Raw genomic sequence first — 112960 nt, 5'->3', positions numbered from 1 at the left:
CGGGCTGGTCGCGATCACCCCGGCCTGCGCCTTCGTCGACACCTGGGGCGCGCTGGCCATCGGCGCCATCGCCGGCATCCTCTGCGCGCTGGCGGTCAGCCTCAAGTACCGCTTCGGCTTCGACGACTCGCTCGACGTGGTCGGCGTGCACCTGGTCGGCGGCCTGGTCGGCACCCTGCTGATCGGCTTCTTCGGCACCGTCGGGGTGAACGAGGCGAGCAAGGACGGCCTGTTCTACGGCGGCGGCTTCGGCCTGCTCGGCACGCAGGCGATCGGCGCGTTCTCCGTGCTCGGCTACTCGTTCGTGATCACCGCGATCATCGCGCTGCTGATCAAGGTGACGCTCGGCTTCCGGCTCCCGAAGGACGAGGAGGTCGTCGGCATCGACGAGGCGGAACACGCCGAGACGGCCTACGAGTTCGGCGGCAGCCGGGGCGGGCGCGCCGCGACCAACAGTTCCGGGGTGGCAGGCACGGCGAAGAAGCTCGAGGGGAGCAAGGCATGAAGCTCATCACCGCGATCGTCAAGCCGTTCACGCTCGACGACATCCGCTCGGCACTGGAACAGCTCGGCGTGCTCGGCATGACCGTCAGCGAGGTGCAGGGCTACGGCAGGCAGAAGGGCCACACCGAGGTCTACCGCGGCGCGGAGTACGCGGTCGACTTCGTGGCCAAGATCCGGGTCGAGGTGGTCACCGACGACGCCAACGTGGAGAAGGTGATCGAGGCGATCGTCGACGCCGCGCACACCGGCAAGATCGGTGACGGCAAGGTCTGGGTCACCGCGGTCGACACGGTGATCCGGGTGCGGACCGGGGAACGCGGGACGGACGCGCTATAGGCCGTGGAAGCCGGGGAGTTGGTTGAAGCGGCGAAGAAGCTGCTGGAGGGCCGCCACGGGCGGTTGGGCGCGGCGGCCCTCCGAGCGGCACTGGTGGATCTCTACGAGTTCTGGCTGAGCAAGGCCGCCGCGTCGGCCGGCGTGGACACCGCGGTTCCGGGTGTCGCGCTGGTCGCCGTGGGCGGGCTCGGCCGCCGGGAACTGGTCCCGTTCTCGGATCTGGACCTGGTGCTGGTGCACAACGGGAACACCGGGGTCGGCGAGATCGCCGACGCGCTCTGGTACCCGCTGTGGGACGCCCGCGTCGGGCTGGACCATTCCGTGCGGACACCGGGGGAAGCGCTGAAGGTGGCGTCGGAGGATCTCCGCACGGCGGTCGGCCTGCTGGACGCCCGGTACCTGGCGGGGGATCAGGACCTGGCCGGGCGACTGGCCGCGGCGGCCAAGGAGAACTGGCGCCGGACGGCACGCAAACGCTTGGGGGAGCTGGCTTCCTCGGCGCGTCAGCGGTGGAAGCGCAGCGGCGAGATCGCCCAGTCGGCCGCGCCCGATCTCAAGCACGGGCGCGGGGGACTGCGTGATCTCGGGCTGCTGGAGGCCTTCGCCGCCGCGCAGCTGGCCGACCGGCCGGGCGAGGAACTGCTGGCGGCCAAGGAACTCCTGCTCGACGTCCGCACGGAGTTGCGCCGCGAACTCCGCCGAGACCGGGACGTGCTGAGCCCGCCTGACGCGGAGGCGGTGGCCGTCGAACTCGGCTTCGGCGACCGGTTCACCTTGGCGCGCAAGCTTTCCGGCGCTGGGCGTGCGGTCAGCTACGCGGTCGACACGGTGTTGCGCGCGGTGGACGTCGCACCGCGGACGCGGTTCGGCAGGCGCCCGTCGCGGACCCCGCTGGACGACGGCGTTGTCCTGCACGGCAGCGAGGTTTCCCTGGCCAGGGACGCGGTTCCGGCGCGGGACCCGGCTCTGCTGCTGCGGGTGGCGGCGGCGTCCGCGCGCACCGGCCGCCCGATCGCGCAGGGCACCTTGCGCACGCTCGCCGACTCCGCGCCGGAACTGCGCGCCCCGTGGCCCGCCGGTGCCCGCGACGCGCTGACCGAACTGCTCGGCGCGGGCGAAGGCCTGCTGGACGCCGTCGAAGCGCTTGACCGGACGGGGCTGTGGGCCCGGCTGTTCCCGGAATGGGGTGCGGTCCGTGACCTACCACCGCGGGAACCCGTGCATTCGTGGACCGTCGATCGGCACCTGGTGCAGGCCTGCGTTGAAGCGGCCAAGCTGACCACCACGGTGTCCCGGCCGGACCTGCTCCTGCTGGGCGCGCTGCTGCACGACATCGGCAAGGGGCGCGCGGCGGACCACTCCGAGCTGGGCGCCAAGATCGCCGCGCAGGTGGCCGCCAGGATCGGTCTGTCCGAAGTGGACGCGGGCGTGGTCGCCGCGATGGTGCGCCACCACCTGCTGCTGCCGGACACCGCCACCCGGCGCGACATCAGCGAGCCGGACACCGTGCGCCGGGTGCTGAAAACGCTCGACCACGACCCGCTGCTGGTGGACCTGCTGCAGGCGCTGGCGAAGGCCGATTCGCTGGCTACCGGGCCCGGCGTGTGGACGGAGTGGAAGGCGGCGCTGATCGCCCAGCTCGCCGGCCGCTGCCGGGAAGCGTTGCAGGGCAAGGCACTCAGCACACCCGAGCCGCTGGACGCGGAGCAACGCGAGCTGGTGGAGACGGCGACGGCCACCGGGCAGCCGCAGGTGCACATCTCGTCCGAGGGCAAGGTCGCCACCGTGGTGCTCGCCGCGCCCACGCAGTCGGAGCTGCTCGCCCCGGCGGCGGGGGTGCTCGCGCTGCACTCGCTGGAGGTGCACACGGCGATGCTGCACGGGCACGACGGCGGCCGCGTCGGCGTGTTCACCGCGTCGCCGAAGTTCGGCTCGCTGCCCGACGTCACGCTGCTGCGGGAGCAGTTCGCCAGGGCGCTGGGCGGGGCGTTGCCGCTGACGCAGAAGCTCGCCGCGAAGGAACGGGACTACGCGCGGGCGCCGGTGGAGTCGGGCGGGCCCAAGGTGCTCTGGTTCGACGACGAGACGAGCGGGTCCACCACGGTGGTGCTCGAACTGCGCGCCACCGACCGGATCGGCCTGCTCTACCACGTGGCGGGCGCGCTGCGGCAGTGTGAAGCCGAGGTGCGCTGGGCGAAGGTCGCCACCCTGGGCGCGGCGGTGGTCGACTCATTCGCCATCGCGCCACGGCACGGCAGGCTGGACCGCGAGTGGCGGGACCGGATCGAGCAGGCAGTACTCGCCGCCGCGAGCTGACCAGCCGGTTCGGGGTGTCGCGCGGACCGCGCGCGGCGACGGTGGCAGTATGTCGCCGTCGGTGTGGCCTGGCGGAACGTGCGGGAAGGCGGGTGGCATGGTGGGCGAACCGGTTCTTCCCGGCTCGATCGTGGCCGCGCACCTGGAGGCCTGCGCCGCCGAACTCGCCGGATCCGCCGAGGTCGGCACCGCCGGTGAGCTCGCCGACGTGCTCGAGCACCTCGCCGCCGGGCAGCGCCAGCTCTCGCTCGCACTGGCCAGGCTCGCCTGCGTGGTGCGCGGCAGCCAGGTAGACGGCGCGCTGACCGAGGTGCTCGAAGCCGCCGCCAGCGCGGCGGGCTACTCCGCCGACGCCATCGCGGAAAGTGAGCCGGTGCTCGCCGCACTGCTGCAAACGGCCGACGAGGACACCCGTTTGTAGCTGGAAACGGCCGCTTTCACCGCATTACGCTCGAACACATGCGCGCGGTCTGGAAAGGCACGATCGGCTTCGGCGCGTACGCCATTCCGGTGAAGGCGTACAGCGCCACCACCGACCGCGCCTCCGGCCTGACCCAGGTCCACGTGACCGACGGCGGCCGCATCCAGCACCGGCGGTTCTGCGAGGCCGACGGCGCCGAGGTGCCGCCGGGTGAGGTCGGCAAGGGCTTCCCGCTGCCGGGAGGCGACGTCGTGGTGCTCTCCGACGAGGACCTCGCGTCGTTGCCGCTGGCCACCGCGCACTCCATCGGCGTGCTGTCGTTCGTGCCGGTGGAACAGGTCGATCCGGTCTACTTCGCGCGGACCTACTACCTGGAGCCGGAGATCGCCGGGACCAAGGCGTACGTGCTGCTCAGCGAGGCCATGCAGCAGACGGGCCGGGTGATGGTGGTCAGGGTGGCGCTGCGCCAGCGCGAGACGCTCGGCGTGATCCGCGTGCGCGACCAGCTCCTGCTGCTGGAGACCATGCTGTGGCCGGACGAGGTCCGCGAGCCGGACTTCCCGTTCCAGCACGAGGACGTGGACGTGCACGTGGCCGAGGTCCGCCTGGCGGCCCGGCTGATCGACCGCCTGGCCGGTGACTTCGAGCCGGAGAACTACGTCGACCACTATCAGGACGCGCTGAACGAGCTGATCACCGCGAAAGCCGAGGGCGGGGAACTCGCGCGGCCGGCGGCGGCCGTGCAGAACGCCGGGGTCACCGCGCTGCTCGCGGCGCTCCAGACCGGCGCCGAACACGCCGAGAACGCCGTCGACCGGGCCCGTGGCGCCGCGGAGAAAGCCGCCGAGAAGGCCGCGGAGGCCGCCGAGGCGGCCCGGCGCGCCGCTCAGCGGAAGACCGAATCGGTGGACTGAGTAGAACTACCTGGCCCGATATGGGGGTCTTCCCCCTGCCGCGACCTGCGCGGGAGCGGCAGGCTACTGCGCAGCGCGAGCGTGGCGGAAATCGCCCGGTACTGGGGGTCGGACGAAGGCCGCGGACCGCTCGCGCGACGCGATGCCCGGCCGGTGCGAGGAGGAGCGGACCGGCCGGGCCCCAACGTCGACTACCCTGAGGAGGATGCGGGCGCGGTCTTCCGCACGCCGGCCCCGCACCCTGACGACGACTGCTGGAGCGCACACCCGTGTTCGACACCCTCTCCGATCGCCTCACTTCGGTCCTGCAGAACCTGCGTGGCAAGGGGAAGCTCTCCGACGCCGACATCGACTCCACCGCGCGTGAGATCCGCATCGCGCTGCTGGAGGCCGACGTCGCGCTCCCGGTGGTGCGCGCGTTCATCGCCAAGGTCAAGGAACGCGCCAAGGGCGCCGAGGTCTCCGAGGCGCTGAATCCGGCCCAGCAGGTCATCAAGATCGTCAACGAGGAACTGGTCGCCATTCTCGGCGGCGAGACCCGGCGGCTGAACCTGGCGAAGAACCCGCCGACCGTGCTGATGCTCGCCGGTCTGCAGGGTGCCGGTAAGACCACGCTCGCGGGCAAGCTGGCGCTGTGGCTGAAGAAGCAGGGCCACGCGCCGATGCTGGTCGCCTGCGACCTCCAGCGCCCGAACGCGGTCACCCAGCTGCAGGTGGTCGGTGAGCGGGCCGGGGTGCAGACCTTCGCGCCGGAGCCGGGCAACGGCGTCGGCGACCCGGTCGACGTCGCCCGCCGCGGTATCGCCGAGGCCAAGCACTCCCAGCACGACATCGTGATCGTCGACACCGCCGGCCGTCTCGGCGTGGACGAGGAGCTGATGCGGCAGGCCGCCGACATCCGCGACGCGGTCCAGCCGGACGAGACGCTCTTCGTGGTCGACGCGATGATCGGCCAGGACGCGGTGACCACCGCCGAGGCCTTCCGCGACGGCGTCGGCTTCACCGGCGTGGTGCTCACCAAGCTCGACGGTGACGCCCGCGGTGGTGCCGCGCTGAGCGTGCGCGAGGTCACCGGCCAGCCGATCCTGTTCGCGTCGAACGGCGAGAAGCTCGAGGACTTCGACCTGTTCCACCCGGACCGGATGGCCAGCCGGATCCTCGGCATGGGCGACATGCTCACCCTGATCGAGCAGGCCGAGCAGGCCTTCGACCAGGAGAAGGCGGAGCAGGCCGCGCAGAAGCTGGGCAGCGGCGAGCTGACCCTGGAGGACTTCCTCGAGCAGATGCTCGCGGTGCGCAAGATGGGCCCGATCGGCAACCTGCTCGGCATGCTGCCCGGCGCCGGGCAGATGAAGGACCAGCTGGCCCAGGTCGACGACAGGTCGCTGGACCGGCTGCAGGCGATCATCCGCGGCATGACCCCGGCCGAGCGCGCCGATCCGAAGATCATCAACGCCTCCCGGCGGCAGCGCATCGCCAAGGGCTCCGGGGTGGCCGTGCGCGAGGTCAACGACCTGGTCAACCGGTTCTACGACGCCAAGAAGATGATGCAGCAGATGGCCGGGCGGTTCGGCTTCGGCGGCCCCGGTGGCAACAACCGGAAGAACAACCGCAAGGGCAAGAAGGGGAAGAAGGGCAAGGGGCGCGGCCCCACGCAGCCCAAGGTCAAGGGCGGTTTCCCCGGTGGCATGCCCGCGCTGCCGCCGGGTGGTTTCCCCGGTGCCGGTCCCGCCGGTGGCATGCCTGACCTCTCGCAGCTCGGCGGCAGCCTGAACGACCTGCCCCCGGGCTTCGACCCGTCGAAGTTCAAGCTGCCCAAGGGCAAGTAGATGGCGTACCGCCTCAGCGGCGTGGTGCTGCCTTCCGGTGCGCACCACGACCTGTGGATCAGCGACGGCCGGATCGGCTTCGAGCCGGTCGAGGGCGCCGAGACCCTGGCCGAGGACGTGTTCCTGGTGCCGGGGCTGGTCGACGCGCACTGCCATCCCGGCATCGGCGCGGAGAACCTCGAAGAGGCGGCCGCGCAGGCGCTGACCGACCGCCGGGCGGGCACGCTGCTCATCCGCGACTGCGGGGTCCCGTTCGACACCTCGCCGTTGCAGCAGCGCGAGGACCTGCCGCGGATCATCCGCTGCGGCCGTCACCTCGCGCTGCCCAAGCGGTACGTGCCCGGCCTCGGCATCGATCTGGACAGCCCGGACCAGCTGCCGGAGGCGGTCGCCGAGCAGGCGGCCGACGGCGATGGCTGGGTCAAGCTCGTCGGCGACTGGATCGACCGGTCCGTGGGTGACCTCGCGCCGCTGTGGCCGGACGACGTGCTCGCCGAAGCGGTCAAGGTCGCGCACGACGCGGGCGCCAAGGTCACCGCGCACGTGTTCGGCGCCGCCGCGCTGCCCGGCCTGCTGGCCGCCGGGATCGACTGCCTCGAACACGGCACCGAGCTGTCCGGCGAGCAACTGTCCGAGATGGCGCGGCGCGGTATCGCGCTGGTGCCGACGCTGGTCAACATCACCGAGAACTTCCCGGGCATCGCGGACGCCGCCGGCAAGTACCCGGTCTACGCCGCGCACATGCGCGAGCTGCACCGGCGCGTCGACGGGCTGGTGCAGGCCGCGCTGGACGCCGGGGTCGCGGTCTACGCGGGCACCGACGCCGGTGGCATGGTCGACCACGGCCGGATCGTCGACGAGATCGAGCTGCTGCACCGGGCTGGCATGTCGCGCACCGAAGCGCTCGGCGCCGCCTGCTGGGCCGCCCGCGACTGGCTCGGCCACCCGTCCATCACCGACGGCGCCCCCGCCGACCTGCTGGTGCTGACCGGCGATCCGCGCGAGGACCTGACCGCACTGCGTCATCCGTCGCACATCATCCTGCGCGGTACCGTCACTTCCTGAGACGGGCCGGGTTCACCCGGTAGCCATCGGCCCCCTAGCGTTGGGGGTGCGAAGGTGATTCCGGCGGCGGAGGTGCGGTGGATCGGGCGAACGAAAACCCTCCGGCCGTCAGTGACGGCCTGGTGCGCGGTGCCCACTGGGGACTGGTCGCGTTCATCGCCGGTTTCGGCGCCTACCACTTGATGAACCTGGTGCTGACCGCCGTGCTCACCGGGCGGTTCACCGGGTTCGACGACGCCGAGGAGATGCCCGACCTCGGCCCGCTCCTGCTGCTGGCGTTCGTGCCGAACCTGATGCTCGGCCTCGCCCCGGTACTCGCCGCGCGGCGCTGGGGGTCGTTTCGCGAGCTGGGCGTGCTGCCCCGGCTGCGCGACATCAAGGTCGGCCTGGCCTGCGGCGGGTTCGCGCTGCTCGCCGGGTACCTGGCGAACCTGATGCTGCTCCCGGTGTTCGGCACGGACCTCGAATCCGGCAATCCGCTGGCGGGGCTCGCGCAGGGCGTCGGCGACAACCCGCTGTGGCTGGCGCTGGCCGCGTTGATCGTGGTGCTGGTCGCGCCGCTGACCGAGGAGGTGCTGCTCCGGGGCGCGCTGTGGGCGGGGCTGGCCGCGCACCGCATCCCGCAGTGGGCGGTGCTCGCGCTGACCGCCGCCGTGTTCGCCCAGTTGCACGGAGAACCGAGCCGGACGCTCGCGTTGTTCGTACAGGGGCTGGCGATCGGGGCGGCCCGGCTGATCAGCGGCCGGACCGGCTCGAGCGTGGTGGCGCACGCCGCGAACAACCTGCCACCAGCGCTCCTGCTGCTCGGCGCCAGCTAGTCCGCCCGCCGCCCACCGCCCTCAACGGAGGGCTGCGCCCACTAGCCTTTTACTACTGCCCGAAATGCGAAGAACCCGGAGGACGGCTTGAGCGCGACGCAGGGTGAGCCGATCCACGGCCCCGAGCCGCTGCCGGAGGTGGCCTCGGCCACCACCCCCGACCCGCGCTGGGGCTTCGGCGCCTTCCTCCTGGTCGAGGCCATCCTGCTGACCTCCGCCGCCCTGGTGCTCGCCGCGCTCGGCCCCGTACCGGCCGGGCAGCCGATGCCGGTCGGGCACGTGCTCATCGGCACCATCACCCCGACCGTGGTGGCCGCCACCGCCGCCGTGCTGATCACCCGGGTCCGCGGCAACGGCCCGCTGGCCGACCTGCGGCTGTCCTGGCGCTGGTCCGACGTCAAGACCGGGCTCAAGTTCGGCATGGTCGGACTGGTCTGCACCACGGTCGGCGCGTTCGTCTGGACCGAGATCGTCGGCGAGCAGAACGCCTCGTCGGCGATCAGTGCGCTGATCGAGGACCAGCCGATGTCGGTGACCGCCGCGGTGATCATGTTCCTCTACCTGTGGCTGCTCGGGCCGATCTGCGAGGAGATCATCTACCGCGGCCTGCTCTGGGGCGCGGTGGAGCGGCTGAACTGGGGCAACGAGAAGTGGGGCAGGGTGGCCGCCTTCCTGCTGTCCACCGCGGTGTTCGCGGTCAGCCACCTCGAGCCGCTGCGGACCACGCTGCTGCTGGTCATCTCGGTGCCGATCGGGCTGGCCAGGCTGTACACCGGCAGGCTGCTCGGCAGCATCGTCGCGCACCAGATGAACAACTTCCTGCCCGCGGTGGCCATCCTGCTCACCACGCTCGGCATCGCCACCCTCTAGGCGGGGCCGCGCGGGCCGTCTGGCAGAATGTTCGATTGCTTGCTCCGTCGAGGACCCTCTCACCCCGCCGGAGCCGAACACACCTGACCTCCGGGCGTCGCATTCGTTCCCCACTCGGATCGCGCGGCCGACCTTGCACCAGAGAGAACTGAGGAGTATCCACACCCGTGGCCGTCAAGATCAAGCTCCAGCGCCTCGGCAAGATCCGTGCGCCGTACTACCGCATCATCGTCGCCGACGCGCGCACCCGCCGGGACGGCAAGGCCATCGAGACGATCGGCAAGTACCACCCGAAGGAAGAGCCCAGCTTCATCGAGGTCGACTCCGACCGCGCGCAGCACTGGCTCTCCGTGGGTGCCCAGCCGACCGAGCCGGTCCAGCGCCTGCTCGAGATCACCGGCGACTGGCAGAAGTTCAAGGGCCTGCCCGGTGCCGAGGGCAAGCTGAAGGTGGCCGAGCCGAAGCCGTCGAAGCAGGACCTGTTCAACGCCGCGCTCGCGGCCGCGGGCGAGGAGCCCTCGGCCGAGGCCACCACGCCCAAGAAGAAGGGCGGCAAGAAGGCCGACGCCGAGAAGGCCGAGGCCAAGGCCGAGGAGAAGACCGAGGCGTGAGCTTTCTCGCGGACTCCCTTGAGCACCTCGTGCGCGGGATCGTCGACAACCCGGACGAGGTCCGGGTCGAGCTGATCACCACGCGTCGCGGCCGCACCCTCGAGGTGCACGTCCACCCCGACGATCTGGGCAAGGTGATCGGCCGGGGCGGGCGCACCGCCACCGCGCTCCGCACCGTGATGGGCGGAATCGGCGGCCGGGGTGTGCGGGTCGACGTGGTCGACACCGACCACTGACGCACGCGCCGATGGAGGTTGTGGTCGGCCGCGTGGCCAAGGCACACGGCATCAGCGGCGAACTCGCCGTGGACGTGCGAACCGACTCCCCGGAGCAGCGGTTCGCCGTCGGCGCCGTGGTGCTCGCCCGGCCGCGTGGCGGCCGCACCCGTGAACTCACCGTGGCAGCCGCCCGCTCGCACAGCGGGCGGCTGCTGGTGCGTTTCGACCAGGTCCCCGACCGCACCGCGGCCGAGGAACTGCGCGGTGCCCTGCTGCTCGGGGACACCGCGGACCTGCCGCCCACCGAGGACCCCGACGAGTTCTACGACCACCAGCTCGAAGGCCTGCGGGCCGAGCTGACCGACGGCACCGAGGTCGGCACCGTGCTCGAGGTGGTGCACTCGCCCGGCGGCGAGCTGCTCTCGCTCGACCGCGACGGCCAGTCCGTGCTGGTGCCGTTCGTCCGGGCGATCGTGCCCGTGGTGGACGTGGCGGGCGGCCGGGTCGTGCTCGACCCGCCGGAAGGCCTGCTGGACACCGACTGATGCGCCTCGACGTCGTCACCATCTTCCCCGAGTACCTCGACCCGCTGCGGGCCGCGCTGCTCGGGCGCGCCATCGACCGCGGCCTGATCGAGATCGGCGTGCACGACCTGCGTGACTGGACCCACGACGTGCACCGCGCGGTGGACGACGCGCCGTACGGCGGCGGTCCCGGCATGGTGATGAAGCCGCAGGTCTGGGGTGACGCGCTGGACGACGTCTGCGGCGAGCGGACCCGGCTGGTGGTGCCCACCCCGGCCGGACGGCCCTTCACCCAGGAACTGGCCCACGAATACGCCGCCGAGCAGCACCTGGTGTTCGCCTGCGGCCGGTACGAGGGCATCGACCAGCGCGTGATCGACGACGCCGCCCGCCGGATGCCGGTGGACGAGGTTTCCATCGGCGACTACGTGCTGGTCGGCGGCGAGGCGGCGGTGCTGGTCATGGTCGAGGCCGTGGTCCGGCTGCTGCCCGGCGTGCTGGGCAACGCGCGCTCGGCCGAGGAGGACTCGTTCTCCGACGGCCTGCTCGAAGGGCCCAGCTACACGCGCCCGGAGGTCTGGCGGGAGCTGGCCGTGCCCGAGGTGCTGCGGTCCGGCAACCACGCGCTGATCGACCGCTGGCGCCGCGACCGGGCGCTCGAACGGACCGCCGAGCGCCGGCCGGAGCTGCTCTCCCGGCTCCCGGAGGGCAGTCTCGACAAGCACGACCTCGCCCTGCTCGCGCGGCTCGGCGAGGAGTCGGCACGGGGCGAGTGATCCGCCGCCCGGCGGGTCTGTAATACTTGACCGGTTGGCGCGAGAGGAACCCATCGGGTTCGCGCGCCCGCCAACCCCCAGGGCAGGCCGCTGTGACCGGCGTGCGCCCGGACGTATGGCAAGACGAAGACGTTACATCACAGACGAGGACGGACCACCGATGAACACCCTGGACGCCCTGGACGCTCAGTCGCTGCGTTCCGACATCCCGGAATTCCGCCCGGGCGACACGCTGAAGGTGCACGTCCGAGTGATCGAGGGCAACCGCGAGCGCCTTCAGGTCTTCCAGGGCGTGGTCATCCGCCGTCAGGGCGGCGGCATCCGCGAGACGTTCACCGTCCGCAAGGTGTCGTTCGGCGTCGGCGTGGAGCGCACCTTCCCGGTGCACAGCCCGAACATCGCCCAGATCGAGGTGCACAAGCGCGGTGACGTGCGGCGCGCGAAGCTGTACTACCTGCGTGAGCTGCGCGGCAAGGCCGCCAAGATCAAGGAGCGCCGCGAGCCGGCTTCCTGATCCGGTAGCGGATTCCCGTAGCCTGGCGTCGTGGCCGAACCTGTGTCTTCAAACGCTGCCGAGGACGACCCCGAACGCTCCGAGCACCACGACGGAGCCGCGGAGGAGACCAAGGGCGGTGCCCACCGCAAGCGTGGCAAGGGCAAAGCGAAGAAGAAGCGCCCGTTCTGGGTGGAGCTGCCGATCCTGATCGTCGTCGCGCTCGCGCTGACGTTCGTCATCCAGCAGTTCTTCTTCCGCGTCTACATGATCCCGTCGGGGTCGATGGAGACCACCCTGCACGGTTGTGAGGGCTGCACCGGCGACCGCATCCTGGTCGACAAGATCACCTACGACTTCGTCGACCCCACCCCCGGTGACGTGGTGGTGTTCAAGGGTCCGGAGCCGTGGGTGGAGAACGAGGCGCTCCCGCAGGAGTCGTCCAACCCGATCGGCCGCTTCTTCCAGAGCATCGGCTCGGTGTTCGGCCTCGCGCCGCCCGACGAGCGCGACTTCGTCAAGCGCATCATCGCGATGCCGGGGCAGACCGTCGAATGCTGTGACGCGCAGAACCACGTGGTGGTCGACGGCAAGGCGCTCGACGAGCCGTACCTGCACTTCGAGGACGGCACCGGGGTGCAGGCCCCGTTCGACCCGGTGAAGGTGCCGCTCGGGTCGGTCTGGGTGATGGGCGACAACCGCAACAACTCCTCGGACTCCCGCATGCAGGGCGGCGGGGGTGAGCGCGGCGCGGTGCCGATCGAGAACATCATCGGCAAGGCCAGGATCATCGTGCTGCCGCCGAACCGCTGGGGCGGGGTCAGCGACCACAACCCGCAGGAAGCCGCCCAGCCCGCCGCGCTCGGCATGAGCGCGCCGGCCTGGCAGCAGGGCATTCCGCTGGGCATCGGCGTGGTGGCCGCCTGGCCGACGGTATGGGCCGGTCGCAAGCTCGGCGCGGGCTTGCGCGGGGCGGCGAACCGGAAGCGCTAGCCGCGGTGTCAGCGCTGAAGCCGCCGCGCGCGGTGATTCGCGGGGAGAGTTCGTGGGGGCTCCAGTCCGCGCTGGAACGGCGTGGGCTCGGCCCGGTGGCGGGCGTGGACGAGGCCGGCCGGGGTGCCTGCGCCGGTCCGCTGGTGGTGGCCGCCTGCGTGCTCAAGCCGGGGGACGGCGCCCGGCTGAGCGAGCTGACCGATTCGAAACTGCTCACCGCGGCCGCGCGTGAACGCGTCTACGAGCGCGTGCTGGCCAGGGCCGTCGACTACGCGGTGGTGGTCATCCCCACCGAGGAGGTCGACGCGCGCGGCATCCACGTGACCAACGTCGAAGGCATGCGGCGGGCGGTGTCCCACCTGCGCACGGCGCCCGGTTACGTGCTGACCGACGGCTTCCGGGTGCCCGGCATGCCCGCGCCGAGCCTCCCGGTGATCAAGGGGGACCGGGCGGTGGCCTGCGTGGCGGCGGCGTCGGTGCTGGCCAAGGTGACCAGGGACCGGATCATGACCGACCTGCACGACGAGTACCCGGTGTACGGCTTCGACGTGCACAAGGGGTACACCACCACCGAGCACGGCGCGGCGCTGACCGAGCACGGGCCCAGCGCGGTGCACCGGTGGTCCTACACCAACGTGGCCGTCGCGGCCGCGGTCCACCGGCGCGAGCCACCCCATCGGGTACTGCTCACCGCGGCGGCTTTGCACGCCACGGCCGCGCCGGTGCGTGCTCTGGATGACGGTCTGGGTCAGAATGGACTTTTCGCCGCCGACTGGCACGTGAACTCGCAAGGAGGGGCCCGGATTTCATGAGTGCCGAGGATCTCGAGAAATACGAGACCGAGATGGAGCTGTCGCTGTACCGCGAGTACCGCGACATCGTCAGCCAGTTCGCGTATGTGGTGGAGACCGAACGGCGGTTCTACCTGGCCAACGCGGTGGACGTGCAGGTCCGCGACGGTGGTGGTGAGGTCTACTTCGAGGTGCGGATGTCCGACGCCTGGGTGTGGGACATGTACCGGCCCGCCCGGTTCGTCAAGCACGTCCGGGTGATCACCTTCAAGGACGTCAACGTCGAGGAACTGGACAAGCCCGACCTGCGCCTACCGGAAGGCGGTCCCTTCTCCGGCTGACGTGCGTGCCGGGGGTTGTCCACAGCCCCCGACTTGTCCACAGCCCCGCCCGGCCACCCTGGCCCGCCCTTCCCCGCACTGGCACCGTCGAGATCGTCAACGATCATCGACCCAGGGGGACCAGCCATGATGGGGACGCAGGCGCGCCCGTCGCACGAGCGAAGACAAGAACTGGGCCGCCGGGGCGAACGGCTCGCGGCAGCGCACCTGGAGGGCCTCGGCCTGGTCATCCTGTCCAGGAACTGGCGCTGCCGCGAGGGGGAGCTCGACCTCGTCGCCACCGACGGGCGCACCCTGTTCGTCTGCGAAGTCAAAACCCGCTCCGGCAGCGGCTACGGCCTCCCCGCCGAAGCCGTGGACGCCGACAAGTCAGCCCGCATCCGCCGCCTGACCAGCCGCTGGCTGGAGCACTTCCGCGTGCAGTGGTGCCCCCTGCGCTTCGACGTCATCGCCATCCACTGGCCCCCCGACGGCGAGCCGCAGCTGACGCACTTCCCGGGAGCCTTCTGACATGGCCCCCCACACCCAACCCAGCCCCCTCACCAAGCCCGGCGCCCTCGCCGAGCCTGGCGCTGAGGCCGAGCTCAGCACTCTCACCCAGCCCAGCGCTGTGGTTGAGCCCAGCACGCTCACCCAGCCCAGCACTCTCACTCAGCCTGGCGCCCTCGCCGAGCCCGGCGCCCTCACCGAGCCCGGCGCTCTCACCGAGCCTGGCGCTCTCACCTGCGCCACGCAGTCCGCGACCGTCGTCCCACCGGCCGCCATCGCTGCCAGACCACCCGCCACCGCCGTCCCACCCGCCACCGCGGCCGCTCCATCGGCCGTCGCCGCTCCACGCGCCGCCGCTGCTGTCCCAGCCACGAGAACCACCGCTCCACCCGCCGCCATGCCGACCACGATGGCTGTTGGCGCGCCACCCTCTGTAACCGCAGGCCGCCGTACCTCTGGCTTCCCTGCCACAGCCGAACCCGCCGTCGCAGCCGCGCCCATCACCACAGCCAGGCCCAGCGCTCCCGCCGTACCCATAACCGCAGCCGTGCCCATCACCGCAACCAGGCCCGGCGCTCCAGCCGCACCCAGCACGCCAGCCAAGCTCGGCGTCGTTGCCGCGCCCGGCACGCCAGCTGGGCCTGGCACCGCAGCCAGCCTCAGCACGCCAGCGGAGCACATCACCACAGCTGAGCCCAGCACTTCAGCCGAGCCCAGCACTCCAACCGCACCCATCAATCCAGCCGAGCCCATCGCCCGACGCGAGGCAGCCTCAGCAAACCTCTCAGCCCCGCCCGCCCCGGCAGTCCAAGCTCAGTGCACGTCCATCGTGCCAGTCGGCGGCACAATCGCGACCGCCGGAACCTTCCCAGTCGTCGGTGCCGCGCCCATCCGCGCGCAGGACCCAGGCCGCGATCCAGTGGCGCGGTTCGCCCTAGCGCTCGGGCCTTCATCGCGGGCTCGAGCCTCAGTCGGCCATCTCCCGCCGCGCTCAACAGCCGTCCTCGTACAGGTGAGCCGCCGGGCCACGCCCACCACGACCAGGTTCGAACGCTTCCGGGCCCGCTGGTGTTCGTGGCGCATCGACGTGGTCGCGGTCCGTTGGCGGCCCCGGTTTCCGCACGTCCGGGAGGCGGGCTGAGATGGCGCTCGCTCGCAGCTGGTCGGTCGCGCTGCTCGGCATTGACGGTCGGGTGGTCGAGGTCGAAGCCGACATCGGCGCCGGGATGCCCGGCATGAAGCTCGTCGGCCTGCCCGATCCCGGCTTGAAGGAAGCCAAGGACAGGGTCCGCGCCGCCGTCCGCAACTCCGATCAGAAGTGGCCCGAGCAGCACGTCACGCTCGGACTCTCCCCGGCGAACCTGCCCAAGCTCGGCTCCGGTTACGACCTGAGCATCGCCGCAGCCGTGCTCGCGGCCAGCGGAGCCGTGTCCGGGAGCAAGCTGCTCGGCACTGTCTTGCTGGGCGAACTCGCCCTCGACGGCCGGATCCGGCCGGTGCCCGGTGTGCTGCCCGCCTTGCTCGCCGCCCGCAAGGAAGGGGTCCGGCGCGCGGTCGTGCCGACCGATTCGCTGTTCGAGGCGGCGCTCGTGCACGACATCGAAGTGCTGGGCGCGCCCCACCTCCGAGACCTGCTCGCCTGGATGGACGACGTCGAGCACCTGCCGACCGCCGGGCCGGTCACCGAGGAGGAGCCGCCGCCGGTCGCCGATCTCTCGGACGTCATCGGGCAGCCGGAAGCACGATGGGCTCTGGAGGTCGCCGCCGCGGGTGGTCACCACTTGCTGCTGGTCGGCCCGCCCGGCGTCGGGAAGACGATGTTGGCCAGGCGGCTGCCCGGCTTGCTCCCGGAACTGTCCCGCGAAGAATCGCTCGAGGTCACGGCCGTGCATTCGATCGAGGGCAAGCTGTCCCGATCGTCGCCGCTCATCCGGATACCGCCGTTCGTGGATCCGCACCACAGCACCTCGATCGCCGCGCTGATCGGCGGCGGCACCGACATCGCCAAGCCGGGCATCATCAGCCGTGCGCACCGGGGTGTGCTGTTCCTCGACGAGGTGTGTGAGTTCGGCGGGCAGCGCCTCGAATCGCTGCGCACGGTCCTGGAGGACGGCGAGGTCCGGATCGCCAGGCGCAAGGGCGTGGTCTGCTATCCCGCGCGGTTCCAGCTCGTGCTCGCGACGAACCCATGCCCCTGCGCACCGCCGCGGGAAGCGGACTGCGACTGCACGCCGTTCGCGCGGCGACGCTACTTCGGCAAGCTGTCCGGCCCCTTGCTCGACCGCATCGACCTCCGCGTCCGGTTGCGACCGCTCACGGCGATGCACGCCCACGCACACGAGTTCGAAAAGCCAGAGCCGACAGCGCACGTCCGCACGAGGGTGCTCCGCGCTCGCGAAAGAGCAGCCGAGCGCTGGGCCGCGCACGGCTGGCGCACCAACGCCGAAGTACCGGGCCCGGTGCTCCGCCGCGAGTACGCGTTGCCCCGCAAGACGACAGTTGCGCTCGACCGCGGCTTGGACACGGGAGTTCTCACCGCTCGCGGCGTCGACCGGTGCTTGCGCGTGGCCTGGACGTTGAGCGATCTCGCCGAGGCCGATCGTCCTGACGCGGGGCACGTCGCCGCCGCGCTCGAGTTCCGTGATCGGCAGGCGGCATGAACGAGCGACGTGCTGATCCCGAGATCCGGCTCGCCCGAGCGTACCTGCTCCGGGTGGCCGAGCCACCGGCCACGGCGCTCGCGGCGTTCATCCGCAGCCACGGTCCGCTCGAAGCGGCGAAGCTGGTGCGCGAGGGCGCGTGCCCGAATTCCGTGTTGTCCGAGACAGCCGCGCGCCGGACGCTGGATTTTGCTGAGCGTGATCTCGCCGAGGCCGCACGGCGGGGTGCTCGCCTGGTCGTGCCGGAAGACGGCGAGTGGCCGGCGTGGCCGCTGCTCCCGTTGGACCAGGCGACGGCACGCGGCAAGCCAGGGCTGTCGCCGCCCATCGGGCTGTGGGTCCGCGGTGACGGCAGGCTCGACGAAGCGGTGGTGTCGGCGGTGGCGATCGTCGGTGCCCGCGCGGCGACGGGCTACGGCGAGCACACCGCGACCGAACTCGCGTATGGGCTGGTCCGCAACGGCATGCCGGTGTTTTCCGGCGCGGCCTACGGCATCGACGGGGCGGCTCACCGCGGCGCGATCGCGGCCGGCGGGCCGACGGCGGCGGTGCTCGGTTGCGGGCTGGACGCCGGTTATCCGGCCGGGCACACCGCCCTGCTGAACAAGATCGCCGCGTGCGGGCTGGTGATCAGTGAATATCCCTTCGGCACACCACCGGCGAGGCACCGCTTCCTCGTCCGGAACCGCCTGATCGCCGGGCTCACCGAGGGCACGGTGGTGGTCGAAGCGGGCATTCGCAGCGGGGCACGCAACACGGCGACCACCGCCGGTGTGCTCGGCAAGGTGGTCATGGCGGTGCCCGGGCCGGTCGGTTCGTCGATGTCGGCCGGTTGCCACCAGCTCATCCGCGAGTCTGCGGCGTCGCTGGTCGGATCCCTCGATGACGTGCTGGAGACCGTCGGCAAGCTCGGCGCATCGCTGGCCGGTCGAACGCCTCGACCGCGCCGGAGCACCGACGGATTGGGGGAGGAGGCCCTGCGTGTGCACGGCGCGCTCGAACTGCGGGAGGCCAGGTACCCGGAACGGATCGCGACCGATTCGGGGGTGCCGATCGACCGGGTCCGCTCGGTGCTGCCAGAACTGGAACTCGAAGGTCTGGCTGTCAGGTCCGACGACGGCTGGCGGCTCACGAGCCGGTCGCGGCCGGTGAGCCCGTTGGGAGGTGCATGACAGGTCCCCGGACGAGGAACTGGTCACCGCCCCGGTTCTCGGTGGCCGATGCACAGCGGCGGAGCGCGCACGCCGTGGTGCGTCTGCGCGTTGGTCCTCGTGTGGGTGAAACACGTTCGGCTGATGATGTTGTCGTTTGGCGCCCGCGCCGGTTCGCCCACGTGTCCGGGCGGTTGCGGCGAGTCGCGATATCGGGTCGTTCCCCCGGCAGGGTGTGGCGATGCTTGACCACGCGCCGGTGATCCCCCAGCGTTTCGGTCATGTCGTCACGAAGCGTCCCCGAAGTTGAGCGGGGGGTGAAGGCGCGCGGGCGCGGAGGGCTGGTGCGCCTGCGGGCGGCGCTGCCTGCCAGTGCTGGTGAACTGGTCGACGAATACGAGCGCCACCTGCGGTTGGAGCGTGGGCTCTCGGCGCACACGGTCCGGGCGTATGTGGGTGACGTGGTCTCGTTGCTCGGCTTCCTGCACGGGGTCGAGGCCGCCGGGAAAACCGTGGGTGACGACGAGCCCGCAGGCGACGTGGCCGCGCTGGCCGGGTTGGACGTGGGGGAGTTGCGGGCCTGGCTGGCGGAGCAGCACAAGGCGGGCGTGAGCCGCACGACGTTGTCCCGGCGGGCGGCGGCGGCGCGGACGTTCACCGCCTGGGCGCGGCGGGTCGGCAAGCTCGAGCAGGATCCGGGCAGCCGGCTGGTGGCGCCGCGGCCGCATCGCACGCTGCCCGGGGTGCTGCGGCCGGAGCAGGCGGAGCAGCTGATGAAGGCGTCCAGCGCGGGCGCGGCCGAGCGGGACCCGGTTGCGTTGCGTGATCATGCTCTGCTCGAACTGCTGTACGCGACCGGCGTTCGGGTGGCTGAGCTGTGTGGTCTTGACGTGGGCGACGTGGAGTTCGGGCGCCGGGTGATCCGGGTGCTGGGCAAGGGCGGCAAGGAGCGGACCGTGCCGTTCGGCGTGCCCGCCGAGAAGGCGCTCCGGTCCTGGTTGGACGACGGGCGGCCGGTGCTCGCGGAGCGGGCGGGCGGGGAGGCGGCCGAGGCGCTGTTCCTGGGCGTCCGCGGCAGGCGGCTCGACCCTCGCTCAGTCCGGCGAGTGGTCCACGACGGGGTCGGCTCGGTGCACGGTGCGGTGGACATGGGCCCGCACGGCCTCCGCCATTCGGCTGCCACGCACCTGCTTGAGGGTGGTGCTGACCTTCGCAGCGTTCAGGAACTACTCGGTCACGCTACGCTTGCCACCACTCAGCTTTACACTCACGTCACCGTCGAGCGGCTGAAGGCGATCCATGATCGGAGCCATCCCCGTGCACGCTGACCGCGGGGGCGGCGGAGGGTCAGCCTTCCCGCCACCCGGCGAACCGCCCGACCGAACCACCACGCACGAGCCCGGAGACAGACCTGAGAGTGCAGTTGAAGACGGCAACTTGCCTGGTGACGCAGCGCGTTCTCAGCACTGCTCTGAGACACCCGCAGCGGAGGGCAGTCCCGTGACCGCCACCGAGACCGGCCTGACCGAGACCGGCGACGTGGAGGCGGGCATCAACGCGCTGTGGCGGCAGTTCGCCGAAGCGCCAGAGCAACGCCTCCGCGATCGCCTGGTGCTGCACTACGCACCGCTGGTGAAGTACGTCGCCGGCCGGGTCGGCACCGGCCTGCCCACCCACGTCGACGTCGGCGACCTGGTCCAGTCCGGCATCTTCGGCCTGGTCGACGCGATCGAGAAGTTCGAGCCCGAGCGCGGCCTGCGCTTCGAGACCTACGCGATGCAGCGCATCCGTGGTGCGATCCTGGACGACCTCCGTTCTCAGGACTGGGTGCCCCGGGTGGTTCGCAGCCGCGCCCGCGAGGCCGAGCGCGCGATGGAGCGCCTCGGTGCCCGGCTCAACCGGACGCCGACCGACGCCGAGCTGGCCACCGAGCTGGAGATCACCGTCGACGAGCTGCGTGACCTCTACGGGCAGCTCCAGCTCACCAGCGTGGTCGCGCTGGAGGACCTGGTCGCGGTGGGCAAGGACAGCGGCTCGCTGGTCGACACCCTGCCCGACGACGACGCCGTCGACCCGGTCGCCGTGCTCGTCGACCAGGACAACCGCCGCCAGCTAGCCGACGCGATCGCCCAGCTCTCCGAGCGCGACCGCATCGTGGTCAGCCTCTACTACTTCGAGAGCCTCACCCTGGCCGAGATCGGCAAGGTGCTCGGCGTGACCGAATCGCGGGTGAGCCAGCTGCACACCAGGGCCGTGCTGCGGCTGCGCGCCAAGCTCGTCGAGCAGGCCGGTGTCTGACTGACACGTCAACCGGGATCCCACGGCTTCAGCCGTAACCGGGTGGTCTCCCGCACCAGCGGCAGCGGATCCAGGTACTCCAGGCCGCGGCGCACGCCCCAGTGCAGGCAGACCGCCACCGCGCACTCCGGATGCCCGGCCGTGACCGTGCCGATCACCTGGCCCGAGTACACCTGGTCCCCGGCGGCGACCTGCGGCACCAGCGGCTCGTAGGTGGTGCGCAGGCCACCGTCGTGGTCGATGGACACCACCCCGCGCCCGGCGATCGTGCCGGCGAACACCACGTAACCCGTCCCCGCGGACAGCGTCTGCTGGCCATCGGCCGCGGCCAGGTCGACCCCGCGGTGCCCGGGGCCGTAGTCGGTCACCGGCGGGTCGAAGCCGCGGACCAGCTGCGGCCGCGGGTGCAGTGGCCAGGTGAACCGCGGCTCCTCCGCAGATGCCGACGCCGAGGCGGCGGCCGAGGCTGAGGCGGCGGCCGAGGCCGCTGGTGCGAGCAGGCAGGCGCAGCCGAACGCCAGCAGGAGCAGCGCCAGTTGGCGGCTGCGCTGACGTGGGAGAATGGGGGTGAGGTCCATGACTTCGACTTTGCCGGGCTTGGCGGGGGCGTGGGGGGTGGTGGCGGAATCTGTGGACAACTGGGGGCGTTGTGGATGGATGGCGGGTTTGGCCACCGCCGGTGAGCAGCCCTTTCCAGTGAAGGCGTAGACTGTTCGCGCGGTCTGTGAGAAGTGCAGATCGACTTCGCGTGCGTGTGCACGCTCCGGGCGGGCCGTCACCGGTTCCCGCCCCGGAACGAACGATGCCCGGCGGTCCCATCCGGCGCCGAGCGCCGAACGGGTTCGGGCATCGGCACCGCACCAGGGCGGCCGTCCACCCGGGCGACCGCGGCAACCGAGCAAGCGCCACCGGGCGGGTCCCGGGGCGCACGACACAGAAGAGGTGCGAATCCGGCCATGGCCGTCGTCACCATGAAGCAGCTGCTCGACAGCGGCGTGCACTTCGGGCACCAGACCCGGCGCTGGAACCCGAAGATGAAGCGCTACATCTTCACCGAGCGCAACGGCATCTACATCATCGACCTGCAGCAGACGCTGACCTACATCGACCGCGCCTTCGAGTTCATCAAGGAGACCGTGGCGCACGGTGGCAGCATCCTGTTCGTCGGCACCAAGAAGCAGGCGCAGGAGGCCATCGCCAACGAGGCCCAGCGCGTCGGCATGCCGTACGTCAACCAGCGCTGGCTGGGTGGCATGCTCACCAACTTCCAGACCGTGCACAAGCGGCTCCAGCGCCTCAAGGAGCTCGAGTCGCAGGAGCAGACCGGTGGCTTCCAGGGCCTGACCAAGCGCGAGATCCTCACGCTCACCCGCGAGAAGGACAAGCTGGAGAAGACCCTCGGCGGTATCCGCGACATGGCCAAGGTGCCCAGCGCCGTGTGGATCGTGGACACCAAGAAGGAGCACATCGCCGTCGGCGAGGCGCGCAAGCTGAACATCCCGGTCGTCGCGATCCTCGACACCAACTGCGACCCGGACGAGGTCGACTACCCGATTCCGGGCAACGACGACGCGATCCGGTCGGCCGCGCTGCTGACCAAGGTCGTCGCCGAGGCCGCCGCCGCCGGCCTGCTGGCCCGCTCGGGCCGCAACGGCTCGGCCGCCGAGGGCCAGGACAAGCCGGAGCCGGGCGTCGCCTCCGACGAGCCGCTGGCCGAGTGGGAGAAGGAGCTGCTGGCCGGCTCCGAGAACGCCGCCGAGGCGCCCGCGGAGCAGACCACCTCCGCCTGATCGACCCAGCCCGCGTGGCCGGACCCGTCCGGCCACGCGGGCCCATGACTTGACTCTTTCCCTGCGCGTACCGAAGAAGGACGGAAAACGCACGATGGCGAACTACACCGCCGCAGATGTGAAGCGCCTGCGCGAGCTGACCGGCGCCGGCATGATGAACTGCAAGAAGGCGCTGGAGGAGAACGACGGCGACTTCGACAAGGCCGTCGAGTTCCTGCGCATCAAGGGCGCCAAGGACGTGGGCAAGCGCGCCGAGCGCGCCACCGCCGAGGGCCTGATCGCGGGTGAGGGCGGCGTCCTCATCGAGCTGAACTCCGAGACCGACTTCGTCGCGAAGAACGCCGACTTCCAGGAGCTGGCCGCGAAGATCGTCGAGGTCGCCAAGACCGTGCGCACCGACGACGTGGAGAAGCTGCGCTCCGCCGAGCTGGACGGCAAGACCGTCACCGACGCGATCAACGAGCTGTCCGCCCGCATCGGCGAGAAGCTGGAGCTGCGCCGGGTCGCCTCCTTCGACGGCACCGTCGCCACCTACCTGCACCGCCGTGGCGCCGACCTGCCGCCCGCCGTCGGCGTGCTGGTCGAGTACACCGGTGAGGGCTCGGGTGCCGCCGACGCCGCCCGCGGCGCCGCGCTGCAGATCGCCGCGCTCAAGGCCAAGTACCTGACCCGCGACGAGGTGCCCGCCGACGTCGTCGAGAACGAGCGCCGCATCGCCGAGCAGACCGCCCGCGAGGAAGGCAAGCCGGAGCAGGCGCTGCCGAAGATCGTCGAGGGCAAGGTCAACGCCTACTACAAGGACACCGTGCTGCTGGACCAGCCGTCGGTGACCGACAACAAGAAGACCGTGAAGGCCCTGCTGGACGAGGCAGGCGTGACCGTCACCCGGTTCGCCCGCTTCGAGGTCGGCCAGGCCTGAGCAGAGTTACGGCAACCGTGCCCCGTCTCCGCCGCATCGGGGACGGGGCACGGTTGCGAAGAGGCACGCGAGCAAACATCTGAACACGCGGAGGACGACATGACAGCGGAGCGGTCCGACGGTGCCTATCGGCGGGTGCTGCTGAAGCTCGGTGGCGAGATGTTCGGTGGCGGTGCCGTCGGCGTCGACCCCGACGTGGTGCACTCGGTGGCCGTGCAGATCGCCGAGGTCGTCCGGACCGGTGTGCAGATGGCGATCGTCATCGGCGGTGGCAACTACTTCCGCGGCGCCGAGCTGTCGCAGCGCGGCATGGACCGCGACCGCGCCGACTACATGGCCATGCTCGGCACCGTGATGAACTGCCTGGCGCTGCAGGACTTCCTGGAGAAGGAAGGCGTGCCGACCCGCGTGCAGAGCGCGATCACCATGGGCCAGGTGGCCGAGGCCTACATACCGCGTCGCGCCGAGCGGCACCTGGAAAAGGGCCGGGTGGTCATCTTCGCCGCGGGTGTCGGCATGCCGTACTTCTCCACCGACACCGCGGCAGCCCAGCGCGCGCTCGAGATCGCCTGCGACGTGGTGCTGATGGCCAAGGCCGTGGACGGGGTCTACACCGCCGACCCCAAGACCGACCCGAGCGCGCGGATGTTCCGCGAGATCACCCACCGCGAAGTGCTCGAGCAGGGCCTGAAGGTGGCCGACGCGACCGCGTTCAGCCTGTGCATGGACAACAACATGCCGATCATCGTGTTCAACCTGCTCACCGAGGGGAACATCGCCCGCGCCGTCGGCGGCGAGCGGATCGGCACCCTGGTCAGTACCCCCGCCGTCGGGGTCCCCGCCTAGACCTGCTGGGATCATCCCCGGAGAACACAACCAGCGGCGCGATACGAGCAAGGAGTAGCCGTGATCGACGAGACCCTCCTCGACGCCGAGGAGAAGATGGAAAAGGCTGTTTCCGTCGCCAAGGAGGACCTGACCTCGGTACGTACCGGCCGGGCCACACCAGCGATGTTCTCCCGGATCGTCGTCGAGTACTACGGCGCGCCGACTCCGCTGAACCAGCTGGCCAGCGTGAACATTCCCGAGGCCAGGATGGCCATCGTGAAGCCGTACGACCAGACCCAGCTGGGGGCCATCGAGAAGGCGATCCGCGAGTCGGACCTCGGCGTGAACCCGAGCAACGACGGCCAGATCATCCGCATCGTCATCCCGCAGCTCACCGAGGAGCGGCGCAAGGAGATGGTGAAGGTGGCCAAGAGCAAGGGCGAGGACGCCAAGGTGTCCATTCGCAGCGTGCGGCGCAAGGCCAAGGAAGAGCTCGACCGCATCCAGAAGGACGGCGAAGCGGGCGAGGACGACGTCACCCGTGCGGAGAAGGAGCTGCAGAACCTGACCGACAACTACGTCGGCCAGGTCGAGGAGCTCGTCAAGCACAAAGAAGCAGAGCTGCTCGAGGTGTGATCCGGTGGGGGAGACGAGTGTGAGCGAGGAACGCGAGGACGCGGCCGATTCGGCGGAGCCCGCCGAAAAGCCCGCGAAGGCCTCGCGCGCGGGCCGGAACCTGCCGGCCGCGATCGGGGTCGGGGTGGCGCTCGGCGCCGTGATCCTGGTTTCGCTGTTCACCGTGCGTTTCCTGTTCATCGGGATCATCGCGGCGGCGATCGCGGTGGGCACCTACGAACTGGCCGGGGCGCTGCGGCGCGCGGCGAACATCCGGATCGCGCTGGTCCCGGTGCTCGCCGGCGGGCAGGCGATGATCTGGCTGGCCTGGCCGTTCGGCCGGGAAGGGGCGCTCACCGCGTTCGTGCTGACCGTGCTGGCCTGCCTGCTCTGGCGGTTGCGCGGCGGCGCCGACGGTTACCTGCGCGACGTCGGCGCCTCCGTGTTCGCGGCGGCGTACCTGCCGCTGTTCGGCGCGTTCGCGGCGATGCTGGTGCCGCCGGGGGACGGCGTGGGCCGGGTGCTGGCCTTCATGATCGGCGTGGTCGCCTCCGACACCGGCGGCTACATCGCCGGGGTGCTCAAGGGCAAGCACCCGATGGCGCCGACGATCAGCCCCAAGAAGACCTGGGAGGGCTTCGCCGGTTCGATGCTGGCCGGTGTGCTCGCCGGGGCGCTGACGCTGACGCTCCTGCTGGAGGGCCAGGCCTGGCAGGGTGTGCTCTTCGGGGCCGCGATCGTCTGCGTGGCCACCCTGGGCGACCTGGTGGAGTCGCTGATCAAGCGCGACCTGGGCATCAAGGACATGGGGAACCTGCTGCCGGGGCACGGCGGCCTGATGGACCGGCTGGATTCGCTGCTGCCGTCGGCCGTGGTCTCGTGGCTGCTGCTGTCGGCTTTCGTGCCGGCCTAGGTTCTGGCGATCACGCGGAAGCGGTGCCGTCGGGATCCGCCAGCACCACCGAGCCGACCCGCGGCGTCATCAGTCGTCGTAGGGGTCGTCGACTTCGGCGCCGCCGTAGTGCGCTTCGATCACCCGCGAATGGTCGATCACGGAAAACACCGAACCATGCGGATCGGCGAGCACGGCCACCCGGCCGAACGGCGTGTCGTACGGCTGGACGACCACGCTGCCGCCGAGCATCAGCGCGTGCCCGGCGGCGGCGTCGGCACCGCGTGCCGGATCGACCTCGAAGTAGACCATCCAGTGCGGCGGGGTGCCGGGGCGGTATTCGGGGCCCATCACGTAGCGGTACAGCACGGGCTGGTGGTCCAGCCGCCATTCCGCGTAGTCGATGTTCTCGCCGCCGATCTGGTGCACGTTGTAGTTGAACAGCCGCGAGTAGAACTGGTCGGCGATCGCGCCGTCGGTGGTGTTGAGGTCGGCGCCGGAGAAGGTGTTCGGCGCCCCGGCGGCGAACTCCCAGGTCGCCGCGGGCTGCCAGAAGACGATCGGCGTGCCGGTCGGGTCGAGTGCGTGCAGGATGTAACCGCGCCCGGGGATTTCGACCGGGCCGAGCGTGACCACGCCGCCGAGGTGCTCGACCCACTCCGCCGCGCCGGCGGTGTTGTGCACCGAGAGGTGCACCGTCCAGCCCGGCGGCTGCGACGCGGCGGCGCGGTACAGGCCACCGACGCTGAACCCGCCGAGCGATGCCAGTGAATAGCGGCCGTCCGAAGTGGCCGGGTCCCGCTTGAGCTCGTAGCTCCAGCCGAAGAGACCGTTGTAGAAGGCCTCGGCCTCGGCTACGTCCGGACTCGCGAGTTCCACCCAGCAGGGGATACCGGGTGACAGCACGGGTTGCGCGGCGGCCGAACTGACCGACATGAGTGATCTCCCTCGGCTTCGGTAACCCGATCCTACGACTCGATCGGGGGTTGCGCTTAACCCAAAGTCATCGAGCGGGAATCAAGTTGTGGCCGTCGGGGATGATTCGGTTAAAACGGACACAATTTGCCCGTGCCGCATACTCTGTGGTTGTGCGGCGTCCCTTTCTGCGCCACCGCGATCCGGTGGACATCCTCCCCAGCCCGAACATCTGGTACTACCCGGGTGCCTACGAAGTGGAGAACGCCGCGCAGGACGCCGGCGGCGAGATCTGGCGCGTGCTCGCCGAAGAATGCGACTGGGCCGGGCGCGACGTGCTCGACGTCGGCTGCGGTGACGGCTTCCACCTCCCGCGGTTCGCCGCGACGGCGCGTTCGGTGACCGGCGTCGAACCGCATCCGCCACTGGTCCACCGCGCCCGCGAACGGATCGCCGGACTGCCCGGCGTTCGCGTGCTTCATGGTGCGGCACAACGGATTCCGCTCGCGGACGCGAGTGTGGACCTGGTGCACGCCCGGACCGCGTACTTCTTCGGGCCGGGGTGCGAACCGGGGTTGCGGGAGGCCGACCGGGTGCTCAGACCCGGTGGCGTGCTGGTGATCGTCGATCTCGACGTCACGCACGAGCCGTACGGCCGGTGGATGCGGGCGGATCTGCCCGACTACGACCCGCCTGGCGTGGAACGGTTCTTCGCCAAGGAGGGTTTCGGCTGCCGCCGGGTCGAGACACGCTGGGTGTTCGACGACGCGGCGAGCGCCGAGAAGGTGCTGAAAATCGAGTTCAGCCCAGGAGTTGCCGCGAAGGCGACGGCGGAAGTGTTACGCCGCAACGCTTCCGGCGAACCGGTGACCTTCCCGGTCGGCTATCGCGTGCACTGGCGCCGCAAGCCGGCCGGGCTGGTCGTCCCCGGTCATTCGGTTTCTTCGTCGTCGGCGGTGTCGGACTCGACTTCGCCGAGCACCCCGTAGATGGTCCGCCGGGCTTCGTTGAGCGCCTGCACGGCCTTCGCCTGCTGATCGGCGGTGCCGGCCTGGGCGACCTGGAACACCGCGGCCATCAGGGTCATGCTCGCCGACCGGAGGCTGGCCTCGTTCGGGTCGACGTCGCGGGCGATGGTCTCCCACGGCGGGGTGTCCAGCCGCTCGGCGGCGGCGCGGCCCTCGTCGGTGAGCTCGAAGAGGCGCTTGCCGCCGTCCTCGCTGGCCGACACCAGGCCTTCGTCCGCGAGCAGTTGCAGGGTCGGGTAGATGGAGCCGGGGCTCGGCTTCCACAGCCCGTCGCTGCGCTCGCTGATCTCGGTGATGATCTCGTAGCCGTGCCGCGGCTGCTCGGCCAGCAGCAACAGGATGGCCGCGCGGACGTCGCCGCGGCGACCCCGTCGTCCGCCGTGCCGGTGCGGGCCACCGGGTCCCCGGCCGCGGCCTCGCGGTCCGCCGAAGCCCCAGCCGCCGGCGAACTCCTCGAAGGGTCCGCGCGGGCCGAAGGCACGCCTGCCGAATTCGTGTGCAAAGGGTGGTCGCATGAGCTGGGTCCTTTCTCGTTAGCTTGCGATGTACTCACGATATATCGGAACCGTTCGTTTGGCAACCAGGTGGGCGCGATCCCGGTCACACCGGGGGGACGTGGGAGAATGGGTGCGTTATGACTGCCCTCCCCCTTGTTTTCGACGCGCCCAAGCGCGGGCTGCCGCCACGGCACCTCGCGGACCTGTCCGCCGAGGAGCGCGCTGCCGCCGTCGCCGAGCTGGGTGAGAAGCCCTTCCGCGCCAAGCAGCTGTCGAACCACTACTTCTCGCGGCTGACGGTCGATCCCGAGCAGATGACCGACATCCCGGCCGCGTCGCGGCAGCGCCTGGTCGAGGAGCTGATGCCACCGCTGCTGACCGAGGTCAGGGCGCTGGCCTGCGACGACGGCGCCACGCGCAAGACGCTGTGGCGCGCGCACGACGGCACGCTCGTGGAGAGCGTGCTGATGCGCTACCCCGATCGCGCGACGTTGTGCATTTCCAGCCAGGCGGGGTGCGGCATGGCGTGCCCGTTCTGCGCGACCGGGCAGGGCGGGCTCGACCGGAACCTGTCGACCGCGGAGATCGTGGACCAGGTGCGCTCGGCCGCCGCGGTGATGCGCGACGGCGAGATGGCCGGTGGGCCCGGGCGCCTGTCGAACATCGTGTTCATGGGCATGGGCGAACCGCTGGCGAACTACAAGCGCGTGGTGGCGGCGGTGCGCCGCATCACGGATCCGTCGCCTTCCGGTTTGGGGATTTCGCAGCGTTCGGTGACGGTGTCGACGGTCGGGCTGGCGCCGGCGATCCGGAAGCTGGCGGACGAGCGGATGCAGGTGCGGCTGGCGGTGTCGTTGCACACGCCGGACGACGAGCTGCGGGACACGCTGGTGCCGGTGAACAACCGGTGGTCGGTCGACGAGGTGCTGGAGGCGGCGCGGTACTACGCGGACACGTCGGGCCGCCGGGTGTCGATCGAATACGCGTTGATCCGGGATGTGAATGATCAGCCGTGGCGTGCCGAATTGCTGGCGAAGCGGTTGAAGCAGCATTTGGGCCAGTTGGTGCACGTGAACGTGATTCCGCTGAATCCGACGCCGGGTTCGAAGTGGGACGCGTCGCCGAAGCCGGTGGAGCGGGAATTCGTGCGCCTGGTGAACGCCGGCGGTGTGGCGTGCACGGTACGCGACACCCGAGGCCAGGAAATCGCGGCGGCTTGCGGCCAGCTCGCCGCCGAAGGCTGAAGTTCGTAGATGGAGAAGGTGTTTTGATGCTCGCCCCGAGGCTGCTGGAACCGGCGGCCCAGGAACTGATCCGCAACTATACGGGCAACCGCAGCGCGACCGAGGTGGCCCGCTCGGCCAGGGACCTGCTGGGGGAGCGGTTCGATTCGTGCAGTTTCACCTACGTGCTGATGCGCGCCTTCGACGTCGAATTCCACGCGGCTTCCGAAGCTGCCCGCTGGCACGAATTCGACAACGGCCCGCGGTCGCTGTCCGACGACGACCTGGAAGCACTGCTCCGCCCCTGGCTCCCGGAGGCCTGAACCTGCCTTACGGAGCAGGTTGTACGGCGGCGTAGAACTGCGCTTCGCGCGCAGGGAAACCAGTGCGTGGAAGTCGCCGGGATCGGCGCCAGTGCGAAAGATCAACCCCGGCCCGGGCGGTCCGCGCGGTCGCGCTGGGTGATGGGGGTGTTCACCGGGTCGGGAAAATGGATTACCCGGGTGGCCCGTTGTTGACCGGCGCCCGGTTCGTCACCCTGGGGCCTCCGCCGCCGTGTGAGAGGAACCGCAGTGTCGACCGAGTTCCAGAGACGCAAGATCGCCGGCGTGTTCAACGCCATGGACGCCAACGCCGACGGGCTGCTCGAGGAGGCGGACTTCGCGGCGCTGACCGCCCGCTGGCTCGCCGTGCGCGACCGCGATCCCGAGCGCGACGCCCGCCTGAAGACCATCATGATGGGCTGGTGGTCCACCCTGCTGAACACCTCGGACCTCAACCGCGACAACAAGGTCACCCTCGACGAGGTGCTGCTCGTGGTGGACCGGCTCGGCACCATGCTCGACGTGGTCGCGGGCACCGCGCGGGCCATGTTCGAGGCGGTCGACGAGAACGGCGACGGCGAGATCACCGCCGACGAGTACCGCCGCCTGGTCGAGGCGTGGAGCGGCCGGCGCGTCAACACCGACGAGATATTCCCGCTGCTCGACACCGACGGCGACGGCCGCCTCTCCAAGGCGGAGTTCGCCGAGCTGTGGACCGAGTTCTGGGCCGGGAACGACCCGGACGCCCCGGGGACCTGGGTGTTCGGCCGGTTCGACCTACCGGTCGGCGGGCGCTAGCGGCGCCAGGCCGTGCGGCGCTTGCGCAGGTCCAGCAGCAGCAGGAAAACCAGGCCGATCGCGATGCCGACCAGCCAGATGTCCTCCATCGCGTTGCGGTGGTTGCCGATCAGCATCACCAGCATCGCCGCCGCGGTCAGCCAGCCGGCGATCCGGGTGGCCTTCGGGAACGTGCCGTGCCAGCCCCACTCGGCCGACGGCTCGTCGCGGGGGTCGACCTGGTTCGACCGCTTCTCGACCGCCTTGCTCGCCACGATCACTCCTCAACCACGCTGACACCACACTGACTCCGGCAACCGAGATGATCCCACACCGCGCCGACCGCCCCGCGCCGGGAGTCCGCGATAATCGTCGGCGATGACTACTTCGCGCCGCCTCCTCGTGCTCGGATCCACCGGTTCGATCGGCACCCAGGCCCTCGACGTCGCCGAGCGCAACCCCGGGATGTTCCGGGTCGCGGGCCTCGCCGCCGGCGGGTCCGACCCGGCGCTGCTCGCCGCGCAGGCCATCGCCCACCAGGCCGAGGCCATCGCGGTGATCAAGCCGACAGCCGTGGAGGACCTGCAGCTCGCGCTGTACGCCGAGGCCCAGCGCCGCGGCTACTCGCGGGGTGAATACCGCCTGCCGCGCATCTACGCGGGCGCCGATTCCGTGACGGAACTCATCGCGAACGTGCCCGCCGACGTGGTGCTCAACGGCATGCCCGGCTCCCAGGGCCTCGAGCCGACGCTGCGCGCGCTGGAAACCGGCGCCACGCTCGCGCTGGCCAACAAGGAGTCGCTGATCGCGGGCGGCCCGCTGGTGCTCGCCGCGGCCAAGCCCGGCCAGCTGGTGCCGGTCGATTCCGAGCACTCCGCGCTGGCGCAGGCGCTGCGCGGCGGCCGCGCCGAGGAGGTCTCGAAGCTGGTGCTGACCGCCTCCGGTGGCCCGTTCCGCGGGCGGCCGCGGCACGAACTCGAGCACGTCACCGTGGACCAGGCGCTGGCGCACCCGAACTGGGCGATGGGCCCGGTGGTCACCATCAACTCGGCCACCCTGGTCAACAAGGGGCTGGAGCTGATCGAGGCGCAACTGCTGTTCGGCGTGCCCTACGCCGACATCGAGGTGGTGGTGCACCCGCAGTCGATCGTGCACTCGATGGTCACCTTCACCGACGGCTCCACGCTGGCCCAGGCGAGCCCGCCGGACATGCGGCTGCCGATCGCGCTGGCGCTGAACTGGCCGGACCGGGTGCCCGGTGCCGCGCCGGCCTGCGACTTCACCCAGGCCGCCGCGTGGACCTTCGAACCGCTGGACAACGCCGCCTTCCCGGCCGTCGAGCTGGCCAGGAGCGCGGGCGTGGCCGGCGGCTGCGTGCCCGCGGTCTACAACGCGGCGAACGAGGTGATGGTGGCCGCCTTCCGCGCGCAGAACGCCCGCTTCACCTCCATCGTGGACACTGTTGCCCAGGTGGTGGACGCCGCCGACGACTGGCGGCGCGAACCCCGCGACGTCGAGGACGTGCTGGCCGCGGAGCAGTGGGCTCGTGCCCGCGCCGCGGAGATCAACCGGGCCGGAGGGAAGTAGGGCGTGCTCGCCTACATTTTCGGAGTGGCGCTGTTCGCGCTGGGCATCTGCGTTTCGGTCGCCCTGCACGAAGCCGGCCACATGATCACCGCCAAGGCCTTCGGCATGAAGGTCCGGCGGTACTTCGTCGGCTTCGGGCCGACGGTCTTCTCGTTCCGCCGCGGGGAGACCGAGTACGGCCTGAAGTGGATCCCGCTGGGCGGCTTCTGCGACATCGCCGGCATGACCGCGCTCGACGAGGTCACCCCGGACGAGGCCCCGCGCGCGATGTGGCGGCAGAAGACCTGGAAGCGCACCGTGGTGATGGCCGCGGGCTCGGTGACGCACTTCATCCTCGGTTTTGTGGTGCTCTACCTGATGGCGATCACCATGGGCCTGCCCAACCTGGACCGGAGCCCGGCGCCGGTGATCGGCGCGGTCTCGCAGTGCGTGCGCGACGCGGCCACCATCCAGGAGAACAACAACCCGGTCTGCCAGCCGGGTGACCGCGCGCCCGCGCTCGAAGCCGGGATGCTCCCCGGTGACCAGATCATGTCGATCAACGGCACGCCCACGCCCACCTGGGACGACATGCTCAAGACCATCGGCGCGGCCGGCGGGCCGACGCCGATCGAGGTCAAGCGCGGCGACCAGACCCTGGTGCTGAACGTGGACGTGCCGAAGGTGGTCCGGCCCAAGGCGGACGGCTCCGCCGGCACCGAGCTGCGTGGCGCGATCGGCGCGGCCAAGCAGCAGGAAGACGCCGTGCTGCACTACGGCCCGATCGCGGCCATCGGCGGCGCGGCCTCCTTCACCGGCGACATGTTCGTGCAGACCTGGCAGCGGATCGTCGAGTTCCCGCAGCGCATCCCGGCGGTGGTCGAGTCGATCTTCGGCGCCGAACGCGACCCGGAGACGCCGATGAGCGTGGTGGGCGCGAGCCGGATCGGCGGTGAGGCGGTCGAGCACGGGCTGTGGGAGATCTTCCTGCTCCTGCTGGCCAGCCTGAACTTCTTCGTCGGCGTGTTCAACCTGCTGCCGCTGCTGCCGATGGACGGCGGGCACATCGCCGTGGTCTGGTACGAGCGCGTGCGCGACTTCTTCCGCAAGCTGCGCGGGAAGGCGGCGGGCGGCCCGGTGGACTACACAAAGTTGTCCGCGGTCACGATGGTGTTGGTTTTCCTCGGCGGCGCGGTGGTCCTGCTCACCGTGACGGCCGACATCGTCAACCCGATCCGCATCATGTCCAATTAGAAACCCCCAGTTCAGGGGCTTGCGCTGACCCTTCCGCCGCCCGCACTCGGCCGCCGCCGGGTGCGGGCGCGCCGGTATCGTGTGGGGTGTCATAGCCGCTGAGGATTCGCAGAGGAATCGATGACAGTCGCGCTTGGAATGCCCGCCCTTCCGCCGCCCGTGCTCGCCGAGCGCCGCAAGACCCGCCAACTGAAGGTCGGTCCGGTCGGTGTGGGCAGTGAGCACCCGATCTCGGTCCAGTCGATGACCACCACGCTGACCGCCGACGTGAACGCGACCCTGCAGCAGATCGCCGAGCTGACCGCGGCCGGTTGTGACATCGTCCGCGTGGCCTGCCCGAGCGCCGACGACGCCGAGGCGCTGCCCGCGATCGCGAAGAAGTCGCAGATCCCGGTGATCGCCGACATCCACTTCCAGCCGAAGTACGTCTTCGCCGCGATCGAAGCGGGCTGCGCGGCGGTCCGGGTCAACCCCGGCAACATCCGCAAGTTCGACGACCAGGTCAAGGAGATCGCGCAGGCGGCGAAGGACCACAACACGCCGATCCGGATCGGGGTGAACGCCGGTTCGCTGGACAAGCGGATCATGGACAAGTACGGCAAGGCCACCCCGGAGGCGCTCGCCGAGTCGGCGCTGTGGGAGGCGAGCCTGTTCGCCGAGCACGACTTCCACGACATCAAGATCTCGGTCAAGCACAACGACCCGGTGGTCATGGTGCGGGCCTACGAGCTCCTCGCCGAGCAGTGCGACTACCCGCTGCACCTGGGCGTGACCGAGGCGGGCCCGGCGTTCCAGGGCACCATCAAGTCCGCGGTGGCCTTCGGCGCGCTGCTGCGCCAGGGCATCGGCGACACCATCCGCGTGTCGCTGTCGGCGCCGCCGGTCGAAGAGGTCAAGGTCGGCATCCAGATCCTGCAGTCGCTGAACCTCAAGGAACGCAAGCTGGAGATCGTCTCCTGCCCGTCGTGCGGACGCGCGCAGGTGGACGTCTACACGCTCGCCGAGCAGGTCACCGCCGGTCTCGAGGGCATGGAGGTGCCGCTGCGCGTCGCGGTGATGGGCTGCGTCGTCAACGGGCCGGGCGAGGCGCGCGAGGCCGATCTCGGCGTGGCTTCGGGCAACGGCAAGGGGCAGATCTTCGTCAAGGGCGAGGTGATCAAGACCGTGCCCGAGCACGCCATCGTGGAGACGCTGATCGAAGAGGCCATGCGCATCGCCGAGGAGTCGGGCGAGACGGCCGGGGCGGGCGAACCGACGGTCACCGTCGGGTAGCGGGTTTACCCTGGCCGGGTGAGCGACCAGTGGGCCACCCGGTTGCCGCACCCGGCGTTGCGGCAGCTGGTGCGGCGCTACATCGGCTACACCCAGCACGGCGTGACGCTGGCCGTGCACCGCGGGCTGCCGTCGCGCTCGGTGACGCTGGTGATCAGCCTGGCCGAACCGGTCCGGGTGGTCGCCGGGCCGGGTGCCGAGCACGGCCCGCTGCACCGCCACTGCGTGGTCGGCGGCCTGCACCTGGGGCCGGTGCTCATCGAACAGGACGCCTACCAGCAGGGCCTGCACCTCGAGCTGAACCCGCTCGGGGTGCGGGCCCTGCTCGGCGTTCCGGCCACCGAACTCGCTTCGACCACAGTGGACGCCGGTGAGCTGCCCGTGCGCTGGGGGCGCGACCTGCCCGCGCGGCTGCGGGAGCTGCCGGACTGGGCGGCGCGGTTCGACCTGCTGGACCGCGAGCTGGCGGCGGCGGTCGCGCCGGTCACGCTGGTTTCCGAGATCCAGTGGGCGTGGCGGTCGATGGTCGCCGGGCACGGCGGGGTCGGGGTGACCGAACTCGCCGAGGAGATCGGCTGGAGCAGGCGTCACTTCAGCGAACGGTTCGCGCGCGAGGTCGGTGTGCCGCCGAAGCAGGCGGCGCGGCTGATGCGGTTCGAGCGCAGCGGGGACCTGCTGCGCGCGGGCGGGTGGCGCAGCCTCGCCGACGTCGCCGCCCTGGCGGGTTACTACGACCAGGCGCACATGACCAACGAATGGCGTTCGCTGGCGGGGTGCCCGCCGAGCCGCTGGATCGCCGAGGAGCTCCCGTTTCTCCAAGCCGGCGGGACCGATCCGCTCGCAGACTGAGCGCATGAGCGAACTCAACGGCCCGGGCGTGTGGCCCGGTTTGAAGTACGACGACGCCGAAGCCGCGAGGGTCTTCCTGACCGAGGTGTTCGGCTTCACCGAGACGATGACTGTGCGCGGGGACGACGGCGTGTCGATCGCCCACGGTGAGCTGAGGTGGCCGGAGGGCGGGGGTGTGATGTACGGCTCCATGCTGGACACGAAGGGCCTGCCGAAACCGCAGGCCGGCAGCCAGTGGCTGTACGTGGTGACCGAGGACCCCGACGCCGTCCACAAGCGTGCGGAAGCGGCCGGCGCCAAGGTCCTGACCGAGCCGTACGAGACCGACTACGGCTCGCGCAACGTGACGATCGCCGATCCGGAGGGCAACAGCTGGACCTTCGGCACCTACCGCGGGGCCTGAGACCAGGGCCGAGAGGGTGAAACCGGCCGGGCCGCCCGGCCGGTTCGCTTTCCGCTCCCGGCGGTTGTCTGGCAGGCTGAAGGGGTGTTGCGGCTAGCAGGTGCGCGGCTCCTCGATGATCGGGACTTTCCGGCGGTCCGCGCCGCACTGGCCGCCGATCCCGTGGGCAGCTGCATGGTGAGCGCCCGGGTCGAAGTGGCCGGGCTCGATCCGTGGCGCCTGGGTGGCGAGCTGTGGGCCGCCGATTCGCGCCCGCTGCGCTCCGGCCGCATCCAGGGCCTGTGCTTCTCCGGGCCGAACCTGATCCCGTTGCGCGGGAACGCCTCGGCGCTGCGGTCCTTCGCCGATCGCGCGCTGCGCCGCCAGCGCACCTGCTCCTCGCTGGTCGGCCCGGCCGACCAGGTGCTCGGGCTGTGGGACGAGCTGGCCACCGAATGGGGCCCGGCCAGGGAGGTGCGGCACGACCAGCCGCTGCTCGCGCTGGATTCGCCGCCCGCGTGCACCCCGGACCACCTGGTCCGCGCGGTCCGTCCCGACGAGCTGGAGCGGTACCTGCCCGCCGCGATCGCCATGTTCATCGAAGAGGTCGGCATCGACCCGCGTGCCGGGGACGGCGGGGCCAGCTACCGCGCCAGGGTGGCCGAGCTGATCGCCGGTGGCCGCGCCTTCGCCCGGTTCGAGAACGGCGAGGTGGTGTTCAAGGCCGAGATCGGCGCGCTGTCGGCGACCGTGGGCCAGATCCAGGGCGTGTGGGTGCGGCCGGACCGCCGCGGGCACGGGCTGGGCACCAAGGGCACCGCGGCGGTGGTCTCGCGGCTGGTGCGCGGCATGGGCCGCACGGCGAGCCTGTACGTCAACGCCTACAACGACCCGGCGCTGGCCGCCTATCGCAAGATCGGGTTCCAGCAGGTCGGGAGCTACGCGACGGTGCTCTTCTGATGGCGGTGCGCTGATGTCGACGATGGCGACCATCCGGATGATGGCCGACGACCGCAAGCGGTACTCCGCGCTCAAGCCGCCCGAGCCGAGGGCCCGGCTGCTGACCGCCGCGCTGCTGGTGGTTTTCGCGGCGATCGCCGTGCTGTGCGCGCTGACGCTGGGGTTCTGGGCCACCGTGCCGCCGGCGCTGGTGCTGCCGGCGGTGTTCGGCTGGTACCGCGGTTCGCGGGTCGCGCTGCTGGTCAACGCGGCCGGGATCCGGGTGGGCAAGGAGTTCGCCGCCTGGGAGGACCTGACGTCGGTGACCGTGCGGCCGGGGCCGCCGGGCGCGGTCGAAGCGGTGGTCGGCGAGCACACCGTGCTGGTGGACGCCAGGCACTACCGCGGTGACCGGCTGGCGGAGATGGTCGCCACGCACGCGCCGGAGCACGTGCGGTTCTCCGACACGACGGGTGTCGCTTCGGCCTGAGCGCCTGAGCAGCGGTGATACTGCTGGTCGTGCGGGTTTGGCGTGGGGTGGCGGCCGGGGTGGCCGCGGTGCTGCTGTCGTCCGGGCTGGCCGGGTGCGCCTTGTTCGCCGACGGCCCGCGTGAGATCACCGAGCAGTTCCTCGCCGCGCTCGCTTCGGGCGACACCGCGGCCGCGGCGGCGCTGACCGACGCCCCGGAGTCCGCGAAGGCCACGCTCGACCAGGCCCGGACGGCGTTGGAGCCGGAACGCGTCGACCACACCATCGAGCACGTCGGCCAGTCCAGTCCGGCGGCCGCGCGCTACCGGCTCGACTGGCGGCTGCCGCACGGGCGCGTCTGGTCCTACACCGCCGACGCCGAGCTGTACACCGTGGACGAAACCTGGAAGGTGCGGTGGCTGCCGTCGGCGGTCCACCCCGGACTCGCGGCCCGGCAGCAGCTCGCGCTGCGGGTGGAGACACCACGGCAGGCGCCGGTGCTCGACCGGGACGGGCAGGCGTTGCTGGAGCCGGAGACGGTGGTGGCCGTGGTGCTCGACCCGGCACACGCCGCCACCACGGCCGGGCCGCTGGCCGCGGCGCTGAACCCGCTCGACGCGAGCATCACCGAACAGTCCATTGTGGAGGGCGCGAAGGCGGCGGGGCGGGCGTACCCGGTGGCCACGCTGCGCCAGGGCGACTACCTGAAGGTGAAGCCGGTCATCTACGAGCTGCCCGGCCTCCGGTTCGGCGAGCAGCGCCGCCTGCTGCCGGTGGACTCGTCGCTGGCGGAGCAGCTGCTGCCGGCCATCCGGTCCACTGTGGAGGAACAGGTGGCCGGTGGCGCGGGCTGGCGCGTGATCACCACCGACCCCGGCGGCGGCGAGGTCGCCGAACTGCACGCGCGGGAGGCGAAACCGGCCGACGCGGTGACCACCACGATCAGCCGTCGTGTGCAGGAGGCGGGGGAGCGGGCGCTGGAGCCGGTGCCGGGCGCGGCGATGATCGTGGCGTTGCAGCCGTCGACCGGCGAACTGCTCGCGGTGGCGCAGAACGCGCCCGCCGACCAGCAGGGCCCGATCGCGCTGACCGGCCGGTACCCGCCGGGGTCCACGTTCAAGATCGTCACCGCGGCCGCCGGGCTGGCCGCGGGCAAGGTCACGGCGGACACCCCGGTGGACTGCCCGGCCACCACGGTGGTCGACGGCAGGCTGATCCCGAACAACGACCGGTTCGCGCTCGGCACCGTGCCGTTGAGCCAGGCCTTCGCGCAGTCGTGCAACACCACCTTCGCCAGGCTGTCCACCGAGCTGCCCGCGATGGCGCTCACCGATTCCGCCCGGGACCTGGGGATCGGGGCGGATTTTGTGATCCCGGGACTGACCACGATCACCGGTTCGGTGCCGCCCGCGGGCAGCATCGTGCAGCAGGCGGAGAACGGCTTCGGCCAGGGCACCGTGCTGGCCAGCCCGTTCGGCATGGCGGTGGTGGCTTCGACGGTGGCGGCCGGGCGGATCCCGGTGCCGTCCCTGCTGCGTGGTGCGGTGACCGAGGCGAAGAACCTGGGCGCGCCGGTGCGCCCGGAGGTGCTCGACGCGCTGCGCGGCATGATGCGCGAGGTGGTCACCGGCACGGCGCTGCGCGACCTGCCCGGGGTCCGGGGCAAAACCGGGACGGCGCAGTACGGCGACGGCAGCAACGCGCACGGCTGGTTCGTGGGGTATTCCGGCGACCTGGCCTTCGCCGTGCTGCTCACCGGGGCCGGTTCGTCGGCGCTCGCGGTGGAGGCGGCGCACCGGTTCCTCACCGCGCTGGGCTGAAGTCGTAGGCTGGGGGCATGTCCCAGCGTGCCCCTCTGAAGCCCGGTGTGCAGTCGCCGCGCCGTGCCGTTCCCGCGTCCATCAAGCGTCCCGAGTACGTGGACCGGCCGGCCCCCAAGCGCGACACCGGGAACGGGGTCCGCACCCCCGAGGTGATCGAGGCCATGCGCGTGGCCAGCCGGATCGCCGCGCAGGCGCTGCAGGAGGGCGGCAAGGCGGTCAAGCCGGGCGCCACCACCGACGACGTGGACAAGGTGGTGCACGAGTTCCTGCTCGACCACCACGCCTACCCGTCCACCCTGGGTTACCGGAACTTCCCGAAGTCGTGCTGCACCTCGCTGAACGAGGTGATCTGCCACGGCATCCCCGACTCGACGGTGATCGAGGACGGGGACATCTGCAACATCGACGTGACCGCGTACATCGGGGACGTGCACGGCGACACCAACGCGACCTTCCTGGCCGGCGACGTCTCGGAGGAGGCGCGGCTGCTGGTGGAGCGGACGCACGAGGCGACCATGCGCGCGATCAAGGCGGTGCGGCCGGGGCGGCAGCTGAACGTGATCGGCCGGGTGATCGAGTCGTACGCGAAGCGGTTCGGCTACGGCGTGGTGCGGGACTTCACCGGCCACGGCGTCGGCCCGGCGTTCCACACCGCGCCGACGGTGCTGCACTACGAGGAGCCCTCGGTCACCACGGAGATCCTGCAGGGCATGACCTTCACCATCGAGCCGATGATCACGCTGGGCACCATCGAGTACGACATCTGGGACGACGACTGGACGGTCACCACCAAGGACAAGAAGTGGACCGCCCAGTTCGAGCACACCATCGTGGTGACCGAGACCGGCGCGGAGATCCTGACCCTGCCGTAGTGGGCCTACCTGTGGGGTAGCCCCATGAAACCCCGGTCCGCTGTGGCCGTCGCACACATGGTCAGGGCCACGGCCGCCTCGTAGCGTTCCGTGCCATGAACGAGCCCACGCTGCGCGGCCGCACCGCGCTGGTCACCGGGGGCGCGGCGGGCATCGGCCGGGCCTGCGTGGCCGCGCTGACCGCGGCCGGGGCCAAGGTGCACTTCGCCGACCGCCACGCGGACCAGGCCGCCGAGGTGGCCGCCGAGACCGGCGCCATCGCGCACGTCACCGACCTCACCGCGCCCGGTGCGGTCGAGGCGCTGCCCGACGACGTCGACATCCTGGTCAACAACGCGGGAGTGCAGCACGTTGCGCCGATCCACGAGTTCCCGCCGGAGCGGTTCGCCGCGATGCACGAGCTCATGGTGGGCGTCCCGTTCCGGCTGATGCGCCACTGCCTGCCCGCGATGTACCGCCGAGGCTGGGGCCGCCTGGTCGCCGTCTCCAGCGTGCACGGTCTCCGGGCGAGCGCGGGCAAGGCCGCCTACGTGTCGGCCAAGCACGCGCTCGAAGGGCTGAGCAAGGTCGCCGCGCTCGAAGGCGCCGAGCACGGCGTGACCAGCAACTGCGTCAACCCGGGTTACGTGCGCACGGCACTGGTCGAGGGCCAGGTGCGCGCGCAGGCCGAGCGGCACGGCATCGGCGAGGGCGAGGTGCTCGACGAGGTGTTCCTCCGCCGTACCGCGATCAAGCGGCTGATCGAACCCGAGGAGGTCGCCGCGGTGGTGACCTGGCTGTGCGGTGACGCGGCCGGGTACCTCACCGGTGCCTCCGTTCCGCTCGACGGCGGCTGGACCGCCGCTTAACCGTCCCGTTCCCCCACAAAGAAGTGGTGATTTTCCATGGCTGAAACCGAGTCCCCGCCGCGCCGCAAGATCGTCAAGATCGTCGGCGCCAGCCTGGTCGGGACGACCATCGAGTGGTACGACTTCTTCCTCTTCGCCTCGGCCGCGACCCTGGTGTTCAACAAGCTGTTCTTCCCCGGCTCGGACCCGCTGACCGGCACGCTGTTCGCGCTGGGCAGCTACGCCATCGGCTTTGTCGCGCGGCCGCTGGGCGGGCTGGTGTTCGGCCACTACGGCGACAAGATCGGCCGCAAGAAGCTGCTGGTGCTGAGCCTGCTGCTGATGGGCGGCGCCACCTTCGCGATGGGCCTGCTGCCCACCTACGCCACCATCGGCGTGGCCGCGCCGATCCTGCTCACCGTGCTGCGGCTGGTGCAGGGCTTCGCGCTCGGCGGGGAGTGGGGCGGGGCGGTGCTGATCGTCTCCGAGCACGGTGACCCGGCCAGGCGCGGGTTCTGGGCGTCCTGGCCGCAGGCCGGCGCGCCCGGCGGCAACCTGCTCGCCACCGCCGTGCTGGCGATTCTCGCTTCCGTGCAGACCGACGCCGCGTTCGAGTCGTGGGGCTGGCGGATCCCGTTCCTGCTGTCCGGCCTGCTGGTGGCGATCGGGCTGTGGATCCGGCTGTCGGTCGAGGAGTCGCCGGTTTTTGTCGAGGCCGCGAAGAAGGCGGGCGGCAAGGTGGAGAAGGCGCCGATCGTGACCGTGCTCAAGCACAGCTGGCGCGAGGTGCTGATCGCGATGGGCGCGCGCTTCGCGGAGAACGTCTCCTACTACATCCTGACCGCGTTCATCCTGGTCTACATCACCGTCGGGCTGGAGATGCCGAAGGGCGTCGGGCTGAACGCGGTGCTGATCGGCTCGGCGGTGCACTTCGTCACGATCCCGGTGTGGGGCGCGCTGTCCGACCGGTTCGGCCGCCGCGCGGTGTACCTGTTCGGCGCGGGCGCGATGCTGGTCTGGTCGTTCGTCTTCTTCGCCATGCTGGACACCAAGTCGTTCGGCGTGATGGTGCTGGCGACCACCGTCGGCCTGGTGCTGCACGGCGCGATGTACGGGCCGCAGGCGGCGTTCTTCTCCGAGTTGTTCGGCACGCGGGTCCGGTACTCGGGTGCGTCGATCGGCTACCAGCTGGCCTCGATCCTGGCCGGTGGCCTGGCCCCGCTGATCGCCACCGCGATGCTGCGTGACTTCGGCGGCAGCCTGCCGGTGTCGATCTACGTCGCGGCCACCTGCGTGCTCACCATCGTCGCGGTCTACCTGGCCAAGGAGACCAAGGGCAGCTCGCTGAGCGACGACGAGGCGGCGCGACCGGTACGCGAGGACCGCGCACCGGTGACACCATGACCGGATGAGCGCGGAGCTGCTGGACCTGATCGCCGCCGGGGCGAGCGCGCAGGAACTGGCGGCGGCGGGCGCGGATCCGCGGGCCACCGAGGCGGCCCTGCGGATCCACGCCACGCTCGCCGGGCACACCCGGCGCGAGGCTGAGCTGGCGGCGTTGTTCGACACCGCCAGCGACCTCGCCCGGCTGCGTGACACCGACGCGGTGCTCCAGTCGATCGTGCACCGGGCGCGGATGCTGCTGCGGGCGGACGTTTCGTACCTGAGCATGAACCGCCCCGGCACCGGCGGCACGTACATGAGGGTGACCGACGGCTGCACTTCGGCGTTGTTCAAGGCGCTGCGGCTGGGCATGGGCGAGGGCCTCGGCGGGCTGGTCGCGCAGACCGCGCGGCCGTACGCCACCGCCGACTACCCGACCGATCCGCGGTTCCGGCACACCGGGCCGATCGACGAAGCGGTGCGTGACGAAGGGCTGATCGCGATCATCGGCGTGCCGCTGGCGCTCGGCGACGAGGTGATCGGCGTGCTCTACGCCTCCGACCGCCGCACCCGGCGGTTCTCGCCGTCCGAGGTGGCGCTGCTGTCGTCGCTGGCCGACCACGCCGCCATCGCGATCGACAACGCGCGGCTGATCGAGACCATCCAGGAACACCACGCGACGATCGCGCGGGCGCAGGAGGCACACGACCGGCTGACCGCGCTGGTGCTCGGTGGCAGCGGGGTGCGCGAGGTCGCCGAAGCGGTGGCCGGGGTGCTGGACGGCGGGATCACCGTGCACGACTCGACGGGTGCCGAACTCGGCCGGTCCGGCACGCCAGCCGGGCCGCCGTCCGCGGACACCGTCGCCGCGTCGCAGGTGAGCGGGCGCGCGGTGGCCGAGAACGGCGTGTGGACCTGTGCCGTGCTCGCCGGTCCCGAGCTGCTCGGCAGCATCACGCTCACCGGGCGCGCGGACCTGGCCGACGCCGACCGGCGGTTGTTCGAGCGGGCCAGCGTGGTGACCGCGCTTCTGCTGCTGTTGCGCCGGTCCACCGCGGAGGCCGAGGACCGGGTGCGGGGCGAGCTGGTCGCCGATCTGCTCACCGCGCCCGACCGCGATCCGGAGGCGTTGATCGACCGGGCGAGGCGCGTCGGGGTGGATCTCGGGGCTGGGCACGTGGTGCTGGTATTGCAGTCCGACGCGTGTTCACGCGGCAGGCTGGCGGCGGCGGTCGCCGGGCACGCGGCGCTGGCCGGGTTGCACGCGGAACAGGTGGTCGCGTTCGTGCCGCCGAAGGAGGCCGCCGCCGATCCCGGCAAGCTGGCGTCGATGCTGGCCGGGCCCGCCGGTGGACCGGTGACGGTGGCCGCCGCCGGACCGGCCGCCGGTCCCGCCGGGCTGGCCGCCGCGCACGCGGAAGCCGCGCGCTGCCTGCGCGCGATGCTCGCGCTCGGGCGTGAAGGCGACGGCGCCACGGCGGCGGAACTCGGTTTTGTCGGGGTCCTGCTGGGAGATCGGGCCGACACCGCCGGTTTTGTGCGGTCGGTGCTCGGGCCCGTGCTCGACTACGACGCCCGGCGGGGCACGGAACTGGTGAAAACGCTGGAGTGCTACTTCGCCGCGGGCGGAAACCTCGCGCGGGCCAAGGATTCGCTGCACGTCCACGTGAACACGGTGGCGCAGCGGCTGGACCGGATCGCCGCACTGCTCGGCCCGGACTGGTCGTCACCGGCGGGCGCGCTGGAGTTGCAGCTGGCGTTGCGGCTGCACCGGATCGCCGGGGCCGGCGGCGATCCGATGCGGTGACCCGCGGTTCAGCGGAAGGCGTCGATGTGGCGGTCGGCCCAGTCGGTGAAGGGGCGCGGGGCGCGGCCGAGCACTCGCTGGACGTCCGGGCTGACGCGGACTTCGGCAGGGCTCGGGGAGCCGAGGATGTCCAGGGTGTCATCGGCCAGTTCCGGCGGCATGCTCTGGACCATGGCGGCCTTGGCCTCTTCCCGGGTGAGTTCGTCGAACCGCACGGGCGTGCCCAGTGCCGCGGCGATGGCTGCCGTCTGCTGGCGCGGCGTGATCACCTCCGGGCCGGTCAGCTCGTACGCGCCACCGAGGTGCCGGTCGTCCAGCAGGCAGGCCGCGGCGACCTCGGCGATGTCCGCCGGGTCGATGATCGGTGTGCCGATGTCACCGTAGGGCGCGGCGACGACCTGCCGCGTGCGAACGGATTCGGCCCACCACAACGCGTTCGAGGCGAACCCGCCCGGCCGCAGGATGGCCCAGTCCAGCCCGGATTCCCGCAGTCCGTCCTCCAGCGCGCGCATCGCGATCCGCGTCCGGCCGTGTGGTCTGGTCACCACACCCTGCGTGGAGAGCAGGACAACACGGCGGACACCGGCGGCTGCCGCCTGCTCGATGAGGCCGGCCGGATTCGCGCCAACGGCGTGCAGGTCACCGGACAGCAGCAGGAACAACGCCTTCGCCCCGGCCAGCGCGGGCGCCAGGCCGTCCGGCCCGGCCAGATCGGCCACCACGTGCCGCACGCCGTCCGGCACCGCCGCCGCGTGCCGCGAAACCGCCGTCACCTGCTCGCCCGCCTCGGCCAGCGCCCGCGTCAACGGCCGTCCGATGTTTCCGGTCGCCCCGGTCACCACGATCATGCTCAGCTCCTCGTCCGTGATTTCCACTGTGTGCTGGACGCTAGGAGCCGGGCTAACTTTTGGTAAGGACATACCCGGAGGTAAGCTCAGGACATGGCAGGAGGCTCGCAGGTGGTCCCGGTCGACCCGGAGCGGCGGTATGAGGTGTTTCACACCGACTGCGCCGCCCGCGACGTGGTCAACCACGTGACCAGCCGATGGGGCGTCTGGGTGCTGATCGCCCTGGGGCGCGGCGAACTCCGCTTCTACGAACTGCGCGAGAGCATTCAGGGCATCAGCGAGAAGATGCTCGCCCAGACCCTGCGCGCGCTGGTCGGCGACGGCCTGGTCTGGCGCGAGGTCGAGCCGACCACGCCGCCCCAGGTCACCTACGGGCTGACCGAGTTCGGCCGCGAGGTCGGCGAACCGCTGGAGGAACTGCTCGGCCGGATCACCCGGCGGCTGCCGGAGGCGCCTACTCGATCCCCCTGAGCAGGTCGTCGAGGAAGCCGCTGGCTTCGGCGACGGCGCGCTCGGGGTCACCGGCGGCGATGGCTTCCAGCAGGCCGGTGTGCGAGACGTTGTCCGCGTGCTTGGTCGCCTCGACCGAAGCGGTGACCACTTCGCTCAGCCCGCGGTACAGCTCGGTCAGCAGGTTGTTGTGTCCACATTGGACAACGGCGAGGTGGAAGCTGGCGTCCGTCCGGACGAACTCGCTGAACTGCTTGTCCGCCAGCGCCGCGTCGCGCACGCGGAGCAGTTCGGTGAGGTTGGCCAGTTCGGCTTCCGTGCGCTCGGTGGCGGCCAGCCGCGCGCCTTCGACTTCGAGCGTGCGCCGGACCTGCAGCACCTCGCGGAGTTCGGACCCGCACAACCGGCGGACCGCCCCGGAAACCTCGCTGGTGGCGCGGACGTAGGTGCCGTCGCCCTGCCGCACTTCCAGCAAACCGCTGTGGGACAACGCCCGAACGGCCTCACGCACCGTGTTGCGGCCGACACCGAGCGCTGCCACCAGCTCGCTCTCCGGCGGAATCCGCTCGCCCACCGGCCATTCGCCCGCGGTCACGGCTTCACGAAGCTGCCCGATCACCTGGTCGACGAGCCCCGTCCGGCGGGTGGTGGCCAACGGCACTGTGACATTCCTTTCGCGTGTTCCGGGCGCTTTCGGGGTTCAACCAATCATCCTACGTCTGCCATACTAGCCCCGTGTCCGTCGAATCCGAGGTCTCGATCAAGCAACGTGCCCTGGCCGGCGCGATCGAACCCGTCCGCCGGTCACGGAATCTCGCCGTCGCCGGTGGCACGCTGATCGCACTGGCCGTGGTGCTCGCCGCGTTGAACCTGCGGCCCGCGATCACCAGTGTGGGCCCGCTGCTCGACGAGGCCAGGATTTCCCTCGGCGCCTCCGGCACCTGGGCCGGACTGCTCACCACTTTGCCAGGGTTGTGCTTCGCTGTCGCCGGACTCGCCGCACCTCGTCTGGCGCGCAAGGTCGGCATGGGCAGCGCGGTCGCGCTGGCGCTCGGCATTCTCGGCATCGGGCTGATCGTGCGCGTGCTCGACGGACCGCTGGTGGTGCTCGGCGGCACGCTCGTCTCCAGCGCCGGGATCGCGCTGGCGAACGTGCTGGTCCCGGTGGTGGTCAAGGATTCGTTCCCGGCTCGGGTCGGCCTGATGACCGGGATCTACACGGCCGCGCTGAACCTCGGCGGGGCCTCCGGCTCCGCGCTTTCGCCCACGCTCGACTCGCTGCTCGACGGCTGGCGCCCGGCGCTGGCCGCGTGGGCCCTGCTCGCCTTCCTCGCGCTGGTGGTCTGGAAGATCGCCATCCGCGGTGGCGCGCGGACGACCGAGCACACCGGGACGCAGAGCGAACCGCGGCGATCGCTGCTGCGCAGCCCGCTCGCCTGGATCGTCACGCTGTTCTTCGGGCTGCAGTCGTTCCTGGCCTACGTGGTGATGGGCTGGTTCCCGCAGGTGCTGATGGACGCCGGGCTGAGCCGCGGTGACGCCGGGCTGGTGGTCGGGCTGATGTCGCTGCTCGCGGTGCCGATCAGCCTGACCGTGCCCGCACTCGCCGCGCGGCAGCGCAACCAGACCTGGTGGATCGTCGCGCTCGGCGTGTTCTCCATGGCCGGGCTCGGCGGGCTGATCCTGGCGCCGTCGGCGGCTCCGCTGCTGTGGGCGATCCTCACCGGCATCGGGATGAGCGTGTTCTCCATGGCGGTGATGGTGATCGCGCTGCGGGCCCGCGCCGGTGACGAGACCGCGCGGCTGTCCGGCATGGTGCAGGGCCTCGGTTACCTGCTCGCCGCGATCGGCCCGTTCCTGTTCGGCTTCCTGCACGACGTGACCGCGGGCTGGACGGTGCCGCTCGCGATGGTGTTCGGTGTGGTGGTGGCCCAGACCGTGTTCGGCGGCCTGGCCGGTCGCGACAAGCTCGTCTGACCGGCCCGCGGCCGGGTGCGTGCCGGGTGAGCTAGTCCAGCGGCAGGTTCAGCAGCGCGTTCTCGATCAGCTCCGGCATCGCCGGGTGGATCCAGTACTGCCCGCGCGCCATCTGCCGCGCGTCCAGGCCGAAGCTCATCGCCTGGATCACCGGCTGGATCAGGCTGCCCGCCTGCGGGCCGATGATGTGCGCGCCGAGCAGCTGCCCGGTGGCCGGGTCGGCGAGCAGCTTCGCGAACCCGGTGGTGTCCTCCATCGCCCAGCCGTACGCGATGCCCGCGTAGTCCTGGGTGTAGGTCACGTAGTTCACGCCCTTTGCCTTCGCCTGCGCCTCGGTCAAGCCCACCGAAGCGATCTGCGGCGCGCTGAACACCGCGTGCGGCACGAACCGGTGGTCCGCCGCGACGGGGGAGTCGGGGTGGAGCAGGTTGTGCTGCACCACGCGCTGCTCGTGGTTCGCCACGTGCTTCAGTTCGTACGCCGAGGAGATGTCGCCCAGCGCGTAGATCCCGTCGACCGCGGTGCGCTGGTACTCGTCCACTTCGACGTGTCCGCTGTCCTTAGTGGACACCCCGGTGGCGGCCACGTTCAGCACGTCCGAGTTCGGCCGCCTGCCGGTGGCCACCAGCAGCAGGCCCGCCTCGATGGTCTCGGTGCCGTCGGGCCCTTCGAGGTCCAGCGAGACGCCGGTTTCGGTGCGGCGCACCTTGGTGGTCCGGCGGTTCAGCCGGACGTCGTACTTTTCCACGGCGAGTTCGGTGAACCGCTTGCTCACCGCCTCGTCCTCCGCGCGCAGCAACGCGCCGGACCGGGCGATCACCGTGACGTCGACGCCGAACGAGGAGAACACGTGCGCGAACTCGGCGGCGATGAACCCGCTGCCGAGGATCACCAGCCGCTCCGGCAGCTCGTCGATCCGCATCACGGTGTCCGAAGTGTGGTAACCGCTGTCGGCGAGGCCGGGAATGTCCGGGATCAGCGGGCGGCCACCGGCGGCGAGCACGAACCGGTCCGCGGTCAGCGTTTCCGTGCGACCACCGGGAAGGCTCACTTCGAGCTGCTTCATCCCGGTGAACCGGCCTTCGCCCTCGTAGACGGTGACGTTGCGGTTGTCCTCGTGCTCGATGCGGTACTGCCTGCCGCCCGCGGCGATCGGATCGATCCGGCCGAAGATGCGGTCGCGGATCTCGCGCCAGCGCACCCCGGCCAGCTCCAGGTCCACGCCGAGCTTCGCCCCGGCGGGCACGGCCGCGGCCAGGTCGGCCGGGTAGACGAACATCTTGGTCGGGATGCAGCCGACGTTCAGGCAGGTGCCGCCGAAGGTGCCCTTCTCCACGATCGCGGTCTTCCAGCCGGCGAACCGCGGGTCGAGCACGGAGTTGCCGGAGCCGGTGCCGATGATCACCAGGTCGTAGTGGGGCACGCTGTCATCCTGTCGGTCTGGGAGTGGTCTTTGGTCGGTCAAACCTAACCCGGGTACCGGTTTGTTCCCGGTCAGCCGCCGGTGGCGGAGAAGTGCATCAGATCCTTCGGGGAGTCCCAGGTGCCGCCCCAGGTCCAGCCGATCGCCCGGAACGCGCGCTCGGCCACGCCGCCGGGCAGGATCATGCCCGGCCGCTGGTCGGCGCGGTCGGTGTAGGCCGAGGCCAGTTCCGGCAGCACCAGGTCGCCCTTGAGGTAGGGGTTGCAGAACGGGTTGACGTCCACCGCCAGTCCCGAGGCGTGTGCCGACCAGCCGCTCTGGCCGCGCACCGGGCGGCAGACGAAGGAGCCGGTGTTGTTGCCGTCACCGGTCGGCGGGGCGTCCAGTTCGTCCGCCCTGGTGACGCGCATCTCCTCGATCGGGAACTTCGCCGCGAACAACGCGCCGAACGCCTCGGTGACCGGCTGCGCGACCGAGGCGTTCACCAGCATCTCGCCGGTGTGCACTCGTCCGTCGAAGCCCCAGAAGGACATGGTCAGGTACCGCAGCTGGTCCGCGCCGACCGGGCAGCCGGGCTGCCAGGTGCTCCGCGCGAGCACCTCACCCGGCACCGCCTCGACGGTCGAGGCGTAGTCGTCGGTCGCGGGCGGGGGCAGCAGGTCGGCGGTGGGGAGGTGGCGGTCGGCCAGTTCGGGTGGCGTCGGCAGGACCTCACCGAAGCCGTCCGCGCGCAACGGCAGCGGCCGGGCGCCGACCCGCCACGTGGGGGCCGGCGGCTCACTCGATCGGGTAGCGGTCGGCTGAGCCGTCGTTGTGGTCGGCGGTGCCGGAGAAGGTGCTGGTGGGGGCTCCGCGCCACACGCGGAGAGCAGGAGGAGCAGCACGGCGAGCACCGCTGCCGGGGCCGTTGGTCGCACGCGTCCACTGTGACAGAGCCGCAGCGTGACCGGCAGTCCACCCGGTTCAGGGACACCGCTTCGGGGCCGGGCCATTTAGGGTGATCGGACCGCCCAAGAGCTTCGAGAGGAATGCCTTCATGCCGAACAAGTCCCGCCGCCGCGGGGTGCTGACGGCGGCCGCCGCGGTGGTGGCCGGGGCAGTCGCCCTGGTGCCAGCAGCGGAGGCCACGAACACCCAGCCGTACATCGTCGGCGGGACGGAAGCCTCCATCGCGGACCATCCGTACGCGGTCTACCTCACCGACCGCGACGGCCACCAGTTCTGCGGTGGTGTGCTGATCTCGCGCACCGGGGTGCTGACAGCGGCGCACTGCGCGCAGGCGATGAAGCGCCAGCAGCTGCGCGTGGTCGCGGGCCGCCAGGACCAGCGCACCAGCGCCGGGGTGGTCAGCGAGGTGGAGAAGGTGTGGGTGTCGCCGCAGTTCAAGGACCCGACCACCGGCAACGACGTCGCCGTGCTCACCCTCGAAGAGGAAATGCCGTACCGCCCGGCGAAACTGCCGGACGCGAGCGACGCCGAGCTCTACCGCGAAGGCACCAAGGCCAGGGTGCTCGGCTGGGGCCGCACCTCCGACGGCGGGCCGCGCTCGGACTACCTGCGTGGCGCGCTGGTGCCGGTGGTTTCCGACGAGGGCTGCAAGGCCAGCTTCAGCAGCTACGACAAGTCGACCATGCTCTGCGCGGGGTATCCCGACGGCGGGGTCGATGCCTGCCAGGGCGACTCCGGTGGCCCGCTGCTGGTCGGCGACACGGTGATCGGCATCGTCTCGTGGGGTGAGGGCTGCGCCCGCCCGGACCGGCCCGGTGTCTACGCGCGGGTCGCGGCGTTCACCACGGACGTGCGCTCGCAGGGCTGAGCTCTCGGCCGCCACGGCGTGTGCTAGGCATACGCCGTGGTTGAAAGCATGCTCCGGGTGGTGACCGGCGACCGGCTGTCCGCCGGTGATCTCTACGCGATCCTCAAGCTGCGCGTGGACGTTTTTGTCGTCGAGCAGGAGTGCCCGTACCCCGAACTGGACGGCCGGGACCTGGTGCCGGGCACGCGGCACCTGTGGCTGGACGGCGCGTCGGGGGTGGAGTCCTACCTGCGCGTGCTGGACGAGCCGGGTGGCGGGTTCCGCATCGGCCGGGTGGTCACCGCGGCCGACGCGCGCGGGAAGGGCTTGGCCGCCCAGCTGATGACGGCCGCCCTGGAGTCCATTTCGGACGCTCCAGCGGTGCTGGACGCGCAGACCTACGCGAAGGGCTTCTACGCCAAGTTCGGCTTCGAACCGGCCGGGGACGAGTTCCTGGAAGACGGCATCCCGCACATCACCATGCGCCGCGGCTAGCGACCGCGCGGCGCCTGGCAGTCCGGCCGGATGTCACGAATGTGGCTTTCGAGACGCCGAACGTCTCGAAAGCCACATTCGTGACACCGTCCAGGATGCGCCGCCGCTAGCGCGGGGCGCAGTCCACGATCACCTTCACCGCGGCGTCCACATCGGACTCGGTGAGGTCGGCGCGGGCGGTCAGTCGCAGCCGGGAGATGCCGTCCGGCACTGACGGCGGCCGGAAGCAGCCGACCCGCACGCCGTGTTCGGCGCAGCTTTCCGCCCACGCCACGGCCTTCTCCGGCGACGGCGCCTGCACCGAGACCACCGCGGCGTCCGGGGTGCTGACGGTGAACCCGGCTTCGGCGAGTTGCTCGGACAGGCGGCTCGCCACCGCCAGCACCTTGCCGGGCAGTTCGGGCTCGGCGCGCAGCACGTTCAGCGCCGCCAGCGCGGCGGCCGCGCTGCCCGGCGCGAGCGCGGTGTCGAAGATGAAGCTGCGCGCGGTGTCGACGAGGTGCTTGATCACCCGGCGCGGGCCGAGAACCGCGCCCCCCTGTGCGCCGAGGGACTTCGAGAGCGTGATCGTGGTGACCACGTCCGGCGCACCGGACAGGCCAGCCTGGTGAACCGCGCCGCGGCCGCCCTCCCCGAGCACACCGAAGCCGTGTGCGTCGTCGACCAGCAGGGCCGCGCCGTGCGCGCGGCAGGCTTCGGTCAGCTCGCCGAGCTTGGCCAGGTCACCGTCCACGGAGAACACCGAGTCGGTCACCACCAGCGCCCGCGGCTTGCGGCGCGTGGCGAGCGCGTGCTTGATCGCGGCGACGTCGCTGTGCGCGATGGCGGCCACGTCCGCGCGCGACAGGCGGCAGCCTTCGATCAGCGACGCGTGGATGTACTTGTCGGTGACGATCGCCGATTCCGAACCGGACAGTGCGGTCACCGCACCCAGGTTCGCGGCGAAGCCCGAGGAGAACACCAGCGCCGCCTGCGCCCCGCAGAACCGGGCCAGCTCGTGTTCCAGTTCGGCGTGCAGTTCGGTCGAGCCGGTGACCAGCCGGGAACCCGTCGAGCCCGCGCCCCAGCGCAGCGCGGCGGCCGCGGTCGCCCCGGCGACGCGCTTGTCGCGGGCCAGGCCGAGGTAGTCGTTCCCGGCGAGGTCGACCTCGCCGGTGTCCGCGCGCCGGGGTCGCAGCCGCCGGACCAGCCCGGCGGCGGCACGCTTGTCCGCCTCGGTGTCGAGCCAGTCGAAGACGTGGTCGGGCGCGGGGACTGGACCGGGTGCGTTCACGCCTGGCAGTCTCGCATGCGATCGATTCGAGGAGGACGCACGGTGAGCGGGGACCGGTTGGAGCCGATGCCGGAGGACTGGGAGCGGGCGCTGGCGGTGGTGGCGCATCCCGACGACCTGGAGTACGGCGGCTGCGGGGCGGTGGCGAAGTGGACCGACGAGGGCAAGTCGGTGGCCTACCTGCTGGTGACCCGCGGTGAGGCTGGCATCGACACGATGCCCCCGGAGGAGGCGGGCCCGCTGCGGACCGAGGAGCAGATCGCCAGCGCGGCCGTGGTCGGCGTGCACGACGTGGAGTTCCTCGACCACCCCGACGGTGTCATCGAATACGGCCTGCCGTTGCGCCGGGACATCGCGGCGGCGATCCGCCGCTACCGGCCCGAGCTGGTGATCATGAGCAACCACCGGGAGACCTGGCCCGGCGGGTACCTGAACATGGCCGACCACCGGGTGGTCGGCGAAGCCGTGCTGGACGCCGTGCGCGACGCGGCGAACCGCTGGATCTTCCGCGATCTGGGCCTGGAGCCGTGGCAGGGCGTGCGCTGGGTGGCCGGCGCGTCGTCACCGCGGTCGACGCACGCGGTGGACATCACCACGACCATGGACCGCGCGATCGCCTCACTGAAGGAGCACAAGGCCTACCTGGCCGCGCTCGGTGGCGAGCTGGGGGAGCCGGAGACCTTCCTGCGCACGGCCGCGGAGGAAACCGGCAAGCGCTTCGGCGGCCGCCTCGCCACCGACTTCGAGCTGTTCCCCATGTAGCCAAAAAAAGGGGGCCCCACCAGCCGGTGGAGCCCCCTTTCAGCGAACTACGGGATCAGTCGTTGGACCAGCCCCGGCGCGCCGGGCCGCGGCCCGAGCGCTGCGGACGGCCCGAGCCACCGCCGCTGTGACGCGGCTGGCGGCCACGGCCGCCGAAGCTCGGCCGGCCACGGCCTTCGCCGTGCGCCCGCGGGCCACCCCGGCGCGGGGTGTCCCGGCGGTGCTCGCGCTCGATCACCGGCTCACCGCTGGGCTGGCGCGCCCCGGTGATCCTGGCCAGTTCGGCGTCGCCGGGCCGCATGGTGGCGGTCTCGGCACGCACCCCGGCGCGATCGGTCAGGCGCTTCATGGTGCGGCGCTGGTCGTGCGTGATCAGCGTGACCACGGTGCCCGACGCCCCGGCACGGGCGGTGCGCCCGGCGCGGTGCAGGTAGTCCTTGTGGTCGGCGGGCGGGTCCACGTGCAGCACCAGGCTGATGTCGTCGACGTGGATGCCGCGGGCGGCCACGTCGGTGGCGACCAGCACCGGGGTGTGCCCGGCCTTGAAGTCGGACAGCACGCGGTTGCGCTGCCCCTGGGTCTTGCCGCCGTGCAGGGCCGCGGCGTGCACCCCGGCCTCACGCAGGCGCTCGGCGAGCCGGTCCACGTGGTGCTTGGTCCGCACGAACATGATCGTGCGGCCCTCACGCGCCGCGATCTCGGTGATGATGGCCTGCTTGTCCGGGTAGGACACCTGGAACACGTGGTGGTCCATGGTGGTGACGCTGGCGGTGACCGGCGCGACCGAGTGCTCGACCGGGTCGGTCAGGTAGCGGTCGACCAGCTTCTTGACGTCACCGTCGAGGGTGGCCGAGAACAGCAGCCGCTGCCCGCGCGGCGGGGTGAGGTCGAGGATCTCCCGCACCTGCGGCAGGAAGCCCATGTCGGCCATCTGGTCGGCCTCGTCGAGCGCGACGAAGTTGACGTCGCCGAGCACGCAGGTGCCCTGCCGGACGTGGTCCGACAGCCGGCCGGGGGTGGCGATCAGCAGGTCGACGCCGCGCTGCAGCGCGTCCGCCTGCCGGTTGAAGGCCATGCCGCCGACGGCCGTGCGGCACCACAGGCCGAGCGACTTGGCCAGCGGGGTCAGCGAGTCGGCCACCTGCATGGCCAGCTCACGGGTCGGGACCAGGACCAGCGCGCGCGGCCGCTTGGCGCGGGCCTTGCCGCCGTCGAGCCTGGTCAGCAGGGCCAGGCCGAAGGCAAGGGTCTTGCCGGAGCCGGTCTGGGCACGGCCGAGCACGTCACGCCCGGCGAGCGCGTCGGGCAGGGTGGCGGCCTGGATGGGGAACGGGGAATCGATGCCCGCTTCCCGCAGCGCGGCACGCAGCGGGTCGGGCAGGTTGAGCTCGGCGAAGGACTTCAGGGGCGCCGTGTAGGGCGTGGCGACGGCGGGACCGCCGTCGTGGTTCCGATTCCGCGGCTTGCGGTTGCCGTGGCGCGCGGAGGTGTTGCCGGAATCGAGCGTGACTGTCACAAATGCCTCTCGGACGTGGCACGTCGCAAGGGAGGCCCGGTTGTCCGCACGCAGGCAGGACAAGGTGGTGTTGCGATGGGCTTTCTCAGGGACATACCCGGCACGCCGTGTCCGTCGGACACCACGCGCCGCTTGATGGATGCCGCGGGGCCGTACGGTTTTGGCCCTTGGAGGCGACGGACACCACTCATCCACGCCGCCGATTGCGGTCTGGTCACAACAATACCGGAGAGCCTTTCCCGCTGGTGCGCCGAGGCGGGAAGTGTGGGCAAGGCCCCATCCCGGTAACGCGGGAAGGTGAGCGGGCTCACCTTCCCGCGTCCCGCCTCAGGGCAGTCCCGCCGCCTGGCGCAGTTCGCCCACCAGCGCGTCCGGGTCGAGCACCTCCGGCGGCAGGCCGCGGGCGGCGAACCAGCTCGCCGCGTTGCGCACGTCCCGGTCCAGGAACTCCAGCCCGCGTGGATTGGCCACGATGTCCACCACCTGCGGCAGGTCGATCAGCACCAGCCGCCCGTGGTGGACCATCAGGTTGTACGCCGACAGGTCGCCGTGCGCGAGGCCGTGCGCCGCCATCGTCTCCAGCGCGGACACCAGCTGGTACCAGAGGTCGCGCAGGCCGTCCTCGTCCGTGCGGACCTGGGCCAGCCGTGGCGCGGCCGTGCCGTCCTCGTCGCCGATGAACTCCAGCAGCAGCTCGGTGCCGCTGCGCTGGACCGGGTACGGCACCGGCACGCCGGCGCTCCACAGCCGGGACAGCGCGGCGAACTCGGCCACCGCCCACTGCTCGGCGATCAGGTTGCGGCCGAAGGCGGTGCGGGTCTCGATCGCCCGCATCTCACGCGACCGCCGCATGCGGCGGCCTTCGAGATAACCGGCGTCGCGGTGGAACATCCGGTGCTCGTTGCTGCGGTACCGCTTGGCGGTCAGCAGCGACTGCGGCCCGTCGGGCAGGCCACGTCGCACCAGGTGGACGTCGGCCTCCTTGCCGGTCTTGAGCACGCCCAGCTCGGTGTCCACGGCGGCCAATTGGGTGATCACCCAGCTGGGTCGCGGATGCGGACCCTGCTCGCCGTCGGCCCAGGTGGACCAGCGGTCGCCACCGCCGGGAATGGCGGTTTCGGTGTAGGCGTCGGCGCGCTGGTGGGCGAGCCGGACGCGTTCTTCTTCGGTGAGCCGCCCGCGGCGGCTGGGTTCGGGTTCGTCGTCGAAGCGCGCGCGACGGCTCTTGCGGCGCGCGGGCTGCTCGTCGAGACGGTCGAAATCGAAGTCGTGCTTGCGCACTGGTGGGCTCCTGATGAGGGAATGGGGCCCCGCCGGCGCGAATGGGACGCGTGTGTGTGCGTCAGCCGGTCAGGGCGGCGGATCGGGCGCAGGGCAAGCCCAGGACAGTCCTCGCCACAGGGCACCTCCTCGCTCTCCGCCGGCACACCGGCTCTCGACTCGAACGCGCCCGATCTTCGCGGCCTTCGCGGGGTCCGCGCAACCGAATTAACTGACAGAGTGGCGGCATGGTGGATTTCGCCACGATCGAGCTGGCCGACGCGGGGGAGGTCGTCGCGCCGGACGGTTCCGTCGTGCGCCCGTTGCTGCGGTTGCCCGGCGTCGGCAGCTTCGCGCACTTCGAACTCGCGCCTGGCCAGGTGTCGCACGCCGTCACGCACGCCACCGTCGAGGAGATCTGGTACGTCATCGCGGGTGAAGGGCGGATGTGGCGGCGGCAGGGCGACCGGGAGGAGGTCGTGCGCCTGCGGGAAGGCACCTGCCTGACCATTCCGCTGGGCACGGCGTTCCAGTTCCGGGCCGCCGAAGCGGGGTTGCGCGCGGTGGCGGTGACCGCGCCGCCGTGGCCCACCGGGAGCGAGGACGAGGCGCGGATCGCGGAAGGTCCGTGGGAAGTGGAGGGCACGTGACCGGGGCGGCACGGTATGACGTGGTGATCGCCGGTGGCGGGCACAACGGGCTGGTCGCGGCGGCCTACCTGGCCAAGGCGGGCCGGTCGGTGCTGCTGCTGGAACGCCGGGCCGAACTGGGCGGCGCGGCGGTTTCGTTCCGCGCCTTCGACGGCGTGGACGTGCGGTTGTCGCGGTACTCGTACCTGGTCAGCCTGCTGCCGCGGCGCATCGTCACCGAACTGGGCCTGCCGGTGGAGCTGCGCCGCCGCCGGATGTCGTCGTACACCCCGGCCGGGTCCGGCGGCCTGCTGGTGGACACCGGCGACACCGCGCGCACCGCCGCCTCCTTCGCCGCGATCACCGGCGGGGACGCGGATTTCGAAGCGTGGCAGCGGTTCTACGCGATGACCGGGCGGGTCGCCGAACGCACCTTCGGCACGCTCACCGAGCCACTGCCCACAAAGGACGAACTACGCGCGCGGGTCGACGACGACGAGGCGTGGCGGGCGTTGTTCGAGCGTCCCTTGAGCGAGACGCTGGAAACCGCGTTCACCGACGACACCGTGCGCGGTGTGGTGCTGACCGACGCGCTGATCGGCACGTTCGCCGCCGCCGAGGATCCCGCGCTGCGCCAGAACCGCTGCCTGCTCTACCACGTGATCGGCAACGGCACCGGCGACTGGGACGTGCCGGTCGGCGGCATGGGCGCGGTCACCGGCGCGCTCGCGGCCACCGCCCGCGCGGCCGGGGCCGAACTGCTGGCCGGCGCCGAAGTGCTCGGCATCCAGCCCGACGGCGAAGTCCGCTACCGCCACGGCGACGCCGAACACGTGGTCCACGGCGGTCACGTGCTGGCGAACCTCGCCGCGCCCACGCTGGCCCGGCTGATGGGCGAGGAGCCGCCCGCCGAGGCGCCGGAAGGCGCGCAGCTCAAGGTCAACATGGTGCTCACCAGGCTGCCGCGCCTGCGTGACCGCGGTGTCACCGCGCACGAGGCCTTCGGCGGCACGTTCCACGTCAACGAGGACTACCGGCAGCTCGCGACCGCCCACGCCGCAGCGGCGTCCGGTCGCATTCCCGCGTTGCCGCCGTGTGAGATCTACTGCCATTCGCTGACCGATCCGTCGATCCTCGGCCCGGCCGAGCGAGCGGCCGGAGCCCAGACGCTCACGCTGTTCGGGTTGCACATGCCCGCGCGGCTGTTCCGCGAGAACAACGACGCGACACGCGAAGCGGCGTTGACCGCGACGCTCGCGTCGCTGAACAGCGTGCTCGCCGAGCCGATCGAGGACTGTCTCTGGCGGGACGAGCACGGCAATCCGTGCATCGAGGCCAAAACGCCGCTCGACCTGGAAGCCGAGCTGGGGCTGCCGGGCGGGCACATCTTCCACCGCGACCTGTCCTGGCCGTACGCGGCCGAGGGCACCGGACGCTGGGGCGTGGAGACCGCGCACGAGCGGATCCTGTTGTGCGGGGCGGGCGCGGTGCGCGGTGGGGGCGTGAGCGGAATTCCCGGGCACAACGCGGCGATGGCGGTGCTCGGCCGGTAAGGGTTGTCCCGCGCCGAGGCCTTGCTCCAGGGTGGTGATCATGCGCGTGCTTGTGATCGGCTCCGGCATCGCCGGCGCCTCGACGGCCTACCAGCTCGCCCGCCGCGGCGCCGACGTGGTGCTCGCGGGCCACGACCACGACGGGGTGGCGACCGCGGCGGGAGCGGGCATCGTCTCGCCGTGGACCTCACGCCGCACCGACGAGGAGTACCACCTCGCCGCGCGGGCGGCGGCGTTCTACCCGACGCTGGTCGAGCAGCTCGCCGAGGACGGTCACGCGGATTCGTCGTTCGAGATCGTCGGCGCGATGGTGGTTTCCGCGGACGCCGATGAGCTGGACGCGGCGGAGCAGCGCGTCACCGAGCGCGCGGCCACGGCGCCGGGTGTGGGCGAGATCCAGCGGCTCATCCCGGACGAAGCGAGGGAGTACTTCCCCGCGCTGGCACCGGAACTCGGCGCGGTGCACATTTCCGGTGGTGGCCGGGTGGACGGCAGGCATCTGCGTGCGGCGTTGCTCGGCGCTTCGGCGAAGCGTGGCGTGCGGTCGATTTCCGGAGCGGCGGAACTGCTGGTCGACCGCGGCAAGGTGACCGGCGCGCGGGTCGGCGGCGAGGTGGTGTCCGCGGACGTGGTGGTGGTCGCCGCCGGAGCGTGGACCGACGAGCTGCTGGCGCCGGTGAACCTCCGGCTCGGCATCGAGCCGCAGCGCGGGCAGATCAGCCACCTGGAGCTGCCCGGCACGCCGACCGACGCGTGGCCGGTGGTGCTGCCGATTTCCAGTCACTACCTGCTGGCGTTCCCCGGTTCGCGGGTGGTGGTCGGCGCGACCAGGGAGACCGGCTCCGGTTTCGACTACCGCGTCACCGCGGCGGGTCAGCGGGAGGTGCTCGACAACGCGCTGGCGGTCGCGCCGGGCCTCGCCGACGCGACGCTGCTGGAGACCCGGATCGGTTTCCGGCCCGCGGCGCCCGACGGTCTGCCGGTGCTCGGCAGCCCGGACGGGCACGCGGAACTGGTGGTGGTCACCGGGTTCGGCCCGGCCGGGCTGACGCTGGCGCCGTATGCGGGGCACGTGATCGCCGCGGAACTGCTCGGCGCGCCGGTGGACGACGACCTGGCGGCCTACCGCCCGGACCGGTTCATTCGCCGGTGAGCATCTCCAGCTCGTGCTCGCCGGTGCGCTCCACCAGCAGGCCCGCCTTGGCGGCGACCTTGACCAGTCCGTCCACAGTGGAGGGAGCGCGGCCGGTACTGGCCAGCACGGCGGCCAGCTTTCCCTTGTAGGCCTTGTTGAAGTGGCTGACCGTCTTGCGCTGCCCGCGCGCGTCCTCGGTCACCACGCGCACGGTCACCGCGCCGGGGATCTTGGCCAGCGCCGCGTATCCGCCCGAGCGCAGGTCCACCACCAGGCCGTCGGCGGCGGCGAACACCGGTTCCAGCACCGGGCGCCACAACGGCCGGAGCCCGCCCAGCGCGGGCAGCGTGCTGCCGGCGGACAGGCGGTAGGCGGGAATGCGGTCGGTGGCACGCGCGATGCCGAACAACGCCGAGGCCACCGCGAGCCGCTCGTTCGCCCTGGCCAGTTCGGCTTTCTTGAAGCTGGTGATGTCGAGCGCGTCGTAGAGCACGCCGGTGTAGCGGCGCAGCGCGGGCAGCGTGGGGGAGGTCCAGAGTTCGGCGTTGCGCTCGACCTCGTCGGCCTGGCGCTCGGAGATGCCGAGCGCGGCGAGGCTGGCCGGGACGTCCCGCGCGAGTTCCGTCAGCGCGTCGGCGATCTTGCCGCGCACCGGGTTCAGCTCGGGGGAGGACAGCGAGTCCAGGTCCAGCGGCGGCCCGTCCCCGCCGGTCGCCTTGGTCTCGGAGGGAGGGAGCAGCACCAGCACGCCAGCAGGGTAGCCGCCGCGGAAAATCGGTGGGCCGGGTGACCTGCGGCGACTTAGGCTGCGTCACATGGAGCGCACCGAGCCGGAGTGGCGGCCACTGACCCTGTCCGACATGGCCGCGGTCGCCGGTCTGCTCGCCGCCGCGAACCAGGTCGACCCGACGGGCGAGTTCGAAAGCACCCAGGACGTCACCGAGAGCCTGACCAGCCCGAACGTCGACCTGGAGCACGGTTCGCTGGCGGGCTGGGCGGGGGAGCGGCTGGTCGCCTACGCGGTCGTGCGGGTGCGCGACGGGGCTGATCCGGTGCACCAGATGCGGGTCGAAGCGACGGTGCACCCGGAATTCCGGACCGACGGCATCGCCGACCACGTGCTGTCCTGGATCGAGCGGGTGAGCCGCGAACGTCACCTGAAGGTGTTCCCGGACGTGCCGCTGGAGCTGCACGGCAACGGGCACGAGAACCAGCGCTGGTACCTGGGGCAACTGGAGCGGGCCGGGTACCGCCGGGCGCGCACGTTCGTGGAGATGCGCGCGGACCTGGGCGCGCTGCCGCCGAAGCGGCCGCTGCCGCCGGAGTTCGAGCTGGTGACGTATTCGGAGAAGTACTTCGATGCGGTGCTGAGCACGCGGAACATCACCTTCGCCGAGCACTGGGGCAGTTCGGTGCAGAGCCCGGAAGCGTGGCGGCACCTGATCACGGGCAGTTCGGCGTTCCGGCCGGAGCTGTCGTTCTTGCTGTTGCGCGGGGACGACGTGGTTTCGATGGTGCTCTGCGACTTCTATGAAGGCGACGCGCGGGCGACGGGGGTGCGGGAGCTGTACGTCTCGCACGTCGCCACCCTGCCGGAGGCGCGGGGGAAGGGCGTTGCCTCGGCGCTACTGGGCCACACCTTGGTCGAAGCGCGGGCCGCGGGGTATGAACGGGCGGCGCTGGGGGTGGACGTGGAAAACGTCAACGCGGCACTGGGGATTTACGAGCGGTGCGGGTTCGCGGCGGATCAGCGGTGGTACGGGTACGTGAAGGAGGTCGGCCACCCCGGCTTCTGATGCTGCCGTGTTTTGGCTTCGGCCGGGGGTGGCGGTGGTGTCACGAATGTGGCTTTCGGGACGTTTGGCGTCTCGAAAGCCACATTCGTGACATGCGCCCGCCCGGAGACCCGGCGGCGAGCGCGGGCCACGCCGTGCGGCGGCGGCCGGGTGAGCGGCGGCCGAATGGGCGGCGGCCGGATGAGCGTGGGCCCGCCCGTACCGGTCAGGTGACGAGGTGGGCGAGTGGCTCCCCCGCCGCGAAGCGGTGGAGTTGCGCGGCGACCAGTTTCTTCGCCCGCGGATAGAACGAAGCGGAACCACCCGCCACGTGCGGGGTGATGACCACGCCCGGAGTCGTCCACAGTGGATGGCCAGCCGGCAGCGGTTCCGGGTCCACCACGTCCAGCGCCGCCCGTAGGCGGCCGGTGCGGGTTTCGGTGGTGAGGGCCGCGGTGTCCATGGTGGACCCGCGGCCGACGTTGACCACCAGTGCGTCGTCCGGCAGGAGGGCGAGTTCCCGCGTGCCGATCAGCCCGCGGGTGCTCTCCGAACCGGGCAGCACGGAGATCAGGATGTCCGCCGACGGCAGCAGCGCCGCCAATTCGTCCACCCCGTGCACCCCCGGCCGCGCCCGCCGCGCCACCGGCACCACGGTCGCCTCCGCCGCGTGCAGGAACCGCTCGATCGCCCGGCCGATCGAGCCGTACCCCAGCAGCAGCACCCGGCTGTCCGCCAGCGACCGCGTGTGCTCGCGCGCCCACGAGCCCTCGCCCTGCTGCCGGAACCAGCGCGGCAGGTCCCGTTGCGCGGCCAGCACCAGCGCCAGCGCGTGCTCGGCCACGCTCAGGTCGTGCAGGCCCTGGCCGTTCGCCAGCGACACCCCGGCCGGCAGGAACGGCAGGATCGTGTCCACCCCGGCCGACAGCGTCTGCACCGCGCGCAGCGCGGGCATCCGCGACATCAGCCGGACCGGCTCGATCCCCCGGTCGTAGGGCAGCACGTAGAACTCCACGCCGGACAGGTCGGCCGGTGGCGCCGACACCCCGTCGTAGACCTCCACCCGCAGCCCGGCGGGCAGCTCACCGACATCGGCCCAGGGCACCAGCACACGCGCGGTCATGCCCCGATTCTGGCTTACGGCTCCGCGGTGCCCACGCAGAACCGGTTGCCCTCGGGATCGGCCAGCACCGTCCACGCGATGCCCGGCACCCGGTGCTCCTCGATCTTCTCGGCCCCCAAGCCGACCAGACGCTTCACCTCCTCCTCGCGCTCTTCCGTGCGCAGGTCCATGTGCAGGCGGTTCTTCCCCGGCTGGCGCTCCTCGGCGCGCTGCAGGCTGATCATCACCCCGTCCGGCGAAACGGGGGCGAGCATCAGGAAGTCACCGTGGTCCACCACCACCTCGACCCCCAGCGCCTCGGTCCAGAACCCGGCGAGCTTCTTCGGATCGGCGCAGTCGATGGTCACCGCGCCCAGCTGAACAGTCATGGGGGCAAGGTAGGCGGCCCCACCGACAATTTAACCCGTTGGAGCTGTTCGGAGCGGGTTGACTATCCTGCGCTGACACGTCCAAGCCCGCCAAGGAGCCGAAGTGATCACCAGGATGTCGTCGTTGTTCCTCCGCACCCTGCGCGAGGATCCGGCGGACGCCGAAGTGCCCAGCCACCGCCTGCTGCTGCGCGCCGGCTACGTCCGCCGGGTCGCCCCGGGTGGTTACTCCTGGCTGCCGCTCGGCATCCGGGTGCTGCGGCGCATCGAGGCGATCGTCCGCGAAGAGATGGACGCCATGGGCGGGCAGGAGATCCAGTTCCCCGCGCTGCTGCCCAAGGAACCCTACGAGGCGACGAACCGCTGGGCCGAGTACGGCGACAGCCTGTTCCGCCTCAAGGACCGCCGCGGTGCCGACTACCTGCTCGGCCCCACCCACGAGGAACTGTTCACGCTGACGGTGAAGGGCGAGTACAGCTCGTACAAGGACTACCCGGTCACGCTGTACCAGATCCAGACCAAGTACCGCGACGAAGCGCGTCCCCGCGCGGGCATCCTGCGCGGCCGCGAGTTCGTGATGAAGGATTCCTACTCCTTCGACCTCGACGACGCCGGTCTCGAGCGCTCGTACCAGGCGCACCGCGCGGCCTACCAGAAGATCTTCGACCGCCTCGGCCTGGAGTACGTCGTGGTCGCCGCGACCTCCGGTGCGATGGGCGGTTCGGCGTCCGAGGAGTTCCTCGCGGTCGCGCCCAGCGGTGAGGACACCTACGTCCGGAGCACCGAGTCGGACTACGCGGCCAACGTCGAAGCCGTGGTCACGCCCCCGCCCCCCGCGCAGTCCATCGAGGACAAGCCCGCCGCGCAGGTGCACCACACACCCAACACGCCGACCATCGAGACCCTGGTCGACTTCCTCAACCAGGCGGATCTCGGCAGGCAGTTCACCGCCGCGGACACGCTGAAGAACGTGCTGGTGAAGACCCGCGAGCCCGGCGCCAAGGAGTGGCAGCTGCTGGCGGTCGGCATCCCGGGTGACCGCGAGGTCGACATGAAGCGCCTGGAGGCGTCGGTCGAACCCGCCGAGGTCGCCCTGCTCGAAGAGGCCGACTTCGCCGCGAACCCCTTCCTGGTCAAGGGCTACATCGGGCCGAAGGCGCTGCAGGACAACAAGGTCCGCTACCTGGTCGACCCCCGCGTGGTCACCGGCACCGCCTGGGTGACCGGCGCCGACCAGGCCGACCACCACGTGGTGGACTTGGTGGCCGGGCGCGACTTCACGCCCGACGGCACCATCGAGGCGGCCGAGGTCCGCGAGGGTGACGCCTCGCCCGACGGCCACGGCACGCTGGTCGCCGCGCGCGGCATCGAGATCGGGCACATCTTCCAGCTGGGCCGCAAGTACGCGGACACCTTCGAGCTGGACGCGCTGGGCGCCGACTCGAAGCCGGTGCGCATCACCATGGGCTCCTACGGCATCGGCGTCTCGCGCCTGGTCGCGGTGATCGCCGAGCAGCACCACGACGAGCTGGGCCTGGTCTGGCCGCGTGCGGTCGCGCCCGCGGACGTGCACGTGGTCATCGCGGGCAAGGACGAGGCCGTCGCCGCCGGGGCCGAGAAGCTGTCGGCCGAACTCGACGCGGCGGGCCTGCGCGTGCTGCTCGACGACCGCAAGGCGACGCCGGGCGTGAAGTTCGCCGACGCCGAGCTGGTCGGTGTGCCGACCATCCTGGTGGTCGGGCGCGGCCTGGCCAACGGGGTCGTCGAGGTGAAGGACCGGCTTTCCGGCGAGCGCGCCGAGGTGGCCGTGGACGCCGTGGTCGAGCACCTGAAGCAGCTCGTCACCAAGTGAGCCAGCGCGGGTCGCGCGGGGCGATGTACGGATTCTTCGCGGTGATCATGGTCGGCGCGGGGGTCTACCTCAGCCAGCAGGGCGAAGAAACCGAGTACACCCCGCCGCCGAGCACGTGGACCCCGGCGCCACCGCCGCCGAAGGTGGTGGTGCCGCCGGTGGTCGACGGCTGGCAGTCGGTCGCGGGCCGCGACGGCACCTACGCCTACGACGTGCCCGCGCGCTGGACTCCGGAGCCGGGCACGGTCCACGGCTGGGAGGGCGAAGGCCAGCCGAAGGTCGTCATGTCGACAAGTGCCTTCTACGGTGATGGTTTCTGCCCGTCGGACGACAGCGCGCGGCTGGCCGGTGCCGGGGTGAAAACGGATGCGCAGACCGATCCGGCGGTGGCCGCCGAGCAGTTCGCGACCCAGGTGGCGAACCGCGCCTACACCTGGGACGGCCCGCCACCGCAGCTGAGCGTCGGCGCCCCCGAAACAACCGAAATCTCCTTTGGTGACGGCAAAAACCGCCCGGCCACGCTGCGGATGGTCGAGGTGACCACCACCGGCGGGCACCCCTGCCTGTCGAAGAAGGCGGTGGTCGGCGTGATCGCGACCGGTTCGGCGGACGAGGCAAAACCGGGCACCGTGCTGCTGACCGTCTACGCCGACCAGACCGCGCCGGACTTCACCACGAAGGACGAGGTCGAGCGCATCCTGCGCAGCTATCGCGGGGTGCCGGCGTCGCAGCGCACCACGGTGCCCGCCAGCCCGACGCCCTGACCGTCAGCCGGCCAGGGCGCGGACCACGGTCTCGGTGTCCGACAGGTCGGTGAGGACGTGGTGCGCGCCCGCGTCGGCGAGTTCTTCGGCCGAGTGCTTCCCGGTGGCGACGCCGACCGCGATCGTGCCGTGCGCCAGCGCCGCGGTGACGTCGTGCGGGGTGTCGCCGACCACCGCCACCGCCTCCGGTGCGAACGGCCGCCCGTGCTTCTCCGAAGCCAGCCTGATGGCGTGCGCGACCAGGTCCGGGCGGTGCGCGGACAGCGTGCCGTAGCCGCCGATCTCCAGGTCGAGGTGCCCGTGCAGGTCGAATGCGGCCAGCTTGTGCAGCGCGATCTCCGGCAGGTTCCCGGTGACCAGTGACTGCACCACCCCCTGACCGGCCAAAGTGGACAGTGCGAGCGCGGCGCCGGGCAGCGCGTGGCCGAACTCGGCGAGGGTGGCCCGGCCGCGTTCGGACAGCCGCACCAGTTCGCGCCACATGCGCTGGATCAGCTCGTCGGTCGGCTCGACGTCGTGCTTGGTCAGGATGTCCGTGGTGATCGCGCGCTCGGTGCGGCCGGGGAACGAGGGCAATTCGCGCAGGGTGGTCCCGGTCACCGCGGGCAGCGCCTCGGTGTACCAGCGGCCACCGAGGCCACGCAGGTCGACCAGGGTCAGGTCGATGTCCCAGAGCACCAGCCGGGGTGGAGTGGAGTTCACCCGGCCGACGGTACCGGGGCAAGTTTTCAACGCGTGTTGACTTCCGTCGCCGCGGGGTGCACCCTGGCGAGCAGAATTCAACACACGATGAAAACTGGAGGAGACATGGCCAACCGGATGTGGCCGGTGGCCGCCGCGCTGGCCGGTGCGGTGGTCGCCGTGGTGCTCGGCTTCCTGACCTTCGGCGCGCAGGCGACCGTCGCGCCGGACCGGCTGCCGGTGGCGGTGGCCGCGCCGGACGGCCCGCCGCGCGCGATGGCGGAGCGGATCGCCGCGCAGGGCGGTGGTCAGCTGGACTGGCGGATCACCACCGCCGAAGAGGGGCGGCGGCTGCTCGAGGACAAGGCGGTCTACGGCGTGCTCGAGCTGGGGCAGCCGCCGGTGGTGGTGGTCTCCGGCGCGGTGAACCCGGCCGGGACGCAGCTCGCGCAGCAGGCGCTCACCGCGATCGCGCAGGCGGCCGGACCGGCGCAGGTGCAGACCGTGCACCCGGCGAGCGTCGCCGGGCGGACCGCGCCGCTGGCGCTCAGCGCACTGGCCTGGGTCGGCTGCCTCGTCGGCGGGGCGGTGCTGGCGCTGGTGTCGGCGCGGCGGAAGTACCGGCCGGGCACCGGCGCGCGGCTGACGCAGGTGGCGACCACCAGCGTGCTGGTCACCGCGGTGCTCGCCGGTTTCGCGAAGCTGTGGGACTCGTCGCTGCCGATGGGCTGGGACGTGCTCGGCTTCCTGCTGCTCACCACGGGCGCGTTCGCCGCGCTGCAGACCGGGCTGCTGCGGCTGCTCGGCGTGCGGGCGATGGCCGTGCTCGGCCCGCTGTACCTGCTCGCGCCCGCGGTCGCCGGGCAGGTGCCGGAACTGCTGCACGAGTGGTACCGCTGGCTGCTCTGGTCGTGGACGCCGTTCCGGTTCTCCACCGAGGGCCTGCGCAGCCTGCTGCAGGGCACGCCCGGCGCGCCGGACGTGGCGAACGGGGTCTGGGTGCTCGGCGGGCTGCTGGCGGTGGGGCTGGTCGTGCTGCTGTGGCCGGCCCGGTCGGGCTCAGCCGGCGAGGAAGCTGAAGCGGACACGCCGGACCGGGTTGTCCACGTTGGTGTCCACTAGGCAGACCGACTGCCAGGTGCCCAGCGCCATCACCCCGCCCAGCACTGGCACCGTGGCGTACGGCGGCAGCAGCGCGGGCAGCACGTGGTCGCGGCCGTGCCCACGGGTGCCGTGCTGGTGCCGCCAGCGGTTGTCGCGGGGGAGCAGGTCGTCGATGGCGGCGAGCAGGTCGTCGTCGCTGCCGGCGCCGGTCTCCAGGATCGCCAGCCCGGAGGTGGCGTGCGGCACCCACACGTGCAGCAGGCCGTCCTCCGCGCCGTGCTCGGCCAGGAACGCCTCGGCCTGTTTGGTCAGGTCGTGCACCACGGCGGTGTCGCCGGTGCGGACCTCGATCTCCGTGGAATGCATGAATTCCACGGTAACCTCAGCTCTCCAAGTACCGCAGCACGGCGAGCACCCGGCGGTTGTCCCCGTCCGACGGGGCCAGGCCCAGCTTGCCGAACAGGCTGGTCACGTACTTCTCCACGGAACCGGGCGAGAGGAACAGCGTGCTCGCGATGGCCGCGTTCGACCGGCCCTGCGCCATCAGCTCCAGCACCTCCCGCTCACGCGGGGTCAACGCGGCCAGCGCGCCGGTTTTCCTGGTGGCGCCCAGCAGCTGGGTGACCACCTCGGGGTCGAGCACGGTCTCGCCGGCGGCCACCCTGGTCAGCGCGGCCAGGAAGTCGGACACCTCGGCGACGCGGTCCTTGAGCAGGTAACCGACCCCGCCGGCGCGATCGGCCAGCAGTTCCGCCGCGTACCTGGTCTCGATGTACTGGGAGAACAGCAGGATCGGCTCGCCGGGGTTCACCGCTCGCAACGCGATCGCCGCGCGCAGGCCCTCGTCGGTGAACGACGGCGGCATCCTGATGTCCACAATGGACACATCCGGCCGGTGTTCGGCGACCGCCGCCCGCAGCGCGTCCGCGTCCTTCACCGCGGCGGCGACCTCGTGCCCGCGCAGGGTGAGCAGTTCGACCAGGCCCGCGCGCAGAATGGTGGAATCCTCCGCGATCACTACCCGCACCAGCGCCCCCTCAGACCGGGATCTCCACGGCCACCACGGTAGGCCCGCCCGGTGGGCTGTCGATCGACAGGTAGCCGTCCACCGCGCGCAGCCGCTCGGCCAGCCCGGCCAGCCCGCCCGCCGGGTGCATCCGCGCGCCGCCGCGGCCGCGGTCGGAAACGTAGAGCCGCAGCATCGAATCCAGCTCGAACAACTGCAGTTCGGCGCGGCTCACCCCGCCGTGCTTGATCGCGTTGGTCAGCAGTTCCGCCGCGCTGAAGTACAGGATGGACTCGATCGCGGCTGGCGGGCGCGTCGGCAGCGACACCAGCACCTTCACCTCGGCCTCGCTGCGCGCGGCCAAAGTGGACAGTGCGACCTCCAGTCCGGCGTCCAGCGCGGCGGGGTGGATGCCGCGTGCCAGGTCACGCAGTTCGGTGAGCGCGTCCTTCGCGCCGGTGTGCGCGGCGGAGATCAACGCGCGCAACCGGTCGAGGTCCACCTCGGCGGCTGCCAGCTCGTCCTTGGCGACCCCGAGCTTCATCGCCAGCGCGACCAGCTGCGCCTGCGCGCCGTCGTGCAGGTCGCGCTCGATGCGCCGCAGCTTCACGTCGGCGGTCTCCACCGCGGCGGCCCGGCTCTCCTCCAGGTCCCGCACCCGTTCGGAGAGCGTGGTCGGGCCCAGCAGCGCGCGCACCAGCAGCCGGTCCAGGCCCAGCAGCAGGTGCAGCAGGGCCGGGGTGGTCAGCAGCAGCACCGCCGCGACCAGCGCGAGCGGGATCGACGGCAGCAGCCCGGCCGAACCGATGTCGAACACCGGCAGCGGCTGCCCGTCGAGCACCAGCCACCAGAACGGGTAGGTCAGCGTGCCCAGTCCGTACAGCGTCAGCACGGTGGCCACCAGCAGGTTGACCGCCGCCAGCGGCACCCGCAGCACCAGGTAGGCGAACGCGCGCCAGCCGGGCCCGTCGGTGAGGTACGCGCGGAACGTGCCGGGCTTGCTCACCGGCCCGGGGACCTGGACGCCGAGCAGCTTGGCGGCCAGCCGTCGGTGCGGGGAGCCGACCGCACGAGCGCCGAGCAACGCGCCCGCCACCATCGGCAGCCCGATCAGCAGCGGGCTCAGCGCGATGCCCGGTACCAGCACGAGCACCACGCCGACCAGGCTGAGCAGGGCCAGCGGCAGGCCGAGCAGCACCCAGCCGAGCTCGGCCCAGAACCGCCCCCGCAACGGCTCGGCGACCCAGCGCCGGAGGAGGTCGACACCCGCGTTGTGCACGGGATCAGCCTGCCCCCTCCGGTGCCGGGCCGCCTACCGGGTTATCCCCCGAACTACTTCTCCAGCTCTTCGTCCTCGCGGGCGCGCAACGCCGCCTCGCGCATCTCGATCACGTCCGTGAGCCAGTCGCCGGTCTCCCTGGCGATGTCTCGCACCGCGCCGGTGATGATGGTCGCGATGTTGCCGATATGGGTGGCGGCCGACTCCGTGAGCTCCTGCACGGTGTCCTTGCCGCTTTCGAACTGACCCACCATGGTTGTCGTCCTGCCTCAAGCCGCCGCTGGTTGCCGGTCACCGACCACGGTACGGGGCTCCGGCTCCGGTTGCCGCCTGTCCGGCAGGGCCAGCTTGACGATCTTGCGCGCCACCGAGAACAGCTGCTTGTGCAGCGGGCCGGTGTGGTACGGCAGCCCGTACTTCCGGCAGATCGCGCGCACCTCGGGCGCGATCTGCGGGTACCGCCGCGCCGGGAGGTCCGGGAACAGGTGGTGCTCGATCTGGTGCGAGAGGTTGCCGGACAGGATGTGGAACAGCTTCCCGCCGCTGATGTTCGCCGAGCCGAGGATCTGCCGCAGGTACCACTGACCGCGGTTCTCCTCCTCGGTTTCGGCCTCGGTGAAGCTCTCCACGTCGGCCGGGAAGTGCCCGCAGAAGATGATCGAGAACGCCCACAGGTTCCGGACCAGGTTCGCGCTGGCGTTGCCCAGCAGGGTCAGCGGCGCCATCGGCCCGGTCAGCAGCGGGAAGAGCACGTAGTCCTTGCCGAACTGCCGCGCGGCCTTGCGCACGATCTTGGCGCGGACCTCCTTGAACTCCGACCACTTGCGCTCGCCCTTGACCACCCGGTCCACCTCGAGATCGTGCAGCATCACGCCCCACTGGAAGAACAACGCGAGCAGCGTGGCGTAGACCGGGTTGCCCAGGTAGTACGGGTGCCACTTCTGGTCCGGGTCCATGCGCAGGATCCCGTAACCGATGTCGCGGTCCTTGTCGAGGATGTTGGTGTAGGTGTGGTGGATGTAGTTGTGCGAGTGCCGCCAGTTGTCCGACGGCGCCACCGTGTCCCACTCGAAGTTCTGCGAGCTCAGCGCCGGGTCACGGGTCCAGTCGTACTGGCCGTGCATGACGTTGTGCCCGATCTCCATGTTGTCCAGGATCTTCGCCAGCGAAAGCGCGCCGACCCCGGCGAACCACGCGGGCGGGAAGAACCCGGCGAACAGCAGCCCGCGCCCGGCCACCTCGAGCCCGCGCTGGGTCTTGATCAGCTTCTGGATGTAGTCGACGTCCTCCTGGCCGAGGTCGGCCACGATGCGCTGGCGCAACTCGTCCAGTTCGCGGCCGAACTCCTCGACCTGCTCGGGGGTGAGCCGGTCCTGCAACCCGGTCATCGGTGAAGTCCTTTCGGTTCAGGCGTTGATCTCGACGTCCCCGCAGGGGGCGGAGATGCACAGCTGGATTTCTTCGTTGTCCTCGGCCGAGACCTCACCGGTGCGCAGGTTCCGCACCGGGCCGCTGGCCTTGAGCTGCGTGCAGGAGAAGCAGATGCCCATCCGGCAGCCGTGCTCCGGCCGCAGCCCGGCGTCCTCGGCCTGCTCGAGCAGCGGCTTGCCGGAGTTGGCGAACTCCTTGCCGCTGCGGGTGAACCGCACCTGCCCGGTGACGTCGCCGTCCGCCGCGGCGAGCGCCGGCGGGGTGAACTCCTCGGTGTGCAGGCGTTCACTCAATCCCTCGTCGGCGTACTCCTTGCGCACCGCGTCCATCAGCGGCACCGGGCCGCACAGGAAGGTCTCGGCCTCGCCGAACCACGGCGCCACCTGCTCCAGGTGCGACCGGGAGAAGAAGCCGTGCAGGTCGCCGCCGCGCTCGGTCATCGTGCAGGCGAAGCGGACCCGGAAGTTCGGCCTGCCCGCCACCAGTTCGGCCAGCTCAGCGCGGTAGGGCAGGTCGGCGGGCTCGTTCTCGTAGTGCAGCAGCGCCACTTCGCCGGGGTGGTTCTCGTCGGCCAGCGTGCGCAGCATGGACAGCACCGGGGTGAGCCCGCTGCCGCCGCTGATCAGCAGCACGTGGTCCGGGCGCGGGTCGGGCAGGCCGAAGGTGCCGTCCGGTTCGGACAGTCCGAGCACCATGCCCGGCTCGGCGTGCCGGTGCAGATATCCCGAGACCAGGCCGTCTTCGATGGCCTTGACGGTGAGTTCGAGTTGCCCGTCCGCGCGGTACTGCGAGCAGGCGGGGGAGTAGCAGCGGGTGCGCCGGACCCCGTCGATGGTGACGGTGACGCGCACGTACTGGCCGGCCTGGAACCCGCGCCAGGCGCGGCTCGGGCGGATGGTCAGCGTCAGCGTGCTCGGTGTCTGCCGTCGCACGGCGGTCACGCGGCCCCGGATCTCCCGGCGCACCAGCATCGGATCGACGAGTTCCAGGTAGCGGTCCACGCCGTGCGGGGTGAGCAGGGCCTCGGCGACCGAAGCGAGCTTTCCCATGGACCTCTCCATTCAGTGAACAGATGTACACTGAACAGTGTGGACCAGCTAGCAGAGATGTCAACGTGAACGCGCCCCGATGTGACGTGGGCGATACCGCGACGGCGGCGGATAGGCTCAGGCTCGTGACCGCCGAACCCGTCAGCCGCTCCGAGCGCAAGCAGCGGACCCGCCGCGCGCTGCTCGACGGCGCGCTGGGCCTGCTGGCGGACCGCGTGTTCGCCACGCTCAGCCTGCGCGAGGTCACCAAGGCCGCCGGGATCGTGCCGACCGCCTTCTACCGGCACTTCGCGTCGATGGAGGAACTCGGCGTGGTGCTGGTCGAGGAGTCGATGCAGACGCTGCGCGGCATGCTGCGCGCGGCGCGGCGGGACAAACGAGCCTTCCAGGACGTCATCCGCGCCTCGGTCCAGCTGCTCGAGGAGCACGTCCGCGAGCACGAGGACCACTTCCGGTTCCTGCTGCGCGAGCGCTACGCCGGTACCGGTGCCGTGCCCGCGGCGATCGGGCTGGAGCTGCGGCTGTTCTCCAGCGAGCTGGCCGTCGACCTGGCGCGCTTCGAGTACCTGCGTGAATGGGACACCGAGGACCTGCACATGATGGCGGAGCTGATCGTCACCGCGATGCAGGCGACCGTGCTGGAGCTGATCGAGGCGACCGGGCCGGAGGCGACCGCGCGGGTGGTGCGAACGGCCGAAAAGCGGCTGCGGCTGATCGTGCTCGGGGTACCGAATTGGCAAAGGACCTCCGCACGGCGGGAGCGGCCGGGCGACGCTGTGTGATACACCTGGAGTGATCCATAACACAGTCTGTGTTCGTTCGTGTTCCATCCTCAAGGTCGAGGAGGTCGCGTGGTGGCCGAATCCGGGCCGGTGACGGTCGGCGTGGTGAAGGAGTCGCTTCCTGGTGAACGCCGGGTCGCGCTGGTGCCGAAGGCACTCGGGCGATTGCTCGCCCGCGGCCTGCGGGTGGTCGTGGAGAGCGGTGCCGGCGACGGCGCGCTGATCACCGACAGTGACTACGAAGCGGCCGGCGCCTCGATCGGTGACGCCTGGGCGGCGGACGTGGTGCTCAAGGTCGCGCCGCCGACCGCGGCCGAGGTGACCAGGCTGGCGCCGGGCACCGTGCTGATCGGCTTCCTCGCTCCACTGTCCAATGTGGAGCGGATCAAGGAACTGGCGGAAGCCGGGGTGACCGCCTTCGCGGTGGAGTCCATCCCGCGGATCACCCGCGCGCAGGCGATGGACGCGCTGTCCTCGCAGAGCAGCGTCGCCGGGTACCGGGCGGTGCTGCTCGCCGCCGAGCGGCTGACCCGGTTCTTCCCGATGCTCACCACCGCCGCGGGCACCGTCGCCCCGGCCAAGGTGCTGGTGCTCGGCGCCGGGGTCGCCGGGTTGCAGGCGCTGGCCACCGCGCGGCGGCTCGGCGCGCAGACCACCGGTTACGACGTGCGGCCCGAGGTCGCCGAGCAGGTGCGGTCCGTGGGCGCGCAGTGGCTCGACCTCGGCATCGAGGCCGTCGGCGAAGGCGGTTACGCCCGCGAACTGACCGCCGAGGAACGCGCCGAGCAGCAACGCCGGCTCACCGAGGCGATCACCCGGTTCGACGTGGTGATCACCACCGCGCTGGTGCCGGGACGGCAGGCGCCGGTGCTGGTCACCGCCGAAGCCGTGGAGGGCATGCCGTCCGGTGGCGTGATCGTCGACCTGGCGGGCGAGTCCGGCGGCAACTGCGAGCTGACCGAAGCGGGCCAGGACGTGGTGCGGCACGGCGTGACGATCAGCTCGCCGCTGAACCTGCCCGCCGGCATGCCCGCGCACGCGAGCGAGCTGTATTCGCGCAACCTCACCGAACTGCTCGGCCTGCTGGTGAACGACGAAGGCGCGCTGGCGCTGGACTTCTCCGACGAGGTGGTCGCCGGAGCGTGTGTCACGGGGGAGGGACGGGACTGATGCTGCAGAACCTGGCGATCCTGGTGCTCGCGGGCTTCCTCGGCTTCGCGGTGATCTCGAAGGTGCCGAACACGCTGCACACCCCGCTGATGTCGGGCACCAACGCGATCCACGGCATCGTGCTGCTGGGCGGGCTGATCGTGCTCGGCCTCGGCGTGGACGGCGTGCTGAACAAGGTGCTGCTGGTGATCGCGATCGCCTTCGGCACGATCAACGTGGTCGGCGGTTTCCTGGTGACCGACCGGATGCTCTCGATGTTCAAGGGCAAGCGCGCGTCCGCGCCGGAGAAGGAGGACGCGTGACCGGGTTCATCGCGGTTCTCTACATCGTCGCGTTCTCGCTGTTCGTCTACGGCCTGATGGGCCTGACCGGGCCGCGGACCGCGGTGCGCGGCAACTGGATCGCCGCCGCGGGCATGGTGCTCGCGGTGGTCGCGACGCTGCTCACGCCCGGCATGGGCAACTGGGGCCTGATCGTGCTCGGGGTGGTGCTGGGCGTGCTGGTCGGCGTGCCCGCCGCGCGCAAGGTCAAGATGACCGCGATGCCGCAGATGGTGGCGCTGTTCAACGGCGTCGGCGGTGGTGCGGTGGCGTTGATCGCGTGGGTCGAGTTCAACAGCACCGACGGTTACGCGCACGAACCGGCGTACGTGGCGATCGCGTCGCTGTTCTCCGCGCTGGTCGGCTCGGTTTCCTTCTGGGGCTCCAACATCGCCTTCGGCAAGCTGCAGGAGCTGATCACCGGGCGGCCGGTCTCGGTGGGGAAGCTGCAGCAGCCGCTGAACCTGCTGTTGTTGCTGGCCGCGGTCGGCTGCGGGGTGGCGATCGCGGCGGGTGCCGCGTCCGGCTGGCTGATCGCCGGGCTGCTGGTGGCGGCCGCGCTGCTCGGCGTGATGGTGGTGCTGCCGATCGGCGGCGCGGACATGCCGGTGGTGATCTCGCTGCTGAACGCGCTGACCGGGCTGTCGGCCGCGGCGATGGGGCTGGCGCTGGACAACACCGCGCTGATCGTGGCCGGCATGATCGTCGGCGCGTCGGGTTCGATCCTGACGAACCTGATGGCGAAGGCGATGAACCGGTCGATCCCGGCGATCGTGGCCGGTGGTTTCGGCGGGGCGCAGGCCAGTTCGGGCCGGTCGGGACCGGAGCGGCCGGTGCGCGCGACCAGTGCCGCGGACACCGCGATCCAGATGGCCTACGCGGGGCGCGTGGTGGTGGTGCCGGGGTACGGGATGGCCGTGGCGCAGGCGCAGCACGCCGTGCGCGAGATGGCGGACCTGTTGGAGGACAAGGGGATCCAGGTCTCCTACGCGATCCACCCGGTGGCGGGCCGGATGCCGGGGCACATGAACGTGCTGCTCGCCGAGGCGGACGTGCCGTACGAGCGGCTGAAGGAGATGGACGAGATCAACTCGGACTTCCCGCAGACCGACGTGGCACTGGTGATCGGCGCGAACGACGTGGTCAACCCGGCCGCCGAAACCGACCCGAGCTCGCCGATCTACGGCATGCCGATCCTGAAGGTGAACACGAGCCGTTCGGTGATCGTGCTCAAGCGCTCGATGAGCTCGGGTTTCGCGGGTGTGGACAACGACCTGTTCTACGACACCAAAACCAGCATGCTCTTCGGGGACGCGAAGACCTCGGTCGGAGAGATCGTGGAGGAGCTGAAAACGCTATGAATGTGGCTTTCATTGCGGGGTTCGTGCGATGAAAGCCACATTCATAGCACTGCTCACTCGGCGGCCGAGAAGGTGACCGCCGGGGCCTTGCGAGGAGCCTTCTTCGCCGGAGCCTTGGCAGCCGCCGTCTTGGTGGACGTTGCCTTCGCGGACGTCGTCTTGGCCGCGGGCGTCGTCTTGGCGGCGGGCGTCGTCTTGGCGGCGGGCGTCGCCTTCTTGGCCGCGGGCTTCCTGGCGGCAGCAGGCTTCTTCGCCGCCGGAGCCTTCGCCTTGGTTGCCTTCGTGGCAGCGCTCTTCGCCGGAGCCTTCTTCGTGGTCGCCTTCTTCGGCTCGGCCTTCACGGCCGCCTTCTTCGCCGCGGGCTTCTCCGCCGGGGCCTTCTTCGCGACCGCGGCGGCTTTCGCGCCAGCCTTGCCAGCCGCCTTGCCGGAGCGGCGCCGCACGACCTTCTTCCGGCCGCCGGTGCGGCGCCCGCTGGTCACGAACGGCTCGAGGATTTCCCTGAGCCGGTCGGCGTTCTCCCCGGACAGGTCGATGTCGTAGGTCACCCCGTCCAGCTCGAACCGCACCGTTTCCTCGGCGGGCTCGCCCGTGATGTCGTCCAGCAGTTGGACCGCGGTGTTCCTGGCCACGAAGTGCTCCCAGTGCTCGTTGTCGAACTCGCCAGCGAGGATACCCGCCACGGTGGAGTGTCCTACTTGCGCCACGGCCCCACCTGGTGTGCGCTGCACCCATGGCAGACAACGGTTATGACGTCGTCGTTATCGGTGGCGGCCCGGTCGGTGAGAACGTCGCGGCCCGCGCGGTCCGCGGCGGGCTGACCGCCGCGCTGGTGGAGTCCGAGCGGTTCGGCGGGGAGTGCTCCTACTGGGCCTGCATGCCGAGCAAGGCGTTGCTGCGGCCCGGAATCGCGCTCGCCGCGGCGGCCAGGCTGCCGGGCGTGCCGGTCGGCGACCGGGTCGATCCGGCCGCGGTGTTCGCCCGCCGCGACGCCTTCACGTCCCATTGGGACGATGCCGGGCAGGCCAGCTGGGCCGAAGGCGCGGGCATCGTGCCGGTGCGCGGCGCCGGGCGGATCAGCGGCGAACGCGAGGTCACCGTCGGCGACCAGGTGCTGCGCGCGCGGCACGCGGTGGTGGTGTGCACCGGCAGCGTGCCACGAACCCCGGACATTCCCGGCCTGGACGGCGTCCGCACCTGGGGCTCGCGCGAGGCGACCTCGGCGAGTTCGGTGCCGGGCAGGCTGGCGGTGCTCGGCGGCGGCGTGGTCGGCGTGGAAATGGCGCAGGCCTTCGCGAAGCTCGGCTCGCAGGTCGACCTGATCATCACCGGCGAGCGCCCGCTGCCGCGGTACCCGGAGTTCGCCGGTGACCTGGTGGCCGCCGGGCTCCGCGCGGACGGTGTCCGCGTGCACGCCAACTCCGGCGCCGAGCGGGTGTCCGAAAAGGATGGTGAGATCCGGATCGAGCTGACCGGCGGTGGTGAGGTGCTCGCCGACGAGTTCCTGGTCGCCACCGGCCGCAGGCCCGCCACCGACGGCCTCGGGCTCGCCGTGGCCGGGCTCACCGACGGTGCCGCGCTGGCCGTCGACGACTCCGGGCTGGTGTCCGGTGTGGACGGTGGCTGGCTGTACGCCGCCGGCGACGTGACCGGCCGCGCGCCGCTGACCCACCAGGGCAAGTACCAGGCCAGGGCGGTCGGCGACGTGATCGCCGCCAGGGCGAAGGGGGAGCGGGTCGCGCCGGAGCCGTGGAGCGCCTACGCCAGCACCGCCGACCACACCGCGGTGCCGCAGGTGGTCTTCACCGATCCGGAGGTGGGGTCGGTCGGCCTCACCGCCGCTGAAGACGGCAAGCCGCACCGCGTGGTCGACATGGACATCGCGGTGGCCGGTTCGTCGCTGCACGCGGACGGCTACGAGGGCAAGGTGCGGATGGTCGTCGACACCGAGCGCGAGGTGATCGTCGGCGTCACCTTCACCGGGCCGGACGTCGCCGAACTGCTGCACGCGGCGACCATCGCGATCGTGGGGGAGGTGCCGTTGCGGCGGCTGTGGCACGCCGTCCCGGCGTATCCGACGATCAGCGAGGTGTGGCTGCGGCTGCTGGAGGAGTACGGCCTATAGGCGGGCTCAGCCGGGCAGCGGCATGGTCAGCCCGGCCTTGGCCGCCTTGCCGAGGCCGGGATCGTCCGAAGTGGACGGCCCGTCCAGCCAGCACGCCTGCGCGACCAGCACCGACGTCTGCGCGCCGGTGCTGGCGTAGGCCGCCCCGCTGAAGGTCGGCGGCTGCCCCGGCCACTTGCCGGTCTCCACGGCGAGGTCGGTGATGCCGCCGTTGCCGGGGAAGTCGACGAACTGCTTGAACGTCTCGGCCTGCTCCTGGCTGGGGAAGTCGAGCGCGGCCAGCGTGACCGCCGCGCGGCGCCCGTCCACCGCCACCTCGAAACTGGCGCGGCGCAGGCGTGAGCACGGGGTGGTCTCCAGCACCGTCTTGGTGTCGCCGAAGGCGTGGGGCGTGCACTGGGTGCCGGACTCGGCGGCCAGCTGGTTGAAGCCCATGCCGTCGACGTTCTGCCCGGTCGGCGCGGCGGTGGTGGTCTGCGTCGGGCCCTGCTGCGGGGCGGCGGTCTCGCCGCCGTCCTGGCTCGCCGCCACCGAGATCGCCGCGACGAGCAACACCAGCAACAGGCCGACGGCGGCGTACGGCAGCCACCGCACCGGCTTGCCGTCCTTGACCAGCTTCGGCAGCTTGAGCGGTTTGCGTACCTGCTTCGGCTGCGGTGACGCCCCCGGCTGCCGCGGCGCTTGAACGGCCGCCCGCTGCTGCCCGCCTTGGCCGGGCTGTCCTGCTTGGACACCCGCCGGTGAGCGCTGCCCGGCCAGCTGAGCCTGCGGCTGCCCGGTCACTCCTTGCGGGAGCTGCGCCGCCCCGATCTGCTGCGCCTGCCCAGCTCCAGCCAGCGGTGCCTGCCCAGCCACAGCTTGCCCGGCCGCGGTCTGCGGTGCCTGCCCGGCCCCGGCCTGCTGCGGCTGCACGGCCTGCTGCGCCTGGCCGGTCGCGAGCTGCGGTGCCTGCGCAGCCGCCCCCTGTGTTGCCTGCCCGGCCTGCGGAGGCTGGCTGGCCGCGAGCTGCTGAGCCTGCCCCGGTGCCTTCTGCGGTGTCTGGGCTGCCTGGGCAGCCGCCTTCTGCGGTGCCTGCCCGGCCTGAACGGCTGGCTGCCCGGCCTGTCCCGGCGGGCGCACGTGCGCCACGGCCACCGGCGGCGTTCGCGGCGCCGTGCGCACCACCTTGGCCTTCGACGGCGGGTGATCGGCGGGCACCGTCGGCGGGATCGCGCTCAGCGGGTTCTCCACCGGCTCCGTCCGCTCCGGCTCGGCCAGGCCCGTCGGCGCGAAGCCCTCGGCGGTGAGCACGTCGTCGCTCAGCTTGGGCGCGTTCTCGGCCAGCGCGGCCAGCATCGCCCGCGCCTGCGCGACCGTGCTCGGCTGCGTGGCCGAAGCCAGCGACACCGCCGCGGCCAGCATCGCGGTCGGCGTCGGGTGGAGCACCCGGACCGAGCCAGCCAGGTCCGCCGGCGGCTGGTCGACCTGCTCGACGTACGGGCCGACCGCCACGATCGTGCCGATCGCGGTGGTCGACGGCTCGGTCTCGCGCAGGTGACGCGCGATCTTCTCCGAGGTGGCCAGCGCGTCGGTGGCCGGGTTGACCGCCTCGTCCGTGCCGACCAGCGGCCAGCCGTCGGCCTTCCACTGGCCGGTCAGCGGCGCGTCCAGGCGCATCGCCGGGTCCGGCAGGTCGACACCCACTACGATGAGCACACCACGCGGGAGCAGGACCACGGCGTCCACCGGCTGGGCGAAACCGGGCGGCGAAACCCCGATCAGCGCCACCCCGCCGACCACGGTGTTGCCGCGGCCGAGCGAGGCCAGCGCGGCCCGGATGTCGTCGGCCACCCGGGAGGGCTGCTGTGCCAGCCGGACGAGCCGCATGCCGGTCCCTCCCCAGTGTCTGCCGTGCTGCTGCCGCAGCACACGGTAGCGGGTCTCCGGCGGTGCCCGGGGCACCCCTGTGCGGTGATCTCGCTGCGACTTCTGTGGTTCATGTGGCCAAAAGGCATGGATGAGGTGCACAATGTGCGCAGCGCGTCACGAGTGGGCCGCCGTGGTTCGAGAGGTCGTAGGGGAAGACGCATCTCGTCGAGCAGCGGAGGTCACCAGTGAGCACCCGTGGAAACACCCGTGGCGTGGTGTACGTCCACTCGTCGCCGTCTGCGGTGTGCCCGCACGTCGAGTGGGCGATCTCGGGCACCCTGGGTGGCCGAGCAGACCTGCGGTGGACGGCCCAGCCGGCCGCCGCGGGACAGTTGCGCACCGAGGTCTCTTGGCGCGCACCGGCGGGCACGGCCGCGAGGCTGGCGTCCGCGCTCAAGGCGTGGCCGATGCTGCGCTTCGAGGTGGTCGAAGAGCCCAGCCCCGGGGTCGACGGCGAGCGGTTCTGCTACGCGCCGGGCATCGGCCTGTGGCACGGCCGGACCAGCGCCAACGGCGACATCGTGGTCGGTGAGGACCAGCTGCGCTCGCTGGTCGCGCGCAGCCGCGCCGGTGAGCAGCTGGCGCACAAGCTCGACGAGCTGCTCGGCGCGGCTTGGGACGAGGCGCTCGAGCCCTTCCGGCACGCCGGTGACGGCGCTCCGGTGACCTGGCTGCACCAGGTGGGGTAGCGGGTTAATACCCTTTCGGGGTGCCAGCATCGCCCCTCGCTCCCGCCCGTGGACGCTGGCTGCTGCCCGCGCTGATCGTGGTGGTCTCGCTGACCGTCGGCGGTGGCCTGCTCGCCAGGGAGATCTACCGCAAGCCGGAGGTCACCGCCGCGGACTCGGGGGTGATCGCCGTGCCCACCTCGACCTCGCTGGCGCCGGAGCAGCAGCCGGGCCCGCCCACGGTGGAGATGACCCCGGACGCGGCCGCGCACCCGCACGCGGAAGGCGTGCGCGCCCTGCTGCAGAACTACTTCGACGCGATCAACGCGCGCAACTACGAGCTGTGGAAGACCACGGTGACCAAGGAACGCGCGCAGGCGAAGTCCAAGGTGGAGTGGGAAGCCGACTACAACACCACACGCGACGGCAGCATCCTGGTCTACCGCATCGAGGCGGCCGGGGACGGCCGGGCGCAGGCGCTGCTCGGCTTCACCAGCACGCAGGACCCCAAGGACGGCCCGGTGGACCTGCAGGAACCGTGCATCCGGTGGCACCTGGCGCTGCCCATGGTGCTGGAGAGCGGCGTCTGGAAGCTGGACACCGTGCCCACCGGCACCACCCCCATGCACGAACGCTGCAACTGAGGCCAGCACCCAGCCAGCTGGACACCCGCCGATGTCACGAATGTGGCTTTCGAGACGTTGAACGTCCCGAAAGCCACATTCGTGACATGGGCCCGCGCACGCGAAAACGGGGCCGCCGCCGGTGGCGACCGGCGACGACCCCGTTCGGAAACGAGCTGGTCAGGCGGGGGTGAAGGCCAGCGCCACGTTGTGGCCGCCGAAGCCGAACGAGTCGCTGACCGCGGCCCGGATGTCCATCTTGCGCGGCTCACCCGAAGCGATCTCCTGCACCACACCGGGGTCCTGGTTCTCCAGGTTCAGCGTGGGCGGGATGACCCCGTCCCGGATGGACAGCACGGTGGCGATCGCCTCGACCGCGCCCGCGGCACCCAGCAGGTGCCCCAGCGCGCCCTTCGGCGCGGTCAGCACCGGGTGCTCACCGATCGCCTTGCGCACCGCCACGGTCTCCCCGACGTCACCGGCCGGGGTCGAGGTCGCGTGCGCGTTGACGTGGTCGACGTCCTTCGGGTCCAGCCCGGCCGACCGCAGTGCCGCGGTGATCGCCCGTGCTTGGCCCGTGCCCTCCGGGTCGGGCCCGGTGATGTGGTACGAGTCGGCGCTGGTGCCGATCCCCGACAGCCTGCCGTAGATCTTGGCCCCGCGTGCCTTCGCGAACTCCTCGCGCTCCAGCACCATGATCCCGGCGCCCTCGCCGAGCACGAACCCGTCGCGGTTGACGTCCCACGGCCGCGAAGCGCGTTCCGGGTCGTCGTTGCGGGTGCTCATCGTGCGGGCCTGGGCGAACCCGGCCATGGTGATCGCCGCGATGCACGCCTCGGCGCCACCGGCCACCACCACGTCGGCCTCGCCGGTCTTCAGCATGCGCCAGCCCCAGGCGAGCCCTTCGGCTCCCGAGGCGCAGGCCGACACCGGAGCGTGCACCCCGGCCCGTGCCTTCAGCTCCAGCCCGACGTGGGCCGCCGGCCCGTTCGGCATCAGCATCGGCACGGTCAGCGGCGACACCTTGCGCAGGCCGGTGGTCTCCAGCAGGTCGTCCTGGTCGAGCAGCGTGTTCGCGCCACCGATGCCGGTGCCGACCACGACGGCGAGCCGTTCGGGTTCGACGGTGTCCTCGTTGTGCCCGGCATCCGCCCAAGCCTGGCGGGCCGCGATGACCGCGACCTGCTCGCTGCGGTCCAGCCGGCGGGCCTGCACCCTGGGCAGCACCTCGGTGGGATCGACCGCGAGCCGGGCGGCGATCTTCACCGGCAGGTCGAACTTCTCGACCCATTCGGCGTGCAGGGTGGACACCCCACTGCGGCCGGTCAGCAGACCGTCCCAGGTGGACGCGACGTCCCCGCCGAGGGGCGTGGTCGCGCCCAGCCCGGTGATCACGACGTCGTTGTTGCTCATCGGTTACTCCCCGAGGTCGGCACCGGCAGGTGTTACTTCGAGTTCGAGGCGACGTAGTTCACGGCGTCGCCGACGGTCTTGAGGTTCGCCAGCTCGTCGTCCGGGATCTTGACGCCGAACTTGTCCTCGGCCTGCACGGCGATCTCCACCATGGACAGCGAGTCGATGTCCAGGTCGTCCACAAAGGACTTCTCGGCGCTCACGTCGTCCTGGGCCACACCGGCCACCTCTTCGACGATCTCGGCGAGCCCGGACAGGATCTCTTCTTTGTCAGCCACTGCTTGTCCCTTTCCTGTTTACCTGAGGTTTCTTTCCGGCCGGGTGACGACCGGAATGCTGGGGGTTACGGGCAGATGACAACCTGGCCGGCGTACGAAAGCCCGGCCCCGAACCCGACCATGAGTACCACGTCACCGCTTTTCACCGTGCCCGCGGTGCGCATGTGGTCCAGCGCGAGCGGGATCGAGGCGGACGAGGTGTTGCCGCTGTAGCGGATGTCGTCGGCGACCACCATGTCCTCGCGGGCGCCCTTGGCCCGCAGCTTCTTCGCGATCGCCTCGACGATGCGCAGGTTGGCCTGGTGCGGGATCAGCACGTCCACATCGGACGGTTCGAGCCCGGCCAGTTCCAGCGCGCGCAGGGCGATCGGCGCGATCTGGGTGGTCGCCCAGCGGAAGACCGACTGGCCCTCCTGGTAGATGTACTTGTCGTCGCGCATGTAGATGGTGTGCACCAGGTCACCGGCGCTGCCCCAGGCCACCGGCCCGATGCCGGGCTCGTCGGCCGGGCCGACCACCGCGGCGCCCGCGCCGTCGGCGAAGATGATCGCGTTCGCGCGGTCGGTCGGGTCGACCGAGTCGGTCAGCTTCTCCGCGCCGATCACCAGCGCGTACTTCGACGAACCCGCGCGGACCAGGTCGGAGGCCACGCCCAGGCCGTAGCAGAACCCGGCGCAGGCCGCGTTCAGGTCGAAGGCACCGGCCGCCGAGGCCCCGATCCGCTCGGCCACCTGGGCGGCCGCGTTCGGGATCAGCGTCGGCATGGTGCAGTTCGGCAGGATCAGCGTGTCCACATCGGACGGGTTCAGCCCGGAGTCGGCCACCGCGCGGGAACCGGCGGCGACCGCCATGTCCACCAGCAGCTCGTCCTTCTCGGCGAACCGGCGCTCGATGATGCCGACGCGGTCGCGGATCCACTGGTCACTGGTGTCCATCAGCTGGGACAGGTCGTCGTTGGTGACGACCTTCTCCGGCTGGAAGCTGCCCACGCCGAGAATGCGGGTGGCGCTGGGGCCTTGCGATTGACGCAGCGCGGGGCGCTGGCTCATTCGGTGTCCTCCTGCTCGCTCAACTTCGCCACGTCGGCGGGCGTCTTGAGCGCGATGGGGCTGGTCACGGTGCCCTTGAGCTGGCGCTTGACCAGGCCGGTCAGGGTGCCGGCCGGCGGGAGCTCCACGGTCCGGGTGACGCCGAGCGAGACCAGGCCGTCCATCGTCAGGTCCCAGCGCACCGGGCTGGTGACCTGGGTGACCAGGCGCTCCAGGTACTCGGCGCCGCTGGTCACCACCGCGCCGTCCGCGTTGGACAGCAGCGGGCGGACCGGGTCGGCGGTGGTGATCTCACCGGCGTGCTCGCGCACCGCGGCCTCGGCCGAGGCCATGTACTTGGTGTGGAAGGCGCCCGCGACCTTGAGCGCGCGCACCTTCGTGCCCGCCAGCGGCTCGGCGACGATCTTCTGGATCGCGTCCGCGGCGCCGGAGGCCACGATCTGGCCGGCGCCGTTCCGGTTGGCTGGGGTCAGTCCGTGCTCGGTGAGCCAGGCCACCACGGCCTCGGGCTCGCCCAGCATGACCGCGGCCATGCTGGTGGGTTCGGCCTCGCAGGCCTTCGCCATCTCCGCGCCGCGCACGGCGGCCAGCGCGACCGCGTCGCTCGCGGTGAAGACCCCGGCGATGGCGGCGGCGGCCAGCTCGCCGACCGAGTGCCCGGCCACCGGGGCGTCGGCCGGCACCAGGCCCTGTGCCTCGAGCTGCTCGAAGGCCAGCAGCGACAGCGCCACGATCAGCGGCTGGGCGATGGCGGTGTCCTGGATCTCGTCCGCGTCCGCCTCGGTGCCGAGCCGGACCAGGTCCAGCCCGGTGCGGTCGGACCAGGACACGAGGCGCTCGCGCGCTCCGTCGAACTCGAGCCATGGCGTGCACATGCCGGGGGCCTGGGAGCCCTGTCCGGGGGCGAGGAGGGCGGTCATCACCTCTCTAGGGAACACGCTAGGCCCCGTTCCCTATCATGCCGCCGCTCACCAAGTCGTCTCGCCGGATTTGTAGACACCCTACAAGTGTGACGGGGTCATGAACCTCTGGTACCCAAATGTCTTGTCGGGTTTGCGCAGAATTTTGGTGAGCTGGGTCACTGGCGCGCGGGGGTTCACCAGATCCCGCGGGCCCTGGCCAGCCTGCCGACGGTCAGCGCGATCCGCAGGACCAGCGCGTCCCGCGGATCGGCGGCGTGGCGGCCGGTCAGCTCGGCGGCCCGGCGCAGCCGGTACCGCACGGTGTTGGGGTGCACGAACAGCGTCCGCGCGCAGATCTCCAGCACACCACCGCTTTCCAGATAGGTTTCCACCGTCTGGAGCAGGGAGGTGCCCGCTTCCTCCAGCGGCCGCGCGATTTCCTCGATCAGCAGCCGTTCCGCCTCGGGATCGCCGGCCAGCGCGCGTTCCGGCAGCAGCTCCCACGACCTGGCCGGGCGGGGCGCGCCGGGCCAGCCGACCACCGCGCGCAGGCCGGACAGCGCTTCGGCGGCGCTGGTGTGCGCCTCGGCCAGCCTCGGCACGGTCGGCCCGGCGACCACCGGGCCGTCGGCGAAGGCGGTGGCCAGTTTGGTCAGCACCTCGCGGTCCTTCGGGCCGCCCTCGGTCGGCCCGGCCACCACCACGACCAGCCGGGAGCCCTGCACGCTGAGCAGCACCGGGCGGCCGATCCTGGCCGCGCGGCTGCGCACGTCGAACACCACCGCGGGCGGGTCGTCCGAGGCCGGGGTGCCGACCAGCACGGTGGCCTCGGCGGCCTGGTCCCAGCCGAGCGCCGAAGCACGTGAGAGCACCGACTCCTCGGCGTCACCACGCACGATGCCGTCGACCACCAGTGCTTCCAGCCGCGCGTCCCACGCACCGCGTGCCTCAGCCGCGGCGGCGTAGGAGTTGGCCGCGGCGAAGGCGATCTCCCTGCCGTAGCGGAGGATCGCCTCGGTCAGCGCCGCGCGCTCGCTGTCGTCGGCGGCGAACTCGGGCAGCTGCTCCTCGAACACCTCGATCGCCAGCCGCACCAGCCCGACCGCCTGCCGCAGGCTCAGCCAGCGCGACAGCTCGGCGGGTGCGCCGCGGAAGGCGTCGGTGGTGAACTTCAGCGCCTCCTGCGAATCCCGCAGCCAGCCGACAAAACCGGCCACCCCGGACTGGGTGATCAGCAGCACGCTGGCCCGCTGGTCGGCCGACATCCGGCCGAACCAGGGCAGCCGTTCCTCCATCGCGGCCACGCTGGCCGCGGCGAGCCTGCCGGACGCGCGCTCGAGCCGGCGCAGCGTCTTCGCGGACAGGCCGTGGCGCTTCTCGACCTGGCGGCGGGGGGTGGGTGCGGTCATGGTGCCCTGATCGTAGTTCAGGAGGTTTCCGCATCGTCCGAATTGGACACCGGGGCCTCGTCGGAGACCGGGGCCTCGGTCGCCTCGGCCTTGCGCGGGCGGCCCCGCGGGCGCATCCGGCCCGCGTTCCCCGGCAGCCGCCCGGCGTCGGCCAGCGCCTTCCGGAGCAGGAACTCGATCTGCGCGTTGGTGCTGCGCAGCTCGTCCCCCGCCCAGCGCGCGATGGCGTCGTGCACGGCGGGGTCGAGCCGGAGCAGGACCTTCTTGCGCTCGGTCACCACGGCCCTACTGGTAGAGGGTCCCGGCGTTGACCACCGGCTGGGTGTCGCGGTCGCCGACCAGCACCACCAGCAGATTGCTCACCATCGCCGCCTTGCGTTCCTCGTCCAGTTCCACCACGTCGTGCGCGGCGAGCCGGTCGAGCGCCATCTCGACCATGCCGACCGCGCCCTCCACGATGCGCTGCCTGGCCGCCACCACCGCGCCCGCCTGCTGCCGCCGCAGCATGGCCTGCGCGATCTCCGGCGCGTAGGCCAGGTGCGTGATCCGCGATTCGATCACGTTCACCCCGGCCGATGCCACCCGGGCGCCGATCTCCGCGGAAAGCTTCTCGGTGATCTCCTCGGCGTTGTCCCGCAGGGAAAGCGTGGCCTCGCCGTGGGTGTCGTACGGGTAGTTGTTGGCGATGTGCCGGATCGCGGTCTCGGTCTGGATCGCGACGAACTCGACGAAGTCGTCCACCTCGAACATGGCCTGCGCGGTGTCGGCGACCTGCCACACCACCACGGCGGCGATCTCGATCGGGTTGCCGTCGGCGTCGTTGACCTTGGCCACCGCGGTCTCGTGGTTGCGAATCCGGGTGGACACGCGGTGCCGCTCGGTGAACGGGTTGACCCACTGGAGCCCGTCGGTGCGCAGGGTGCCGGTGTAGCGGCCGAGGAACTGGATCACCCGCGCCTCACCGGGGGCGACCGGGGTCAGGCCGAGCGCGAGCACCCCGCCGCCCAGCAGCAGGATCCCGCCGAGCACCAGCATCGCCACCCCGGCGCCGGTGCTGCCCTCGATGGCCTGCGGCAGGCCGAACCCGATCAGCGCCAGCCCGCCCAGCACGCCGGCCGCGGACACGCCGAACATCGTGTAGCCGTTCACCGCGCGCACCTCGCGCTCCCGCGTCTGCGGGGCGGGCATCTCCACCTGCTCCAGTACTTCGCTGGTCATCGTTGTCCTCCTGCGACCCCTCGGGGGCTTGTGCCCTCGGCCGTAGCCTAGCATAGTGATATCACTTTAATAGCTACCGCAGGGGTGGGGACATGGCGACGATCCGGTGGGCCGTGGTGGGCAACATGGTGGGGAACGCGGTGCTGGTCCTGCTCGTGCTCGGCGCGGTGACGGCGGTGAAGCTGATCCTCGCCGAGCCGGGCGGGCCGGGGCTGGTGCTGCGCGCGGTGACCGAACTGGCGCTGGCCGCGGCCCCGCGCTGAACCACGCTGACCGGCACCGCGTCGAACCACGCTGGCCGCTGCCGAAGGACGCTGCGTGGCCGCTGCCGGAGCGCTGGAAAGAAAAAGGTGAAAAATACTCGAGGCCGCTCGGCGCTTGCGATTTTCGCTGCGCCGAGCGGCCTCGTCTCCCCGGTCCCCACCGGTAGGTCAACTATGGCGCGAGATTTCCGCGCGCGCCACCGTTCTCACCCGATCGTGCGCCTGCCGAGTTGCCGCCCGCCGAACGGTGCTCAAGGCTTGCCGAAAGCGGAGTTTCGCGTGCGAGCGAGGAGGACACTATGGGTGAACAGCTCAAAGACGGGCTGGGTCAGGCGTGGAACCTGGTGGCCACGTTCGTCCCGAAATTGATCGGTTTCCTGATCATCCTGCTGATCGGCTGGCTGATCGCCAAAGCTGTCTCGAAAGCGCTCAGCCTGGTGCTGAGCAAGCTCGGATTCGCCAAACTCATCGAGAAAACCGGGCTTTCCGGGATGCTCAAACAATCCAATGTCGACGCCATCGGCATCATCGCGAAGCTGGTGTACTACTTCATTCTGCTGATCGCGCTGCAGCTGGCGTTCGGCGTGTTCGGTGCGTCCAACCCGGTGAGCCAGCTGCTCAACGACGTGATCGCGTTCCTGCCGCGGATCGTGGTGGCGATCGTGCTGCTGATCGTGGCCGCGGCGATCGGCAAGGTGGTGCGCGACCTGATCACCGGCGCGCTGGCCGGCCGCCAGGCCAGCGGGCTGATCGGCAACATCGCCTACTACCTGATCCTGGCCTTCGGTGTGATCGCCGCGCTGAACCAGATCAACATCGCCACCACGGTGACCACGCCGGTGCTGGTGACCGTGCTGGCCACCATCGGCGGGGTGATCGTGGTCGGCTTCGGCGGTGGCCTGATCAAGCCGTCGCAGGAGCGGTGGGAAGGCTGGCTGAACAACCTGCAGGGCCAGCTCGGCAGCGGCAGCGCCGGCAGCGGCAACGGCCCGAGCGGCACGCACGCCCGCACCGGCCGGGTCGGCACGCGGCCCACCGCCGCCGACGCCCCGACCCCGCCGGCCGGCATCACCCGCCCGCCGGAGAGCTGACCCACCAGCCGGGACCGGACCCGGCGCCCACACCAGGACACGAATGTGGCTTTCGGAGCGTTTTGCGCCCCGAAAGCCACATTCGTGTTCGGCGCGGGCCCGGAAGGTCTTCCATCCTGCGGGAAGTTTGTCTGCCGGGTCACAGTTCACTGGGGAATGCCGCGGGAAGGGAGCATGTTGGGGGCGGTGACGGGAAGGAGCACGGGGTGGACTTCTTGCTGAACCACGGGCTGACCGTTCTCGGCCAGTGGGTCTCCATCGCCGAACTGGTCGGTCAGCTGTGCGCGCTCGCGGTGGTGTTCCTCGCCCAGCGGCGGACGCTGTGGACCTGGCCGGTGCAGGTCGGCGCGACCGTGCTGCTGTTCTCCGTCTACCTCTCCGCGCACCTCGGCGGCCTGGCCAGCAGGCAGGTGGCGATCCTGGCGATCTCCGTGTACGGCTGGTGGGCGTGGACCCGCCGCCGCGACCCGGTCTACGGCGTGGTGGTGCGCAAGGGCAGCCCGGTCGAGCGGCTCGTGCTGCTCGGCGCGTTCGCCGCCGGTACCGCCGCGATGGCCGTGGTGCTCGACCTGCTCGACGCCTCGTGGGCGCCGTGGCCGGACGCCGCCATCTTCATCGGCACCCTGGTCGCCTTCGCCGCGCAGGGGCTCGGCCTGGTCGAGTTCTGGCTGGTGTGGCTGCTGGTCGACGCGATCGGCGTGCCGCTGCAGATCGCCTCCGGGCTGTGGTTCTCCGCGGCGGTCTACCTGGTCTTCGCGGTGCTGGTGGTGCACGGCTGGTGGAGCTGGAACCGCACCGCCAAGCAGGTGCTCGCCGACCGGGTCACGGCAGCATCCAGCTGAGGAAGCTCGCCTGGCCCGCCACGATCAGGCACATCACCAGCAGCAGCCCGATGCTCCACGGCAGCACCTTGCGCAGCAGGTTGCCCTCCTGACCGGTCAGCTGCGCCGCCGCGCAGGCGATGGTCAGGTTCTGCGGGGAGATCATCTTGCCCAGCACCCCGCCCGAGCTGTTCGCCGAGGCCAGCAGGTCGGGGGAGAAGCCGGCCTGGTTCGCCGCGGTCACCTGCAACGCGCCGAACAGGGCGTTCGCCGAGGTGTCCGAACCCGAGACGGCCACGCCGAACCAGCCGAGAATGGGGGAGAGGAAGGCCAGTGCGCCGCCCGCCCCGGCGATCAGGTTGCCGATGGTGGTGGTCTGCCCGGACAGGTTCATCACGTACGCCAGCGCGAGCACGCTGGTCACGGTCAGGATGGCGAACCGCAGTTCGTGCACGGTCGCGCCCCATTCGCGGGCGGTGTCGGCGAGCTTCACCTTGAGCACCACCGCGGTGACGATGCCCGCGAGCAGCACCAGCGTGCCGCCGGTGCTCAGCAGCGGCAGGCTGAAGGTGTTGCCGGAGACAGGTTTCCCGTTCGCCGCGGCCACGTCCAGGAACGGCCAGTCGAACTTCCAGGTGGCCGAGTCGAGCAGCTTCTTCACCGGCGGCAGCTGCCCGATCGAGAAGATCAGGATGATCAGCAGGTAGGGCGCGTACGCCTTGACCACGTCACCGCGGTTGTCCTCGCCGTCGAAGGATTCCGTGGCCGAGCCGGTGAGCACGGACGCCTTCACCTCGGCCCGCGCGGGACGGCGCGCCGACGGCACGAGCATCACCGCGGCCACCCCGGCGAGCGCGGCACCGATGTCGGCCAGCTGCGCGGAGACGTAGTTCGACGCCAGGAACTGCACGAACCCGAACGCCAGCCCGCACGCCAGCGCCGGGGCCCAGGTCTCACGCAGGCCGCGCCTGCCGTCCACGATCAGCACCAGCAGCAGCGGCACCACCACCGCGAGCAGCGGGGTCTGGCGCCCGACGATGGACGACACGCTCTCCAGCGGCAGGCCGGTGACCTGCGCCAGCGTGACCACCGGTGTGCCCATCGCGCCGAACGCGACCGGCGCGGTGTTCGCCACCAGCGCCACGATCGCCGCCTTCACCGGCGCGAAGCCGAGCGCCACCAGCATCACCGTGGAGATGGCCACCGGCGCGCCGAACCCGGCCAGCGCCTCCATCAGGCCGCCGAAGCAGAAGGCGATGATCAGCGCCTGGATGCGCGGGTCGTCGGAGATCCGGCCGAACGAGCGGCGCAGCACGTCGAAGTGGCCGGTCCGCACGGTCAGCCGGTAGATCCACAGCGCGTTGACCACGATCCACATGATCGGGAAGAGGCCGAAGGCCGCGCCCTGCACCGCGCCGGAGATGGTCTGGCCGACCGGCATGCCGAACACGATGACCGCGACCAGCGCGGCCACCGCGAGGCCGAGCAGCCCGGCCACATGGGCCTTGAGCCGGACAGCGCCGAGCAGCACCAGCACGGTCGCCAGCGGGAGCGCCGCGACGAGGGCGGACAGGCCGAGTGAACCGAGCGGGGCGAGTTCCTGGACGAACACCTCGGACCTCTTTCCACGGATTCGGCATTGATTCCGCATCGCGAAAGCAAGCTTTCGCCAACTGGCCCGAGATCTTGGTCACTTGTTCGCGCCCGCGTCAACCCCCGCGTTCCACCGGGCGGACCGCGGTGTCACGGCGGCCGGGATCAGCGGATGCGGGCGTGCGACTTCGTCAGCTCACCGAGGTTCCGCACGCCCAGCAGGCGCATCGTCCGCACGATCTCCGTCCGCAGGATCTCCAGCGCCCGCTGCACGCCGCGTTCCCCGCCCGCCATCAGCCCGTACAGGTAGGCGCGCCCCACCAGGCAGGCGTCCGCGCCGTTCGCGATCGCGGCGATGATGTCCGCGCCGGAGAGAATGCCGCCGTCCAGCCACACCTCACCCCGGCCCTCGACCGCGTCGAGCACCTCGGGCAGCAGCTCGATCGGCGTCGGCGCGCGGTCGAGCTGGCGGCCGCCGTGGTTGGACACGATCACCGCGTCCGCCCCGAGCTTGACCACCTCACGTGCGTCCGCCGGATTCTGGATGCCCTTGACCACCAGCTTCCCCGGCCACAGCTCCCGCAGCCAGGCCAGGTCGTCGAAGTTCAGCGCCGGGTCGAACAGGGTGTTCAGCAGTTCCGCGACGGTGCCGTTCCACGAGGTCAGCGACGCGAAGGTGAGCGGCTCGGTGGTCAGCAGGTTGAACCACCACGCCGGGTGCATCGCTCCGTCGGCGAAGGTCTTCAGGGTCAGCGCGGGCGGAATGGTCAGCCCGTTGCGCACGTCCCGCATGCGTGCCCCGCCGACCGGCACGTCCACGGTCAGCAGCAGCGTGTCGTAGCCGCAGTCGCCCGCGCGCTGCACCAGGTCCTTGCCGGCCTCGCGATCGCGCCAGACGTAGAGCTGGAACCACTTCCGCGCGTCCGGCGCCGCCTCGGCGACCGCCTCGATCGACGTGGTCCCCATGGTCGACAGCGCGTACGGGATGCCTGCCCGCTCGGCGACCCTGGCCACCGCGGGCTCGCCCTCGTGGTTCATCATCCGCGTGAACCCGGTGGGGGCGAAGGCGAACGGCAGCGCCGAGCGCCGGCCGAGGATCTCCTTCGAAGTGTCCACTTCGGACACGTCACGCAGCACGCGTGGCTGGAACTCCACCCGCCGGAACGCCTGGCGCGCGCGGAGCAGGCTGTCCTCCAGCTCGGCGGCGCCGTCGGTGTAGTCGAACACCGCGCGCGGGCTGCGCCTGCGCGCGATCGTGCGCAGATCGGCGATCGTGTGCGCGTTCGCCAGCCTGCGCTCGGTCGGGTTCAGCACCAACGGCTTGGGGCGCAGGATTTCGGCCAGTTCGGCGGGCCGGGGCAAACGACGCTTCGTCACGCGATCAACTCCCTCTTGAGCAAACAGGGCCCCGGCAGACATCAGATGTCTGCCGGGGCCCTTTTGTAGCACCTTCGGTCAGGCGTTCCCAGCGTCCGAGGTCTGCGGACCGGCCGCGGTCACGTCGTCGATGCGGTACTTGCGCGCCGCCTCGACCACCTTCGCCTGGTCCACCTTGCCCTGCCGGGACAACGCGGTCAGCGTGCCGACCACGATCGACTCGGCGTCGACCAGGAAGTGCCGCCGGGCCGCCGGCCGGGTGTCGGAGAACCCGAACCCGTCGGTGCCCAGGGTCAGCATGTCGGCAGGCACCCACGGGCGGATCAGGTCCGGCACCGAGCGCATCCAGTCCGAAACCGCCACCACCGGGCCCTCGGCGCCCTGCAGCGCCTCGGTGACGTAGGGCACCCGCGGCGAGCTGCCCGGGAACAGCAGGTTGTCCCGGTCGACCTCCACCGCTTCGCGGCGCAGCTCGGTCCACGACGTGGCCGACCACACCGCGGCCCGCACACCCCACTCCTCGGCGAGCATGCCCTGCGCCTTGAGCGCGTCGGGCATGGTCACGCCGGAGACCAGGATCTGCGCCTCCGGACCGTCGCCCGCCGGGGCGTCGGCGTACTTGTACAGGCCCTTGAGCAGCCCGTCCACGTCGAGGTTCTCCGGCTCGGCCGGCTGCTGGTACGGCTCGTTGTAGATGGTGATGTAGTAGAAGATGTTCTCGCCGTTGCCGTCCGGGCCGGTTTCGCCGTACATCCGGCGGAGCCCGTCCTTGACGATGTGCGCGATCTCGAACGAGTAGGCCGGGTCGTAGGTGACCACGGCCGGGTTCGTCGAGGCGAGCAGGATCGAGTGCCCGTCGGCGTGCTGCAGGCCCTCACCGGTCAGCGTGGTGCGACCGGCGGTGGCGCCGAGCACGAACCCGCGGGTCATCTGGTCGGCCGCCGCGTACAGCCCGTCGCCGGTCCGCTGGAACCCGAACATCGAGTAGAAGATGTAGATCGGGATCATCGGCTCGCCGTGCGTGGCGTACGAGGTGCCCACCGCGGTGAACGAGGCCGTCGAGCCCGCCTCGTTGATGCCCTCGTGCAGCAGCTGACCCTGCTCGGACTCCTTGTACGCCAGCATCAGCTTGGCGTCCACCGAGGTGTAGGTCTGCCCGTGCGGGTTGTAGATCTTGGCCGTCGGGAACATCGAGTCGAGGCCGAAGGTGCGGGCCTCGTCCGGGATGATCGGCACGATCCGCTTGCCGATCTCGGCGTCCTTGGCCAGCTCGCGGATCAGCCGGACGATGGCCATCGTGGTGGCCACCTCCTGCTTGCCGGAGCCCTTGCGGATGCCGTCGTAGACCTTGTCGCCGGGCAGCACCAGCGCCTTCGCCCTGGCCCCGCGGCGCTCCGGCAGGAAGCCGCCGAGCGTGCGCCGCCTGCTGAGCAGGTACTCGATCTCCGGCGAGTCCTCGCCGGGGTGGTAGTACGGCGGCAGCTTCGGGTCGCGCTCGAGCTGCTCGTCGCTGATCGGGATGCGCTGCGAGTCCCGGAAGAGCTTGAGGTCGTCCAGGGTGAGCTTCTTCATCTGGTGCGTGGCGTTGCGGCCCTCGAACGCCGGGCCGAGGCCGTAGCCCTTGATGGTGTGCGCCAGGATCACCGTCGGCTGGCCGTGGTGCTCCAGCGCCGCCTTGTACGCCGCGTAGACCTTGCGGTAGTCGTGCCCGCCGCGCTTGAGGTTCCAGATGTCGGCGTCGGACAGGTCCTTGACCAGCTCCTTCGTCCGCGGGTCACGGCCGAAGAAGTGCTCGCGGACGAACGCGCCGTCGTTGGCCTTGTAGGTCTGGAAGTCACCGTCCGGCGTGGTGTTCATCAGGTTGATCAGCGCGCCGTCGCGGTCGCCGTGCAGCAGCGAGTCCCACTCGCGGCCCCAGATGACCTTGATCACGTTCCAGCCGGCGCCGCGGAAGTACGACTCCAGCTCCTGGATGATCTTGCCGTTCCCGCGGACCGGGCCGTCCAGCCGCTGCAGGTTGCAGTTGATCACGAAGGTCAGGTTGTCCAGGCCCTCGCCGGCGGCCACGTGGATCAGCCCGCGCGACTCCGGCTCGTCCATCTCGCCGTCGCCGAGGAACGCCCAGACGTGCTGGTCACTGGTGTCCTTGATGCCGCGGTCGCGCAGGTACCGGTTGAACCGGGCCTGGTAGATCGCGTTCATCGGGCCCAGCCCCATGGAGACCGTCGGGTACTCCCAGAAGTCCTGCATCAGCCGCGGGTGCGGGTACGACGGCAGGCCACCGCCCTCACCCGCGTGCGAGAACTCCTGGCGGAAGCCGTCGAGCTGCTGCTCGGTCAGCCTGCCCTCGAGGAACGCGCGGGCGTATATGCCCGGCGACGCGTGCCCCTGGATGTAGATCTGGTCGCCGCCGCCGGAGTGGTCCTTGCCGCGGAAGAAGTGGTTGAAGCCCACTTCGTAGAGCGCCGCGGAGGAGGCGTAGGTGGAGATGTGCCCGCCGACGCTCACCCCCGGCCGCTGCGCGCGGTGCACCATGATCGCCGCGTTCCACCGGATGTAGGCCCGGTACCGGCGCTCGAGTTCCTCGTCGCCGGGGAACCACGGCTCGTTCTCCGTGGGGATGGTGTTGACGTAGTCCGTGGCCGTCAGCGGGGGAACGCCGATGTTGCGTTCACGAGCGCGCTCGAGCACCCGGAGCATCAGGTACCTGGCGCGCTGCTGGCCGCCCCTGGCCAGTGCCGCGTCGAAGGAGTCCAGCCATTCGGCGGTCTCCTCCGGGTCGATGTCGGGCAGGTGCGCGGCCAGACCGTCACGAATGACGCGGACCCGCGCCGGGGCCTCCTGACCGGAGGCGTTGCCGCTCCCGGCCTCGTTGCTTGGGGGGGCCAAGGGTTCTCCTCGCCGTACTTGTTCCGCTGTTGCCTAGTCCATGGCCGGCGCGTTGTGGTTCCGCCGCATGTGCCATCGTCGTCGCTCACGCTGCTCGCGTCACCGCTACTGGGCGGTAACGTCCGCGGACCCGTTTCCGGCGCCTCCGGCCTGCGGGTGTATCGCGCGCGCGACTGTTACCCACCCTAGGGCAGCCCGGTCGCGGCCGTGCGGGCGCGGCGCCCTACGGTGGCCCGGAACGGCCCTTCGGGGGCCGTACGCTGGGGCACGAGTTGAGCGATGATCCGGTGTGGACGGTTGCGCGGACAGCCTCGCCAGTGTTCGCTAACCCCATTCATGTCGGACGTGCGGCCGGAACCGGCCGGACGAGAAGCTAGCTGGAGGAGTTGAGTCGTGGTCGCCGCGGGAGACGCTGGGCAGAACAGCGTCGCCGAGAGGCTTGGGATCAAGCCGGACATGGTGGTCCAGGAGATCGGCTGGGACGAGGACGTCGACGACGACCTTCGTGCGGCGATCGAGGAGCAGATCGGCGGGGAGATCCTCGACGAGGACGCCCAGGAGGTCATCGATGTGGTGCTGCTGTGGTGGCGCGAGGACGACGGTGACCTCGGCGACACGTTGATCGAGGTCAGGCAGCCGTTGAGCGACGACGGGGTGATCTGGGTGCTGACGCCGAAGACCGGTCAGCCGGGTCACGTCGAGCCCAGCGAGGTCGCCGAGGTGGTGCCTGCGGTCGGGTTGTCGCAGACCTCCAACATCAGCGTCGGTCCCGGCTGGTCGGGTACCCGGCTGGTGCCGCGGTCCAAGTAACGCACACCGGCGTGGCCCGCGCCGTTCGCACGATAGGGTTGTCGCGGCACGTCCAGGTACACGTCGAGAGGGAGCTGGTATGGCGGTCGAGGTCGGTTCGAAGGCCCCGGACTTCACGCTCAACGACTACAACAAGCAGGCGGTGACGCTGTCGTCGTTCCAGGGTGAGAAGCCGGTGCTGCTGGTTTTCTACCCGTTCGCGTTCAGCGGGATCTGCCAGGGTGAGCTGTGCCAGCTGCGGGACGAGTTCGCCGATTACGACGGCAAGGGCGTGCAGGTGATCGGTGTGTCGGTGGACACGCCGTTCTCGCTCAAGGCGTGGGCCGAGCAGCAGGGCTACCAGTTCCCGCTGCTGTCGGACTTCTGGCCGCACGGTGAGGTCGCCAAGACCTACGGTGTGTTCAACGAGGCGGCCGGCCTGGCCAACCGCGGCACGTTCCTGATCGACACCACCGGCGTGGTGCGGTTCGCCGAGGTCAACCAGCCCGGCGAGGCGCGCGACCAGGCCGCGTGGAAGAAGGCCGTGGCGGAACTCGCCTGACACAGGCTTCCGGCGGCACCCCCGGCAGGCCGGGGGTGCCGCCGTCCGGGCGCATAGCTCAGCGGGAGAGCACTCGGTTTACACCCGAGCGGTCGCAGGTTCGAATCCTGCTGCGCCCACCGTGTTCGCGTGCCTGCGGCACGCTCCCGGTGTCCCGTCTCGTTGTGGGGGCCGAGCCCCCACGCCCCCACGGTGCGAGCTCCTCGCTTTGGCGGGTGCTGGGCGCGTGGGTGTGGACCAGCGTCGTCGGCCCACCGTGTTCGCGTGCCTCTAGTGTCCTGAGTCGTTAATTTTTGGTCACCGTAGTCTGGGTTGATGCCGAGTGCGAAGTTGGTGCCGCTGACCCTGACCGACGAGGAACGTCGCATCCTGGAAGGCTGGACGCGGCGGCGGACCACCGCTCAGGGACTGGCCATGCGAGCACGGATCGTGCTCACCTGCGCCGAAGGTGGTTCCAACACCGACATCGCCGAACGACTACGGCTCAACCGGAGCACGGTGGCGACCTGGCGGGCACGGTTCGTCCGTGACAGGCTCGACGGCCTGTCCGACGAACCGCGCCCCGGCCGACCGCGCACCATCACCGACGAGCAAGTCGAACACGTCGTGGTCACCACGCTGGAAACGAAGCCGGCCAACGCCACCCACTGGTCGACCCGAGCGCTGGCTGCGCAGACCGGAATGACACAGTCCGCGGTCTCGCGGATCTGGCGGGCCTTCGGCCTCAAACCGCACAAGATCGACACATTCAAGATCAGCAAGGATCCGTTGTTCGTGGACAAGGTCCGCGACGTCGTCGGCCTCTACCTCGATCCCCCCGCCAAAGCCGTGGTGCTGTGCGTGGACGAGAAGACCCAGATCCAAGCCCTGGACCGCTCCGCCCCGGTGCTGCCGATGCTGCCCGGCGTGCCCCAACGGCAAAGCTTCGACTACGTCCGCCACGGCACCACCAGCCTGTTCGCTGCTCTGGAGGTCGCCACCGGCCAGGTCATCAGCGCCGTCAAACGCCGCCACCGACAGCAGGAATTCCTCGCGTTCCTGCGCACCATCAACACCAACGTGCCCGCCGAGCTGGACGTTCACGTCATCCTGGACAACCTGTCCACCCACAAAACCCCAGCAGTGAAAACGTGGCTGCTCAAACACCCACGCTTCCACCTGCACTTCACCCCGACCAGCTCATCCTGGCTCAACCTGGTCGAACGCTTCTTCGCCGAGATCACCGTCAAACTGCTACGGCGAGGCGTCCACCGCTCGGTCACAGCCCTGGAAAAAGACATCCAAAACTGGATCAAACAGTGGAACACCAACCCCAAGCCCTACGTCTGGACCCGCACCGCAGACCAGATCCTCGAATCCCTCGCCGCCTACTGCCAACGAATTAACGACTCAGGACACTAGTTGAACGCGTCCACCCGGTCGATCGCCCATTGCCGGAACGACAACGGCGTCCGCCCCGTGATGCGTTCCACTTCCTGGTTCACCGGCTCCGGATCGGTCACCATCGCCGCCCAGGTTTCCAGTGCGCCCGACGCGAATTCCGGCGTCCACCCCATCTCGAGCAGTTTCTCCCGCGCCGCCTCGACCGGGAGTTCTTCGAAGCGCAACGGCCGCCCGAGCGCCTCGCCGATCAGCCGGACCTGCTCGGCCTGCGTGATCGACTCCGGCCCGGTGAAGTAGTACGCCTGCCCGGCGTGCCCGTCGTCGAGCAGGGCGCGCGCGGCCACCGCGGCGATGTCGTGCTCGTGGATCAGCGAGCGCCTGGCCTCGGCGAACGGCCAGCGCACCACGTCACCGGCGCGGATCTGGTCCGCCCAGATCCGGGTGTTCGCGGCGAACCCGGACGGCCGCAGGAAGGTCCACTCGGGCACCGCCTCCTCGATCGCCCGCTCCACCTCGGCGTGGAACGGCACGCCCTCCGCGGAGAGGTAGACCACCCGCTTCGCCAGCCGTGACACCACATCCGGCGCGAGCGTGGTGTCGAAACTCGGCCAGACCAGGAAAACGGCGTCGACGCCGGTGGTGTCGATGCTCGCCGGGTCGGACAGGTCGCCGATGACCTGCTCGACCCCGTCGGGCAGCGAAGCGGGCTTGCGCACCAGCGCGCGGACACGCACGCCCTCGGCGAGCAGCAGCGGCAGCAGCGCGCCGCCGACGTTCCCGGTGGCGCCGGTCACCAGCACGGTCTTCGACATGGGATTTTCCTTCCGTTGAACGAACTACCACCACGCTAAAAGTTGAATGAAGGTTTAAGTCAACGACGCCGGGTTGCGAGCCAGGTCACCATGACCTATGCATGAGTTATGAATAGATCACGCGTGGCGAACCTGCTCGGAGCCGGCGCGCTGGCGGTGGCCGAACGCGTCAGCGCGGAAGCGGCCCGCGCGGCCGGAGTGAGCGCGAGCGGGGCCGCCGCGCTGTCCACGCTGCTGGTCGAGCCGGGCATCGGCGTCACCGAGCTCGGCGCGCGCATCGGGCTCAGCCAGCCCGCCGCCGCCCGCATGCTCGACACGCTGCTCGCGGCCGGACTGGTGGAGCGGCACCACCCCGGCGGCCGCGGGGTGCGGCTGACGCTGACCGCGACCGGCCGGGCCGCCGCGGAGAAGCTGCTCGAAGCCCGCGGCCGGGTGCTGGCGGACCTGCTCGAACCGCTCACCGACGACCAGGTGCGCGCGCTCACGCCCGCGCTGGAAGCGCTGCTCGCGGGCCTGGTCGAAAACCGCCGATCCGAGTACGTGCTGTGCCGCCTGTGCGACCGCCAGGTGTGCGCGCGGTGCCCGGTCGGCGAGGAGTGCCGCGGATATGGGTGAACTGCTCGCGCTGACTTCGGCGCTCTGCTTCGGCATCACGCACTTCGCGAACGGCCTGCTGTCACGGGCGCGGCCGGGGATGACCGTCTCGCTGTACGCGCAGCTCGGCGGCACCGCGATCGCCGTTCCCGTAGCGGCTTTCGCGGGCGGAAGCGGCGCGGGACTCGGGTACGGCGTGCTGTCCGGGATCGGCACCGGCGTCGGCGTCGCGTTCTTGTACCGCGCGATCGGGCGTGGCGCGATGAGCGTGGTGGTGCCGATCAGCGACCTCGGCGCGGTGGCCATCCCGGTGCTCGCGGGTGTGGCGCTGCTCGGCGAACGGCTGACGCTGACCGCCACCGCGGGTGCGGTGTGCGCGCTCGTCGCGGTGTGGCTGGTTTCCCGTACCGGACCGGCGGAACGCGGGATCCCGCCGGGCTTTCTCGACGCGGTCATCGCGGGAATCGGCTTCGCCGTGCAGTTCCTGGCGATGGCGCGGGTCCCGGCGGACGCCGGGTTCTGGCCGATCGCGGCCAGCCGGATCAGCTCGGTCGTGGTGATCGCGGTCCTGCTGCTCGGCACGCGCCGGGCGCTGCGGATGCCGCCGCGGCCCGCCGTGTTCGCCGGTGCCGCCGGCGTGCTCGGCAGCGTCGCGCTCCTGCTCTACTGGTACGCCACGCAGCAGCAACTCGTCGCCACGGCGACCGTGCTGTCCGCGCTCTACCCGGCGATCCCGGTGGTGCTGGCCATGCTGTTCCTCGGCGAGCGCGTCAACCGGACGCAGACCGCTGGCCTGCTCGGCGCGGTCGCCGCGATCGTGCTGATCACGCTGGGCTGACCCCGCGCGGGGTGGTCACCGTGTCCAGCGCGGCCCAGCCGGGACCGGCTTCGGCCCATGGCAGGTCGCTGGTCAGCACCGCGACGGTCGAGGTCTTCATCTCCACGGTGACCCCGGTGAGCAGCCCGACCAGGTCCTCGAGCACCGGGTTGTGGCCGACGAGCAGCACCGTCTCGACCGCGGGCAGTTCGCGGAGCACCTCGACCACGGTCTCGGCCGGTTCGCCGTAGAGGCGTTCGTCGTGCCGGGTTTCCGGCTGCGCGGCGAGTTCGGTGCTGACCAGGTCGGCGGTGGTGCGGGCCCGGACCGCCGGCGAGCTGACCACCAGCTCGGGTGCCGGCCCGCGCTCCCGGATCCAGCGACCCGCGGCGGGTGCGTCCCGCAGGCCGCGTTCGGCGAGCGGTCGCTCGAAGTCCGCGATCCCGTCGGGCCAGGCCGATTTCGCGTGCCGCATGACGATGAGTCGCATACCCGCGACCCTAATGCGCCGAAAGGTGTTCCAGCAGAACGGCGGCGAGTGCTTCCGGCGCTTCTTCGGGCACCCAGTGCGAAACGTCCTCGAACATCTCGAACCGGTACGCCGCGCTCACCCAGTTCTCGGTGTCCAGCGCGGCCGTCGAGCCGAACGCCACGTCCTCGGTGCTCCACACGTAGAGCGTCGGCACGCTGATCTTGCCGATCTTCCCGCCGGGACGGCCCGCGCGGTACCAGTTCAGCGCGGCGGTCAGCGCGCCCGGTTCCGACAGCCGCTGGACGTACTCCTCGACGCGGCTCGGCGGCACCTTCCACTCGAACATCCGCCGCAGCGCCTCGGCGTTGTTGTCCAGCATCCGGCGCTCGGTCACCCTGGTCTGCCGCCACTCGGTCATGTACGCCGAGCGCAGGTGCTGGTCCTCGTCGGTTTTCATGGCGGCCGCCAGCGCGGCCGGGTGCGGGGTGGACACCGCGCTCAGCGTGCGCAGCCGGTCCGGGTGGGCGTCGGCCGTCCACCACGCGACGGCCGCGCCCCAGTCGTGTCCCACCAGGTCGAAGCGGTGCCAGCCCAGTGCACCCGCCATCGCCAGCACGTCGCCGACCAGTTCGTCGATCGAGTACTCGCTCGCCTGCTCCGGCCGCACGCCGGGGGAGTAGCCCCGCTGGTCCGGCGCCACCGCGCGGAACCCGGCGGCCCCGAGCGCGCCCACCTGGTGCTCCCAGGTGAGCGACGCTTCGGGAAAGCCGTGCAGCAGCAACACCGGACGCCCGTCCGGCGGCCCCGCCGCGATCGCGTCGAAGGAACCGGCAGGCGTCTCGATGCTGAGCTGTTCGGTCACAGCCGCCGACCTTAGTGCGCGACGGCGTCCTCGGCGGCGAGGCGCTCGGCGCCGCTCTGGGTCTTCAGCGGGATCTGCTTGATGAACACGGTGACCAGCACCGCGAGCACCGCGATCGGCGCGCCGATCAGGAAGATCTCGCTGGTGGCCGAGCCGTACGCCTCGCGGATCACGTTCGCGATCGGCTCGGGCAGGGTGGACAGGTCCGGCACCGCGCCGTGCCCGCCGCCCTCGCCGGCACCGGCACCGGCGGCCATCGGGCCGAGCCCCTCCGCGGTGAGCGTGGTCACCCGGTTCGCCAGCACCGCGCCCAGCGCGCTGACCCCGATCGACCCGCCGAGGCTGCGGAAGAACGACAGCGTCGAGGTGGCCGTGCCGAGTTCGTGCGCCGGCACGTCGTTCTGCGCCACCAGCACCAGGTTCTGCATCAGCATGCCGATCCCGGCACCCAGGACGAACATGTACACGCTGAGCAGCAGCACCGAGGTACCGGCGCCGATCGTGCCGAGCAGCAGCAGCCCGGCCACCATCAGCACCCCGCCGCCGAGCACGTACTGCCGCCACACGCCGGTCCGGCTGATCAGCTGCCCGGACACGGTCGACGAAATGAGCAGCCCGAAGATCATCGGCAGGCTCATCAGCCCGGCCTCGGTCGGCGTTTTGCCCAGCGACAGCTGGAAGTACTGCGACAGGAACACCGTGCCGGCGAACATCGCCATGCCGACCAGGAAGCTGGCCAGCGTGGTGAGCGTGACCGTGCGGTTGCGGAACAGGCTCAGCGGCACGATCGGCTCCGGCGCCTTCGACTCCACGTAGACCGCCGCCGCCAGGATCGCCAGGCCGCCGCCGACCATCGCCACCGTCCAGCCCGACCACCAGTCGAACTGGTTGCCCGCCAGCGAGGTCCACACCAGCAGCACCGACACGCCGGACATGATCAGCGCCGCGCCCAGGTAGTCGATCTTGACTTCCTTGCGCACGGTCGGCAGGTTCAGCGTGCGCTGCAGCAGCAGGATCGCCGCCAGCGCCAGCGGCACGCCGAGGAAGAAGCACCAGCGCCAGCCCAGCCACGAGGTGTCCACCATCACCCCGCCGATCAGCGGACCGGCCACCGTGCCCACGGCGAAGATCGCGCCGAAGATGCCCGAGTACTTGCCCAGCTCACGCGGGGAGACGATGAGCGCCAGGATGATCGGCGCCAGCGCGGTCAGGCCACCGGCCCCGATGCCCTGCGCGATCCGGCTCGCGATCAGCACCTCGATGTTGCCGGAGAACCCGGCGACCAGCGAGCCGACCACGAAGAGCGCGAGCGAGAGCTGGACGAGCAGCTTCTTGTTGTACAGGTCGGCGAGCTTGCCCCACAGCGGCACGGTGGCCGTCATGGCGAGCAGCTCGGTGGTGACCACCCAGGTGTAGGACGACTGGGAGCCACCGAGTTCGGAAACGATCTTCGGCAGCGCGTTGGCCACCACGGTCGACGCCAGGATGGCGACGAACATGCCCATCAGCAGGCCGGAGAACGCCTCCATCACCTGCTTTCTGCCCATGGAGCCGGACTCCACTGGCTCAGCGGTCACAGACACAAAACCCCCTTGGTTCGGTGCTTCGGCCGTCCCCGCGCGGGGACGGGAAATCAGTGCTTGTTCTGCTCGCCGGGGTCCGGCAGCCCGGCGGCGATCGCCGCGCAGGCCTGGTCGATCAACTCGGTGAGCGGTTCCTCGCCGCCGAAGGCGTGCCAGCGCATCACCGCGGCCTGCATGGCGTTCGCGACCACGCCGAACAGCAGGCGGGGGAACAGGTCCCGGTCCGGGTCCAGCCCGGTGCGCTCGGCGATCGCGACCACCACGGCGCGGTTGGAGCTGGCCTGGGCGGCGATCACCCTGGACACCAGCGCCGAGTTCCGCTCGATCACGTCCAGCCTGGCCAGCCAGTCCTCGCGCTCGGCCTCGATGCTTTCGATGTCCGGCTTGATCGCCTCGACCAGCGCCTCCAGCGAGGACAGGTGTGCCGGCGCGGCCAGGAACCGCTCCACCGAGCGCTGGGCGCGCTCCTCGTTGTCGGGGTAGGGCATCAGCACCGCGTCCTCTTTGGACGCGAAGTAGTTGAAGAAGGTCCGCGGCGAAACACCGGCCTCACCGGCGATGTCCTCGACGGTGACCTGGTCCAGTCCGCGCGCGGCTGCCAGCCGGACCGCGACCGAGGCCAGGGCGCGGTGGGTGGCGTGCTTCTTGCGCTCGCGCAGACCGGTGGGCTGGTTCATGCGGTCCAAGGTAGCAAGATTTTTGCAGAGCCTGCAAAGTTGCAGGATGTGAAACAGGTCTCCATCGAGCCGGTCCTGACCTGGGCTCGAGTTCGCGGGCATGATGGCGGGGTGCAGGCGTTCTTCGACGCGTACGACGCGGTACTGGACAGGTGGCCGGTCGAGCACGAGCCGGTGGACGTGGTGTCGGAGTTCGGCACCACCCGCGTGCAGGTGTGCGGCCCGCCGGACGGCCGCCCGCTGGTCCTGCTGCACGGCGGGGGCGCGACCTCGGCGGTGTGGCTGGCGAACGTCGCCGAGCTGAGCCGGGAACACCGGGTCTACGCGGTGGACCAGCTCGGCGGGCCGGGACGGAGCGTGCACAGCGGGCGCCCGTTCCGCCGTCCGGGCGACTTGCTCGACTGGCTGGACTCACTGTTCCGGCACTTCCGGCTCTCCGGGGCCGGGTTGTGCGGCCATTCGTATGGCGGCTGGCTTGCTCTTTCGTACGCGCTGCGCGCGCCCGCGCGCGTGGGAAAACTGGCGCTGCTCGATCCGACGCAGTGCTTCGCCGGGTTCCGTCCTGGCTACCTGATGCGTGCGCTGCCGTCGTTGCTGCGGCCCTCGGCCAAGCGCGAGCGGGCGTTGCTCGAGTGGGAGTTGCGTGGGGCGCCGGTCGACGCGGGGTGGCTGGATGTGGTTTCGCTGGGGGCGGAGTTCCCGTCGTCGAAGGTGGTCGCCGGGGGCAGGCCGCGGTCGCCGGCGCCGGCGATGCCGGTGCTCGTGGTGCTCGCCGGGAAGAGCCGGGCGCACGACGTGCGGAAGGTGGCAGCGAACGCGCGCGCCGCGCTGGGCTCGGTCGAGGTGCTGACGCTGCCCGAGGCGACGCACCACTCGCTGCCGCTCTGGCCCGCCGAGCCGCTCAACCACGCGCTCACCGCCTTCTACCAGGCAAGATCGCGTTAGGGGACCCCCCTTTTCGGGGGCAGTTCGGGGGCATGTAATGTTCTCTTCGTCGCCAGGGAGACCGGGCGGCCGCCGGGACTGCGAACCAAGCTCCCACCTCGTGTGGTAGAGTGGGTGGTCCCAAATCTGGAGCGGACACTACCCCCACTGAATCCGAGTGGTTCGACGTTGGGTAGGCTGTTCCAGGGCCAAAAACCTCGTGGTGTGTTGCTTGAGAACTCAACAGTGTGCTAGTGAACTAAGCCAGTAGAGCTTATTTGAAACCCCTCGTCGGGGTTTCCTTTGAGGAATACTAGATATTAGTCTAGATCAAATTCATTGTTGGAGAGTTTGATCCTGGCTCAGGACGAACGCTGGCGGCGTGCTTAACACATGCAAGTCGAACGATGAAGCCCTTTCGGGGGTGGATTAGTGGCGAACGGGTGAGTAACACGTGGGTAATCTGCCCTGTACTTTGGGATAAGCCCTGGAAACGGGGTCTAATACCGGATAGGACCGCGCATCGCATGGTGTGTGGTGGAAAGCTCCGGCGGTACAGGATGAACCCGCGGCCTATCAGCTTGTTGGTGGGGTGATGGCCTACCAAGGCGACGACGGGTAGCCGGCCTGAGAGGGCGACCGGCCACACTGGGACTGAGACACGGCCCAGACTCCTACGGGAGGCAGCAGTGGGGAATATTGCACAATGGGCGCAAGCCTGATGCAGCGACGCCGCGTGAGGGATGACGGCCTTCGGGTTGTAAACCTCTTTCGACAGGGACGAAGCGCAAGTGACGGTACCTGTAGAAGAAGCACCGGCTAACTACGTGCCAGCAGCCGCGGTAATACGTAGGGTGCGAGCGTTGTCCGGAATTATTGGGCGTAAAGAGCTCGTAGGCGGTTTGTCGCGTCGGCCGTGAAAACTGGAGGCTTAACCTTCAGCTTGCGGTCGATACGGGCAGACTTGAGTTCGGTAGGGGAGACTGGAATTCCTGGTGTAGCGGTGAAATGCGCAGATATCAGGAGGAACACCGGTGGCGAAGGCGGGTCTCTGGGCCGATACTGACGCTGAGGAGCGAAAGCGTGGGGAGCGAACAGGATTAGATACCCTGGTAGTCCACGCTGTAAACGTTGGGCGCTAGGTGTGGGCGACATTCCACGTTGTCCGTGCCGTAGCTAACGCATTAAGCGCCCCGCCTGGGGAGTACGGCCGCAAGGCTAAAACTCAAAGGAATTGACGGGGGCCCGCACAAGCGGCGGAGCATGTGGATTAATTCGATGCAACGCGAAGAACCTTACCTGGGCTTGACATGCACTGGAAACCGGCAGAGATGTCGGCCCCCTTGTGGCCGGTGTACAGGTGGTGCATGGCTGTCGTCAGCTCGTGTCGTGAGATGTTGGGTTAAGTCCCGCAACGAGCGCAACCCTTATCCTATGTTGCCAGCGGTTCGGCCGGGGACTCGTGGGAGACTGCCGGGGTCAACTCGGAGGAAGGTGGGGATGACGTCAAGTCATCATGCCCCTTATGTCCAGGGCTTCACACATGCTACAATGGCTGGTACAGAGGGCTGCGATACCGTGAGGTGGAGCGAATCCCTTAAAGCCGGTCTCAGTTCGGATCGCAGTCTGCAACTCGACTGCGTGAAGTCGGAGTCGCTAGTAATCGCAGATCAGCAACGCTGCGGTGAATACGTTCCCGGGCCTTGTACACACCGCCCGTCACGTCATGAAAGTCGGTAACACCCGAAGCCCATGGCCCAACCCCTTGTGGGAGGGAGTGGTCGAAGGTGGGACTGGCGATTGGGACGAAGTCGTAACAAGGTAGCCGTACCGGAAGGTGCGGCTGGATCACCTCCTTTCTAAGGAGCAACACATCCCAGCCCACGGGCTGGGAGTGGCCAGGGTTCAAGTGCCGAATGTGTACTTGCCGTGGTTGCTCAAGGAATTGTGGAACTACTGGTTATGGTCTGCTTGGTGAGAGCGGGCTCTGTTAGTACTGATCGTTCGCGGTCGTGGAACGTGGAGTCGGCGCTTGGTGAGTGGGTTGTTTGCTGGCACGCTGTTGGGTCCTGAGGCAGCACGCTGGTGTTGTTTCTGGTGTGGTGTTTGAGAACTGTAGAGTGGATGCGAGCATCTTTGTGGTCAAGTTGTTAAGAGCACATGGTGGATGTCTAGGCATCAGGAGCCGATGAAGGACGTGGGAGGCTGCGATAAGCCTCGGGGAGCTGTCAACCGAGCTGAGATCCGAGGGTGTCCGAATGGGGAAACCCAGCACCAGTTATGTGGTGTTACCCGCCGTTGAATATATAGACGGTGTGGAGGGAACGCGGGGAAGTGAAACATCTCAGTACCCGTAGGAAGAGAAAACAACCGTGATTCCGTGAGTAGTGGCGAGCGAAAGCGGATGAGGCTAAACCGTGCGCATGTCAAGCTGTCAGGCGTTGTGTGTGCGGTGTTGTGGGACCTGTCTTCCAGAAACTGACATTTCTGGCATGATGCTGCATGGTTAGTGGAATCACCTGGGATGGTGGACCGGAGTGGGTGAGAGTCCCGTACGCGAAAACTGTGTTGGTGTTGTGTGATGGTGTTCCCGAGTAGCAGCGAGCTCGTGGAATTTGCTGTGAATCTGCCGGGACCACCCGGTAAGCCTAAATACTTCCTGGTGACCGATAGCGGACTAGTACCGTGAGGGAAAGATGAAAAGTACCCCGGGAGGGGAGTGAAAGAGTACCTGAAACCGTGTGCTTACAAGCCGTCAGAGCCTTTCGGGGTGATGGCGTGCCTTTTGAAGAATGAGCCTGCGAGTTAGTGCTGCGTGGCGAGGTTAACCCGTGTGGGGTAGCCGTAGCGAAAGCGAGTCTGAATAGGGCGTTTGAGTCGCGTGGTCTAGACCCGAAGCGGAGTGATCTACCCATGGCCAGGGTGAAGCGCCGGTAAGACGGTGTGGAGGCCCGAACCCACTTAGGTTGAAAACTGAGGGGATGAGCTGTGGGTAGGGGTGAAAGGCCAATCAAACTCCGTGATAGCTGGTTCTCCCCGAAATGCATTTAGGTGCAGCGTCGTATGTTTCCCATCCGGGGTAGAGCTACTGGATGGCCTAGGGGCCTTACCGGGTTACCGAAGTCAACCAAACTCCGAATACGGGTGGGTGAGAGTGCGGCAGTGAGACGGCGGGGGATAAGCTTCGTCGTCGAGAGGGAAACAGCCCAGAACACCAGCTAAGGCCCCTAAGTGTGTGCTCAGTGGGAAAGGATGTGGGATTGCCCAGACAACCAGGAGGTTGGCTTAGAAGCAGCCATCCTTGAAAGAGTGCGTAATAGCTCACTGGTCAAGTGGTCCTGCGCCGACAATGTAGCGGGGCTTAAGCACACCGCCGAAGCTGTGTCATTCACACATTACATCGGCTCGAGTCTTTCGGGACTTGTGTCTAGTGGTGTGGATGGGTAGGGGAGCGTCCTGCATCCAGGGAAGCCGCGGTGTGAACCAGCGGTGGAGGGTGTGGGAGTGAGAATGCAGGCATGAGTAGCGAATGCAGAGTGAGAAACTCTGCCGCCGGATGACCAAGGGTTCCTGGGCCAGGCTAATCCGCCCAGGGTAAGTCGGGACCTAAGGCGAGGCCGACAGGCGTAGTCGATGGACAACGGGTTGATATTCCCGTACCCGAGCATGTGCGTCCCTGATGAGGCAGTTGATACTAACCACCCGAAGCGCAGGCTGGAGTCTTCGGACGAAGGCTTGTTGTGGAGCGTGGGGCCTGATTCTGTAGTAGTCAAGTGATGGGGTGACGCAGGAAGGTAGCTCCGCCAGTGAATGGTAGTACTGGTGTAAGCGTGTAGGCCGAGTGGTAGGTAAATCCGCCGCTCACATAGGCTGAGACGTGATGCGTAGCCGATTGAGGTGAAGTAGAGTGATCCTATGCTGCCGAGAAAAGCCTCTAGCGAGTGCGTGCACGGCCCGTACCCCAAACCAACACAGGTGGTCAGGTAGAGAATACTAAGGCGATCGGGTGAACTGTGGTTAAGGAACTCGGCAAAATGCCCCCGTAACTTCGGGAGAAGGGGGGCCAAACACCTTGAAGTCCCTTGCGGGCTAGGGGTGGGTGGCCGCAGAGACCAGCGGAAAGCGACTGTTTACTAAAAACACAGGTCCGTGCGAAGAAGTAATTCGATGTATACGGACTGACGCCTGCCCGGTGCTGGAACGTTAAGAGGACCGGTTAACTCCTTTCGGGGGGTGAAGCTGAGAATTTAAGCGCCAGTAAACGGCGGTGGTAACTATAACCATCCTAAGGTAGCGAAATTCCTTGTCGGGTAAGTTCCGACCTGCACGAATGGCGTAACGACTTTCCGGCTGTCTCAACCACAGGCCCGGCGAAATTGCATTACGAGTAAAGATGCTCGTTACGCGCGGCAGGACGGAAAGACCCCGGGACCTTTACTATAGTTTGGTATTGGTTTTCGGTTCGGTTTGTGTAGGATAGGTGGGAGACTGTGAAGCCTTCACGCTAGTGGGGGTGGAGTCGTTGTTGAAATACCACTCTGGCCGGATTGGGAATCTGAACCTACGCCCATGATCTGGGTGAGGGACAGTGCCTGATGGGTAGTTTAACTGGGGCGGTTGCCTCCTAAAGGGTAACGGAGGCGCCCAAAGGTTCCCTCAGCCTGGTTGGCAATCAGGTGTTGAGTGTAAGTGCACAAGGGAGCTTGACTGTGAGACTGACGGGTCGAGCAGGGACGAAAGTCGGGACTAGTGATCCGGCACCTCCTGGTGGAAGGGGTGTCGCTCAACGGATAAAAGGTACCCCGGGGATAACAGGCTGATCTTGCCCAAGAGTCCATATCGACGGCATGGTTTGGCACCTCGATGTCGGCTCGTCGCATCCTGGGGCCGGAGTAGGTCCCAAGGGTTGGGCTGTTCGCCCATTAAAGCGGCACGCGAGCTGGGTTTAGAACGTCGTGAGACAGTTCGGTCCCTATCCGCCGCGCGCGTAGGATACTTGCGGAAGGCTGTCCCTAGTACGAGAGGACCGGGACGGACGAACCTCTGGTATGCCAGTTGTCACGCCAGTGGCATGGCTGGTTGGCTACGTTCGGAAGGGATAACCGCTGAAGGCATCTAAGCGGGAAGCCTGTTCCTAGATGAGGTATCCCACCCCTTTGTGGGTTAAGGCCCCCAAGAGACGATTGGGTTGATAGGCCAGAAATGGAAGCGCAGTAATGTGTGGAGTTGACTGGTACTAATAGGCCGAGGACTTGCTACAAAGGTGCTTCGCATCCACTCTACGGTGTCTGAGACACCACACCGGAAACGTATGACACGTGTGTGTTGTTTCGTAGTGTTTCGGTGGTTATAGCGGCGGGGAAACGCCCGGTCCCATTCCGAACCCGGAAGCTAAGCCTGCCAGCGCCGATGGTACTGCACTCGAAGGGGTGTGGGAGAGTAGGACGCCGCCGAACTTAACTTAATGATAAAGAGTGTGGCCTCGAATCCCGGGTTGGGTTCGAGGCCACACTCTTTTTTGTGTTCAGGGGTCCTTTGCGCCGGGCGGCGGTTGGTGTGGTGCGCTGCCTGTGTCCGCGGGGCTAGTTGTTGTTTCGTGGCTTTTTCGGTGGCTGGTTCTTCGGCTTGCCGTTGTTGTCGGTGATGTTCTCGGGGTTGTTCGCGGGGGTGTTCTGGTTGCTGTTCTCGTCGCGGTTGCCGGTCGGCTGGGGCTGGGTGGTGTCCCCGCTCCCGGGCTGCGACTGTCCCCGGGGTTCGCCGCCGGTGGCGGGGGAGAGGGTCGCGGTCGCGGCGGGGACAACTGGCGCGGTCGCGGTCGGTGGCGTGGGCGGATGCTGCGGGGCCTGAGTGGCCGGGATGCCTGGGGAATCGATGTTCACCAGCGCGAAGGCACCGGCGGCCACCGCTGCGACCGCCGGGAGCGCAGCGGACAGCAGCAACTTCCTACGCCGTTTCCGCGGCTCGCCAACCGGTAGTTCCTGCGGCTCGCTAGCGGGTGGTTGTTCCTGCGAGTCGCTAACCGGCGGTTCCGGCGAGTCGCTAACCGGCGGTTGCCATGGCTCGCAAATTGGTGGGTGCCGTGGCTCATCAACCGGCGGTGCAGGCTGGTGAGCTGCCAGCGGCGTGTTGAGCGGTGCCCGTGGCAAGGCGGCCGGGAGTGGGGGTGCGGGTTCCGGCTGGAGCACCGTCTGGGCGACTGTTTCCAGTTCGAGGGCCAGCTGGGTGGCCGTCGGACGGGCGGTCGGGTGCTTGTCGGTCATGCGGCTCAGGAGGTCCCTCAGCGCGGGCGGGACCGTGTCCGGGATTTCCGGCGACCTCGTCAGCCTTGCCAGGGCGGATTCGACCATCGTGCCCGGGTATTCGCGATACCCCGTAAGGCATTCCAGCAGGATCAGGCCCAGCGCGTAGACGTCCGCCGGCGGGCCGACCTCACCGCCCCGCACCTGCTCCGGGGCCATGTACGCGGCCGTGCCGACGACCGCGCCGCTGGCGGTCAGGTCGGTACTGCCCAGCCGGTGCGCCAGGCCGAAGTCGGTGAGCAGGGGGCAGTCGCCGGCGAGGAGGATGTTCGCCGGTTTCAGGTCGCGGTGGGTGATCCCGCGGGAATGCACGTACGCGAGCGCGTCGGCGACGGCTGCGCCGAGGCGTGCCGTTTCTGCCGCCGTCAACCGGCCGTACAGGATGCGGCCCGCCAGCGTCGGGCCCTCGACCAGCTGCATCACCAGATACGCCCGGTCCAGGTCGAAGCCCGACTCGCGGAACTCGACCAGGCCGGGGTGCCGCAACTCGGCCAGCACCCGGAACTCCCGCTCCCGGCGCAGGAAATCCTGGCCGGCGACCCCGGCGTGGAACAGCTTCACCGCCACGTCCCGCTCGGTCCGCAGGTCCAGCGCCCGGTACACCACGGCACTGCTGCCCGCACCCGTCTTCGACAGCAGGCGGTACCGCCCGCCCACCAGCGCCGGGCTCACCGGCTCCTCGGCGAAAACGGGCAGGTCGAACCGCGGCAACGTGTGGTCCGCCGAACTCACCGCCGGGCTCCTCAGCTCCTCGAACGAACGCGCGAGCTGTCAGGGTTACCCGGACGGGGGGCAGGCCAAACCTCGGAAATCAGCCGACCGGGGCCAGCGCCAGTTCCCCGGTCACGCGCATCGACGGGTCCTGGTCCAGACCGGTCTCCACGCCGAGCACGCCCAGCGCGGCCAGGGTGACCGGCAGCCGGGCGCGGTCGCCGCCGTCGGCGATCTTGATGCCGAGCGCGGAGCCGTCCGGCAGCGCGGCGACCTGCACGCCTTCGAATCCGTCTTTCGCGATCAGGCCGGGCACCGACCGCATCAGCCTGGTCACGTCACGCCGGGTCCCGGCCACCATCTCCGGGTGCCGCCGGATCGCGTGCGCCACGGTGCCCTCGGCGGTGTCCGGGTCGGCTGCCGCGATGCGCCCGATCGCCCTGGTCAGCCCGAGCAGGGAGATCGAGAACAGCGGGGCACCGCAGCCGTCGGCGGCCACCTTCGCGATCTCCTCGCCGGACAGCTCGGTGACCACGTTCGCGATCTCGCGCTGCAGCGGGTGATCCGGCCGCAGGTAGTCCTTTGTGGACCAGCCGTGGTCGCGGCTGACCGCCAGCATCGCCGCGTGCTTGCCGGAGCAGTTGTGCGAGAGCTTGCTGGCCGGGCGCCCGGCGGTCAGCCAGGCGTCCCGGACCACCGGGTCGTACGGCAGGTCCACCGGGTTGCGGAGATCGGCCCGGGTGCACCCGGCGTCGCCCAGGATGCGGCGGACCCCGGCGAGGTGGAAGTCCTCGCCGGAGTGGCTGGCCGCGACCAGCGCGCGGAGGTCGTCCGGCAGGTCGAGGCCGAGCCGGGTCATCGCCACCGCCTGCAGCGGTTTCGCCGCCGAGCGCGGGTAGCCGGGCGACTTCACGTCACCGGTGGCGAAGCGCACCTCGCCGTCCGGGCCGAGCACCACGACGGAGCCGAAGTGGACGCTCTCGACCATCCCGTCGCGCAGGACGTGGAGCAGTGGAACGTGGTCGATCACGGCCTGCCCTCGCCCAGTGCCTTCGTGGTGTCCACCCGCTTGCGGACGACGAACCAGCCGACCACCAGCGCCAGCACGATCGCGGGCAGCGACAGCAGGGTCAGCCTGCCCAGCTCGTCGAACCACATCAGCACCACCACGCTGGCCAGGAAGACCAGGGTGACGATCTCGGTGACCGGGGAGCCGGGCAGCCGGAACGACGGCCGCTGCGCCAGCCCGGCCTTCGCCTTCCGCCAGAACAGCAGGTGCGACAGCATGATGATGCCCCAGGTGGACAGGATGCCGATGGCGGCGAAGTTCAGCACGATCTCGAAGGCGTCCGCGGGCACCACGTAGTTCAGGCCGACGCCCAGCACGCAGATCGCCGCGGTGAGCAGGATGCCGCCGTAGGGCACGTGGTTGCGGTTCATCACGCCGGTGAACTTCGGCGCCGAACCGGCCACCGCCATCGAGCGCAGGATGCGGCCGGTGGAGTACAGCCCGGAGTTCAGGCTCGACATCGCCGCGGTCAGCACCACCAGGTTCATCACGTCACCCGCGGCGGGGATGCCGATGTTCGACAGCACGGTGACGAACGGGCTTTCGCCCTTGGTGTAGGAACTCCACGGCATCAGCATCGCCAGCAGCACCACCGAGCCGACGTAGAAGACACCGATCCGCCACATGATCGAGTTGATCGCCTTCGGCATGATCTTCGCCGGTTCGGCGGTCTCCCCGGCGGTGACGCCGACCAGCTCGACCGAGGCGTAGGCGAACACGATGCCCTGGATCACCAGCACCAGCGGGAGCAGGCCGTTCGGCAGGAAACCGCCCTCGCTGCCGAGCAGGCCGACGCTCGGCGTGGTGCCGTTGATCGGGTCGCCGGTGACCAGCAGGAAGATGCCGATGCCCATGAAGATGACCAGCGCGGCCACCTTGATGATGGCGAACCAGAACTCCAGCTCGCCGAACAGCTTCACCGAGACCAGG

General features: G+C 70.3%; 112 protein-coding genes, 1 tRNA gene and 3 rRNA genes (2 of these 116 running past the window's edge). 75 read left to right on the top strand and 41 right to left on the bottom strand.

Annotation, left to right across the window (positions count from 1 at the left end; genetic code table 11):
- The 22 genes from A4R43_RS18680 to A4R43_RS18575 all read left to right on the top strand — a co-directional run.
- Window positions 1-505: the end of an ammonium transporter gene (locus A4R43_RS18680; protein ID WP_113693505.1), read on the top strand. Its footprint begins 827 nt before the window's first position; the window shows 505 of its 1332 coding nt (coding positions 828-1332); its start codon lies off the left edge, out of view; it ends in the stop codon at window positions 503-505.
- Window positions 502-840, top strand: a complete 339-nt coding sequence (locus A4R43_RS18675) for a P-II family nitrogen regulator (RefSeq protein WP_113693504.1) — start codon at window positions 502-504, stop codon at window positions 838-840. Before A4R43_RS18680 ends, A4R43_RS18675 begins: the two co-directional genes overlap by 4 nt.
- A gap of 18 nt (window positions 841-858) precedes the next feature.
- The gene (locus A4R43_RS18670) at window positions 859-3156 is read left to right on the top strand and encodes a [protein-PII] uridylyltransferase (RefSeq protein WP_236809116.1); all 2298 of its coding nucleotides are present in this window, start codon (window positions 859-861) and stop codon (window positions 3154-3156) included.
- A gap of 97 nt (window positions 3157-3253) precedes the next feature.
- On the top strand, window positions 3254-3577 hold the full coding sequence (locus A4R43_RS18665) for a hypothetical protein (protein ID WP_113693502.1): 324 nt from the start codon (window positions 3254-3256) through the stop codon (window positions 3575-3577).
- A gap of 38 nt (window positions 3578-3615) precedes the next feature.
- Complete coding sequence (gene ku / locus A4R43_RS18660; RefSeq protein WP_113693501.1) at window positions 3616-4491, top strand: non-homologous end joining protein Ku; 876 nt, start codon at window positions 3616-3618, stop codon at window positions 4489-4491.
- A gap of 269 nt (window positions 4492-4760) precedes the next feature.
- Window positions 4761-6320 carry a signal recognition particle protein gene (gene ffh, locus A4R43_RS18655; protein WP_113693500.1) on the top strand — a complete coding sequence of 520 codons (1560 nt, stop codon included), beginning with the start codon at window positions 4761-4763 and terminating at the stop codon, window positions 6318-6320.
- A complete protein-coding gene (locus tag A4R43_RS18650) occupies window positions 6321-7385 on the top strand; it encodes an amidohydrolase family protein (protein WP_113693499.1) in 1065 nt (354 codons plus the stop codon).
- 77 nt (window positions 7386-7462) lie between these two features.
- Complete coding sequence (locus tag A4R43_RS18645) at window positions 7463-8203, top strand: CPBP family intramembrane glutamic endopeptidase (protein WP_113693498.1); 741 nt, start codon at window positions 7463-7465, stop codon at window positions 8201-8203.
- Window positions 8204-8290: 87 nt separating this feature from the next.
- Window positions 8291-9073 carry a CPBP family intramembrane glutamic endopeptidase gene (locus A4R43_RS18640; RefSeq protein WP_113693497.1) on the top strand — a complete coding sequence of 261 codons (783 nt, stop codon included), beginning with the start codon at window positions 8291-8293 and terminating at the stop codon, window positions 9071-9073.
- A 167-nt stretch (window positions 9074-9240) separates the two neighbouring features.
- Window positions 9241-9684 (top strand): 30S ribosomal protein S16, encoded by a 444-nt coding sequence (gene rpsP / locus A4R43_RS18635; RefSeq protein WP_113693496.1) that lies wholly within the window; start codon window positions 9241-9243, stop codon window positions 9682-9684.
- Window positions 9681-9920 carry an RNA-binding protein gene (locus A4R43_RS18630; RefSeq protein ID WP_113693495.1) on the top strand — a complete coding sequence of 80 codons (240 nt, stop codon included), beginning with the start codon at window positions 9681-9683 and terminating at the stop codon, window positions 9918-9920. The genes rpsP and A4R43_RS18630 overlap by 4 nt, the downstream gene beginning before the upstream one ends.
- Window positions 9921-9931: 11 nt before the next feature.
- The gene (gene rimM / locus A4R43_RS18625; RefSeq protein ID WP_113693494.1) at window positions 9932-10447 is read left to right on the top strand and encodes a ribosome maturation factor RimM; all 516 of its coding nucleotides are present in this window, start codon (window positions 9932-9934) and stop codon (window positions 10445-10447) included.
- Window positions 10447-11202: a tRNA (guanosine(37)-N1)-methyltransferase TrmD gene (gene trmD / locus A4R43_RS18620; RefSeq protein ID WP_113693493.1), complete on the top strand. Its 756-nt coding sequence runs from the start codon at window positions 10447-10449 to the stop codon at window positions 11200-11202. Before rimM ends, trmD begins: the two co-directional genes overlap by 1 nt.
- 160 nt (window positions 11203-11362) lie before the next feature.
- Entirely contained in the window at window positions 11363-11716 is a 354-nt protein-coding gene (gene rplS / locus A4R43_RS18615; RefSeq protein ID WP_113693492.1) for a 50S ribosomal protein L19, read from the top strand.
- A 30-nt stretch (window positions 11717-11746) separates the two neighbouring features.
- Window positions 11747-12688 carry a signal peptidase I gene (lepB, locus tag A4R43_RS18610; RefSeq protein ID WP_113693491.1) on the top strand — a complete coding sequence of 314 codons (942 nt, stop codon included), beginning with the start codon at window positions 11747-11749 and terminating at the stop codon, window positions 12686-12688.
- A gap of 32 nt (window positions 12689-12720) precedes the next feature.
- Window positions 12721-13500, top strand: coding sequence for a ribonuclease HII (locus tag A4R43_RS18605; RefSeq protein ID WP_205215503.1), 780 nt, complete (start codon window positions 12721-12723; stop codon window positions 13498-13500).
- Window positions 13497-13820: a DUF2469 domain-containing protein gene (locus tag A4R43_RS18600; protein WP_113693489.1), complete on the top strand. Its 324-nt coding sequence runs from the start codon at window positions 13497-13499 to the stop codon at window positions 13818-13820. Before A4R43_RS18605 ends, A4R43_RS18600 begins: the two co-directional genes overlap by 4 nt.
- A 129-nt stretch (window positions 13821-13949) precedes the next feature.
- Window positions 13950-14330 (top strand): YraN family protein, encoded by a 381-nt coding sequence (locus A4R43_RS18595; RefSeq protein WP_113697714.1) that lies wholly within the window; start codon window positions 13950-13952, stop codon window positions 14328-14330.
- A 1121-nt stretch (window positions 14331-15451) separates the two neighbouring features.
- The gene (locus A4R43_RS18590; protein ID WP_113693488.1) at window positions 15452-16969 is read left to right on the top strand and encodes a YifB family Mg chelatase-like AAA ATPase; all 1518 of its coding nucleotides are present in this window, start codon (window positions 15452-15454) and stop codon (window positions 16967-16969) included.
- Window positions 16966-18141 (top strand): DNA-processing protein DprA, encoded by a 1176-nt coding sequence (dprA, locus tag A4R43_RS18585; RefSeq protein WP_113693487.1) that lies wholly within the window; start codon window positions 16966-16968, stop codon window positions 18139-18141. The genes A4R43_RS18590 and dprA overlap by 4 nt, the downstream gene beginning before the upstream one ends.
- A 260-nt stretch (window positions 18142-18401) precedes the next feature.
- Window positions 18402-19448 (top strand): tyrosine recombinase XerC, encoded by a 1047-nt coding sequence (locus A4R43_RS18580; RefSeq protein ID WP_113693486.1) that lies wholly within the window; start codon window positions 18402-18404, stop codon window positions 19446-19448.
- Window positions 19420-20418, top strand: coding sequence for a FliA/WhiG family RNA polymerase sigma factor (locus A4R43_RS18575; protein ID WP_418190831.1), 999 nt, complete (start codon window positions 19420-19422; stop codon window positions 20416-20418). Before A4R43_RS18580 ends, A4R43_RS18575 begins: the two co-directional genes overlap by 29 nt.
- Before the next feature lie 8 nt (window positions 20419-20426).
- Here A4R43_RS18575 and A4R43_RS18570 read toward each other — a convergent pair whose 3' ends face one another.
- Window positions 20427-20996, bottom strand: coding sequence for a M23 family metallopeptidase (locus A4R43_RS18570; protein WP_113693485.1), 570 nt, complete (start codon window positions 20994-20996; stop codon window positions 20427-20429).
- A gap of 378 nt (window positions 20997-21374) precedes the next feature.
- Between A4R43_RS18570 and rpsB the strand changes: the two genes are divergently transcribed.
- The 5 genes from rpsB (at window position 21375) to A4R43_RS18545 (ending at window position 25483) form a co-directional block, all read left to right on the top strand.
- Window positions 21375-22208 (top strand): 30S ribosomal protein S2, encoded by an 834-nt coding sequence (gene rpsB / locus A4R43_RS18565; RefSeq protein ID WP_113693484.1) that lies wholly within the window; start codon window positions 21375-21377, stop codon window positions 22206-22208.
- Between the two features lie 94 nt (window positions 22209-22302).
- Window positions 22303-23127, top strand: coding sequence for a translation elongation factor Ts (gene tsf / locus A4R43_RS18560; RefSeq protein ID WP_113693483.1), 825 nt, complete (start codon window positions 22303-22305; stop codon window positions 23125-23127).
- A gap of 99 nt (window positions 23128-23226) precedes the next feature.
- Window positions 23227-23973: a UMP kinase gene (gene pyrH / locus A4R43_RS18555; protein ID WP_113693482.1), complete on the top strand. Its 747-nt coding sequence runs from the start codon at window positions 23227-23229 to the stop codon at window positions 23971-23973.
- Window positions 23974-24033: 60 nt separating this feature from the next.
- Window positions 24034-24591 carry a ribosome recycling factor gene (gene frr, locus A4R43_RS18550; RefSeq protein ID WP_113693481.1) on the top strand — a complete coding sequence of 186 codons (558 nt, stop codon included), beginning with the start codon at window positions 24034-24036 and terminating at the stop codon, window positions 24589-24591.
- A 19-nt stretch (window positions 24592-24610) separates the two neighbouring features.
- The gene (locus tag A4R43_RS18545; RefSeq protein WP_205215372.1) at window positions 24611-25483 is read left to right on the top strand and encodes a phosphatidate cytidylyltransferase; all 873 of its coding nucleotides are present in this window, start codon (window positions 24611-24613) and stop codon (window positions 25481-25483) included.
- 69 nt (window positions 25484-25552) lie between these two features.
- On the opposite strand, the gene A4R43_RS18540 is transcribed toward A4R43_RS18545, so the two are convergent.
- Window positions 25553-26398, bottom strand: a complete 846-nt coding sequence (locus A4R43_RS18540) for a VOC family protein (RefSeq protein ID WP_113693479.1) — start codon at window positions 26396-26398, stop codon at window positions 25553-25555.
- Between the two features lie 152 nt (window positions 26399-26550).
- Here A4R43_RS18540 and A4R43_RS18535 point away from each other — a divergent pair, with 152 nt between their 5' ends.
- Window positions 26551-27366 (top strand): class I SAM-dependent methyltransferase, encoded by an 816-nt coding sequence (locus A4R43_RS18535; RefSeq protein WP_236809113.1) that lies wholly within the window; start codon window positions 26551-26553, stop codon window positions 27364-27366.
- On the opposite strand, the gene A4R43_RS18530 is transcribed toward A4R43_RS18535, so the two are convergent.
- Window positions 27309-27920, bottom strand: coding sequence for a PadR family transcriptional regulator (locus tag A4R43_RS18530; RefSeq protein WP_113693477.1), 612 nt, complete (start codon window positions 27918-27920; stop codon window positions 27309-27311). The genes A4R43_RS18535 and A4R43_RS18530 overlap by 58 nt on opposite strands.
- 119 nt (window positions 27921-28039) lie before the next feature.
- Here A4R43_RS18530 and rlmN point away from each other — a divergent pair, with 119 nt between their 5' ends.
- The 3 genes from rlmN to A4R43_RS18515 all read left to right on the top strand — a co-directional run bounded on the left by rlmN (window position 28040) and on the right by A4R43_RS18515 (window position 30246).
- Window positions 28040-29146 carry a dual-specificity RNA methyltransferase RlmN gene (gene rlmN, locus A4R43_RS18525; RefSeq protein WP_113693476.1) on the top strand — a complete coding sequence of 369 codons (1107 nt, stop codon included), beginning with the start codon at window positions 28040-28042 and terminating at the stop codon, window positions 29144-29146.
- 26 nt (window positions 29147-29172) lie between these two features.
- On the top strand, window positions 29173-29448 hold the full coding sequence (locus A4R43_RS18520; protein WP_113693475.1) for a hypothetical protein: 276 nt from the start codon (window positions 29173-29175) through the stop codon (window positions 29446-29448).
- A gap of 249 nt (window positions 29449-29697) precedes the next feature.
- On the top strand, window positions 29698-30246 hold the full coding sequence (locus A4R43_RS18515; protein ID WP_236809112.1) for an EF-hand domain-containing protein: 549 nt from the start codon (window positions 29698-29700) through the stop codon (window positions 30244-30246).
- Here the strand turns inward: A4R43_RS18515 and A4R43_RS18510 are convergent.
- Window positions 30243-30500 (bottom strand): DUF2631 domain-containing protein, encoded by a 258-nt coding sequence (locus tag A4R43_RS18510; protein ID WP_113697711.1) that lies wholly within the window; start codon window positions 30498-30500, stop codon window positions 30243-30245. The genes A4R43_RS18515 and A4R43_RS18510 overlap by 4 nt on opposite strands.
- A gap of 103 nt (window positions 30501-30603) precedes the next feature.
- On the opposite strand from A4R43_RS18510, the gene dxr reads away from it, so the two are divergent.
- From dxr to A4R43_RS18450, 12 genes are all read left to right on the top strand, one after another.
- Window positions 30604-31812 (top strand): 1-deoxy-D-xylulose-5-phosphate reductoisomerase, encoded by a 1209-nt coding sequence (gene dxr, locus A4R43_RS18505; protein ID WP_113693474.1) that lies wholly within the window; start codon window positions 30604-30606, stop codon window positions 31810-31812.
- A 3-nt stretch (window positions 31813-31815) separates the two neighbouring features.
- Window positions 31816-33045 carry a M50 family metallopeptidase gene (locus A4R43_RS18500; RefSeq protein ID WP_113693473.1) on the top strand — a complete coding sequence of 410 codons (1230 nt, stop codon included), beginning with the start codon at window positions 31816-31818 and terminating at the stop codon, window positions 33043-33045.
- A gap of 120 nt (window positions 33046-33165) precedes the next feature.
- The gene (gene ispG / locus A4R43_RS18495; protein WP_113693472.1) at window positions 33166-34317 is read left to right on the top strand and encodes a flavodoxin-dependent (E)-4-hydroxy-3-methylbut-2-enyl-diphosphate synthase; all 1152 of its coding nucleotides are present in this window, start codon (window positions 33166-33168) and stop codon (window positions 34315-34317) included.
- A gap of 18 nt (window positions 34318-34335) precedes the next feature.
- The gene (locus tag A4R43_RS18490; RefSeq protein WP_113693471.1) at window positions 34336-35166 is read left to right on the top strand and encodes a helix-turn-helix domain-containing protein; all 831 of its coding nucleotides are present in this window, start codon (window positions 34336-34338) and stop codon (window positions 35164-35166) included.
- 4 nt (window positions 35167-35170) lie between these two features.
- The gene (locus tag A4R43_RS18485) at window positions 35171-35569 is read left to right on the top strand and encodes a VOC family protein (RefSeq protein ID WP_113693470.1); all 399 of its coding nucleotides are present in this window, start codon (window positions 35171-35173) and stop codon (window positions 35567-35569) included.
- An 84-nt stretch (window positions 35570-35653) separates the two neighbouring features.
- Window positions 35654-36508: a GNAT family N-acetyltransferase gene (locus tag A4R43_RS18480; RefSeq protein ID WP_113693469.1), complete on the top strand. Its 855-nt coding sequence runs from the start codon at window positions 35654-35656 to the stop codon at window positions 36506-36508.
- Between the two features lie 13 nt (window positions 36509-36521).
- Window positions 36522-36977 (top strand): hypothetical protein, encoded by a 456-nt coding sequence (locus A4R43_RS18475; RefSeq protein WP_113693468.1) that lies wholly within the window; start codon window positions 36522-36524, stop codon window positions 36975-36977.
- A gap of 29 nt (window positions 36978-37006) precedes the next feature.
- Window positions 37007-38776, top strand: a complete 1770-nt coding sequence (locus A4R43_RS18470) for a penicillin-binding transpeptidase domain-containing protein (protein WP_236809111.1) — start codon at window positions 37007-37009, stop codon at window positions 38774-38776.
- Window positions 38777-38793: 17 nt separating this feature from the next.
- The gene (gene map / locus A4R43_RS18465) at window positions 38794-39651 is read left to right on the top strand and encodes a type I methionyl aminopeptidase (protein ID WP_113693467.1); all 858 of its coding nucleotides are present in this window, start codon (window positions 38794-38796) and stop codon (window positions 39649-39651) included.
- A 95-nt stretch (window positions 39652-39746) separates the two neighbouring features.
- Window positions 39747-40499 carry a 3-hydroxybutyrate dehydrogenase gene (locus tag A4R43_RS18460; RefSeq protein ID WP_113693466.1) on the top strand — a complete coding sequence of 251 codons (753 nt, stop codon included), beginning with the start codon at window positions 39747-39749 and terminating at the stop codon, window positions 40497-40499.
- A gap of 36 nt (window positions 40500-40535) precedes the next feature.
- Window positions 40536-41882, top strand: coding sequence for an MFS transporter (locus A4R43_RS18455; protein ID WP_113693465.1), 1347 nt, complete (start codon window positions 40536-40538; stop codon window positions 41880-41882).
- Window positions 41883-41886: 4 nt separating this feature from the next.
- Window positions 41887-43668 carry a helix-turn-helix domain-containing protein gene (locus A4R43_RS18450; protein WP_113693464.1) on the top strand — a complete coding sequence of 594 codons (1782 nt, stop codon included), beginning with the start codon at window positions 41887-41889 and terminating at the stop codon, window positions 43666-43668.
- A gap of 8 nt (window positions 43669-43676) precedes the next feature.
- Here the strand turns inward: A4R43_RS18450 and A4R43_RS18445 are convergent, their stop codons facing one another.
- A complete protein-coding gene (locus A4R43_RS18445) occupies window positions 43677-44516 on the bottom strand; it encodes an SDR family oxidoreductase (protein WP_113693463.1) in 840 nt (279 codons plus the stop codon).
- Between the two features lie 93 nt (window positions 44517-44609).
- Between A4R43_RS18445 and A4R43_RS18440 the strand changes: the two genes are divergently transcribed.
- Entirely contained in the window at window positions 44610-44987 is a 378-nt protein-coding gene (locus A4R43_RS18440) for a winged helix-turn-helix transcriptional regulator (RefSeq protein ID WP_113693462.1), read from the top strand.
- On the opposite strand, the gene A4R43_RS18435 is transcribed toward A4R43_RS18440, so the two are convergent.
- Window positions 44971-45627 (bottom strand): FadR/GntR family transcriptional regulator, encoded by a 657-nt coding sequence (locus A4R43_RS18435; protein ID WP_113693461.1) that lies wholly within the window; start codon window positions 45625-45627, stop codon window positions 44971-44973. The two genes, A4R43_RS18440 and A4R43_RS18435, sit on opposite strands and share 17 nt — an antisense overlap.
- Window positions 45628-45701: 74 nt before the next feature.
- Here A4R43_RS18435 and A4R43_RS18430 point away from each other — a divergent pair, with 74 nt between their 5' ends.
- A complete protein-coding gene (locus A4R43_RS18430) occupies window positions 45702-46943 on the top strand; it encodes a CynX/NimT family MFS transporter (protein WP_418190830.1) in 1242 nt (413 codons plus the stop codon).
- A gap of 31 nt (window positions 46944-46974) precedes the next feature.
- On the opposite strand, the gene A4R43_RS18425 is transcribed toward A4R43_RS18430, so the two are convergent.
- Together A4R43_RS18425 and A4R43_RS18420 are read right to left on the bottom strand one after the other, a co-directional pair.
- Window positions 46975-48366: a mycothione reductase gene (locus A4R43_RS18425; protein WP_113693460.1), complete on the bottom strand. Its 1392-nt coding sequence runs from the start codon at window positions 48364-48366 to the stop codon at window positions 46975-46977.
- A gap of 71 nt (window positions 48367-48437) precedes the next feature.
- Window positions 48438-49283 carry a M15 family metallopeptidase gene (locus A4R43_RS18420; protein WP_236809110.1) on the bottom strand — a complete coding sequence of 282 codons (846 nt, stop codon included), beginning with the start codon at window positions 49281-49283 and terminating at the stop codon, window positions 48438-48440.
- A gap of 119 nt (window positions 49284-49402) precedes the next feature.
- On the opposite strand from A4R43_RS18420, the gene A4R43_RS18415 reads away from it, so the two are divergent.
- The gene (locus tag A4R43_RS18415; protein WP_113693458.1) at window positions 49403-50182 is read left to right on the top strand and encodes a S1 family peptidase; all 780 of its coding nucleotides are present in this window, start codon (window positions 49403-49405) and stop codon (window positions 50180-50182) included.
- Window positions 50183-50230: 48 nt separating this feature from the next.
- The gene (locus A4R43_RS18410) at window positions 50231-50656 is read left to right on the top strand and encodes a GNAT family N-acetyltransferase (RefSeq protein WP_113693457.1); all 426 of its coding nucleotides are present in this window, start codon (window positions 50231-50233) and stop codon (window positions 50654-50656) included.
- 106 nt (window positions 50657-50762) lie between these two features.
- Here A4R43_RS18410 and A4R43_RS18405 read toward each other — a convergent pair whose 3' ends face one another.
- Complete coding sequence (locus A4R43_RS18405; protein WP_113693456.1) at window positions 50763-51929, bottom strand: 8-amino-7-oxononanoate synthase; 1167 nt, start codon at window positions 51927-51929, stop codon at window positions 50763-50765.
- 42 nt (window positions 51930-51971) lie between these two features.
- On the opposite strand from A4R43_RS18405, the gene A4R43_RS18400 reads away from it, so the two are divergent.
- Window positions 51972-52691 (top strand): PIG-L deacetylase family protein, encoded by a 720-nt coding sequence (locus tag A4R43_RS18400; RefSeq protein WP_113693455.1) that lies wholly within the window; start codon window positions 51972-51974, stop codon window positions 52689-52691.
- Between the two features lie 55 nt (window positions 52692-52746).
- Here the strand turns inward: A4R43_RS18400 and A4R43_RS18395 are convergent, their stop codons facing one another.
- Entirely contained in the window at window positions 52747-54207 is a 1461-nt protein-coding gene (locus A4R43_RS18395) for a DEAD/DEAH box helicase (RefSeq protein ID WP_113693454.1), read from the bottom strand.
- A 327-nt stretch (window positions 54208-54534) separates the two neighbouring features.
- Window positions 54535-55488 (bottom strand): serine protein kinase RIO, encoded by a 954-nt coding sequence (locus A4R43_RS18390; RefSeq protein WP_113693453.1) that lies wholly within the window; start codon window positions 55486-55488, stop codon window positions 54535-54537.
- A 227-nt stretch (window positions 55489-55715) separates the two neighbouring features.
- Between A4R43_RS18390 and A4R43_RS18385 the strand changes: the two genes are divergently transcribed.
- From A4R43_RS18385 to A4R43_RS18375, 3 genes are read left to right on the top strand one after another with little or no spacing between them, the layout of a single operon-like run.
- A complete protein-coding gene (locus A4R43_RS18385; RefSeq protein ID WP_205215370.1) occupies window positions 55716-56117 on the top strand; it encodes a cupin domain-containing protein in 402 nt (133 codons plus the stop codon).
- The gene (locus A4R43_RS18380) at window positions 56114-57649 is read left to right on the top strand and encodes a phytoene desaturase family protein (protein WP_113693452.1); all 1536 of its coding nucleotides are present in this window, start codon (window positions 56114-56116) and stop codon (window positions 57647-57649) included. Before A4R43_RS18385 ends, A4R43_RS18380 begins: the two co-directional genes overlap by 4 nt.
- Before the next feature lie 40 nt (window positions 57650-57689).
- Window positions 57690-58802, top strand: coding sequence for an NAD(P)/FAD-dependent oxidoreductase (locus A4R43_RS18375; protein ID WP_113697707.1), 1113 nt, complete (start codon window positions 57690-57692; stop codon window positions 58800-58802).
- Here the strand turns inward: A4R43_RS18375 and yaaA are convergent.
- Window positions 58789-59532, bottom strand: a complete 744-nt coding sequence (yaaA, locus tag A4R43_RS18370) for a peroxide stress protein YaaA (RefSeq protein WP_113693451.1) — start codon at window positions 59530-59532, stop codon at window positions 58789-58791. The two genes, A4R43_RS18375 and yaaA, sit on opposite strands and share 14 nt — an antisense overlap.
- Before the next feature lie 67 nt (window positions 59533-59599).
- Between yaaA and A4R43_RS18365 the strand changes: the two genes are divergently transcribed.
- Window positions 59600-60580: a GNAT family N-acetyltransferase gene (locus tag A4R43_RS18365; RefSeq protein WP_113693450.1), complete on the top strand. Its 981-nt coding sequence runs from the start codon at window positions 59600-59602 to the stop codon at window positions 60578-60580.
- Between the two features lie 205 nt (window positions 60581-60785).
- On the opposite strand, the gene A4R43_RS18360 is transcribed toward A4R43_RS18365, so the two are convergent.
- A complete protein-coding gene (locus A4R43_RS18360; protein WP_113693449.1) occupies window positions 60786-61682 on the bottom strand; it encodes a 2-hydroxyacid dehydrogenase in 897 nt (298 codons plus the stop codon).
- Between the two features lie 14 nt (window positions 61683-61696).
- Complete coding sequence (locus tag A4R43_RS18355) at window positions 61697-62050, bottom strand: VOC family protein (protein WP_113693448.1); 354 nt, start codon at window positions 62048-62050, stop codon at window positions 61697-61699.
- Between the two features lie 103 nt (window positions 62051-62153).
- On the opposite strand from A4R43_RS18355, the gene A4R43_RS18350 reads away from it, so the two are divergent.
- Together A4R43_RS18350 and A4R43_RS18345 are read left to right on the top strand one after the other, a co-directional pair.
- Complete coding sequence (locus A4R43_RS18350; protein WP_113693447.1) at window positions 62154-63902, top strand: proline--tRNA ligase; 1749 nt, start codon at window positions 62154-62156, stop codon at window positions 63900-63902.
- Complete coding sequence (locus A4R43_RS18345) at window positions 63899-64666, top strand: DUF8017 domain-containing protein (protein WP_162788510.1); 768 nt, start codon at window positions 63899-63901, stop codon at window positions 64664-64666. Before A4R43_RS18350 ends, A4R43_RS18345 begins: the two co-directional genes overlap by 4 nt.
- Before the next feature lie 3 nt (window positions 64667-64669).
- Here A4R43_RS18345 and A4R43_RS18340 read toward each other — a convergent pair whose 3' ends face one another.
- Window positions 64670-65368, bottom strand: a complete 699-nt coding sequence (locus A4R43_RS18340; protein ID WP_236809109.1) for an HAD family hydrolase — start codon at window positions 65366-65368, stop codon at window positions 64670-64672.
- A 105-nt stretch (window positions 65369-65473) separates the two neighbouring features.
- Between A4R43_RS18340 and A4R43_RS18335 the strand changes: the two genes are divergently transcribed.
- The gene (locus A4R43_RS18335) at window positions 65474-66469 is read left to right on the top strand and encodes a YhgE/Pip domain-containing protein (protein WP_113693445.1); all 996 of its coding nucleotides are present in this window, start codon (window positions 65474-65476) and stop codon (window positions 66467-66469) included.
- Here the strand turns inward: A4R43_RS18335 and A4R43_RS18330 are convergent.
- From A4R43_RS18330 to A4R43_RS18305, 6 genes are read right to left on the bottom strand one after another with little or no spacing between them, the layout of a single operon-like run.
- Window positions 66407-66817 carry a secondary thiamine-phosphate synthase enzyme YjbQ gene (locus A4R43_RS18330; protein ID WP_113697705.1) on the bottom strand — a complete coding sequence of 137 codons (411 nt, stop codon included), beginning with the start codon at window positions 66815-66817 and terminating at the stop codon, window positions 66407-66409. The two genes, A4R43_RS18335 and A4R43_RS18330, sit on opposite strands and share 63 nt — an antisense overlap.
- A 16-nt stretch (window positions 66818-66833) precedes the next feature.
- Window positions 66834-67478 carry a response regulator transcription factor gene (locus A4R43_RS18325; RefSeq protein WP_113693444.1) on the bottom strand — a complete coding sequence of 215 codons (645 nt, stop codon included), beginning with the start codon at window positions 67476-67478 and terminating at the stop codon, window positions 66834-66836.
- Window positions 67479-67488: 10 nt separating this feature from the next.
- Complete coding sequence (locus A4R43_RS18320; RefSeq protein WP_236809108.1) at window positions 67489-68736, bottom strand: sensor histidine kinase; 1248 nt, start codon at window positions 68734-68736, stop codon at window positions 67489-67491.
- A 53-nt stretch (window positions 68737-68789) separates the two neighbouring features.
- Window positions 68790-68990 (bottom strand): hypothetical protein, encoded by a 201-nt coding sequence (locus A4R43_RS18315; protein ID WP_113693443.1) that lies wholly within the window; start codon window positions 68988-68990, stop codon window positions 68790-68792.
- Window positions 68991-69005: 15 nt separating this feature from the next.
- On the bottom strand, window positions 69006-70124 hold the full coding sequence (locus tag A4R43_RS18310; RefSeq protein WP_113693442.1) for a fatty acid desaturase family protein: 1119 nt from the start codon (window positions 70122-70124) through the stop codon (window positions 69006-69008).
- A gap of 18 nt (window positions 70125-70142) precedes the next feature.
- Window positions 70143-71216 carry a ferredoxin reductase gene (locus tag A4R43_RS18305; protein WP_113693441.1) on the bottom strand — a complete coding sequence of 358 codons (1074 nt, stop codon included), beginning with the start codon at window positions 71214-71216 and terminating at the stop codon, window positions 70143-70145.
- A 125-nt stretch (window positions 71217-71341) separates the two neighbouring features.
- Here A4R43_RS18305 and A4R43_RS18300 point away from each other — a divergent pair, with 125 nt between their 5' ends.
- The 4 genes from A4R43_RS18300 (at window position 71342) to A4R43_RS18285 (ending at window position 74849) form a co-directional block, all read left to right on the top strand.
- A complete protein-coding gene (locus tag A4R43_RS18300) occupies window positions 71342-71998 on the top strand; it encodes a TetR family transcriptional regulator (RefSeq protein ID WP_236809107.1) in 657 nt (218 codons plus the stop codon).
- Window positions 71999-72067: 69 nt separating this feature from the next.
- Window positions 72068-73168, top strand: coding sequence for a Re/Si-specific NAD(P)(+) transhydrogenase subunit alpha (locus A4R43_RS18295; protein WP_113693439.1), 1101 nt, complete (start codon window positions 72068-72070; stop codon window positions 73166-73168).
- Window positions 73168-73470, top strand: a complete 303-nt coding sequence (locus A4R43_RS18290; RefSeq protein WP_113693438.1) for an NAD(P) transhydrogenase subunit alpha part 2 — start codon at window positions 73168-73170, stop codon at window positions 73468-73470. The genes A4R43_RS18295 and A4R43_RS18290 overlap by 1 nt, the downstream gene beginning before the upstream one ends.
- Window positions 73467-74849 carry an NAD(P)(+) transhydrogenase (Re/Si-specific) subunit beta gene (locus A4R43_RS18285; protein WP_113693437.1) on the top strand — a complete coding sequence of 461 codons (1383 nt, stop codon included), beginning with the start codon at window positions 73467-73469 and terminating at the stop codon, window positions 74847-74849. The genes A4R43_RS18290 and A4R43_RS18285 overlap by 4 nt, the downstream gene beginning before the upstream one ends.
- Before the next feature lie 53 nt (window positions 74850-74902).
- Here the strand turns inward: A4R43_RS18285 and A4R43_RS18280 are convergent, their stop codons facing one another.
- A complete protein-coding gene (locus A4R43_RS18280; RefSeq protein ID WP_236809106.1) occupies window positions 74903-75532 on the bottom strand; it encodes a histone-like nucleoid-structuring protein Lsr2 in 630 nt (209 codons plus the stop codon).
- Between the two features lie 50 nt (window positions 75533-75582).
- Here A4R43_RS18280 and A4R43_RS18275 point away from each other — a divergent pair, with 50 nt between their 5' ends.
- Window positions 75583-76974, top strand: coding sequence for a dihydrolipoyl dehydrogenase family protein (locus A4R43_RS18275; protein ID WP_113693436.1), 1392 nt, complete (start codon window positions 75583-75585; stop codon window positions 76972-76974).
- Window positions 76975-76980: 6 nt separating this feature from the next.
- Here the strand turns inward: A4R43_RS18275 and A4R43_RS18270 are convergent, their stop codons facing one another.
- A complete protein-coding gene (locus tag A4R43_RS18270; RefSeq protein ID WP_113693435.1) occupies window positions 76981-78840 on the bottom strand; it encodes a hypothetical protein in 1860 nt (619 codons plus the stop codon).
- Between the two features lie 227 nt (window positions 78841-79067).
- Between A4R43_RS18270 and A4R43_RS18265 the strand changes: the two genes are divergently transcribed.
- Entirely contained in the window at window positions 79068-79571 is a 504-nt protein-coding gene (locus A4R43_RS18265) for a DUF3145 domain-containing protein (RefSeq protein ID WP_113693434.1), read from the top strand.
- Window positions 79572-79591: 20 nt separating this feature from the next.
- Window positions 79592-80194: a hypothetical protein gene (locus A4R43_RS18260; protein ID WP_236809105.1), complete on the top strand. Its 603-nt coding sequence runs from the start codon at window positions 79592-79594 to the stop codon at window positions 80192-80194.
- A 159-nt stretch (window positions 80195-80353) separates the two neighbouring features.
- Here A4R43_RS18260 and A4R43_RS18255 read toward each other — a convergent pair whose 3' ends face one another.
- From A4R43_RS18255 to A4R43_RS18225, 7 genes are all read right to left on the bottom strand, one after another.
- Window positions 80354-81586: a beta-ketoacyl-[acyl-carrier-protein] synthase family protein gene (locus tag A4R43_RS18255; RefSeq protein WP_113693433.1), complete on the bottom strand. Its 1233-nt coding sequence runs from the start codon at window positions 81584-81586 to the stop codon at window positions 80354-80356.
- A gap of 32 nt (window positions 81587-81618) precedes the next feature.
- Window positions 81619-81864, bottom strand: a complete 246-nt coding sequence (locus A4R43_RS18250) for an acyl carrier protein (RefSeq protein ID WP_113693432.1) — start codon at window positions 81862-81864, stop codon at window positions 81619-81621.
- Between the two features lie 65 nt (window positions 81865-81929).
- The gene (locus A4R43_RS18245; RefSeq protein ID WP_113693431.1) at window positions 81930-82913 is read right to left on the bottom strand and encodes a beta-ketoacyl-ACP synthase III; all 984 of its coding nucleotides are present in this window, start codon (window positions 82911-82913) and stop codon (window positions 81930-81932) included.
- Window positions 82910-83833 carry an ACP S-malonyltransferase gene (locus A4R43_RS18240; RefSeq protein WP_113693430.1) on the bottom strand — a complete coding sequence of 308 codons (924 nt, stop codon included), beginning with the start codon at window positions 83831-83833 and terminating at the stop codon, window positions 82910-82912. Before A4R43_RS18240 ends, A4R43_RS18245 begins: the two co-directional genes overlap by 4 nt.
- A gap of 176 nt (window positions 83834-84009) precedes the next feature.
- Window positions 84010-85224: a PucR family transcriptional regulator gene (locus tag A4R43_RS18235; RefSeq protein WP_113693429.1), complete on the bottom strand. Its 1215-nt coding sequence runs from the start codon at window positions 85222-85224 to the stop codon at window positions 84010-84012.
- A 17-nt stretch (window positions 85225-85241) separates the two neighbouring features.
- Window positions 85242-85505 (bottom strand): type II toxin-antitoxin system antitoxin, encoded by a 264-nt coding sequence (locus A4R43_RS18230; protein ID WP_236809104.1) that lies wholly within the window; start codon window positions 85503-85505, stop codon window positions 85242-85244.
- Window positions 85506-85509: 4 nt separating this feature from the next.
- A complete protein-coding gene (locus A4R43_RS18225) occupies window positions 85510-86442 on the bottom strand; it encodes an SPFH domain-containing protein (protein ID WP_113693428.1) in 933 nt (310 codons plus the stop codon).
- Window positions 86443-86534: 92 nt separating this feature from the next.
- Here A4R43_RS18225 and A4R43_RS42800 point away from each other — a divergent pair, with 92 nt between their 5' ends.
- The 3 genes from A4R43_RS42800 to A4R43_RS18215 all read left to right on the top strand — a co-directional run bounded on the left by A4R43_RS42800 (window position 86535) and on the right by A4R43_RS18215 (window position 88638).
- Entirely contained in the window at window positions 86535-86705 is a 171-nt protein-coding gene (locus A4R43_RS42800) for a hypothetical protein (RefSeq protein ID WP_162788509.1), read from the top strand.
- 299 nt (window positions 86706-87004) lie between these two features.
- Window positions 87005-87796, top strand: coding sequence for a mechanosensitive ion channel family protein (locus A4R43_RS18220; protein WP_113693427.1), 792 nt, complete (start codon window positions 87005-87007; stop codon window positions 87794-87796).
- Between the two features lie 206 nt (window positions 87797-88002).
- Entirely contained in the window at window positions 88003-88638 is a 636-nt protein-coding gene (locus A4R43_RS18215) for a nicotinamide mononucleotide transporter family protein (RefSeq protein WP_113693426.1), read from the top strand.
- On the opposite strand, the gene A4R43_RS18210 is transcribed toward A4R43_RS18215, so the two are convergent.
- The 3 genes from A4R43_RS18210 to aceE form a co-directional block, all read right to left on the bottom strand.
- Entirely contained in the window at window positions 88619-90229 is a 1611-nt protein-coding gene (locus A4R43_RS18210; protein WP_113693425.1) for an L-lactate permease, read from the bottom strand. The two genes, A4R43_RS18215 and A4R43_RS18210, sit on opposite strands and share 20 nt — an antisense overlap.
- Window positions 90230-90375: 146 nt before the next feature.
- A complete protein-coding gene (locus A4R43_RS18205; RefSeq protein WP_113693424.1) occupies window positions 90376-91587 on the bottom strand; it encodes an alpha-hydroxy acid oxidase in 1212 nt (403 codons plus the stop codon).
- Window positions 91588-91665: 78 nt separating this feature from the next.
- Entirely contained in the window at window positions 91666-94476 is a 2811-nt protein-coding gene (gene aceE, locus A4R43_RS18200; RefSeq protein WP_113693423.1) for a pyruvate dehydrogenase (acetyl-transferring), homodimeric type, read from the bottom strand.
- 393 nt (window positions 94477-94869) lie between these two features.
- On the opposite strand from aceE, the gene A4R43_RS18195 reads away from it, so the two are divergent.
- The 4 genes from A4R43_RS18195 (at window position 94870) to A4R43_RS18180 (ending at window position 97228) form a co-directional block, all read left to right on the top strand.
- A complete protein-coding gene (locus A4R43_RS18195; protein WP_113693422.1) occupies window positions 94870-95286 on the top strand; it encodes a DUF3052 domain-containing protein in 417 nt (138 codons plus the stop codon).
- Between the two features lie 79 nt (window positions 95287-95365).
- Window positions 95366-95827: a peroxiredoxin gene (locus A4R43_RS18190; RefSeq protein WP_113693421.1), complete on the top strand. Its 462-nt coding sequence runs from the start codon at window positions 95366-95368 to the stop codon at window positions 95825-95827.
- A gap of 47 nt (window positions 95828-95874) precedes the next feature.
- Window positions 95875-95946 (top strand) — tRNA-Val (locus A4R43_RS18185).
- Between the two features lie 196 nt (window positions 95947-96142).
- Window positions 96143-97228 (top strand): IS630 family transposase, encoded by a 1086-nt coding sequence (locus tag A4R43_RS18180; protein WP_113692788.1) that lies wholly within the window; start codon window positions 96143-96145, stop codon window positions 97226-97228.
- Here A4R43_RS18180 and A4R43_RS18175 read toward each other — a convergent pair.
- Window positions 97225-98022 (bottom strand): NmrA family NAD(P)-binding protein, encoded by a 798-nt coding sequence (locus tag A4R43_RS18175; protein WP_113693420.1) that lies wholly within the window; start codon window positions 98020-98022, stop codon window positions 97225-97227. The two genes, A4R43_RS18180 and A4R43_RS18175, sit on opposite strands and share 4 nt — an antisense overlap.
- 108 nt (window positions 98023-98130) lie before the next feature.
- On the opposite strand from A4R43_RS18175, the gene A4R43_RS18170 reads away from it, so the two are divergent.
- A complete protein-coding gene (locus A4R43_RS18170; RefSeq protein ID WP_113693419.1) occupies window positions 98131-98637 on the top strand; it encodes a MarR family transcriptional regulator in 507 nt (168 codons plus the stop codon).
- Window positions 98630-99454: an EamA family transporter gene (locus A4R43_RS18165; protein ID WP_113693418.1), complete on the top strand. Its 825-nt coding sequence runs from the start codon at window positions 98630-98632 to the stop codon at window positions 99452-99454. The genes A4R43_RS18170 and A4R43_RS18165 overlap by 8 nt, the downstream gene beginning before the upstream one ends.
- On the opposite strand, the gene A4R43_RS18160 is transcribed toward A4R43_RS18165, so the two are convergent.
- The 4 genes from A4R43_RS18160 to A4R43_RS18145 all read right to left on the bottom strand — a co-directional run bounded on the left by A4R43_RS18160 (window position 99441) and on the right by A4R43_RS18145 (window position 103027).
- Window positions 99441-99923, bottom strand: a complete 483-nt coding sequence (locus A4R43_RS18160; protein WP_205215368.1) for a SixA phosphatase family protein — start codon at window positions 99921-99923, stop codon at window positions 99441-99443. The two genes, A4R43_RS18165 and A4R43_RS18160, sit on opposite strands and share 14 nt — an antisense overlap.
- Window positions 99924-99933: 10 nt before the next feature.
- Window positions 99934-100767, bottom strand: coding sequence for an alpha/beta fold hydrolase (locus A4R43_RS18155; protein ID WP_113693417.1), 834 nt, complete (start codon window positions 100765-100767; stop codon window positions 99934-99936).
- An 11-nt stretch (window positions 100768-100778) separates the two neighbouring features.
- Window positions 100779-102314: an MDR family MFS transporter gene (locus A4R43_RS18150; RefSeq protein WP_113693416.1), complete on the bottom strand. Its 1536-nt coding sequence runs from the start codon at window positions 102312-102314 to the stop codon at window positions 100779-100781.
- An 86-nt stretch (window positions 102315-102400) separates the two neighbouring features.
- Entirely contained in the window at window positions 102401-103027 is a 627-nt protein-coding gene (locus tag A4R43_RS18145; protein WP_113693415.1) for a TetR/AcrR family transcriptional regulator, read from the bottom strand.
- A gap of 48 nt (window positions 103028-103075) precedes the next feature.
- Here A4R43_RS18145 and A4R43_RS18140 point away from each other — a divergent pair, with 48 nt between their 5' ends.
- The 4 genes from A4R43_RS18140 to rrf all read left to right on the top strand — a co-directional run bounded on the left by A4R43_RS18140 (window position 103076) and on the right by rrf (window position 109407).
- The gene (locus A4R43_RS18140) at window positions 103076-103972 is read left to right on the top strand and encodes an alpha/beta fold hydrolase (RefSeq protein ID WP_236809233.1); all 897 of its coding nucleotides are present in this window, start codon (window positions 103076-103078) and stop codon (window positions 103970-103972) included.
- A 318-nt stretch (window positions 103973-104290) separates the two neighbouring features.
- Window positions 104291-105810: ribosomal RNA gene (locus A4R43_RS18135) — 16S ribosomal RNA — on the top strand.
- A gap of 281 nt (window positions 105811-106091) precedes the next feature.
- Window positions 106092-109211 (top strand): 23S ribosomal RNA (locus A4R43_RS18130).
- Between the two features lie 79 nt (window positions 109212-109290).
- A 5S ribosomal RNA gene (gene rrf / locus A4R43_RS18125) occupies window positions 109291-109407 on the top strand.
- Together the 16S, 23S and 5S rRNA genes form the textbook arrangement of a ribosomal RNA operon.
- Before the next feature lie 126 nt (window positions 109408-109533).
- On the opposite strand, the gene A4R43_RS18120 is transcribed toward rrf, so the two are convergent.
- The 3 genes from A4R43_RS18120 to A4R43_RS18110 all read right to left on the bottom strand — a co-directional run.
- Window positions 109534-110982 carry a serine/threonine-protein kinase gene (locus A4R43_RS18120; RefSeq protein ID WP_236809103.1) on the bottom strand — a complete coding sequence of 483 codons (1449 nt, stop codon included), beginning with the start codon at window positions 110980-110982 and terminating at the stop codon, window positions 109534-109536.
- A 79-nt stretch (window positions 110983-111061) separates the two neighbouring features.
- Window positions 111062-111949 carry an asparaginase gene (locus A4R43_RS18115; protein WP_113697698.1) on the bottom strand — a complete coding sequence of 296 codons (888 nt, stop codon included), beginning with the start codon at window positions 111947-111949 and terminating at the stop codon, window positions 111062-111064.
- Between the two features lie 38 nt (window positions 111950-111987).
- Window positions 111988-112960, bottom strand: the 3' portion of a protein-coding gene (locus tag A4R43_RS18110) for an amino acid permease (protein WP_113693413.1). 467 nt of this gene lie beyond the right edge of the window; 973 of the gene's 1440 nt are visible here — the last part of the coding sequence; its start codon lies beyond the right edge, outside the window — the gene reads right to left on this strand; the stop codon is at window positions 111988-111990.

Source organism: Amycolatopsis albispora (genome assembly GCF_003312875.1).
Classification (GTDB): domain Bacteria; phylum Actinomycetota; class Actinomycetes; order Mycobacteriales; family Pseudonocardiaceae; genus Amycolatopsis; species Amycolatopsis albispora.
The sequence above is the reverse complement of the archived record's forward strand: the minus strand, read 5'-3'. Positions and strand labels throughout refer to the sequence as shown.

Bases quoted from the DNA above. Each gene is read 5' to 3' on its own strand.
- A4R43_RS18675 (WP_113693504.1), top strand. From the start codon at position 502: ATGAAGCTCATCACCGCGATCGTCAAGCCGTTCACGCTCGACGACATC.
- A4R43_RS18665 (WP_113693502.1), top strand. From the start codon at position 3,254: ATGGTGGGCGAACCGGTTCTTCCCGGCTCGATCGTGGCCGCGCACCTG.
- ku (WP_113693501.1), top strand. From the start codon at position 3,616: ATGCGCGCGGTCTGGAAAGGCACGATCGGCTTCGGCGCGTACGCCATT.
- A4R43_RS18650 (WP_113693499.1), top strand. From the start codon at position 6,321: ATGGCGTACCGCCTCAGCGGCGTGGTGCTGCCTTCCGGTGCGCACCAC.
- rimM (WP_113693494.1), top strand. From the start codon at position 9,932: ATGGAGGTTGTGGTCGGCCGCGTGGCCAAGGCACACGGCATCAGCGGC.
- trmD (WP_113693493.1), top strand. From the start codon at position 10,447: ATGCGCCTCGACGTCGTCACCATCTTCCCCGAGTACCTCGACCCGCTG.
- rplS (WP_113693492.1), top strand. From the start codon at position 11,363: ATGAACACCCTGGACGCCCTGGACGCTCAGTCGCTGCGTTCCGACATC.
- A4R43_RS18600 (WP_113693489.1), top strand. From the start codon at position 13,497: ATGAGTGCCGAGGATCTCGAGAAATACGAGACCGAGATGGAGCTGTCG.
- A4R43_RS18595 (WP_113697714.1), top strand. From the start codon at position 13,950: ATGGGGACGCAGGCGCGCCCGTCGCACGAGCGAAGACAAGAACTGGGC.
- A4R43_RS18590 (WP_113693488.1), top strand. From the start codon at position 15,452: ATGGCGCTCGCTCGCAGCTGGTCGGTCGCGCTGCTCGGCATTGACGGT.
- dprA (WP_113693487.1), top strand. From the start codon at position 16,966: ATGAACGAGCGACGTGCTGATCCCGAGATCCGGCTCGCCCGAGCGTAC.
- A4R43_RS18580 (WP_113693486.1), top strand. From the start codon at position 18,402: ATGTCGTCACGAAGCGTCCCCGAAGTTGAGCGGGGGGTGAAGGCGCGC.
- A4R43_RS18575 (WP_418190831.1), top strand. From the start codon at position 19,420: ATGATCGGAGCCATCCCCGTGCACGCTGACCGCGGGGGCGGCGGAGGG.
- A4R43_RS18570 (WP_113693485.1), bottom strand. From the start codon at position 20,996: ATGGACCTCACCCCCATTCTCCCACGTCAGCGCAGCCGCCAACTGGCG.
- rpsB (WP_113693484.1), top strand. From the start codon at position 21,375: ATGGCCGTCGTCACCATGAAGCAGCTGCTCGACAGCGGCGTGCACTTC.
- tsf (WP_113693483.1), top strand. From the start codon at position 22,303: ATGGCGAACTACACCGCCGCAGATGTGAAGCGCCTGCGCGAGCTGACC.
- pyrH (WP_113693482.1), top strand. From the start codon at position 23,227: ATGACAGCGGAGCGGTCCGACGGTGCCTATCGGCGGGTGCTGCTGAAG.
- A4R43_RS18540 (WP_113693479.1), bottom strand. From the start codon at position 26,398: ATGTCGGTCAGTTCGGCCGCCGCGCAACCCGTGCTGTCACCCGGTATC.
- A4R43_RS18530 (WP_113693477.1), bottom strand. From the start codon at position 27,920: ATGCGACCACCCTTTGCACACGAATTCGGCAGGCGTGCCTTCGGCCCG.
- rlmN (WP_113693476.1), top strand. From the start codon at position 28,040: ATGACTGCCCTCCCCCTTGTTTTCGACGCGCCCAAGCGCGGGCTGCCG.
- A4R43_RS18520 (WP_113693475.1), top strand. From the start codon at position 29,173: ATGCTCGCCCCGAGGCTGCTGGAACCGGCGGCCCAGGAACTGATCCGC.
- dxr (WP_113693474.1), top strand. From the start codon at position 30,604: ATGACTACTTCGCGCCGCCTCCTCGTGCTCGGATCCACCGGTTCGATC.
- ispG (WP_113693472.1), top strand. From the start codon at position 33,166: ATGACAGTCGCGCTTGGAATGCCCGCCCTTCCGCCGCCCGTGCTCGCC.
- A4R43_RS18485 (WP_113693470.1), top strand. From the start codon at position 35,171: ATGAGCGAACTCAACGGCCCGGGCGTGTGGCCCGGTTTGAAGTACGAC.
- A4R43_RS18475 (WP_113693468.1), top strand. From the start codon at position 36,522: ATGTCGACGATGGCGACCATCCGGATGATGGCCGACGACCGCAAGCGG.
- map (WP_113693467.1), top strand. From the start codon at position 38,794: ATGTCCCAGCGTGCCCCTCTGAAGCCCGGTGTGCAGTCGCCGCGCCGT.
- A4R43_RS18460 (WP_113693466.1), top strand. From the start codon at position 39,747: ATGAACGAGCCCACGCTGCGCGGCCGCACCGCGCTGGTCACCGGGGGC.
- A4R43_RS18455 (WP_113693465.1), top strand. From the start codon at position 40,536: ATGGCTGAAACCGAGTCCCCGCCGCGCCGCAAGATCGTCAAGATCGTC.
- A4R43_RS18450 (WP_113693464.1), top strand. From the start codon at position 41,887: ATGAGCGCGGAGCTGCTGGACCTGATCGCCGCCGGGGCGAGCGCGCAG.
- A4R43_RS18445 (WP_113693463.1), bottom strand. From the start codon at position 44,516: ATGATCGTGGTGACCGGGGCGACCGGAAACATCGGACGGCCGTTGACG.
- A4R43_RS18440 (WP_113693462.1), top strand. From the start codon at position 44,610: ATGGCAGGAGGCTCGCAGGTGGTCCCGGTCGACCCGGAGCGGCGGTAT.
- A4R43_RS18415 (WP_113693458.1), top strand. From the start codon at position 49,403: ATGCCGAACAAGTCCCGCCGCCGCGGGGTGCTGACGGCGGCCGCCGCG.
- A4R43_RS18410 (WP_113693457.1), top strand. From the start codon at position 50,231: ATGCTCCGGGTGGTGACCGGCGACCGGCTGTCCGCCGGTGATCTCTAC.
- A4R43_RS18385 (WP_205215370.1), top strand. From the start codon at position 55,716: ATGGTGGATTTCGCCACGATCGAGCTGGCCGACGCGGGGGAGGTCGTC.
- A4R43_RS18375 (WP_113697707.1), top strand. From the start codon at position 57,690: ATGCGCGTGCTTGTGATCGGCTCCGGCATCGCCGGCGCCTCGACGGCC.
- A4R43_RS18365 (WP_113693450.1), top strand. From the start codon at position 59,600: ATGGAGCGCACCGAGCCGGAGTGGCGGCCACTGACCCTGTCCGACATG.
- A4R43_RS18360 (WP_113693449.1), bottom strand. From the start codon at position 61,682: ATGACCGCGCGTGTGCTGGTGCCCTGGGCCGATGTCGGTGAGCTGCCC.
- A4R43_RS18355 (WP_113693448.1), bottom strand. From the start codon at position 62,050: ATGACTGTTCAGCTGGGCGCGGTGACCATCGACTGCGCCGATCCGAAG.
- A4R43_RS18335 (WP_113693445.1), top strand. From the start codon at position 65,474: ATGGCCAACCGGATGTGGCCGGTGGCCGCCGCGCTGGCCGGTGCGGTG.
- A4R43_RS18330 (WP_113697705.1), bottom strand. From the start codon at position 66,817: ATGCATTCCACGGAGATCGAGGTCCGCACCGGCGACACCGCCGTGGTG.
- A4R43_RS18315 (WP_113693443.1), bottom strand. From the start codon at position 68,990: ATGGTGGGTCAGTTCGAAAGCGGCAAGGACACCGTGCAGGAGCTCACG.
- A4R43_RS18310 (WP_113693442.1), bottom strand. From the start codon at position 70,124: ATGACCGGGTTGCAGGACCGGCTCACCCCCGAGCAGGTCGAGGAGTTC.
- A4R43_RS18305 (WP_113693441.1), bottom strand. From the start codon at position 71,216: ATGGGAAAGCTCGCTTCGGTCGCCGAGGCCCTGCTCACCCCGCACGGC.
- A4R43_RS18290 (WP_113693438.1), top strand. From the start codon at position 73,168: ATGCTGCAGAACCTGGCGATCCTGGTGCTCGCGGGCTTCCTCGGCTTC.
- A4R43_RS18275 (WP_113693436.1), top strand. From the start codon at position 75,583: ATGGCAGACAACGGTTATGACGTCGTCGTTATCGGTGGCGGCCCGGTC.
- A4R43_RS18270 (WP_113693435.1), bottom strand. From the start codon at position 78,840: ATGCGGCTCGTCCGGCTGGCACAGCAGCCCTCCCGGGTGGCCGACGAC.
- A4R43_RS18255 (WP_113693433.1), bottom strand. From the start codon at position 81,586: ATGAGCAACAACGACGTCGTGATCACCGGGCTGGGCGCGACCACGCCC.
- A4R43_RS18245 (WP_113693431.1), bottom strand. From the start codon at position 82,913: ATGAGCCAGCGCCCCGCGCTGCGTCAATCGCAAGGCCCCAGCGCCACC.
- A4R43_RS18240 (WP_113693430.1), bottom strand. From the start codon at position 83,833: ATGACCGCCCTCCTCGCCCCCGGACAGGGCTCCCAGGCCCCCGGCATG.
- A4R43_RS18235 (WP_113693429.1), bottom strand. From the start codon at position 85,224: ATGACCGCACCCACCCCCCGCCGCCAGGTCGAGAAGCGCCACGGCCTG.
- A4R43_RS18225 (WP_113693428.1), bottom strand. From the start codon at position 86,442: ATGACCAGCGAAGTACTGGAGCAGGTGGAGATGCCCGCCCCGCAGACG.
- A4R43_RS42800 (WP_162788509.1), top strand. From the start codon at position 86,535: ATGGCGACGATCCGGTGGGCCGTGGTGGGCAACATGGTGGGGAACGCG.
- A4R43_RS18220 (WP_113693427.1), top strand. From the start codon at position 87,005: ATGGGTGAACAGCTCAAAGACGGGCTGGGTCAGGCGTGGAACCTGGTG.
- A4R43_RS18190 (WP_113693421.1), top strand. From the start codon at position 95,366: ATGGCGGTCGAGGTCGGTTCGAAGGCCCCGGACTTCACGCTCAACGAC.
- A4R43_RS18180 (WP_113692788.1), top strand. From the start codon at position 96,143: ATGCCGAGTGCGAAGTTGGTGCCGCTGACCCTGACCGACGAGGAACGT.
- A4R43_RS18175 (WP_113693420.1), bottom strand. From the start codon at position 98,022: ATGTCGAAGACCGTGCTGGTGACCGGCGCCACCGGGAACGTCGGCGGC.
- A4R43_RS18170 (WP_113693419.1), top strand. From the start codon at position 98,131: ATGAATAGATCACGCGTGGCGAACCTGCTCGGAGCCGGCGCGCTGGCG.
- A4R43_RS18165 (WP_113693418.1), top strand. From the start codon at position 98,630: ATGGGTGAACTGCTCGCGCTGACTTCGGCGCTCTGCTTCGGCATCACG.
- A4R43_RS18160 (WP_205215368.1), bottom strand. From the start codon at position 99,923: ATGCGACTCATCGTCATGCGGCACGCGAAATCGGCCTGGCCCGACGGG.
- A4R43_RS18150 (WP_113693416.1), bottom strand. From the start codon at position 102,314: ATGGGCAGAAAGCAGGTGATGGAGGCGTTCTCCGGCCTGCTGATGGGC.
- A4R43_RS18145 (WP_113693415.1), bottom strand. From the start codon at position 103,027: ATGAACCAGCCCACCGGTCTGCGCGAGCGCAAGAAGCACGCCACCCAC.
- A4R43_RS18115 (WP_113697698.1), bottom strand. From the start codon at position 111,949: ATGGTCGAGAGCGTCCACTTCGGCTCCGTCGTGGTGCTCGGCCCGGAC.